The organism is Novosphingobium sp. BL-52-GroH, assembly GCF_044813085.1.
Lineage (GTDB): Bacteria > Pseudomonadota > Alphaproteobacteria > Sphingomonadales > Sphingomonadaceae > Novosphingobium.
The window spans coordinates 504,550-615,674 of record NZ_CP171152.1 but is presented as its reverse complement, the minus strand read 5'-3'; the positions used below and the strand labels follow the sequence as shown (position 1 = coordinate 615,674).

Here is a 111,125-nt window from a genome sequence, read left to right as displayed (position 1 = left end):
TCAGTCCGCTGGAGATATTCGCGATCTTCTACCGACGACGCTGGTGGATCGTTCTCCCGGCACTGGTCGGCACCGCGCTCGCAGTGGCGGCCGCCCTGCTGATGACGCCGGCCTATCGTTCGCAGGCGACGCTGCTGATCGACGCACCCCAGATACCGACCACGTTCGCGCCGGCGCAGACCGCCAACTACGCCAACGAGAGCGTGGGCAAGATCCGCCAGCAGATCATGAGTTGCGCCAGCCTCACCAAGCTCATCCACGAGGCCGGCATCTATGCGCGCGAGCAGGACGAGATGTCCTTCGACGACCTGCTGGCGATGATGCGCAAGTCGATTACCGTCGACCTCGTCAGCGCCACCGGGCGCCAGGGGCCCGGCGCCGCCAACGACACGATCGCGTTCGACCTCTCGTTCACCTATTCCGACCGGACCGCGGCCCACGCCGTGGCCGACCGGCTGGTCACGATGTTCCTCGCCGAGGACAAGCGGCTACGCACCGAGAAGGCGGCAAGCACGGCTGCGTTTCTGACGCGCCGCGTCGACGAACTGCGGGGGCAGATGGTCGAGCTGGAGGGCAAGCGCCGCGAGGTCGAGAGCCGCTACGCCGGGGCCTTGCCGGATCAGGTGGCGCTGAGCGCCCAGTCGGGATCGGCACTGCGCGCGGAAGTGTCGCGGATGGATGCCGAGACCCAGGGCCTGCTGCAGCAGAACAGCCTGCTGGCGACGCGGAGCGAGGAGATCGCCGCCGCCCCCAAGCCGGAATTCGAAGCGCTCAACCGCGCTGAGGAGCGTCTCGCGCAGCTCAGCGCGATCTATTCCGACAGCTATCCTGACGTCGTTGCCGCGCGCGCGGCGGTCAGCCGGCAGCGCCAGAATGTGTTGCGGGCGACCGCACCGCCGCCCGGCAGCGGTGCCGTGGCCTCGGCGATGGAGGCGGCGCAGTCGCGGATCGCGTCGCTGGCGGCGCGACGCGGGGAACTGGTCGGCTCGATCTCGCACATGGAGCGGATGACGGCGATGGCGCCCCAGGCGACCTACGAGCTGAACAACCTCGAGCGCGACTACGACAATCTCAAGCGCCAGTACCAGGACGTGCGCGACAAGCAGATGGAAGCGCAAGTCACCGCCAACCTCCAGGCCGAGGACAAGGGCGAGCGTTTCTCGGTGGTCAACGCTGCGAGCATGCCGAGCGATCCGATCCGTCCCAAGCGCATGCAACTGGTGGCGGCCGGCCTGTTCGGTGGGCTCGCGCTGGGCTTCGTGATGGTAGTGGTTTGGGAAGTCCTCGCAGGCCCGATCCACGGTGTCGGCGCGGTCACCCGCCTGATGAATGCGACGCCGCTGGCGGTCGTGCCGGTGCTCACGCCCGGGCTGACCGCACCGCTGTTCGAGCGCTTCCGGCGCTACATGCAGAAAGGGCGCCGCCGGTCCTATCCGCGCCGCGCAGGAGCACGATGATGATTACGGTCGGCAAGGAAGTCCCCCTGGAAGATATCGAGCCGCGCACCGGCGGCGGCTGCACCGTCGTCGACCTCGATCGGCGCCGGGTCAGACTGGACCGCGCGCATCTGCTCGAAAACAGTATCGTCGGGCTGGAACACATGGACCAGCGCGCACGGACCTTCATTCTGCTGCGCTCGCAGATCATGAACGGGTTCTACGCCTCTGGCGGACGCATCCTCGTGGTCACCTCGACCCAGGCGGGCAACGGCAAGACCTTCGTCACCGCCAACCTCGCCTGCGCCCTCAGCCTGATCCAGCCGACGATGCTGGTCGACCTGGATCTGCGGCGACCGACGATGGCGGATCGCTTCGGCCTGACGGTCCACGCCGGAATAGACGACTACCTGCTGGGGGACTGCGAGTGGGACGACGTCGGCCAGAAAGTGGCCGGCTACGACCTCACCCTCTACCCGGTGCGCGAGGCGCGCAAGGATTCCTCGACGCTGCTGTCGCTGGACCGGCTTCCGGCGGCCATGCGCGCCGTGCAATCCGCGCCGTTCCAGCCGATCTGCATCGTCGACACGCCCCCGGCGCTGGTGCTGGACGACGTCATGCTGATCTCGCGCAATGCCGACGGCGTGCTGATGGTGGTGGAGGAGGGACGCACGACGTCCCGGGATCTCAAGGAGGCGATGCGCCTGATCGGACCCGTGCCGGTCGTCGGCACGGTGCTCAACAAGTCGATCACCAGCGGGCGCTTCCGCTACGGCTACGACTACTATGACCCCGCGTGAATGCAGGCGCTGGTCGGCGATGGGGGTCTGCGAATGCCCCACGGGTTTCGCTGTCTGCGCGCGCCCGCGCCACTCGATTATGCTGCAAAGCACATCGCCGCAGCCGCGTTCCGGACGTCGGCGCCCCCTTCCAGCAGAGGTGAAGACGGACGCATGAAACTCACCGAAACCACTCCCGCCATGCCCGCCCTGGCCCGCCTTCCGCAGGTCGCCCCGGTCGAGCGGCCGACGCCGGTCACGCAGCCTTTCATGCCCCCCCTGGGCGAATACCTGCCCTACCTCGAGACGATCTGGTCCAACCGCTGGTTGACCAACTCGGGCCCCTACCATCAGGAGCTTGAGCGGGCGCTCGAGCAGCACCTGGGCGTGGAGCACATATCGCTCATGTCGAATGGCACCGTCGCCCTCTGGACCGCGCTGCAGGCGCTGAAGGTGAGCGGGGAGGTCATCACCACGCCCTTCACTTTCGTCGCCACCGCCCACGCGCTGCGCCTCGCCGGAGCCACGCCGGTGTTCGTCGACATCGACGAGCAGGACTGCAACATCGCGCCGGCCGGAATCGAGGCCGCCATCACCGAGCGCACCAGCGCGATCCTGCCGGTCCACTGCTTCGGGCACCCTTGCGAGGTGGACGCGATAACCCGCATCGCCGAGATCAACGACCTCAGGGTCGTCTACGACGCGGCCCATGCCTTCGGCGTGCAGGTCGACGGGCAGAGCATCCTGCGCCACGGAGACCTTTCGGTCCTGAGCTTCCACGCGACCAAGGTGTTCAACACGTTCGAGGGCGGCGCCATCGTCTCTCCCGACGGGCGCACCAAGGCCCGGATCGACCGCTTGCGCAATTTCGGTTTCCACGGGGATACGATCATGGCCACCGCCTCGATCAACGGCAAGCTGAACGAACTGCAGTCGGCGTTCGGGCTGCTCCAGTTGCGCTACATCGACGGGCTCATCGCGCGGCGGGCGCAGATCAGCAGGCGATACCACGCCGCTCTCGCCGACATCCAGGGAATCGCGCCGTTCCGGGTCGAGGGCGTGACTCTCAACCATTCCTATTTCCCGATCCTCGTCACCGACGAATATCCCGTGCCCGCGGATGCCTTGTGTGCCCGCCTGACCTCTGCCGGAATCCTCGCACGGCGCTATTTTCACCCGCTGATCTGCGACATGCCCGGCTATCGCGACCTGCCTTCCGCGCAGCAGCCCCTGCCGGTCGCGCGCCGGATCGCCAGGCAGATCCTGTGCCTGCCGATCCACCCCAATCTCAGCGACACGCTCGTCGAGCGCACGATCGACATTCTCGCCAATGGCTGAATCGCGTCTGAGTTCGACAGCCAGATGGATGCGCGACCTGCCGGCGCGCACGGCACTGCGCTGTGCCAATTCGGAGATCGTCAACCGCCACCTGATGCAGCGGCACGAATCTGCGCTGGCGCTCCATCGCGACCATGTGCCCCGTCTGTCCGGGCTGGACCTGCAGATCGTGGAAGGCCTGCGCCGTGATGGCATCTACGTCACCAGCCTTGCCGAACTGGGCCTGCCCGGATCGAACGAAATGCTCTCCGCAGGGCAAGAGCTTGCCGCGGGATTTGCGGCCGAGGCGCGCCGCCGGGCCGCACAGGGGCAGGAGTTCGTCATCGTCTCGCCCGATGCGATCGCCTCGCGGCCCGAGATATTCGCCTGGGGCCTGAACGAAAGGCTGCTCGACATCGTCGAGGCCTATCTCGGCCTGCCGGTCGCCTACGACGGGGTGAACCTGATCTACACGGTCGCTGACGGCCGCGAGGCCGGGCCGCGCTGCTGGCACCGGGACTGGGAGGACCGCCGGACGATCAAGGTCGGCATTTATTGCAACGACGTCGCTGCCGGCGGCGGTCCGTTCCAGATGATCCGCCGGCGAGAGCCGGGGCACGGCGGCGCGAACGGCTATCGCTACATGCTGGCGGACGACGCGGCGCTAGCGCAAAGGCTGGGTGCAGACTACGCGCGGGACCTGGTCAGTTGCGAGGGGGCGGCCGGCACCGTGTTCTTCTGCGAGACGGCTGAGCACTTCCATCGTGGCCAGCCCGCCCACTACGCCGATCGCGGCGCACTGTTCCACAGCTACTTCGCCCGGTCGCCGCGACACCCGTTCTTCTGCGAGCGCTCGGGGTTGAGCCGGAGCCAGGTCGCCCGGCTGGCCGGACCACTGAATCCGCGCCAACGTGCCTGCGCGCTCTGGCGGCGCGAGTTGTCCCTGCCGGCGAAACTGGTGCCTCCGGCCGGGTTGTGAATCGAGCCAGGCAGGGGCGTTGCCCTTGCCCTCGGTGTCAGGCTGTCGTGGATGGATGCCGGCGCGAATGGCGCGTCGAAAGACGGGCAGGGATGCCGCGTGCGCCGGACATCCTTATTTCGGCGATTTCCTGGAAGATGTTGGCTCCCCGAGTAGGATTCGAACCTACGGCCATTCGATTAACAGTCGAATGCTCTACCGCTGAGCTATCGGGGAGCAGCCTGTCGATGTTACCACCGCCGGGCAGGGGTGCGCCTATAACAGCGCCAGAAAGATTGGCAACCCCGTATGCCAGAAATTTGGATCAAATTTTCGCAACCTGCGTACACCTGCGGATCAGACCTGGAACTGCTCGGCGAAGATGCGCTCCTCCAGCGTGAAGCCGGGATCGAACAGCAGGGTCAGTTCCTTCTCGGCCGAAGCGACGATGCGGACCATCGCGACGTCGCGCACTTCCTTCTGGTCGGCGACGGCGGCGACGGGGCGCTTGCCGGGCTCGCGGATGCAGAATTCCACTTCCGCGCTCTCGGGAAGGATCGCGCCCTTCCAGCGGCGGGGGCGGAAGGGGCTCAGCGGGGTGAGGGCCAGCATGCGGCAGCCCAGCGGCAGGATCGGACCGCTGGCAGACAGGTTGTAGGCGGTGGAGCCGACCGGTGTCGCCACCAGGATGCCATCGCCCGCCAGTTCGTCCATCCGCACGCGCCCGTTGATGCGGATTTCGACCTTGGCGGTCTGGCGCGTCTCGCGCAGCAGCGAGACTTCGTTGATCGCGTAGTAGCTGTATTCCCGCCCGTCGCGGCCGGTGGCGTGCATGACCAGCGGGCGGACCGGGACGCGGTGTGCATCGGCCACGCGCTGGGCGATCGGGACGTGGTCGTGCGGACCGTTCATCAGGAAGCCCACGGTGCCCAGGTTCATGCCGTAGACCGGCTTGATCGGATGGCCGTCCAGCATCTCGTGCAGGACGTGCAGGAGGAACCCGTCGCCGCCCAGCACGACCAGCACATCTGCCTGCTGCGGCGTGACCCAGGGGTGCGATTCGCGCAGGGCGACGGCACCGGCCTGCGCCTTGGCGCTGTCCGACACGATCAGCGCCAGTTTCGCATCCATGCTCATCACGTCTCCGCAGCGTCCTGTTCCGGGACCAATACCGCTTCGGGGCTGTAGAATTTTGAAGGGATTTGCAAGGGCTTTGGGGTATGGCGACGCGATGGGCGTAAAACCACATGACAAGGTCCACAGCCATCCCAAGGGGATAGCAGATCGGCTGACCGGCATTCCCGGGCTGGAGGCGGTGTACGACCGCATCGCCGCCTGGCGCGAGGACCCGGTGCTCATGCCGCACATGGCGCATGTCCACGCCATGCTGCTCAGCCTGCGCCGGCTCGATGCGATCAACATGGCCTATGGCGCCGCCGCCGGCGACGGCGCGCTGGAGGAAGTCGCCGCCCGGATCAGCCACTTTGCAGAAGAGGAACTCGACGGTCCCTGGCTCCTGGCCCGCGCCGGCGGTGGAAGTTTCGTGCTGGTCGCCAACGAAGCCTGTAGCCGCGAGCGCTGGCAGCTCGTCGCCGACCAGCTTGCCGACATGATCGCGCGGCCAATCCCGGTCTCCTCGGGCATCCTGCGCCTTAGCCCACGCATCGCCCTTATACGCGCACTGACTGGCGAGAGCGTGGAATCAATGCTCGACCGCCTCGGTCACGCGCTGGGCGACGCGCACGAGCAGCACGGCGCCCGCCTCGCCTGGGCCGACGGCGAGGTGACGCCGCCCGGCCGCTCTGCCCAGCAACTGGAGGCAGACCTCCTCGTCGCCATCGACCGCGACGAGATCGAGGTTCTGTTCCAGCCCCAGTTCGACCTCGGTGACGACAGCCTGACCGGTGCAGAGGCGCTGGCGCGCTGGAACCACCCGGAGCTTGGTCGCATCGGCGCCGGGGCGTTGTTCGCCATCGCCGAGCGTGCGGACCACGTCGGCCCGCTTTCACGCCACATCGCCCGCAAGGCGATGTGGGCGGCGAAGGGATGGCCGGGGTCCTTGCGGCTCTCGATCAACGTCACGGCGGCCGATCTCGCCTTCGGCAGCTACACTCGCCAGATGCTCGACCTCGTGCGCGAAAGCGGTTTTCCACCGCGCCGGCTGACGCTGGAAGTGACCGAGCAGACGCTGATTGGCGACATCACCCTTGCTGCGCAGACAATGGCGGAGTTCTCCGCGCAAGGCATCCGCATCGCACTGGACGACTTCGGGGCGGGGTTCTGCAACTTCCGCTACCTCAAGGTCCTGCCGATCCACTACCTCAAGCTCGACCGCTCGATGATCGACGGCATCACCACCGATCGCCGCGACGTCGCCGTGTTGCGCGCGATCGTGGCGATGGCGCGCGCACTGGACCTCCAGGTGATCGCCGAAGGCATCGAGGACGAAGGCCAGCGCGAAGTCGCGGCGCGCGAGGGTTGCGCCTACTTCCAGGGCTTCCTGAGAGCGCAGCCGATGAGCGCGGCTATGTTTGCCAAGCTGGCGCGGGTTGAGGAGGATGTAGAAGTGGACGCAGGCCGGGGAGCATAACTCCGGATCGCGTCCGGTACGAGCAAGGACGGTCTTTATCCCTTGCGCGCCACTGCGCTCAAGCCCTTGGTCAGTTGCAGCAACCCGTTGAGCCGGCTCTTGGGATCGCCCCAGGCCCTTTGCAGCACCATCTTGTTGTCCGGGCGTAGCTTGATCGCGCCTTGCAGTCTGTCCGCATAGGCGATGAGGCCGGCCGGGTTGGGGAAGCTGTCGTTGTGGAAGCTGACCAGGGTCCCGCGCGGGCCGACGTCGATCTTGGCGATATGCGCCTCGATCGCCTGGCGTTTGATCTGGATGAGCTGGATGAGGTTGGCGGTAGGCTGCGGCAGTTCGCCGAAGCGGTCGATCATCTCGGCGGAGAGGGACTCGATCTCGGCGCGCGAATCCGCATCGTTGAGGCGGCGGTAGAGAGCCATGCGGACCGCCAGATCGGGCACGTAGTCCTCGGGGATCATGATCGGCGCTTCGACGGTGATCTGCGGGGACAGGCCCGAGGTGTCCTTTTCGAGGCCGACGCCGCCCGCGCGTGCAGCGAGGATCGCGTCTTCCAGCATCGACTGGTAGAGTTCGAAGCCCACTTCGCGGATGTGGCCCGATTGCTCGTCGCCCAGCAGGTTGCCGGCGCCGCGGATGTCGAGATCGTGGCTGGCGAGCTGGAAGCCGGCGCCCAGCGAATCGAGGTCGCCGAGCACCTTGAGGCGTTTTTCGGAAATTTCGCTCAGCGCCTGGTTCGGCGGCGTCGTCAGGTAGGCGTAGGCGCGCAGCTTCGAGCGTCCGACGCGGCCGCGCAGCTGGTAGAGCTGGGCGAGGCCGAAGCGGTCGGCGCGGTGGATGATGATCGTGTTGGCGCGCGGGATGTCGAGGCCCGATTCGACGATCGTGGTCGAGAGCAGGACCTCGTACTTGCCCTCGTAGAAGGCGCCCATGCGTTCTTCCACTTCGCTCGGGCTCATCTGGCCGTGGGCGGCGATGCTCTTGACTTCGGGGACGTGCTTGCGCAGCCAGTCCTCGACCTCGGGCATGTCCGAGATGCGCGGCACGACGATGAAGCTCTGGCCGCCGCGATGGTGTTCGCGCAAAAGGGCCTCGCGCATCACCATGTCGTCCCATTCCATCACGTAAGTGCGCACCGCCAGGCGGTCGACCGGCGGGGTCTGGATGGTGGACAGTTCGCGCAGGCCCGACATCGCCATCTGCAAGGTGCGCGGGATCGGCGTGGCGGTGAGCGTCAGCACGTGCACGTCGGCGCGCAACTGCTTGAGCTTTTCCTTGTGATTGACCCCGAAGCGCTGTTCCTCGTCGACGATGACGAGGCCGAGGCGCTTGAAGCTGACCGACTTGGATAGGATCGCGTGCGTGCCGCACACCACGTCCATGGTGCCTTCGGCAAGGCCGTCGCGCGTGGCCTTGGCCTCCTTTTCGGGGACGAGGCGCGAGAGACGGCCGACGTTGAGCGGGAAGCCGGCGAACCGCTCGGCGAACCCGGAATAGTGCTGGCGCGCGAGCAGGGTGGTGGGCGCGACGACGGCGACCTGCTGGCCGGCCATGGCAGCGACGAAAGCGGCGCGCAGCGCCACCTCGGTCTTGCCGAAGCCGACGTCGCCGCACACGAGCCGGTCCATCGGGCGGCCCGAGGCGAGGTCTTCCAGCGTGTCGCCGATGGCGGCTTCCTGGTCCTCGGTCTCCTGCCACGGGAAACGGTCGATGAACTGGTTGAAACTGGATTCGTCCGCCGCCAGCACCGGAGCCTCGCGCAGCGCGCGTTCGGCGGCGGTGCGCATGAGTTCTCCGGCGATCTCGCGGATGCGGTCTTTCAGCTTGGCGCGGCGCTTTTGCCATGCCTCGCCGCCCAGCTTGTCGAGCGTGGCCCCTTCGCTCTCGCTGCCGTAGCGCGAGAGGACGTCGAGGTTCTCGACCGGGATGTAGAGCTTGTCGCCGCCGGCATAGGTCAGCATCACGCAGTCGTGAGGGGACTTGCCTACCGGGATCGACTGCAGGCCCTCGTAGCGGCCGATGCCGTGGTCCATGTGGACGATCAGGTCGCCCGGCGTCAGCGCCGCCAGTTCGGCGAGGAAGGCGTCGGAGTCCTTCTTGCGCTTCTTGCGGCGCACGAGGCGGTCGCCGAGGATGTCCTGCTCGGTGATGACCTCGACGGAATCGTTGGAAAAGCCGGTTTCCAGCGGTAGCACCAGCGCGGCGGAACGGCCCTGCACGGCAAGGCCGAGCGCTTCCTGCCAGGTATCGGCAAGCCGCGGCTCAGGGCTTTCCACTTCGCCCAGGATCGAAGCGAGGCGGGCGCGGCTGCCGGTGGAATAGGCAGCGAGGATCGCCTTGCGGCCGGACTTGGCGATGGCCTTGAGGTGCTTGGCGGCGGCCTCGTAGGCATTGTCGCCGCGGGCACGCTCGGCAGCGAAATCGCGCGCATTGCCGAAGCCGAAGTCGATCACCCTGGCCGATTCGGGCTGGGCGAAGGGATCGGCACGGTGGACCGGGAGCGCGGTGACGGCGAAGTCGAACTCTTCGCGGGTGAGGTAGAGCGAATCGATCGCCAGCGGGCGGTAGGACCCGGCCTTCTGGCCCGAGGTGTCGAGGCGCGCCTTGTGGTAGTCGGCGATGTCGGTGAAGCGCTCGTCGACGGCGCCCAGGGCAGGGCTGTCGATGACGATCAGGTCGTCGTCGCCGAAGTGGTCGAACAGCGTGACCAGCCGGTCTTCGAAAAGCGGTAGCCAGTGCTCCATGCCCGCAAGCCTGCGCCCGTCGCTGACCGCCTGGTAGAGCGGGTCGGCGGTGGCGTGCGCGCCGAACATCTCGCGGTAGCGGGTGCGGAAGCGCTTGACGGTGTCCTCGTCCATCAGCGCTTCGCTGGCGGGCAGCAGCAGATGGTCGGGCACGGTGCCGCTGGAGCGCTGGGTGCCGGTGTCGAACAGGCGCAGCGTTTCCAGCTCGTCGCCGAAGAAGTCGAGGCGCAGGCCGCCCGGGCCGTCCTCGCTGCCCAGGCCCGAGGGCACGATGTCGAAGATCGAGCCGCGCACCGCGAACTCGCCCGCGTCGATCGCGGTGTCGCTGCGGTGGTAGCCCTGCCGGCGCAGCAGCGCGATCAGGCTTTCGTGGCCGATCTCCATGCCAGGCTTGAGCAGCCGCACCGATTCGCGGATGCGGAACGGCGTGAGCACGCGCTGGAGCAGGGCGTTCGTGGTGGTGACGAGAAGCTGCGGGCCCTGCCGTTTGAGCTGGAGGCGGTGCAGCGCGGCGAGGCGCCGGGCGCTGACAGAAAGGGCCGGGCTGGCGCGGTCGTAGGGGAGGCAGTCCCAGGCGGGAAACTCGATGACGTCGAGCTCGGGCGCGAAGAACTGCGCCGCTTCGGCGACCGAGCGCATCGCAGCTTCGTTGTCGGCGACGAAGACCACGCGCCCCTTTGCGGCGACGGCCCTCGCGAGGTCGGCCATGACCAGCGGCTGGCTGCCACGAGTCACCGAAGCCAGCGTCAGTGGCGTCGTTGCGGAAAGGATGCGGGAAAAATCAGGCATGAATATGCCGGGCGAGATATGCGGTAGTTGCCGTAAATTCAATCGCCGTGTGCATCCTCGCCGATACGGGGAGGGGGATCGCCGCGCTGCGGGGGTGAGAGGCACAGGCAGTATAAACAGAGGTCGGCCGGTTCGGCCGCATCAACGAGAAGTCATGCCATCCGGCGCGTGGACCTTCGCCGTCCTGCGGATGGCCCCCGCAGGACAAGCGCATACGAAGTTCCATTCCAGGCCCGTCATCCTGAACTCGTTTCAGGATCCATCGGGCAGATGCAACCGGACGGTCGTGTCACCATCGGTGCCGTCGGTTTACGGCGCGGCAGACCCTAGCTGGGGCACGATGGACCCTGAAACAAGTTGAGGGTGAGGTGGAAAACAATGCACGGATCAGGTCGATCCGTAGTCGATTGACTTACCCCGCGGTGGGAGGATTCAGCGCGGGATCACCACGTAGTCCAGCTGCATCATCCGCTTGACCAGCGGTCCCCGGTATTCCTCGGGAATGCTCAGGGTGCCCAGCGCCCAGCCCATGATGTCGACGTCTTCCTCGTCGATCATCCGCTCGAACAGCGCGATATCGTCTTCGGACCATTCGGCGTGGAAGCGATCGAAGTAGCAGCCGATCATGTAGTCGGCCTCGCGCGTGCCGCGATGCCAGGCGCGGAACTTCAGGCGGGCGAGGCGGGGGGACAGTTCGCTCATCCCCGCGCCGTTACTATGCGGCGCGGGTCTGGGCAAGGCGTGGCCTCAGCCGTGCAGCACGCGCACGATCTCGGCACTGGAACGACCTGTCAGGGTCTTTGGCACTTCGCCGACCAATACGTCCTTGAGCTGCTTGTGATAATGCCGGCGCATCTCTCCCAGCGAGCGGGGGTCGGCGACGACGACCAACTGGTCGATCTCCTTCGCCAGCACCTGCTGGTTCAGCCAGCCGGTGACCGCCGCTACGTGTGCCGCTTCGTCGAGCGCATCGCGGCTGCCGTCTCCGGTGCGCGCCTGATGACGGGTCTGGCCGTCCTGGCGGCGGAAGCCGGCACTGAAGTTGGTGGCTTCAAGATCGGGCGCATCCATCGAGGTGAGCCGCGGTTCGGCCTCGGGCCCGGAGTTGCGATAGAGCTCGAAGTTCTCTCCGTCGACGATCGCGAATACGGTTCCGTGCGGCAAAAGCATGGACTTCTCCTTGGGGTTGGGGATCTGCTAGGACTTCGGCAACGGTGCATGTGGAAGGCAGTTCCGCCGCGTCTGGCGAAACGGGGCACACTCGCGCTAAGAGGCGCGCATGCGGCCTGAAGCGCTCAATTCCCTGTTCGTCGAAACCGATGCCCTCGAAGGGGTTGGGCCTAAGCTCAGGCGCCCGCTCGAGAAACTCGGGCTTACCCGTATTCGCGACCTCGCCTATCACCTGCCCGACCGCTTCGTCGAACGCCGGGCGATCGCCAATCTCGACGAGGCGAGCGTGGGCGAGAACGTCATCGTCGCGCTCACGCCGCGCGAACATCGCTCACCCAGCGGCCGGGGGCCGTTCCGGGTGCTGGCGGAGGATGCGATCGGCAACATTTGCACGATCACCTACTTCGGCCGCGCGTCGTACACCGCCAAGAAGCAGCTTCCGGTGGGCGAGTTGCGCTGGGTGGCGGGTCGGATCGACCAGTACGGGCAGATGCTCCAGATGGTGCATCCCGAGCATATTTCCGAGGATTCGGCCGCGCCGATCGGCAAGCTGTGCGAACCGATTTACCCGCTTTCGGAAGGTCTGACGCAGGGGCGCATCGGATCGCTGGTGGCCCAGGCGCTCAAAGGCCTGCCCGAGTTGCCCGAGTGGATCGAGCCGGGTCTCAAGGCCAGGACCGACTGGCCCGCCTGGCGCGAGGCGCTGGGCGAGGCGCATCGCGGCGTCAACGCCCTGGCGCGCGATCGGCTGGCTTACGACGAATTGCTGGCGAACGCGCTGGCGCTGATGCTGGTGCGCGAGAGCAACCGGTCGCAGCGCGGGACGCCGCTGGCCGGCGACGGCAGCTTGCGTGCCAAGCTGCGCCTGCCGTTCGCCCTGACCGGCGCGCAAGTCCGCTCGATCGGCGAGATCGAGGGCGACCTTGCGCAGCCCTCGCCGATGCTGCGGCTGCTGCAGGGCGACGTGGGGTCGGGCAAGACCGTGGTGGCACTGTCCTCGATGCTGATCGCGGTGGAAGCGGGCGCGCAGGCGGCGCTGTTGGCGCCGACCGAAATCCTCGCCCGCCAGCATTATGAAACGCTCTCGCGGATGCTCCAGGGCACCGGGGTCGAGATCGCGCTGCTGACGGGTCGCGACAAGGGCAGGGCGCGCGAGGCGATACTGATGGGACTGCTGGGCGGTTCGATCCAGATCGTCGTCGGCACCCACGCCATTTTCCAGGACAGCGTGTCGTACCGCAATCTCGCGCTTGTGGTGATCGACGAGCAGCACCGCTTCGGCGTCGGCCAGCGGCTGATGCTGGCGCGCAAGGGCCGTCGGGTGCCGCACACCCTGGCGATGACCGCGACGCCGATCCCGCGCACGCTGACCTTGGCGCAGTACGGCGAGATGGAAGTCTCCAAGCTCGACGAACTGCCGCCGGGGCGACAGGCTATCGACACCCGCGTGGTCGCGGTCGAGCGGATGGGCGACGTGGTCGGAGCGCTTGCCCGGCACATCGAGACCGGGCAGCAGGCCTATTGGGTCTGCCCCATGGTCAACGAGAACGAGAACGAGGACCTCGCCGCTGCCGAGGCGCGCTACGGTGCCCTCAAGGAACGCTTCGGGGATACCGTGGCGCTGGTCCACGGCCAGCTTCGTCCCGAGGCCAAGGACGCGGCGATGGAGCGCTTCGCGCGCGGCGAGGCCAGCCTGCTGGTCGCCACGACGGTGATCGAAGTTGGCGTCGACGTGCCCAACGCCACGCTCATGGTGATCGAGCAGGCCGAGCGCTTCGGCCTCGCCCAGTTGCACCAGTTGCGCGGGCGTGTCGGGCGCGGTTCGGGCAAGTCGACCTGCCTGCTGCTGCGTGGCGACAAGCTTTCCGAGACCGCCCGCCAGCGCCTGGCCCTCATGCGCGAGACGCAGGACGGCTTCCGCCTCGCCGAGGAGGACCTGCAACTGCGCGGCGGCGGCGAACTGCTGGGCACGCGCCAGTCGGGCGACACTCCGTTCCGCATCGCCAGCCTGGAGCAGATCACCAAGCTTCTGCCCCTCGCCCACGACGACGCGCGCCTGCTGATCGAGCGCGACGGCGGCCTCAATGGTCCGCGCGGCGAGGCGGCGCGGCTGCTTCTGTACTTGTTCGAGCGTGACTGGGGCGTGCAACTCCTGCGTTCGGGGTGACGAGGCCCCGGCGGCAATGGTGCTTGACTGATCGGCAGGGCGGCTTGCCGGCCACGGCGCGCGACTGGTAATATCTCCTCTCGGAAAAACGACAAATCGGTCGGATCGCAGGGAGAGTGGCCGTTGATCCGGGAGCAGGGGAAGGCCGACGGGGCCGGGCCGGACGAACCGCAGGCCCCGCGCCTCTATCGCAAGGTGGCCGCGCGGCTGACGGATGCGGTGCGGGCCGGCCTATATCCCGTCGGCGCGCGCATGCCGGCCGAACGCGAACTGGCCTTGCAGATGGGTGTCAGTCGCCCGATCGTGCGCGAGGCCCTGCTGGCGCTCGAAGTCATGGGCATCGTCGAGGTGAAGGTCGGCTCGGGGGCCTATGTGCTGCGCCTGCCCGACGATGGGCCGCCTGCCGGCGAAGCATCCGAGGTCACGCCGATCGAACTTGCGCAGGCTCGCCTCATTTTCGAGGGCGAGGCGGCAGCGCTGGCGGCGGTCAACATCACCGAGGAGGAACTGGCGCTGGTGGAGCGGGCGGTTGCCGAAATGCGCCGCGAGGACGGCACCTTCGAGGACTGGCAGGCCGCGCTCACGCTGTTCCACCTGACGATGGCCAGGGCCACTCGCAATACCGCAGTGGAACGCAGCGTGCGCAGCCTGTGGGAGATGCGCGAACGCTCGGGCGAGTGCCGCCGGATGCTGGAGGAGGCGCGCAACCAAAACTATCGCTACAGTCTGGAGCAGCATGTCGAGATATTGGCAGCGTTGAAGGCGCGCGATGCCGCAAGGGCGCGCGCTGCCGTGCGGATGCACCTGGAGGGCTCGATCAATCATGTGCTGATGGCGTTGGAAGAACGCGCCGTGGCCGATGCGCGCGCACGCATGGCTGAGATTCGCGCGCGCTATTTCACCTGAGGCTGATGGCACGGAACGACAAAGGGCGCGTCCGTGAAGACGCGCCCTTTGCGAATAAATGGTCGGGGAAAGAGGATTCGAACCTCCGGCCCCTGCCTCCCGAAGACAGTGCTCTACCAGGCTGAGCTATTCCCCGACCGGAGGGCGATCCGAAGACCGCCCGGGGCAGGAGCGCGCCTATATAGGGCGACTCCGGGGGTGGCAAGGGGCTTTGCGGAAAATGTTCGAGCAGTCGTGCGATAGGTCGAAATGCCGCGATACTGCGCAGATGCATGGCGTCCCCGCCGAGCCGGGGAAGACGCGGCGCGGCGGCTTTCCATGGATCGCTCGCGCAGGTAGGCTTGGCGCATGACCACCACGACGCTCCGCCCCGAAGCCGCCACTGCCACTGCAAGGTCGCACTGGGAGCATCAGTATCTCGACCTCATGCGGAGAATCTGGACGCAGGGCGACGAGCGCAGCGATCGCACCGGCATCGGCACACGCTCGCTTTTCGGGGAGACGATCCGGTTCGACCTGTCGGGTGGGGCGATGCCGCTGCTCACGACCAAGCGCGTCTACTGGAAGACCGCCACGCGCGAGATGCTGTGGTTCCTCACCGGCGACACCAATATCCGCAAGCTCTGCGCGCAAGGCGTGGAGATTTGGACCGACTGGCCGCTCGACCGCTACCGGCGCGAGACGGGCGAGGCGATCGAGCGCAAGGCGTTCTCCGCGCGAATCGTCGCCGACGAAGCCTTCGCGGCCCGGTGGGGAGACCTCGGCCCCGTATACGGCAAGCAGTGGGTCGACTGGCCGACCTACGAGCCGGCAGGCGAAGGCCTGTTCCGTAGCGGGCCCGGCATCAATCAGGTCGCTCAGGTGGTGGAGAGCATCAAGGCCAATCCCGGCAGCCGCCGCCACATCATCGAGGGATGGAACGTCGCCGAACTCGATTCGATGGCCCTGCCTCCGTGCCACAAGACCTACCAGTTCCACGTTTCGGGCAACCGGCTCTCGTGCCTGCTCTACCAGCGCAGCTGCGACCTGGGACTGGGCTTCGCCTTCAACATGTGGTCGCTGGCCTTGCTCACGCGCATGATCGCGCAGCAATGCAACCTCGAGCCCGGTGAAGCCGTTTGGACGGGTGGTGATGTCCACTTGTACCTCAATCACGCGAGCCTCGTCGAGGAGCAGCTTTCGCGCGCACCCGAAGGCGAGGCCCGGCTGGCGATCGTGCGGCGTCCGGAGACGATCTTCGACTATCGAATCGAGGACTTCGAAGTGACCGGATATACCCCCCAGGCGCACATCGCGGCGCCCGTTGCGGTGTGATTGACATTACCAAGGTTTGAAATATTATGACCTAACCGTGGAATTTTGATACTCAAGGTTCTTGCGGCCCGACCTTGGCGGGAGAGCAATGAAAATGGCCGAAGGCCCCGTTAGACCTGGAACGCCGCGCGGCAATCTGCCGCCCTTGGAACTGTACGTACCCGAGCCGAAATACCGGCCCGGCGACGTGGTCGACTATTCGCATCTGCCAGTACCGCCCGCCGGCCTGCTGGCGCGGCCCGACGAAGCCTGCGCGGCCAGCGAGACCTGGCCCCTGACTCTCGACATGATCCGCGTGCTGGATGACAACGACCGTGCCATCGGCCCGTGGAACCCCGGGCTCGATGCGGAAACGCTGCGCCGGATGCTGCGCACGATGGCGCTGACCCGCGCTTTCGACGATCGCATGTATCGCGGCCAGCGGCAGGGCAAGACCAGCTTCTATATGAAGTCCATCGGCGAGGAGGCGATCTCGGTCGCGTGCGCGCTTGCCCTTGCGCACGACGACATGGTGTTCCCCACTTATCGCCAGCAGGGCATCCTGATCGCGCGCGGCTATCCGCTGGTCGACATGGTCAACCAGATCTACTCGAACCGTGCCGACCCGCTGAAGGGCCGCCAGCTCCCTGTGATGTACTCGGCCAAGGACTACGGGTTCTTTTCCATCTCGGGCAACCTCGCCACGCAGTTGCCACAGGCGGTGGGTTGGTCGATGGCGAGCGCGATCAAGGGCGACACCCGCATCGCCACCGCCTTCGTGGGCGAGGGATCGAGCGCGGAAGGCGACTTCCATGCGGCGATGACGTTCGCGGCGGTCTACAACGCGCCGGTGGTGCTCAACCTGGTCAACAACCAGTGGGCGATCTCCAGCTTCTCCGGCTTCGCGGGCGGCGAGCGCACGACGTTCGCGGCACGCGCGACCGGCTACGGCATCGCGGGCTTGCGGGTGGACGGCAACGACGCGCTGGCGGTCTACGCAGCCATGGAGTGGGCTGCCAACCGCGCCCGCGCGGGGCAGGGCCCGACGCTGATCGAACACTTCACCTATCGTGCCGAGGGTCATTCCACCTCCGACGACCCATCCGCCTACCGCTCGGCGCAGGAGCGCGAGGAATGGCCGCTGGGCGATCCGATCATGCGGCTCAAGAAGCACCTGATCGGCATCGGCGAATGGTCCGAGGAGCAGCAGGAGGCGATGGATCGCGAACTGGTCGAACAGGTGAAGGTCGCCACCAAGGAGGCCGAGAAGAACGGTGTGCTGGGCCACGGCCTGCACCATCCGTTCCACACCATGTTCGAGGACGTCTTCGAGGAGCTGCCCTGGCACCTGGAGGAGCAGGCGGCACAAGCCATCCGCGAGCGCGAGATCAAATGGCCGGAATGGAAGGAGCAGGGCTGATGCTCGAAGAACAACCCGTCAGCCTGTCCGAGGCTCCGACCCGGTCGATGAACATGATCGAGGCGATCAACGATGCGCTCGACATCATGATGGCGCGCGATCCGGACATCGTCATTCTGGGCGAAGACGTGGGCTACTTCGGCGGCGTGTTCCGCGCCACCGCCGGCCTGCAGAAGAAGTACGGCAGCAACCGCGTGTTCGATTCGCCGATCAACGAATGCGGCATCGTCGGCGCGGCGGTCGGCATGGCCGCCTATGGGCTGCGCCCGGTGCCGGAGATCCAGTTCGCCGACTACATCTATCCCGGCCTCGATCAGCTCGTCTCCGAGGCGGCTCGGATGCGCTATCGCTCGGCAGGCGAGTTCACCGCGCCTTTGACGATTCGCTCGCCCTTCGGTGGCGGCATCTTCGGCGGACAGACCCACAGCCAGAGCCCCGAGGCGATGTTCACCCACGTCGCCGGCCTCAAGACCGTGATCCCCGCGACCCCGCACGACGCCAAGGGCCTCCTGATCGCCGCGATCGAGGACAACGACCCGGTCATCTTCTTCGAGCCCAAGCGCATCTACAACGGACCTTTCGACGGCTACTACGACAAGCCCTCGCGCACCTGGAAGGGCCATCCGGGCGCGGACGTGCCGGAAGGGTACTTCAGGATCCCGCTCGGCAAGGCGCGGATCGTGCGCGAGGGGGCGGCGCTTACGGTGCTGTCCTACGGCACGATGATCCACGTCGCCGAGGCGGTGCTGGCCGAAAAGGGCATCGATGCCGAGATCATCGACTTGCGCACGCTCGTCCCGCTCGACATCGAGGCTGTGGAAAAGTCTGTGCAGAAGACCGGGAAATGCCTGGTGATACATGAGGCCACCCGCACGTCCGGATTCGGCGCCGAATTGTCCGCGCTCGTGCAGGAGCGCTGTTTCTACCACCTCGAAGCGCCGGTGGAGCGCGTGACCGGGTTCGACACGCCTTATCCGCACAGCCTCGAGTGGGCCTATTTTCCCGGTCCCGTCCGCATCGGCGAAGCGGTTGACCGCCTGATGAAGGACTGACCAGATGGGACGCTACATTTTCACGCTTCCCGACATCGGGGAAGGCATCGCCGAGGCCGAGATCGTCGCCTGGCACGTCAAGGTCGGCGATACCGTCGAGGAAGACGGCCGCCTGGCCGACATGATGACCGACAAGGCCACCGTCGAGATGGAGAGCCCGGTCTCGGGCACCGTCGTCGAAGTGGCGGGAGCGGAGGGCGACGTCGTCGCGATCGGCGCGCCGCTGGTGGTGATCGAGGTCGACGGCCTGGACGATGGGGCCGCCCACGACGCACCGGCGCCCAAGGCAGCCGTTGTCGAGGAGCGGATCGCGGTCGAGACGCCCGATGCGGGTGATGTCGACCGGGCGGTGGCCGTTGCCGGGCCTGAGCCGGAATCCCCGCCCGAGCCCAAACCCGCTCGGGCCGAACCTGTCGAAGCCCGGGCGGTCGCCCCATCGGCAAAGGTCCTTGCCAGCCCTGCGGTGCGGAAACGTGCGAAAGACCTCGGAATCGACCTCTCCGAAGTCCGCCCGGCCGAAGACGGGCGCCTGCGCCATGCCGATCTCGACGCCTTCCTCGCCTACAACGCCTCGGGCGGCTTCCAGCCCGCCGGCGGCAAGGGCAGGGACGAGCAGGTTCGCGTCATCGGCCTGCGCCGTCGCATCGCCGAAAACATGGCCGCATCGAAGCGCAACATCCCGCACTTCGCCTACGTCGAGGAGTTCGACGTCACCGCGCTGGAGGAAACCCGAGCACAGCTCAATGCAGGCCGCGGGCCCCATGCTGACGGGCGGCCAAAACTGACGATGCTGCCCTTGCTCATCACCGCGATCTGCAAGCTGATCCCCAAGTATCCGATGCTCAACGCGCATTACGACGACGAGGCGGGCGTGGTGACGCGCTACGGTTCGGTGCACCTGGGCATCGCGGCGCAGACACCGGGAGGCCTCATGGTCCCGGTGATCCGCGACGCGCAGGAGCGCAACCTGTGGCAGCTCGCAGCCGAGATCACGCGTCTTGCCCAAGCCGCGCGCGACGGGTCGGCCAAGTCGTCCGAGCTTTCGGGTTCGACGATCACCGTCACCTCGCTCGGGCCGATGGGCGGCGTTGCGACCACGCCGGTCATCAACCGCCCCGAAGTCGCCATCATCGGCCCCAACCGCATCGTCGAGCGGCCGATGTTCGTGAAGGACGCCAGCGGCGCCGAGCGCATCGAGAAGCGCAAGATCATGAACATTTCGATGAGCTGCGATCATCGCGTGGTCGACGGCTGGGACGCGGCGAGCTTCGCGCAGGATCTCAAGAAACTGATCGAGGCTCCGGCGCTCATTCTGGCGGGGTAAGGAGATGCCATGAGCCGGGACGCGCGTGTCGACGCCTACATCGCGGGGGCAGCGGCGTTTGCGCGCCCGGTTCTCGAACATCTGCGCGATCTCGCACACCGGGCTCTCCCCGATGCCGAGGAGGCGATCAAGTGGGGGATGCCGCACTTCCTGGTGAACGGCAGGAACGTGGCGGGCATGGCCGCCTTCAAAGCGCACTGCACGTTGGTGATCCACGGCGACGGCCGGCAGGGCGATGCCATGGGCCAGTTCGGCCGGATCACTGCGATCACGGACCTTCCCATAGAGTTGGTGCTTACGGCCAGACTCCAGGTCGCGCGTGACAGGATCGCGGCGAGGGGCACGGCGCAAAGAGGCGACGGCGTAAGGCGGCCGAAGCCCGAAATCCCCATGCCGGACGATTTCGCGGCCGCGCTGGATGCGATGCCGGCAGCGCGCCGGACCTTCGATGGCCTGGCGCCCGGACAACGCCGCGACTATCTCGAGTGGGTCACCGAGGCGAAGACCCTGGCCACGCGTGAAAAGCGCATGGCACAGTCGGTGGAATGGTTAGCCGAGGGCAAGAAACGCTACTGGAAGTACGAGAAGTGCTGACGTGAACGTTGCCGGACACCTGGTCTATGTAAGGCCATGAACCGGAAGCATCTGGGCCGCATGCGCAAGCGAAGAACAGCGCTTAAACGGCACCAGAATTTGCCCGGGCCGTCCGGGCACAATACGCCTCGATCAGATCGTCCCGCAGCCCTTCCACAGGCCGGTCGCAAAAAATCTGCGAGGCCCCGGCAAGGCGGTTGACAGCCCCGAGTGCCTGGCCTAGTGGCGGCGCTCCCAAGCGGACGCAACCGCAAGAACGCGGGTGTAGCTCAGTTGGTTAGAGTGCCGGCCTGTCACGCCGGAGGTCGCGGGTTCGAGCCCCGTCACTCGCGCCACTTGGGAATTTCCTTCTGCCACGGCAGCGGGAAGCATTCCATGCCCCTGACAAGGCAAGGAATTCCGGGTAACCGGAGACAATTCGAGGTCGGGCTTGTCTCGGCCTTTTTTCATCGCTGCGCGGGTGTAGCTCAGTTGGTTAGAGTGCCGGCCTGTCACGCCGGAGGTCGCGGGTTCGAGCCCCGTCACTCGCGCCACTTCCTTTAGGGGAAGTGGCAAATCGCCCAGCATGAAAACAGGTATGCCTTGTCGTCCCGGACTTGACCCGGGATCGCGGGCCTTCCCGGAGCTTAGCCTCTCCGATACATGCCCATCCAGATCGACTACGTGGCTTCCATCGCAGGCGCCGTCACTCTGAAATCGTGTCAGGGTTCCATGAAGAGGCAGGCGTAACTTTGCGCGACCCTCTGCATCTATAGCGGAAGGATTTGCGCAAGCTCGTCATTGGGACCGTGCGTAAACGCAAAGTGATCCCGCTCTACGGCGATTCGGTCGCCTCTGCAGGCACGCTCCAACGGCCGGTTTCCATCCACATCAGGTAGCGCTTGAGCGGAAAGATCCACACGATCCCCAGGACGACGTAGACCGGCGTCTGCGCCAGCGCGTTCCAAGTCCCGATCAGCGGTGGCACGAGGCTGGCGACGGCGATGCCGTAGACCCCCAGCGCGACGACGAGGGCAAGGACGCCGACCGGGATTCGCCAGGTCGGGGTTGCGCGCGGATCCGTCATGTCTCCTCCGCGGGTTGCATCTGGTATATCCGCGTCGGCGTCACCACGGCCGCGAGGGGGCGATCGTGGCTCTCGACAGGCAGGTCCTCGGCGATCTGGCAATCCCAGGCGAGGCCGATGGCGGGAACCTGGGGATGTGCCTCGAGCCAGCGGTCGTAATGCCCGCCGCCCTGGCCGAGCCGGTGGCCGGAAGTCGTAAAGGCCAGCAAGGGCACCACCACGAGGTCGGGGATCACCGCTTCGGCGTCCTTGCGCAACTGTTGCGCGCGCCACGGACCTGGGGACAGGGCGGTTTCGTCCCAAGGATTGTCCCAAATGCGGAATTCCATCGCGGCGGTGCGCGAGGCGAACCAGGGTAGGGCGACGCGGCGGCCGGTCTCGGCGAGCCATCGCGCCCAGCCGAGCGTCGGCGCCTCCGAGCCGGCGGGATGATAGACGCCGACGGTGGCGTTGACGGGAATCATCTCGACGAGCGGTGCAGGCGGCCGATTGAGCATCAGCGCGCGCAGTCCGGTGGGCAGGCCATCGACGTGCTCGGCCCTTGCCTGGCGGTAGGACCGCCTGAGTGCTGCTTTCGCATCGGCAAAGGGAATGGCGCCGGGAGAACCGGTCCCAGCGGAAGTGGCCTCGGGAGAAATGGGGGGTGACGGGTCCACCATGGGTCGTTTCCTAGAAATCCTCTGACGCCTCGACGTCAGGTGGGGACCATGTGCTTCGGACCAGGGTCCGGGCAGGGACAGCCCCCTTTGGATTGCTTATAGCCTCAGGGATGTTCGAACGGCACGTGCCGGGCAGATCCCGTCACGTCCCTATCTAGGCGCTTGCGGCCTCGCTCTCAAGGAGGGATGCGAGATTTTCGACATGCGATGCGATCCTGCCCAGCCTTTCGGCCAGTTCCGCGGGAATTTCAGGTGTCGACGGGCGGTTGCGCAGCTCGTGCAGCTCGTCGGCGAGCATCAGCGAGGCGAACAGCAGCATCCGCGTCTCGGTCTGCCCGGCGGCGCCGGATGCGGCGGCCTTCTCGTCGATCAGGCGGCCGAGGCGGGCGACGTGCGCTTCCTCGCCGTCCGCGCTGGCGAGAGTGAAGCTGCGACCGCCGATCGAGAGAGTGACGTTGCCCATCGTCAGGACTGTTCCCGTTCCGCCAGCAGCTGGTCGAGCCCGGCGAGCGATTGCGCCACGCAGGCCTTGAGGTCCTCGTGGCGGCGGCGCAGGTCCGCGTCCGGGCGGGTCTTGAAGCGGCGGGCAGCGGTTTCGATCCGCGCCAGCGCTTCCTCGATCCGGTCGAGGGCGAGCAGGGCAGGGGCCTCGTTCATGGTTTATCCGCTGGTCGCATAAGGGGCTCGTGGCAACCACTTGGCCACTTTTGTTCACAATCTTGTCACGCGTCTGCGATCGATTGATGGCCGGGGTGCGATGGACTGCACCTGCATCGCAATTACTACAGGCTGGTGGCGTGAAAACCGGCGCTGAACTTGACGGGACGCCGGCTCTCCCTAAAGGGGGTCGCAAGTTACGAATCGTCCCGCAATTCCCGTCTACCCGGAGCATCCCATGACCCTTTCCCCCGACCGCCTCGCGCCGATGGCCAATGCCATCCGGGCGCTGTCGATGGATGCGGTCCAGGCAGCCAACAGCGGCCATCCCGGCATGCCGATGGGCATGGCCGACGTTGCCACCGTGCTGTTCGCCAAGTTCCTCAAGTTCGACCCCGCCGCGCCCAAGTGGGCGGACCGCGACCGCTTCGTGCTGTCGGCTGGCCATGGCTCCATGCTGATCTACTCGCTGCTGCACCTGACGGGCTATGCCAGCCCGACGCTGGACGACATCCGCAACTTCCGTCAGATGGGCTCGGTCTGCGCCGGACACCCCGAGAACTTCCTGATCGAAGGCGTCGAGTGCACTACCGGACCGCTGGGCCAGGGCCTGGCGATGGCGGTCGGCATGGCGATGGCCGAGCGTCACCTCAACGCGACGTTCGGCGACGAGCTGGTCGACCACAACACCTGGGTCATCGCCGGAGACGGCTGCCTGATGGAAGGCATCAACCACGAGGCGATCGGCCTGGCCGGCACGCTCAAGCTGGGCCGCCTCAAGGTGCTGTGGGATAACAACAAGATCACCATCGACGGCGACACCTCGCTGTCGACCACCGAGGACATCGCGGCGCGCTACCGCGCTTCGGGCTGGGACGTGTTCGACTGCGACGGTCATGACTTCGCCGACATCGAGCGCGCGCTGGCGCAAGCCGCCGCTTCGGACAAGCCCTCGCTTGTGTCGTGCCGCACGCTGATCGGCAAGGGCGCGCCCAACAAGCAGGGCGGTCACGACGTCCACGGCTCGCCGCTGGGCGCCGCCGAGATCGAGGCCGCGCGCGAATACCTCGGCTGGACGTCGGCTCCCTTCGACATTCCGGCCGAGATCGGCGCGGACTGGCACCTGGTCGGCAAGCGCGGTACGGCCACGCACGACGAGTGGAACGCGCGTCTCGCCGCGAACCCCAAGGCCGCCGAGTTCAACCGCCGCATGGCCGGCGACCTTCCCGAGACCGACGGCATCCGCACGGCGCTGGCCGAGTGGCTTGCGGGCGATTCGACCGTCGCCACCCGCAAGGCTTCGGAGAACTGGCTCAATGTGCTGGCCCCCGCGATCCCGGAAATGATCGGCGGCTCGGCGGACCTCACCGGCTCGAACAATACCAAGGCCAAGTGCCAGACCCCGTTCACGCCTACCGACTACGCGGGCCGTTACGTCTATTACGGCATCCGCGAGTTCGGCATGGCCGCCGCGATGAACGGCATGGCGCTGCATGGCGGAGTGATCCCTTATGGCGGCACGTTCCTGATCTTCTCCGACTACTGCCGCAATGCGATCCGCCTGTCGGCGCTGCAGCAGACCCGCGCGATCTACGTGCTGACGCATGATTCGATCGGCCTTGGCGAAGACGGCCCGACCCACCAGCCGGTCGAGCACGTCATGTCGATGCGCCTGATCCCCAACCTCTACGTGTTCCGCCCGGCCGACGCGATCGAGACGGCGGAATGCTGGAACCTTGCGCTCGAAGCCAGGGAAACGCCTTCGGTGCTGGCGCTCACCCGCCAGAACCTGCCGCAATTGCGCACTTCGGGCGACATGCTCTCGGCCCGCGGCGCCTATACGCTGCGTAGCGCCGAAGGAGATCGCAAGGTCATCCTGATCGCCACCGGCTCGGAAGTCGAACTGGCCGTCAAGGTTCGCGACGCGCTTCAGGCCCAGGGCATCGGCACCGACGTCGTCTCGATGCCGTGCATGGAACTGTTCGCCGCCCAGGACGAGGCGTACCAGCGCGAAGTCCTGCCGCACGATCCCTCGATCCTGCGCGTGTCCATCGAAGCCGGCATCACGCAGGGCTGGGAACGCTACACCGCATTCAGCCGCAACGGCGGCCTGAACATCGGCCTGGACCGCTTCGGCGCGTCGGCCCCGGCCAAGGTCCTGTTCGAACGCTTCGGCTTTACCCCCGAAGCGATCGTGCCCAAGATTCTGGACAAGCTCAGCGTCTAACTAGGAGGAGAATTACATGGCGACCAAGGTTGCGATCAACGGTTTCGGACGTATCGGGCGCAATGTCGCCCGCGCCATTCTCGAGCGTACCGACCATGACCTCGAGCTGGTGTCGATCAACGACCTCGCGAGCGCCAAGGCCAATGCTCTCCTCTTCCAGCGCGACAGCGTCCACGGTCCGTTTGCGGGCACCGTGGAAGTCGACGGCGACGACCTGGTCATCAACGGCAAGCGCATCAAGGTGACCGCCGAGCGTGACCCGGCGAACCTGCCGCATGCCGCCAACGGCATCGACATCGCGCTGGAATGCACCGGCTTCTTCACCGACAAGGCTTCGGCCTCGAAGCACATCGAAGCCGGCGCCAAGCGCGTGCTGATTTCGGCCCCTGCCAAGGGCGTCGATCTCACCGTCGTCTACGGCGTGAACCACGACAAGCTGACCGCCGACCATCTGGTCGTCTCGAACGCCTCGTGCACCACCAACTGCCTGGCGCCGTTCGCCAAGGTCCTGCACGAAGCCATCGGCATCGAGCGCGGCCTGATGACGACGATCCACTCGTACACCAACGACCAGAAGATCCTCGACCAGATCCACTCCGACCCGCGCCGTGCGCGCGCGGCCGCGATGAACATGATCCCGACCAGCACCGGCGCCGCCGTTGCCGTCGGCCTCGTGCTCCCGGACCTGGCCGGCAAGCTCGACGGTTCGTCGATCCGCGTTCCGACCCCGAACGTCTCGGTCGTCGACCTGACGTTCGTGCCGAGCCGCGACACCACGCTCGAGGAAGTGAACTCGCTGCTCAAGGCCGCTGCAGAAGGCGAGCTGAAGGGCGTGCTGGGCTACACCGACGAGCCGCTGGTCTCGATCGACTTCAACCACGACGCCCACTCGTCGACCATCGACAGCCTCGAGACCTCGGTCCTCGAAGGCAAGCTGGTGCGCGTGCTGTCGTGGTACGACAACGAGTGGGGCTTCTCCAACCGTATGGTCGACACGGCCGGCGTGATCGGCGGCCTGCTCTAAGACCCGAATGGGGACGGGCCACCTTATCGGCATCGCGCGGAGGGCCAGGCCCCGAGCGCCGATGGAGGAATTGCGGTCCGTCGCCGTTACTGCCGCCGCGGGAGTCCAGGGGGACTTTCGCGGCGCGGTGCGTCAGGGGAAGAAGCCGCGCCGCCAGGTCTCCCTGATGGAGATCGAAAGCTGGCGCGCGGCGCTGGACGAATTGACTATCTGCGGGGGCCTGTTCGGTTTCGACGTGCCGCCATGGCATGCGCGCCGGGCGAACCTGCTGGTCGAGGGACTGCGTGTCCCCCGGGAAACCGGCTATGTCCTGGCGATCGGCAAGACCCTGCGCATCGAAGTCACGATGGAATGCGATCCGTGCAGCCGCATGGAGGAAGTGGCACAGGGCCTCAAGGGGGCGCTCCTGCCGGATTGGCGGGGCGGCGTCCTGGGTACGGTGCTGGACGACGGCGAGATCGCCCTGGGCGACGAGATAAGGATCGAAAGATGAGCGCTTTCAAGACTCTGGACGACCTTGGTGACGTGAATGGCAAAGTCGCGCTGGTGCGCGTCGACCTCAACCTGCCGATGCAGGACGGCGCCATCACCGACGACACCCGTATTCGCGCGGCACTGCCGACGATCCTCGAACTGTCGGGCAAGGGCGCCAAAGTGCTGCTGCTGGCCCACTTCGGACGCCCCAAGGGTGAGCGATCGTCGACCCTGTCGCTCTCGATGGTGGTCGGAGCGGTCGAGAAGGCGCTCGGCAAGGAAGTGATGTTCGTCCCCGAGGTCGCCGGTCCGGTAGTCGCGCAGTCGGTCGGCATCCTGCGGGCCGGCGACATCGCGATCCTGGAGAACACGCGCTTCTGGAAGGGTGAGGAAAAGAACGACCCCGAACTCGTCGCCGCGATCGCCGCCAATGCGGACTTCTACGTCAACGACGCCTTCTCCGCCGCGCACCGCGCCCACGCCACCACCGAAGGCCTTGCCCGCGTGCTTCCCGCCTATGCCGGCCGCTCGATGCAGGCTGAACTCGAAGCGCTCGAAAAGGCGCTCGGCAACCCGGTGAAGCCGGTCGCTGCGGTCGTCGGCGGCGCCAAGGTGTCCTCCAAGCTCGACGTGCTCAAGCACCTCGTCACGCTGGTCGACCACCTCATCATCGGCGGCGGCATGGCCAACACCTTCCTCGCCGCCAAGGGCGTGGACGTGGGCAAGTCGCTTTGCGAGCACGACCTGACCGACACCGCCAACGAGATCCTCGCCAACGCCGAGGCTTCGGGCTGCACCGTGCACCTTCCCTACGACGTCGTCGTCTCGAAGGAATTCGCGGCCAACCCGCCGTCCTTGCGTACCTGCAACGTCCACGAGGTCGAAGCCGACGAGATGATCCTCGACGCCGGCCCGGCGGCTGCCGAAACCCTGGGCGACGTGCTCAAGACCTGCCGCACGCTGGTGTGGAACGGCCCGCTCGGCGCCTTCGAGATGGCACCCTTCGATGCCGCCACCGTGGCGCTGGCCAGGACCGCGGCGGCGCTGACCGTCGAGGGTTCGCTGGTCTCGGTCGCGGGTGGCGGGGATACCGTCGCGGCGCTCAACCATGCTGGCGTGGCGCAGGACTTCACCTATATCTCGACGGCCGGCGGCGCTTTCCTCGAATGGATGGAAGGCAAGGAACTGCCGGGCGTGGCGGTGCTTTCGGCTTGAGTTCATCGTCGTCCCGGATCTGATCCGGGACCGTGGCGGTCTTCGGGCGTTTCCTTGCGCCGAGTGCCTGGCCGATGGCTATTGCTTCAAGGACTGCCCACGATCCCGGACCAGATCCGGGACGACAAGAGAAAAATGCGCCGCGCATGACCCAACGTGATTCATCCACCCCGCCCTGGCACGGGCGCCACGTCACCCTCGACGGAATGCGCGGTATCGCCGCGCTGGCGGTGGCGTTGTTCCACTACAACATCTCGCAGGCGCCTCACGGCTACGTTGCGGTCGATTTCTTCTTCGCGCTGTCCGGGTTCGTGCTGTGCAAGACCTACCTGCCGCGCTGGCAGGCGGGACTGACGACCTGGGCATTCATGAAGCAGCGGGTGATCCGGCTCTATCCATTGTTCCTGGTGGGCATCGTCGTAACCACGCTCTCGGCGATCTCGAACCACTTCACCGGGCAGGGCGACGTCTACAGCTACGGGATGATGGCGCGTGCGCTGCCGTTCAACCTGTTGATGCTGCCCTCGCCGGTGACCAACACGCTGTTCCCGCTCAACGTGCCGGCGTGGTCGCTGTTCTTCGAGCTGGTGGCCAACCTGGGGCTGCTGCTGGTGCTGTTCCGGCTGCCCCGGATCGCCCTGTTGGCGCTGACCATGGCGGCGGCGTGGTGGTTCTCGCTTGCGGTACTGGCGAACGATGGCGGCAATCTCGGTGCGGTGTGGCACCAGGTCGGCATCTCGATGGTCCGCACGACCATGTCGTTCACCGCCGGCGTGCTGCTGGCGCGCCTGCCGCTGCCGACCGTGCGCCGCGCCGGGTGGCTGGGTATCGCATGTCTTCTGGCCATCGCCGCGATGTTGATGGCGAACCTGGCCTCGGTGCCCGACGCTTACTACGATCTCGTTTGCAGCATCGTCGTTTCGCCTCTGCTGGTGTGGCTTGGTGCCCGCTGCGAGCCGTCGCGCGTGCTGGCACCGGCCGCCTGGTTCCTGGGTGAGATTTCCTACGCAGTCTATGCCGTGCACTGGGCCCTGATGGAGCCCCTACGCTACTTCAAGGACGACCTCGGCTACGATCCCGTACTGATGGGAATAGTCTACCTCGCGTGTTGCGTCGCGCTGGGGTGGGCTGCCGTGCGCTGGGTCGACGTCCCGATGCGGGCGAAGATCGGTGCCATGTTGCGCGAAAGGGCCTTGCGCGCCCTGCCGCTGAAGGAGAGCGCCGCGACGAACTAAGCCATGCCGCAGTTGCGAAATAAGGGGTCGCAGCGTAGGTTCCAATTCAAGTGCTGAACAACTCAGGAGGAGAAACCATGCAGTATTCAGACATGACCGCCAAGGTGGCCGAAGGTGACGGATTTATCGCCGCGCTCGACCAGAGTGGCGGTTCCACCCCCAAGGCCCTCGCGGGTTACGGGATCGAGGATGGCGCATGGTCGAGCGAGGAGGAGATGTTCGGCCTGATCCACGAAATGCGCGCGCGGATCATTTCGTCACCTGTATTCACGGGTGAAAAGGTCCTGGGGGCCATCCTGTTCGAGCGCACCATGGACGGCCTCGTCAATGGCGTGCCGACCCCCCAGGCGCTGCTCGCCAAGGGCGTGGTGCCCTTCATCAAGATCGACAAGGGTCTTGAGGACGAGGCCGACGGCGTCCAGCTCATGAAACCGAACCCGACGCTCGACACGCTGCTGGCGCGGTCCAAGGCGCTCGGCGTGTTCGGCACCAAGGAGCGCTCGGTCATCAACTCGGCCAATCAGGCCGGCATCGCCGCCGTGGTCAAGCAGCAGTTCGAGATCGGCCTGCAGGTTCTCTCGCACGAGATGATGCCGATCATCGAGCCCGAGGTGAACATCAAGAGCGCGACCCGCGCCGAGTGCGACACGATCCTGCTCGCCGAGATCCTCAAGAATCTCGACGAGCTGCCCGAGGGCAAGCAGGTCATGCTCAAGCTCTCGCTGCCGGTGGTGCCGGGCACGTTCGACGCGCTGGTCGATCATCCCAAGGTCCTGCGCGTCGTCGCGCTGTCGGGCGGCTACGCACGTCCCGAGGCTTGCGTCGAGCTGTCGAAGAACAAGGGCATCATCGCCAGCTTCAGCCGCGCGCTGCTCTCGGACCTGCGCTCGCAGATGAGCGACGAGGAGTTCGACGCGTCGCTGGGCGAGGCGATCGACGCGATCTATCTGGGTTCGACCCAGAAGGTGGAAGCGACGGCCGCGGCCTGATCTTCCTGCTGATTTGCAATGCGAAGGCGGTGCCCCTGCGGGCGCCGCCTTTTTCCTGTCGGTGGTGGAGGGCGCGATCCGTCACTTGGCCATGCCGTCGTCCCGGCCTGCCTTGACGAAAAGGCCGGGAACGACGGGGCTTCAATACCCGCCCATGAACCGGAAGCCGAAACGGTAGTCCGCCGCCTTCACCGAGCCGTGATTGTTTCCGCCGGCGACCTTGTCGGGCCGGACTTCGACCAGTTCCAGCGTGCCGTCCGCAACGGTGATCGGCTTGCCCGACGTGAGTTCGACTGTCCCGCCGGTGCCGCTCTCGATCCGAACCCGCAGGCGCAACTGGCCGGCCCAGACGCAGCGGGCGTTCATCGGGCAGCGGCTGTCCTCGAGCACTTCGAGCGGGGTCAGGCGCGGGCCGTCAACCGTCACGGTCTGGCCAAGCGCGGCATAGGTGAGCGAGGCAGCCGGCTCGGGTCGGCTGCGCGGTGGAGGCATCTGCGGCGGCGGCGTGTACGGCGCCGCGGGCGCGTAGACAGGCGCCGGGGCGGGGCCAGGCGCAGGTTCGGCTGGGGGCGCATATTGCGGGGAATAGGCCGGCTGGGTCCGCGCGGCGTCTGCAGCCGGGATGATGGTGCAGCCGGTCAGCGCGAAAGCCGCCGTTACGGCAAGTGCGATTGGGGTCCTCATGGCGCACGAAGCAACACGTTCGCGCCTGAATGGTTCCGGAACGCTAGGGGCCAGAATGCTTGGCGCCAGAATGCTTGGCGGACGCGCCCTGCGCGGCTACAGCGCGCAGCATGACTGATGAAATCCCCCGCGAACCCACGCAGCTCTACCTGATCTCGCCACTCGACGTCGGCGGGGCCTTTCCCGACCGGCTCGCCCGTGCGCTCGATGCCGGGCCGATCGCCGCGTTCCAGTTCCGCGTCAAGGACATCGACCAGCACGAGGCCGCACGCCTGGCCGAGCCGCTGCTGCGCGTCTGTTCGGATCGCGAAGTCGCCTTCATCGTCAATGATTCGATCGGTCTCGCCAAGCGCCTCGGCGCCGACGGGGTCCATCTCGGGCAGGACGACGGCTCGATCGAGGAAGCGCGCGATGCACTGGGCCGCGACGCGCAGATCGGTGTGACCTGCCACGACAGCCGCCACTTCGCCATGGAAGCCGGCGAAGCGGGTGCGGACTACGTCGCTTTCGGGGCGTTCTTCCCGACGACCACCAAGGAAACCAAGCATGTCGCCGGGCTCGACCTGCTCGAATGGTGGCAGGGGATCTTCGAGATTCCCTGCGTCGCCATCGGTGGCATCACGCCGGACAACTGCGCGCCGCTGGTGCGCGCCGGGGCGGACTTCCTCGCGGTGTCGGGCGCAGTATGGAACGGTGACGAGGAAGCGGCCGTGCGCGCCTTCAACGCGGCGATCAAAGCGGAGTTCTGAGCGACCGTCGATCGCCTTGGCGGCAATTCAGGCGGCCTCGTCCAGCAGAGCGCGGGTAGCCGCGATGATCGGTGACAGGCGCTGGACAGGACCGATGCCGGCGGCGGCCTTGCCCGCTTGCGGCACTTCGATACCGATGGTGCAGCCGGGCGGGGTTGCCGCGAGCAACCTGGCCAGAGGCAGGTCGCCTTCGCCCGGGCCGAGCCGATCCTCCCGCGCTTCCTGCCCGTAATCAGGCGTTCGCGCAGGCATCGGCACGTCGCAGACCTGGACGTAGCCGATGCGGTATGGATCGGCGGCGGCCAGTTCGTCGACCGTGCTGCCGCCGCGAAAGAAATGCATCGCATCGACGAGCACGCGCGCCGCATCCGATCCGCAGGCGTCCACGAAATCTAGGGCCTGTGCGAACGAGGCCGGCGGCATCAGCGGCAGGAACTCGACCGTCGCCAGCATCCCGCATTCGCGCGCCATCTCGGCGAAGCGGCCGAAGGGTTCGGGCGAACTCGCCATGTTCACCGCATTGACGACCGGGGCGCCCAGTTGCGCGAACAGGTCGAGCAAGGGCGCCAACGTTCCGGTATCCAGCCCGTCGCGAAGGAGGAAGCCTTCGCCAAGCGAGACCTGCACCCCGGTATCGGCCATGGCCGCCAGCGTCTCGCGCCGCAGGGCCGGATCGGCCAGCAGGTCCCAGTCGGGATAGGCGTGCGGGTTGGCAGTGATCGGTCGGGGCGAAAGGCCGATGCGCCCGATGCCCAGCTCCTGCGCAAGGCGCACGAACTCGACCGGCGGCAGGCCGAGCACGCTGATGAACTCGATCGCGAGGCGGTCGGCGCTTGCCGGCATCAGAAGTCGATTCTGGCGATCACGTCCTCGCCGAACTTCTGCGCCTGCTCGAGGTATTCGGCGCGGGTCTGCGTGTAGATCGTCGCCCCCGAGCCGTCGACGCCGAGCGACTTGAGGTTGGCGAAGTGGTCCAGCGCCTCCTGTGCGTTCCAGCCCGCCTTCACCGAGTAGGTGGATGAGGCGATGACCTTGGGCGGAACCTCGCGGCCCACCTTGACGCAATGCTCGGCCATGTAGGCGATGGCGGCGAGGATGTCGTCGTCGCCCTCGAGGTTGGCGGTGCGGGCCGTGTCGGTGATCGCCTTGGGGACGAAGAAGGGGTGCCAGGCGTCGCCCAGTTCTACTGCCCGGCGCAAGGCGCGCTTGGAGTTGCCGCCCACCAGCAGCGGCGGGTGCGGGGTCTGCAGGGGGGTAGGCAGCACGCGGTTGCCGAGTGCGGTGTAGCCATTGCCCTCGAACGCGAAGTCCTCGCCCGTCCAGGCCAGCTTCATGGCCTTCATGTATTCGTCCATGATGTCGTTGCGACTGTCGAAATCGACGCCGAGCGCCTTGTATTCCGCCTTCATGTAGCCCGCGCCCAGGCCCAGGATCACGCGCCCGCCGGTGAAGTGGTCGAGGCTGGAGACGGCGCGCGCGGTGATGAACGGGTTGCGATAGGGCAGGACGAGGATGTTGGTCTGAAGCCGCAGGGTGGTCGTCGCCGCACCCAGCATCGAGAGCATCACGAACGGGTCCTGCGCATAGTGCCCGCCATTGTCGAGCCAGCGCGAGGAGGGCACCGGATGGTCGGTGACGGTGCCGGCATGGAACCCTGCCGCCTCGACCGCCTTGGCGACCTGATGCAGCGCCTCCATGGTGCCCCACTCCTGCGGCTTGTCGATGTGGTCGAAAGGCAGGCTGGTGCTGAGGGTGAAGGTCATCGCGTGTCCGTTCGGTTGTCGTGGTCTATCGGTCGGGGGCGTGCAGGGCTCGGTATCGCTTCCCCGTCACGCTGAACTTGGTTCAGGGTCCATCGTTCTGCGAGCGCCCCGGGCTGCGGCCGTAGGAAGCCCGCGCGGTGCCGTGGCACCAGCCGTCGGCTCGCGCTGGGGAGTGGGTCCTGAAACACGTTCAGGATGACGAGTTTTGTGGGGATGGGTCGTGGTCGGAAGGACAAGCGCGCCATGCCCTATTCCGAGACTTCCGGCGGCAGCACCCACCGGTCATCGCGATCGCGCACCCAGCCGCCCGAAGCCCACGAGCCGCCGTCGACGGGGATGATCGTGCCCGTCACGTAGCTGGCCATCGGCGAGGCGAGGAACACCGCGACGCGTCCGCATTCCTCGTCGATCCCGGCCCGGCCGGCGGGGATGCGCTTGCGGATGCCTTCGACTTGCGCGGCGCTGGGTCGATGCCAGACGCTTTCGTCGACCGGGCCGGTGAACTGGCCTCGCGTACCGGGGGTCACCGTATAGTCGGGTGCGATCGTGTTGACGCGGATGCCGTGCTCGGCGAATTCGAGGGCAAGGGTGCGCGTCAGGTTGTTTATGCCCGCCTTGCATGCGGCATAAACGGCATAGCCGGGGGCCGCGCGGCTCGCCTCGATGCTGGTGACGTTGACGATCGCGCCGCCACGCTTGCCGGCGATCATCACCGGGACCACGGCCTGCGTGGCGGCGAGGTTGCTGACGAGATTGAGGTCGATGTGCCGCCGCCAGTTCTTCTCGGCAAGGTCGAGGAAACCGCGCCGGGTTACGCCGCCTGCATTGTTCACCAGCACGTCGAGCCTGCCGAAGGTGTCGGCGGCCTTCGCCACGGCATCCTGCAGTACCGCCACGTCCATGACGTTGCCGGGGATGCACAGGGGCCGGCGGCCGCGTTCCTCGACCATCCGCGCGACTTGCTCGCAGCGCTCGGGCACCGCCTCGATGATGGCGACGTCGGCGCCCATGTCGGCCATGCCCAGCGCGATGGCGCGGCCTATGCCGCCGCCGCCGCCGGTCACGAAGGCCACCTGTCCGGTCAGGTCGATGTCGCTAGCCTGCACTGTCCCTCTCCGCCGTGTGGTGCCGTGCTCGGCATCCGTCCGCCTCAGGTCGTGAGGCTGAACATGTGTGCAGCATCAGCGAGATCGCCGGGCTCGTCTATGTCTTTCTCCAGCCCCGGCGCGGTGATCGTCACCGCGTTCAAGCCGAGGATCGCCACCTCGTCGGAGTGCCTCGCGGCGCTGTCGAGGCCGAAGCGGAAGCGGAAGCCCGCGGCTTCGGGCAAGGGCAGCGACAGGGCATTGGTGCCGCACCCGTGCCGGTCGGGCGCGATGCCGATGCAGCCGGGCGGGACGTGCGCCAGCCGCACCACGTCGGCTGCGGCGAGGCAGGGAAGGTCGGCGGGGATGACGATCAGGCGGGCAGGGGCATCCTTCCGTCCAGCCACTTCGGCAAGCGCATGGGCCAGCGCGGCGTTGAGCCCGCCGCCGGCATCCTCGATCCGTTCGAGGTTCGCGACGACGCCCGCGCGCGCGGGCCCCACGGCGAGCGTGCGGGCGACCGTCCTCTCCATTTCCGCGACGACATGGGCCAGCATCGCCTCGACCAGCCAGTCGCGCTCGCCTGCGGACAGCACGCCGGCGAGGCGGGTCTTGCCCGCCCCCCGCCCCTTGATCGGGATGAGGGCCCAGGTGGCCGGAGCTGGCGTCACGGGATCGCCGGAGCCTCCGCCAGGTTGGTGAAGCGGATACCGGCGCCGTCGCCCTTGTAGGTCTTGTTCATGTAGATGAGGATCGAGGTCAGCGCCTCGGCCGCCGCCGAATTGGCGAGCGCGCCCCCCGACAGCCCGCGAATCCCCATGCCCGGGCACAAGTCGACCACGACCTTGCGGGCCTCGATATCGTCCGAGAACACCAGCACGTCGCAGTCGATCGCATGATCGGAATCGAGGTGGTGTGCCGACACGTTGTGGAACGCCGTCACCAGCCGCACGTCGGGGCCGAGGTGCTCGCGCGCCTGCAGCGCGGCGCTGCCCTCGGCAGGAAGCTGGACGCGCATCACCTTGGGAGGAACCAGCGGCACGGTGGTGTCGACCACCACCGCCTCGCCGACGCGTCCCCTGATCTCCCCGAGCGTGTCGCCCTGCGAGGCATGGGGCACGGCGACGATCACCACGTCCTTGCCCTCGGCCGCATCGGCATTGGCGGCGTAACCGGCGGCGCCCAGTTCCTGCGCCGTCGTCTGTGCCTTTTCGGCCGAGCGCGAACCGATCGTGACCTGATGCCCGGCCGCCACGAGCCTGCGGGCGATCCCCTTGCCCAGCGCTCCCGTACCGCCGATGACTGCGATGTTGGCCATGATGCTTAGTCTCTCCCATGAATTTTTGGCGCTTGCGATTGTCGGCGACGGCGGTGGACGTATGGTGCGGGCCGGGAGGATCGATGACCACAATTCCAGAACTTACCGTGCGCCCGCTGCCCGGATTGCCCATGTTCGCGCCGGGCATGTCGATTGCGCAAGCGATTTGCACCGCGCTTGCCGCCGCCGGGGACGCCTTACGCGACGGCGATATCTGCGTGATCGCGCAGAAGATCGTCTCCAAGAGCGAGGGGCGCACCGTGGACCTGGGCCAGATCGAGCCCGGGGCGGCGGCCGCGGATCTCGCCGCGTGCACCGGCCGGGACCCGGCGATGGCGCAGGCTATCCTCGACGAAAGCGCGGAGATCATGCGCCCGCACCCCGCCGCGATCATCGCCCGGCACAGGACGGGGCACGTCCTTGCCAATGCCGGGATCGACGCCAGCAACGTCGAGGGGGCGAATGCCGGCATCGTGCTGCTCTGGCCGGTCGATCCCGACGCTTCGGCGCGTGCGATCCGTGCCGCGCTGAAGGAGGAGAGCGGCGCGCGTGTCGCCGTCGTCATCGCCGATTCCATGGGCCGTGCCTGGCGCATCGGCACCGTCGGCACGGCGATCGGCTGCGCGGGGCTGACCGTGCTGGAGGATCGGCGCGGCCGGGCGGTCGACCTTTACGGGCGTACCTTGCAGGCGACCGTGATCGCGATAGCGGACTCGGTCGCGGCGATGGCGGCACTGGCGATGGGCGAGGGCGACGAGGGCACCCCCGTCGCCCTGGTGCGCGGCGGCGCGCGCTGGACCGGTGACGCAGACGGACCCGGCGCGGCCAGCGGGTTGCGGCCGATAGAACAGGACATGTTCCGATGACGAAGAAGCACGTTCTGGCGCTGTCCGGCGGGGTTGGCGGGGCCAAGCTGGCGGCGGGGCTGGCGGCGGTGCTCGCGCCGGAAGACCTGACGATCGTCGTCAACACCGGCGACGATTTCGAGCATCTCGGCCTGACGATCTGCCCGGACATCGATTCCGTCACTTACGCGCTCGCCGGCCTCAACGATACCGTGCGCGGCTGGGGTGTGAAGGACGAGACCTGGCAGGCCATGGCGATGTTGCGCGGCCTCGGCGAGGCGGACTGGTTCAACCTCGGCGACCGCGACATGGGGATGCACATCGCCCGCTCGTGGCGGCTGCGGAAGGGTGAGACGCTGTCGCAGGTGACTGCCCGGCTGACGCGCAATCTCGGTATCGCGCACGCGATAGTTCCCATGAGCGACGCTCCCTTGCGCACCCAGGTCGGCACGGCGGAGGGGTGGCTGGACTTCCAGCGCTACTTTGTCGCCGAGCAGTGCCGCCCGGTCGCCACGGGGGTGCGTTTCGAGGGTGCGCCTGGCGCCGCGCCGTCGCCCGCCTTCGCCGCTGCACTGGCGCGCGAGGACCTCGGTGCGATCGTCGTATGTCCCTCGAATCCGTACCTCAGCGTCGATCCGATCCTCAGCGTGGACGGAGTGCGCGCGGCGATAATGGCACGGCGGGTGCCGCTCGTCGCGGTGTCGCCGCTGGTGGGGGGAACCTCGCTCAAGGGGCCACTCGCCAAGCTGCTAGGGGAACTGGGCAAGCCGGTAAGCAATGCCTCGATCGCCGATCACTACGGCGATCTTCTCGATCACCTGGTGATCGACGCGGGCGATGCGGATGATGGGGGGGACTTGCGAGGCCGCGGGCTTTGCGTCACCGTTACGCCAACAGTCATGTGCGACGCCGAGGATCGGGAGCGGCTTGCGCGCGTAGCACTGACCGCAGCCCGTATCGAAACAGGATGAACATGGCTCGCGACGACGAAGCACTGATAACCCGACTCCTGACCACGCCGCTCGACGATCTCATGGCCGAGGCGCGCGCCTGCCGCGATACCCGCCACGGGCCGCTGACACCGGCGCGGATGACCTATTCGCCCAAGGTCTTCATCCCGCTGACGCGCCTGTGCGCGGACGTGTGCCACTACTGCACCTTCGCCACCACGCCCTCCCGGCTGGAATCGCCCTATCTCTCCGAGGATGAAGTGCTGGCAATCGCCCGCGCCGGAGCGGCGGCGGGGTGCAAGGAAGCGCTGTTCACGCTCGGCGATGCGCCCGAGCGGCGTTACGCGGCGGCGCGAGAATGGCTGGCCGAGCGCGGCTTTGCGCGCACCATCGACTATGTACGCCACTGCGCCGGACGTGTGCTGGAGGAAACCGGCCTGCTGCCGCACGTCAACGCGGGCGTGCTGGACGAGGAGGACTGGCGCATGCTGCGCCCGGTCGCGGCCTCCGTGGGGCTGATGCTGGAGAGCACGTCCGACGGGTTGATGGACAAGGGCATGTGCCACCATGGCTCGCCCGACAAGGTGCCGGCGGTGCGCCTGGCCTCGCTGGCAGCGGCGGGGCGCGCCAAGGTCGCGACCACCAGCGGTGTGCTGATCGGCATCGGCGAAACGGCGCGCGAGCGCATCGAGGCGCTCGTCGCCCTGCGCGACCTGCACGGGGGCCATGGCCACCTGCAGGAAATCATCGTCCAGAACTTCTGCCCCAAGCCGGGTACGAAAATGTCAGGCGCCATCGAGGCGAGCGGGGCGGATTTCCTGCGCACCATCGCAGCCGCGCGGATCGTGCTGCCGCCCGAAGTCTCGGTGCAGGCCCCGCCCAACCTCAACGACGAGCGCCTGGCCGAACTGATCGAGGCGGGGATCGACGACTGGGGCGGCATTTCCCCGGTGACGCAGGACCACGTCAATCCCGAGGCCGCCTGGCCCGAGATCGCCCGCCTCGAAGCGATCTGTGCGAAGGCCGGGATGCCGCTGGTCGAGCGACTGACCGTCTATTCGCGCTTCGTCGAGGAGAGCGGCTGGCTCGACCCGGCGATCCGACCGGCGGTGCTGCGCCTTGCCGATTCGGAGGGACTCGGCCGGGACAGCTCGTGGAGCCCCGGCATGGCGCAGGCGACGCCCGGCAGCGTCCACGCACCGCTGGGCCGCCGGTACCAAGGGCCCGTGGCCAGCCGCATCCACCGCATCCTCGATCGTGCCGCAGGCGGTGGGGGGCTGGGCGAGGACGAGATCGCCGCGCTGTTCGCGACGCGAGGGGCAGCGGCGCAGGCGGTCGTGGAAGCCGCCGACGCGCTGCGCGCGCAAGTCAGCGGCAACGACGTGACTTACGTCGTCAACCGCAACATCAACTACACGAACATCTGCACCCACGCCTGCTCGTTCTGCGCCTTCAGCAAGACCAGCAGCAAGGCAGGCCTGCGCGACAAACCCTACAACCTCGACCTTGCCGAGATCTCCGGGCGTGCGCGCGAGGCGGTCGAGCGCGGCGCTACCGAGGTGTGCCTGCAAGGCGGCATCCATCCCAGCTATACCGGCGACACCTACCTCGCGATCCTGCGCGCGGTGAAGGATGCGTGCCCTTCGTTGCACGTCCATGCCTTCTCGCCGCTCGAAGTCAGCCAAGGCGCGCGGACGATGGGGATGCCGGTGTCGGATTACCTTGCGATGCTGCGCGATGCCGGACTGGGCTCACTGCCCGGTACGGCCGCGGAAATACTATGCGACGACATCCGCGCGCAGATATGCCCGGACAAGCTGACCACCGGCGAGTGGCTCGACGTCGTCGGTACGGCGCACCGGGTTGGCCTGCCGACCACTTCGACCATCATGTTCGGCCACCTGGAAAGCCCGCAGCACTGGGCGCGGCATCTGCTGGAACTGCGCCGCCTGCAACTCGACACCGGCGGGATCACGGAGTTCGTACCGCTGCCGCTGGTCCATATGGAAGCGCCGTTCTACCGCAAGGGCCTCAGCCGCAGGGGCCCGACATGGCGCGAGGCGGTGATGATGCATGCCGTGGCGCGACTGGCGCTGCACGGGGCGATCGGCTCGATCCAGGTATCCTGGTGCAAGCTGGGCATGGACGGCGCGGCAGCGGTCCTCGCGGCTGGCGCCAACGACCTCGGCGGCGTGCTGATGGACGAAAGCATCAGCCGCGCGGCAGGGGCCTCCCACGGGCAGTTGGCCGACGTGGCCGACATGCGCGCGGCGGCCCAGGGCGTCGGACGGCGGCTGCGGCAGCGCACGACGCTCTACAAGGACGTGGTGGCTGACGTGATGGCGTGAAGCGCTTTTTCGCTTCGCCGCAGGTGCTACATGTTTGCGCCTTCGGCTTCGCGCGCGAGACGATCTTTTGCCTCTTCTTTTGGCCGTGAAATCACATCGCCCGGATGTGCTGCCACACCGGCTCGGGCATCCAGGTGTACTCGATGTAATGCCCGAATACCTTGCGGGCATCGAGGTACAGGAACTTCAGCCCGTCCTCAGGCTCGCCCGCAAGATCGCGCTCCATGGCGACCGGGAACTCCTGCGCATCGACGCGGGCGCGGAAGTCCGTCCAGTCCGGCACGCGGAAGCAGACGTGGTGGAAGCGCAAGGGGCCGCCGTTCGACAGGCAGTTGGCATAGATGCCGACTTCGTCGATCTCGTTCTCGATCAGCTCGTACTGCAACGCGCCGATCCAGATGAAGCAGATGCGACCTTTCTGGCGCCTGGGGCCATCGGGCGTCAGCACCGTCTGGTCGACCGGGATGATGACCGGCTCCCGTTCGAGGCCGCGCCCCCGGAACAGGTCGATGCCGGCCTCGATATCGTCGCACATGTAGGCGTTCTGGTAGTGGATGCCCTCGAGCATGTTTATCTCCCGTTCGTCGTCCCGGACCTGATCCGGGATGACGATGATCGCCTTTACCCCTCCCGCGCGACGTCGTAGCGCGACAGGTAGCGTTCGAAGAGCGGCTCCAGTTCCGCCTTGCTCAGCCCGTACTGGGCCAGCTTGTACTCGTGGCGGCCGAACTTGTCCTGAGGGTTGTCGTCGACCCACTTCTGGACGCCGGCCTCGGCCTCGGCGGTCCATTCGTCGCCGAGCTGGGCGTAGACTTTCTTCGTTGCGCCCACCGGGTCCGCGACGATGTCGGCGTAGTGGACGTCGATGATCTTGTCTTCGCCGAACCGGTCGCGGAAGTCCATGATCCGGTTGGCGTGCTCGGCCGCCTGCCAGGGATAGTCCTCCTTGAGCCATTCGGCGTCGATCCGGCCCATGTGCGCCATGTGGCTGAGCGAGATCACCGAGCACAGCGACCCGGTGGCGGTGAACGGATCGCGGTGGGTCCAGATCACGCGGGCATCGGGATAGACCTTGAAGATCGTCTCCAGCCACAGCGAGTGGCTAGGCTTCTTGACGTTCCATACGCCGGTCGTGTGCTGCTGAAGAATCTGCAGGAACTTCTTGTGATACTCGTAGGCGCTGGTCATGTCGCACGAGAAGATGAAGTCCTTGTAGGCCGGCACCTTGCCCTTGGACTCGATCATCAGCGTCTTGAAATCGTGCGCCATGAAGAACACGCATTCGTTGGGATAGACTGCGGAACCGCGGTAGTACTTGCCCATGCCGGGGTTGGCTTCGAGCGCGGCCTTCTCCTGGGCCAGACGGGTCACTGCGCGCGGGTCGGTCGTGAGCAGCGCGTTCGAGGCGACCGGGGGCACGGGATCGTCGATCTCCCAGGTCAGCGGCGAGCGGCGGGCCGGGTCGGCGGCGAGGAGGTTCGACATCAGCGTGGTGCCGGTCCGCGGCACACCCATCACGAACACGGGGCGCGTCACCGGGCGGTCCAGCACTTGCGGGTTGTCGCGCAAGTACTGCGACACCTTGAGGCGACCGCGCAGGTAGTGGAGCGTGTCGCTGCGGGCGCGGGCGATGCCGCCTTCGCTCATCCAGCCCCGGGCAATGCCGTCGTTGAACGAGGCGGTGAAGACGTCGAGGCCTTCGCGGTAGGTGTCGCTGTCGAAGGTGTCGATGCCGGTTTCCCTGATCGCCTGTTCGATGAGGGCGTCGGCGACGAGCCGGTCGGTGCCAGTGGTGGTGGCGGAGCTGGCCATTATAGTGATCCTCTTCCCATCGGGCCGCTCGGCGACCGTTCATGGGCCGCAATAATCCGCGCGGGGCAGGGGTTGGCAATGCGCGTGGGCCGTCACATCGGGCCGTTATGTCGACTTCGGGTCAAGACCGGCCGAGCCCACACCCTCGCCATGCCGGACTCGATCGGGGATGACGGGGTCATGCCAGCACTCGGCCCTGTCGCTGGCGGAACGTGCTGGGGCTGGCCCCTACCGCCCGCCGGAACGCGAACGTGAAGCTGGAGGGCGAGGCGAAGCCCATCGAGAAGGCGATCGTCTTCACGCTCTCGCCCTCCATCAACAGGCGCTTGGCCGCTTCCATGCGGCGCTGTTCGACGTAGTCGCCGATCGAACAGGCCCGGCTCACCCTGAAGCCCCGCGTCAACTGGCGCACCGACAGCGCACACAGCGCCGCCAGCTCTTCCAGCGAAGGCGCGGCGAGATCGTCGGCTAGGCGCTCGTCGATCAGCCGCAGGCGCCATCCGGCGAGCCCCCCGGTGATGGGCCTTTCGGCGACTTCGAGGCAGTGGCGGCCCAGCTCGATCGCCAGCTCGCCGCCGAGAAATCCAAGCATCCGCTGGGCGGCGAGGCCGGGATGGCGCACTTCGGCCGTGATGCGGAACAGAAGCGCGCGCATCTGCGCGGAGCCGATGTCGAGCGCGGCGGCGAGGTGCGAGTTGTCCCAGGTCAGTTCGCGGCCGACGAGGTCGTGGACCATGCGCGCATCGATGGTGCAGATTAGCGAGGCCTGCCGTCCGCTGCCGCCCTTGACGAACAGCTCCTCGCCCGGCGGCAGCACGAAGATGTCGCCCAGCCGTTCCAGCCGATGCGGCCCCCAGCGGCGCCGATAGCCTCCGCGCGATTGCAGGGGGCGCGGGGTGAGGCACATGTTGACGTGGTAGCCTTCGCCCACCGAATGGCGGCCATCGGTCGGCTCGGGAATGTCGTAGCGCACGATCTGGGCGAGGACGCCGCTTGTGGCGAGCTGGGCGTCGAGGCTTGCCGTCGGGCGTGGGGCCGCGCTTGAGGCCATTTGCGTCTCTCCCGTGGCGGGCGGCTGCAATATGTCCCGGACGCCATCTTAGGTCCTGAATTCTACGGCCCGCACGCTTGCCCGGCAAGCCCGTGGCGAGGAACATCGCGCCCACGAAAGCGCCGCTAAGGCGTATGGATCGGGATCGAGGGAAGACACATGGCTAAGGGCCTTTTCGACTGCACGGGCAAAGTGACGGTGGTCACCGGCGGCAACGGGGGCATCGGCTTCGGCTTCGCGATGGGGGTAGCCAAGATGGGCGGCGACGTCGCCATCTGGGCTCGCAATGCCGAGAAGAGTGCGAAGGCCAAGGCCGAACTCGAAGCGGCCGGCGCCGGCAAGGTGATCGCCTATCAGGTCGACGTCTCCGAGGAGGCGAACATCGTCGAGGGCTACGAACAGGTCATGGCCGACTTCGGCCGGCTCGACTGCGTCTTCGCGAACTCGGGAGCTTCACCGCGCTACAATTCGGTTTTCGACATGCCGACCGAGCACTGGCACGAATTCCAGAAGACCGCGCTCCACGGCGCTTTCTTCACCTTGCGCGAAGGAGCGCGGTTGATGAAGGCCCGGGTCGAGGCTGGTGACGAAAGTGGCGGCAGTCTCGTCGCCTGCGGCTCGCTCTCGCTGTTCCAGGGCATTCCCGGCAAGATGGAATACGCCGCGTCCAAGGCGGGCATCGCCGCTGCCGTGCGGTGCCTGGCCATCGAGCTGGCGCCGTTGGGCATTCGAGCCAACGTGGTCGCGCCCGGCCTCATCATGACGCCGATGATGGGCGAGGGCGCGCGGGCCGACGCCGTCGCACAGCACTTCGCACCGACCATCCCGATGCAGCGCACCGGCTTCCCGGCCGACTTCGAGGGTATCGGCGCGTACCTGTGCTCCGACGCCAGCAGCTTCATGACCGGCGAGACGATCACCATCGACGGCGGATACATGGTGCGCCCGTAGGCGCCCTTCCTTCGTCATCCCCGCGTAGGCGGGAACCTATCTGATGGTGGCTGGAAAAGAAGCCTCGGACGATGGGCCCCTGCTTTCGCGGGGATGACGAGAGAATAAAGCATCAGGAGAGAAGCGATGAAGCGGTTGAACATCCACGGTGTCGGCGACGTCCGCCTCGATGCATACGAACGCCCCGAGGCCGGCCCGAAGGACGTGGTCGTGCGGATGAAGTCGGTCGGCATCTGCGGCAGCGACCTGAGCTACATCAAGGTCGGCGGCATGCCGGCCGAGCCCGGCGGACAGACGGCCCTGGGCCACGAAGGCGCCGGCGAAGTGCTCCAGGTGGGCGCCGAGGTCAGCGGCATCGCCGTGGGCGACGCAGTGATCGTGAATCCGATGATGACCCCCAGCAACATCGGCTCCGGCGGCCCCGAGGGTGCCTTCACCGAGGAACTGCTGGTCCGTGAGGCGCAGCTCGGCACGTCGATCCTGCCGATCCCCGAAGGCGTCGACTACGACGTCGCCGCCATGTGCGAGCCGCTGGCGGTCGCCATGCACGGCGTCAACCGGGCCGAGGTGAAGCCGGGCGACAAGGTCGTGGTGTTCGGTTGCGGCCCGATCGGCCTTGGCATGCTCTTGTGGCTCAATGACCGGGGCATCACCGAGGTGGTGGCGTTGGACCTGTCGGAGGAGCGGCTGGAACGCGCCCGCGCCATCGGCGTCCAGGCCGCGTTCGATCCCAGCAAGGTGGACTTGCGCGCGGAACTCGCCCGCCTCCACGGGGAAGTGCCCAGCTATGGCCGCGTAGGCGTCGGCACCGATGCCTACATCGACGCGGCGGGCGCGCCGCACATCCTCAGCCAGGTCATCATGATGGCCAAGTTCCACGCGCGGCTGGTGATTACGGCCGCCTACATGAAGCCTCTGGAGTTTCCCGCCGGCCGCATGCTCACCAGCGAGATGACGATCACCACGGCGGTCGGCTATCCCACCGAGATGCCCGAGGTGATCGCCGCGATGCCGCGCCTCAAGGACAGGATCGCTGCGATGATAAGCCATACGCTGCCTTTCGACGACGTCCTCCACGGCTTGGAGATCGCAGCGACCCCGCAGTCGGCCAAGGTCATGATAAAGTTCGAGGACGCGTGACCATGAGCGACGTGAAAGACGCGCCCGCCGGGGCCGGCCCCAAGCTCGCCGGCCTGGTTCGCTCGGGCGACGAGCAGGCCGAGGCCATTGCCGTCACCGACTTCATCTTCCAGGCGAACGACATCTCCAACGCCTATCTCGTCACCACGTCGCAGGGCGACGTGATGGTCAACACCGGCTTCATGGACAATGCGGAGCGCACCAGGCGACTGCTGGCGCCGCACCGCACCGGCCCGCTGGCCTTCGTGATCCTGACCCAGAGCCATGCCGATCACTACGGCGGGTTGCCAGAGTTCCTGGAGGAGGGCACCCAGGTCGTCGGCGGTCCCGGCTTCAACGAGGCGCTGGCCGACATGACCCGCCTGCAGCCGTTCTTCGGGCCGCGGAGCGGCAAGCTCTGGGGCTCGACGCTCAAGCGTGGCTCGGCGCCCAAGGCGGCGCCGCACGTCGAACTCGATATCCTCGTCGACCGTCGCCTGACGATCGAGCTTGGCGGCCGGACTTTCGAGCTGATCTCCACTCCCGAAGGTGAGACGGTGGACGCGCTGACGGTTTGGATGCCGCAGGAGAAGATCGCTTTCACCGGAAACGTCTTCGGGCCGGTGTGGCTGTCGATGCCTTTCCTCAACACCTTGCGCGGCGACAAGCCGCGGCTGGTGCGCAACTATCTCAAGTCGCTGGAGGCCATCCGCAACCTCGGCGCCGAGATCGTCGTCACCGGGCATGGCGAGGCGATTCGCGGCGCTGCGCGGATCCGCGCCGACCTCGACAAGCTCCACGCCGCCGTCAGCCATGTCCGCGACTATACGCTCGATGGCATGAATGCAGGGCGCGATGTCCATACCTTGATGCGCGAATTCGCCTGGCCGGAAGGGCTGGAGATCGGCGAATTCCACGGCAAGGGAAGCTGGGCGGTCAAGTCGATCTGGCGCGAGTATTCGGGATGGCTGCATTACGAGGACGGTACGAGTGCGCTCTACGGCGTGCCGCGTTCTAGCGTCGATGCCGACCTCGTCGAACTGGCCGGCGGCGCGGCGAAGTTGGCACAGCGGGCGCAGGCGAAACTGGACGGCGGCGCGTTGCTGGAGGCCGTGCACCTGACGGACATCGCCCTCAATGCCGACGCCGCCAACGTGGACGTGCTGAAAGTCCGCAAGGCCGCGCACGAGGCGCTGCTGGCGGCCAGCGGCGGCCGCAATCTGTCCGAGACGATGTGGCTGCGCTCCGAGATCGCGGCGATGGAGGCGAAGCTGGGGTGATCTTCGCGCCTCCAGCGAACGGCAGGCGCGTTCAATCCGTGTCGATCAAGCCTTTTTGTCCCGTCCCGCCGTTCACCGCCAGGGTCTCCCCGGTGATGTAGCTCGCGGCGTCGCTGGCGAGGAAGACGACGGCCTGCGCGATCTCCTCGGGTCTGCCGGCACGGCGCAGGGCGAAGGCGGTGGTCGCGGCCCGGGCCGCATCGAAGCCGGTCTTCGCCCAGCCCTTCTGCGCCAGTTCGGTAGCCACCATGCCTGGCGCGACGCAGTTGACGCGCACGCCCGCGCTGCCCCATTCGGTCGCCGTCACCCGGGTGAACATCTGTAGCCCTGCCTTGGCCGCCGAATAGGCACCGCAGCCCGGTGTCCCGGTGAGGCCGGCCTGCGACGAGATGTTCACCACCGCCCCGTTCCCGCTCGCCTCGAGATACGGGAACGCCGCAAGGGAGCAATAGAAGGCCGCGTTGAGGTTCAGGCGGATGTCCTTGTCCCAAGTCTCGGGCGCCATCTTCGAGATGGCGGAAAAGCTCGACTTGCCGGCATTGTTGACCAGGATGTCGATGCGCCCCAACCGTTCGACCGCGCCTTGGATCAAGGCTTGCGCGGCTTGCGCGTCGGTAACGTCGGTGGGCAGGCATTCAACCTGGCGGCCGGTCTCGCCACGGATTTGCACGGCGGTCTCCTCGAGTCCCTCGATCCGCCGCGCGGCGATGACGAGATCAGCCCCGCGCCGCGCCAGCAGCGAGGCGATCGCCCGGCCGATTCCGGTGCCGCCCCCGGTCACCACGGCAACCCGTCCGGCAAGGTCGAATCCGTCGAGCATCGTTCTCTCCTCTCGTGGCCGCCTCCCCAGCGTCGGCGCGATATCGGCCGGCGGGGGATGGATCGGGACCCGGCAATTCGTAGGGTCGCAGCTTCGGTGCCCTGCGGCGCCGGTGGACGGGCAGGGGATGCGGCCTCCGTGAAACTCGACACCACATAGATAGTATATGCTATCTATGTGGTGTGCAACGACAATGGGAGCGGATGAAATGGGTACACACGATCTTCTCGACCTTGCCGGCCAGGTCGCCGTCGTCACCGGCGCGGGGCAGAACGCCGGCCGAGGCATCGCGCTTGAACTGGCGCGGCACAATGCGGGCGGCATCGCCGTCAACGATTTCGTGCCCGAGCGGGCCGAAGCGGTGGCGGCGGAAATCCGCGCCATGGGGGTGCCAGCGCTCGCGGTGCCGTTCGACGTGGGCGACCTCGATGCGATCCGCGCCGCCAACGCCGCGATCACCGAAAAGCTCGGCGCGGCGACGATCCTGGTCAACAATGCCGGCATGGCGGGGCCGGGCGGCTCGCTGCGACCCACGCTCAACTTCTGGGAGGAGGACCCCTCGGCCTGGGACCGCTACCTGCGCACCAATCTCTACGGTGTCTACAACGCCTGCTTCGCCTTCATTCCCAACATGGTGGCGGCGGAGCAGGGGCGGATTGTGACCATCGTCTCGGATTCAGGCCGGGTCGGAGAGCCCAAGCTGGCGGTCTACGCCTCGGCCAAGGCGGGCGCCCAGGGGTTCGTGCGGTCGCTCGCCAAGGAACTGGGGCGCTACAACGTCACCAGCAACGCGGTGTCGCTGTCCTCGCTGATGCCCGACATGCCCGAGGAGAAGCTCGCCGAGGTCATGGCGAGCGATCACGCCAAGGCGCAACTGGCGCGCTATACGATCCGCCGCTACGGCAAGTCTGCCGACGTCGCCGGGCTGGTGACCTTCCTGTGCTCCGGCGCGGCGGAGTGGATCACCGGGCAGACCTATCCGCTCAATGGCGGGTACGCGCCCTCGATGTAGGGCGGACGGCGGGTGCGGTGGTCATGCGACTTCCCGCGTCTCGCCGTCCAGCCACTGGCGCACGACGAGATAGCGGCCGTGCAAGGCGCCGCGATCGTGGATGCCGAAGCCGAGTAGGGTTCCTTCGTGGCCCTCGGCGGCGGCGAGCCACTTCACCTGCTCCAGTCCGATGCGCAGGCCTTCGCGCGACAGGTCGGTGGCCCGGGCCAGGCCCTCGGCGACGAGGCGGCCGATGTCGTGGCCCCGGGCGACGGCGAGCGCCCGCTGGCGCGGCGCTTCGAGCAGTGCCATCTGCGCTTGCAGGGTGGCATTGGTGTCCGAGTGCATGTCGATATAGAACCAGCCGTCGCAGGTGCGCGCGAAATCGCCGCGATAGCCCCGCTGGCCGGCGCTGTTCATGATGTTGGGGCCGTCCCATCGGGTCTGCGACAATCCCCGCGCGAGGGCAGGGGCGGAAACGCCGAGGCCGAGGTAGACGATCCCGTCGGGCGCCTCCTCCACAAGCGCGTCGACCGCTTCGCCGGCTTCCTCGGCCATCGGCGAGAGGCCATGCCTGGCGACGATCCCGACGCCTAGCCGCTGGGCCTCGTCCTCCAGGTATTTGAGGTGGCGGGTGCCGATCGGCGAGATGTCGTAGGCGACCGCGAGGCGACGGCAGCCCAAGCCCGCCATGTGTCGCGCCATGACGAGCGATTCGTCCTCGTGGCTGCCGACTTGGTGGTGGAACATGTAGCGGCCACGGGCGCGCTCGGCGCCGGCCAGGTTGATGGTGGGAATGCGCAACTGTTCGGCGAGCGGGGTCGCCACCAGCGCATTGTCGCCGATGCCCGGCCCCACGATCAGCATGGCCCCGGCATCGGCCAACTGGCGATAGGCCTGTTCGACCGCCTCCGCCGTGCCGGAGGGCAGGCCCAGGCCATAGGCATGGACGAACTCGACCGGGGCGGTCAGGCGACCGGCCTCGCGCAGGACGCCGATCTCGCGTTCGATCCAGCCGGTGACGTCGCTATCCTCGTCGAGGTCCGAAAAGTCGGCCATGTCGTTGAGAATGCCGACCCTGACTGTCCTGGCCCCGCTTGCTGGCACGCATTTCCTCCCGGCGGAAGCAGGCGCGCACGATTGCGTCCGCCTGGTCCGTCGCGGCTAGCAATGAACCAGCAGGGAAAAGGCTGCTTGGTGCTCGCGGGAAAGACCTGGGCTGGGAGTCATGTCCGGGCGCCGCGGGCGAAAAGCCGGTCCGTGCAGACCGCATAGCTGGGGTCGCGTTCGCCAAGGCCACGCAGCCCGCCGCCGTCGAAGGGGCGGCGCAGCCTGAAGTCGTAGGTCACCACGCGTTTGGCAAAGCGCCAGCGGCCGTCGGCGCAGCGGCGGTAGTTGTCGATGTAGCGCACGGCCATGAAGTCCTCCTCGCGGCCGCCGTCCCGCGTGGGGATGAGGTGGAACGCAAGCGCGTAGACTTCGCCGCTCGCGTCGTCGCCGTCGACCGCGACCAGGTGGTTGCAGACGTGGTGCCCGGAGTAAGGCATGTGGGGGAATGCGCTCTCGATGAAGGCGCAGTAGGCGTCGGCCGGGCCGTCGAAGCTGTCGCCGTGGGTGTCGGTGGCATCGGGCGTGTACAGATCGCGCAGCAGGGCGGTGTCCTGGCGGTCGATGGCGCGCGAATAGAGCAGCACGAGTTCGCGGATCGCGTCCTTGTCGACCAGGGCCTGGAATGCGGCTTCGTCGATGGCCATTCGTCTCTCTCCCCTTTTTCCTCGGTTTTTCGCCGAATCAGAGCAGCGCGCCGCCATCCACCGGATAGACTTGGCCGGTGATGAAGCTGGCGCGGCCCGAAGCGAGGAAGGCGACCATCGCCGCCATTTCCTCGGGCGCGGCGAAGGGTCTGCCCACGAAGGTGCGACGCTGGCGCAAGGCGCGGTCCTCCTCGCTGACGCTGGCCGCCCCCTTGGAGAACAGCCCGGTCTCGGGATTGAAGCGGCTGCCGGCGCTCAGGCTCGCCGGATCGGTGGGGATCGTCGCGTAAGGGGCGATGGCGTTGACGCGGATACCGTGCCGGCCGACTTCCTTGGCGAGCACCACGGTGAAGCTGTGCACCGCGCCCTTGGCGGCGGAATAGACCGGCAGCATGTAGTCGCCCACGATCGCCGCAGTCGAGCCGACGTTGACGATGGCGCCGGCCTTGCGCTCGATCATACCGGGCAGGACCGCATGGGTCATGCGCAGCACGGTGCCGAAGTTGAGGTCGATATCGGCCATCCATCTGGCGGGGTCGGAATCGACGAACAGCCCCTGGTCGACGTTGCCGCCCACGTTGTTGACCAGCACCTCCACCGGGCCCAGCGCTTCGGCCCCCTCCAGCACCCTGGCGGGCGAGGCGGGATCGAGCAGGTCCGCCGCGACAAACACGGCCGCCGGCGCGCCGCGCGCCTTGCAGTCCGCCACCAGCCGCGCGCCGGCCTGGGCATCGCGGCCGACGAGGACGAGGATCGCGCGCTCCGCCGCCAGGTCCAGCGCGACGGCGCGCCCGATGTTGGCGGTAGCGCCGGTGACGACGGCGACTTTGCCGTCAAGCTGGAAATCCATGGCCTGCTCCCGGTCTTCGTTTACCGCCGAGCTATGTCAGGCCCGGCTCGCAGGGCAAACCGCGGGAGCGATCAAGGGAGAGCGCCTTCGAGATGGCGCAGTCGCGCTAACGGGAGGGGCTTTGGCAAAGCGGCGGCCAGGCCCCGCGAGGGCCGGTCACCGCCCGCACCGGGCTCAACGGTGCGAAGTGAGCACGCAGCGCATTTCGCCGTCGCTGCCGTCTTCCTTCACCTGGCGCAGGAACGTGCTGGAGATGCGGTGGAGCTTGAGGCCCTTGAGCGTGCCGCCGGTCATCGTCACCCGGTCGCCCACGAACAGGTAGCTGCCGCGCACCGCGCCGACCTTGTAGCTGGAAGAATTGACGATGCGGAATTCGTGGTCGGCCACCGGCTTGCCAGGCGCGCCGCCGGCGTCACCCGGCATTTCGCAGGTGTAGGTGCCCAGCGGCAGAGTCGTGATCGGCCCTCCCGACACGGGTGGCGGCGGGGGCGCGTCGGCGGCGCAGCCGGTGCCGACGAAGGCGAGGGTTGCGGCGAGGAGGGCGAGGGGAGGTCTGCTGGGAGCGCGCGTCATGGCGATTGGCTAGCATCGGCGCGAAGCAATTGCCATGCTTCGCTGCCTCGTCTAAGGGCGCAGGCTTTCCAAGGGTTGCCACAGGGTCGCGTTGCGGCTCGATCGGCGTTCGCCCCACCCTCTAGCTCTTTCGCATTGAAGGCAAAGCACCATGAAGATCAGCGGCGTCGACATCCGTCCCGGCAATATCCTTGAGTACGAAAAGGGCATCTGGAAGGTTGCGAAGACGCAGCACACCCAGCCCGGCAAGGGCGGTGCCTTCATGCAGGTCGAGATGAAGAACCTGATCGATGGGCGCAAGACCAACGTGCGTTTCCGCAGCGCCGACACCGTCGAGCGCGTGCGCCTCGACACCAAGGACTTCCAGTTCCTCTACGCCGAGGGCGAAGACCTGGTGTTCATGGACATCGAGACCTACGAGCAGATCAACCTGCCCGCCGACCTCCTGGGCGACGCTGCCGCGTTCCTTCAGGACGGTATGCAGGTCCTCCTCGAAATGTGGGAAGAACGCCCGATCTCGGTGCAACTGCCCGAGCAGGTCGAGGCCACCATCGTCGAGGCCGACGCCGTGGTGAAGGGCCAGACCGCCTCGTCCAGCTTCAAGCCCGCCATGCTCGACAACGGCGTGCGCGTGATGGTGCCGCCGCACATCGCCAGCGGCACCCGAATCATCGTCGACGTCTACGAGAAGTCCTACGTGAAGAAGGCCGACTGATGCGCAGGCTGGCTCTCACCCTCGCCGCCGCCGGTCTCGTTCTGGGCGGCACCCCCGCGCTCGCCGCGCCCGCCAAGAAGGCGGCGGCCAAGGCACCTGCGGCCGCTCCGGCGAAGGCCCAGGCGGCGCAGTCCGAGCATGCGGTGCTCTACCTCAAGGTGCTCATCAGCGCGCTGCAGTCCGACGAAGTCAAGGAAGAGGCCAAGTCCACCCTGGTGGGCTGCCTCTACGAAAATCCGCTCGGAAAGATCAGTGAAGGCATGGACAAGGTCTTCGCCGAGAACGCCGACAAGGTGCATCGCGACAAGCCCGCCGAGGTCTTCGCCGTGCTCGCCGCCGTCTGCGGCTACAAGGGTGATCCCACCCAGCCGGCGAAGAGCCCCACCGGCGGCCGATAATCAAAGGCCGGCGCCACACGGCGCCGGACACAGGAGCAAAGTACAGTCATGGCCGCCATTTCCGGTCTCATCCGCGTCATCGAGAAGGCCGCCCGCAAGGCCGGCAGCCGCCTGCGTCGCGACTTCGGCGAAATCGAGCACTTGCAGGTCAGCCGCAAGGGCCCGTCGGACTTCGTCTCGAAGGCCGACCAGGCTTCCGAGCGCACGATCTGGGACGAGCTGCGCGCCGCGCGGCCGGAATGGGGCTACCTGTTCGAGGAAGCCGGCGAGATCGAGGGCGACCCGACCAAGCCGCGCTTCATCGTCGACCCGCTCGACGGCACCACCAACTTCCTCCACGGCATCCCGCATTTCGCGATCTCGATCGCGGTGCAGGAACCGCGCCTCGACGGCAAAGGCTGGGGCGAAGTGACCGCGGGCCTCATCTACAATCCCGTCACCGACGAGAGCTACTGGGCCGAGAAGGCTCGCGGCGCCTGGCTGCAGGACCGCCGCCTGCGCGTTTCCTCGCGCCGCCACCTCGACGAGAGCGTGATCGCCACGGGCATTCCCTTCGCCGGCCACGGCGACGCGGGCCAGTGGACCAAGATCTACCATGCACTCGCCCCGCAGGTCGCCGGTATCCGCCGTTTCGGCGCGGCGTCGCTCGACCTCGCCTGGGTCGCCTCGGGCCGCTACGAGGGCTTCTGGGAAGCCGATCTCAAGCCCTGGGACACGGCGGCGGGCTGCCTTCTGGTGCGCGAGGCCGGCGGCTTCGTCTCGGATTGGAAGGGCCGCTCGCAGGCGATCTGCGACACCGAAGTGCTGGCCGGCAACGACGCATTGCACTCGCGCCTGCACAAGCTGGTGACAACTGCCCTCAAGGCCTGAGAATTAGACTTGAGAGCCGGCGGCGGCGCGGCTAAGCGTGCCGCCTGACCGGCTCAGTGCCCCTGTGGCGGAATGGTAGACGCGAACGACTCAAAATCGTTTGTCGAAAGGCGTGCCCGTTCGAGTCGGGCCAGGGGCACCATTCAGGCAGCAATGCCTTTTCCTGCGGAAGTCGCGGAAATCCGCGACCGCAGACCGAACCTTCGGTATTATCCCGTAGCTTGGTGCGGATTGCTTAACCATCTGGCGTTAATCGGTTGCCGGCGAGGCGGGGGACCGAATGGCAGTCTACAACAAGCTGTGGCTTATTTCACTTTCGGTCATCGGAACAAGCTGCCTCATGCTGGTGTGGCAGGGCATCGGCGCCACGTCCGCCCCGCGTTTCCTGATGGTGATCGCCTCCGCCATCCTGAGTTGGTACGCCTGTTCCCGGCGTGACCACTTCGAGACCTCGTTGGGGCGCACTGCCGTCACGATCGTGCACGGCGTCAGCCTGTTCGCCGCGATCAGCTTCGCAGGCGCCATCGCGACATACGCCCTGGCAGCACGCAGCACGGGTTGGGTCGATGCCCCGCTGCGGGACCTCGATCTGGCCATCGGCTTCGACTGGTTGGCGCTATACCGGGTCTGGACGAGCCATCCGTTGCTGATGGCGCTTGGCCGTACCGCCTATACGACCATCTCGCTCACGCCTTTGCTGCTCGTCGCAGGGCTGGTGCTCTACCGTCGCGAAGACGTGCTGCAGCGCTTCATGGTAACCTTTGCCGTTGCACTGGCGATCACGGTTGCGATCTTCGCCGTGGCCCCGGCGAAGGATGCATTCGCGCATCTTCTTGGCGACCGGGCCGGCTACCTGCCGATCACGCGCGACCTGCACGTTCATGTGATCGAGGCCCTGCGTTCGCGCACATTCGGCGCCGTCGACATCGCGGCGGTGATCGGCCTTATCGGCTTTCCCAGTTTCCACACCACCGCAGGCGTCCTGTTCGCCTGGGCCGCCTGGAGCATTCCCGTCTACCGGGTGCCGCTCCTGGCCCTGAACGCCGCCCTGATCGCCGCGACTCCGATCGAGGGCGCGCATTATCTCGTGGAGGTCATCGCCGGCGGCGCGGTTGCGGCCATCTCCATCGCGCTTTGCACATACCGCGTTCCGCAAGACTGGCGGGTGCATGTCCAGCTGTGGTGGGCGCCGTCCCGGGCCAGGCCCGGGACCGTGGGCGGCCTTTAGGCCCGACCCGGCGACGTTCAGTTCAGGTCCGTCAACCAGTCCGCGATCGCCGCGCGGCCTGCGGCCACGGCACCGGGGCCCAGTTCGTCATGGGCACGGCGCAGGGCCCTGGGGCAACCGCCGGCCTCGATGACGGCTTCGGGCCACTGCTCCATCCAGGCGTCGAATCGGGGATCTTCGCCCATCTCGGCGTGGAACTGGAGCGCCAGCAGGTTGCGGCCTCGGCGGAACGCCTGGTGCTCGTAGAGCCGGCTCGATGCCAGGATTTCCACGCCTGCGGGGCGCGTGAAAGTGTCGCCGTGCCAGTGCAGCACCGGCACTTCGTGCAAGTGGCGCAACGGGCTGCAAGCAGCGTGCTCGTGGATCTGGACGGGGTGGAAGCCGACTTCCTTGGCGGGGCCGGGATGGACCCTGGCGCCGAGCGCGCTTGCCATCATCTGCGCGCCGAAGCACACGCCCAGCGTCGGGCGGTCAGCCTCGAGGCGCTGCGCGAGGCGGCGTAACTGGCAGCTTATCCAGGGATGGCGGTCCTGTTCGTAGACGCCCATGGGGCCCCCCATCATGATGAGCAGGTCCGGCTCGCGCAAGTCGAGCGTCGAGAATTCCGGGTCGGTCACGTCGATGCGCGACACGTCGTAGCCCGCGTCTTCGATGGGCTGGCGGTAGCCGGCGACCCCTTCGTGGGGAACGTGACGGATGATGAGTGCGGTCTTCACTGGGCTTTTCTGGCACAACTCAGGTTAACGGGCGACATCGAAGGAGAACCTGGAGAGCACAACCTTCGATGCCGCCCGATTTCGTCATCGGCGGGTCACAGACCGAGCCGCGACCAGAAGTCGCCGGCACTGCGTATCGCGGCGTCGCCGTCGCTGGGTCTCGGCTCGAAGCTTGCGCGCCACGAAGGATGCGTGAAGCGAGGGCTCGCCGCGGGTCTGGCACGCAGGACCGTGGACTTGGTGCGGGAAATCGTATCGAGCATTTCGTATCTCCTTACGGGAGGCACGAAGCCGGCGTTGTCGCCTTTGGTTTCGTGCGCTTTAGCGGTTGGTTACGCGGAGCAAGCTGACAGCCATCAAATGCCGCGGAGCGAGAGGCTAACCCTTCGTTCGAGGTTCAATCTATGCATTCGGTAGAGAATGTCGATTGGGGGATTCTATCGGGTCTGCGAGAAAAACTTCATCACCCGCCCGGGAACCGTGATTGCCGTTCATCGGCGATTGCCGCGCCGGAATCGGTGACGTAGCTTGCGCGCATGCGCATTCCCCTTCTCGCCCTCGCCGGCCTTCCCTTCGCCAGTCTTGCCTCTGCGGCTTTCTCGCTCCCGGCCCACGCCGAGGCGGTGCAGGAGGCGGTGTCGCGCGACATGCCGGGGCTGATGGCGATCTATCGCGACCTGCACGCCAACCCGGAATTGAGCTTCCAGGAACTGCGCAGCCCCAAAATCATGGCCGACGCTGCGCGCAAGGCGGGCTTCACGGTTACCGAGAAGGTCGGCAAGACCGGCATCGTTGCGGTGCTGCGCAACGGGGAGGGGCCCACCGTCCTGATCCGCGCCGACATGGACGGCCTGCCGGTGACCGAGCAGACCGGGCTGCCTTTCGCCTCGACCAAGCGCGGCATCTCGCTCGCCGGGGTGGAGAGCGGGATCATGCACGCCTGCGGCCACGACACCCACATGACGGCCTGGATCGAGACGGCGCGGCTTCTGGCGGCGCGCAAGGGCGAATGGTCGGGCACGCTGGTGATGATCGGCCAGCCCGCCGAAGAATCCGGGGCCGGTGCGTTGGCGATGCTGGAGGACGGCCTCTATACGCGCTTCCCCAAGCCCGACTACACGCTGGCCTTCCACGACACGCCGGAACTTCCTGCGGGCACGGTCGGTGCGGCGAAGGGCTGGGCGCTGGCCAATGTCGACAGCGTCGACATCCTGGTCAAGGGCGTGGGCGGCCACGGCGCCTATCCCCACACCACCCGCGATCCCGTGGTGCTGGGCAGCGCCATCGTCATGAAGCTGCAAACCCTCGTCAGCCGGGACACCAACCCGGTCGATCCCGTGGTGGTGACGGTGGGGTCTTTTCATTCCGGCACGCGGCACAACATCATCCCTGACGAGGCGCGGCTGCAGCTCACCGTGCGCAGCTATTCGGACGAGACCCGCGATCGGCTGATCGCCGGCATCCGCCGCGTCGCGCAGGGCGAGGCGATCGCCTCGGGTCTCACCGAAGCGCAGATGCCCCAAGTCACCGTCAAGGAACCGCACACTCGCGCTACCTGGAACACGCCCGAGTTTACCGAGGAGGCAGTAGCCGACCTCAAGGGCAAGCTCGGCGCCGACAGGGTGCTGTTCACGCCCTCGGTCATGGGCGGCGAGGATTTCGGCGAATTCCGCCGCGCCGACGAGTCCCACATCAAGTCGCTGATCCTGTGGGTGGGCGGCGCCGACCCGGCGAAGCTGGCGGCGGCCAAGGCCGGCGGCACGCCGATGCCCTCACTGCACAGCCCGTTCTGGGCGCCCGTCGCGGACCAGGTGATCGGGGCGGCGGCGCAGGCACTGACGTTCACGGCACTGCGGCTCATGCCGAAATCCTGAGGGCGGAAAATCGGCTCCATCGACGGTTGTAAGATGTGCCGACAGCGCATGCCGTTACGCAAGCGCGCCCTTCGCGGTTTGCGCTGTCAAGGTAACCGACAGTTCACGCTTTTGCTCTAGGCCTCCTCGCAGAGCCGTAATCCGGCAGCGAAGGATGGCGTAAGCGACGATGATTCGTCTGTTCAAACACTACATTCCGCACGCGGTGGTCCTGCTCTGGCTGGTCGACGTGGCTCTGCTGGCGATTGCCAACGAGACGTCCTGGCGCCTGCGCTCCGAACAGATCGGCATCGATCCCGGCATGCTGGTCGAGAGGCTGGGCGCCCATGCTGCCTTCGCGGCGGTGATCTCGCTCTCGATGATCTCGGTCGGCGTCTACGGCGGCGAGGCGCTGCGGTCCAAGCGCTTTGCCGCGGCCCGGCTGCTGGTCGCCATCTCGCTGGGCGTGATCGCGCTGTCGTTCGCCGATTTCCTCGTCGGCGGGCAGAACTTCTGGCGCTCGACGCTGGCCTATTCGATGGCCTTCGCGATCGTCCTGCTGATTTTCAACCGCCTGTTGCTGGGAGCGTTCCTCGGTACCAGTTCCTTCCGCCGCCGTGTCCTCGTGCTCGGTGCCGGAGAACGCGCGCAGCGATTGCGGCTGCTGGGCGACCGGCCCGAGGCGGGCTTCGCGATCGTCGGCTACATCATGATGAGCGATGGCCAGCCAGTCATCGAGGAAGCGATCTCGCGCTCGGCCATCCACAATCTGACGCGCTACGTCGAGAACCTGGGTGTCAGCGAAGTGGTCCTGGCACTGGAGGAGCGCCGCAATGCGCTGCCGCTCAAGGACCTGTTGCGGATCAAGACGGCCGGCGTCCACGTCAACGAGTTCTCCAGTTTCCTCGAACGCGAGACCGGCCGCGTCGACCTCGACACCGTCAACCCGAGCTGGTTGATCTTTTCCGACGGCTTTTCGTCCGGCCGCGCGATTTCCAGCGCCGCCAAACGCGTGTTCGACATCGGTGCGAGCGCGCTGGTCCTGGTCGCCACGGCACCGGTCATCGCCTTGTTCGCGGCCCTGGTGAAGATCGACAGCCGGGGCCCGGCCTTCTACCGCCAGCCCCGCGTGGGCCTGTTCGGCGAATGCTTCGACGTCATCAAGCTGCGCTCGATGCGCACCGACGCCGAGATCGCCGGCGCCCAGTGGGCTTCCAAGGACGACCCGCGCGTCACCCGCATCGGCCGCTTCATCCGCAAGGTGCGCATCGACGAACTGCCCCAGGCCTGGACCGTGCTCAAGGGCGAGATGAGCTTCGTCGGCCCACGTCCCGAGCGCCCGGAGTTCGTCGCCGATCTCGAGGAACAGCTACGCTACTACGCCGAACGGCACATGGTGAAGCCGGGCATCACCGGCTGGGCGCAGATCAACTACCCTTACGGCGCCTCGATCGAGGATTCGCGGCACAAGCTCGAATACGACCTCTACTACGCCAAGAACTACACTCCGTTCCTCGACTTCCTCATCATCCTGCAGACGTTGCGCGTCGTGCTGTGGAGCGAGGGCGCGCGCTGATGGCAGCGCTTCATCCAGCGGTCTGGACGACGATCGGCGTCGCGCTCGACCTTTCCGGCGCGATCGCGCTGGCGAGCGTGGGCCTGTGGCTCGCCACGCGGCGCGACCGTTTCGGGCAGGCCGGCACCGCGGTCGTCTTCGCGCTGTTCCTGACCGCCTTGTGGAGCCTTGCCTGCGCGGCGGCTACCGCCTCGCCGGCGGCGGTGTTCGCGCCCTCGCTGGCCGAAAGCGCGCGCAATCTCGGGTGGCTGGTCGTGATCTATCGCCTTTTCGCCAGCGACGGGCGGCACGCCAGTCTCGCGCCGATCCGGCCGGTGATCCTCTCGCTCGGCTTCGTCGAACTGCTCCACCTGGGCGTCGACTATGGCCTGTCGCGCCTGGCCATCGACCGTGACGTGCTGCAGGTCGCGTTCGAGTTCAACGTGATGTTCCGCCTGCTGGTGACGGTGGGCGGGCTGGTGCTGGTGCACAACCTCTACGCCGGGTCCCCACGCGAATCGCGCGCCGCCCTGCGCTGGCCTGCCGTCGGGCTGGCCGCGCTCTGGGCCTTCGACCTCAACCTTTACACGATCGCCTACCTCGCAGGCACTTGGCCCTACGAGATCGCCGCCCTGCGCGGGATCGCCACGGCGGCGCTGGCGGCCTGCATCGCCATCGCGGCGGCGGGCAACCGCGACGACCTGCGCCTGCGCCCCTCGCGCGCGGTAACGTTCCAGACCTTCTCGCTGCTGGTGATCGGCGTCTATCTCGTCGCCATGGTCGCGGTGGCGCAGTGGTTGTCCTATGCGGGCGGCAACTTCGCCCGGCTGATCGAGCTGGCCTTCCTGACGCTGGCGAGCGCGCTGGCGCTGGTGGTGTTGCCTTCGCGCCGCGTCCGCGCCTGGCTCAAGGTGACGCTTGCCAAGCACTTCTTCCAGCACCGCTACGACTATCGCGAGGAATGGCTGCGCTTCACCCGCACCATAGGCAGCGGCGGCGACCAGTCGGCGCCGCTGGGCGAGCGCGTCGTCCAGTCCATAGCCGATGTCTTCGAGAGCCCGGCCGGCCTCCTGCTGACCCCGGGCGACCAAGGCGAGCTGACCCTCGCCGCGCGCTGGAACTGGCCCGAGATCGAAGTCCCCGCGATCGCCGTCCCGGTCACCAGCATCGGTCATTTCGAGCGCACCGGCTACATCGCCGACCTCGACGACGTGCGCGCGGGCCTCAAGTCGGGTGCCGCGGACGGCGAGGGCGAGGTGCCGCGTTGGCTGCTCGATCATCCGCGCGGCTGGGCCCTGATCCCGCTGGTCCATTACGAACGCCTCGTCGGCATGGTCGTACTCGCCCGCCCGCAACTGGCCCGCAAGTTCGACTGGGAGGATTTCGACCTCCTGCGCGTCATCGGCCAGCAGGTCGCCAGCTATCTTGCGGAGAATTCCAGCCAGCTGGCTCTTGCCGAATCCGCCCGGTTCGAGGACTTCCACCGCCGCATCGCCTTCGTGATGCACGACATCAAGAACCTCGCCAGCCAGTTCAGCCTGCTTGCCCGCAATGCCGAACTCCATGCCGAGAAGCCCGCCTTCCGCGCCGACATGCTGGTGACGCTGCGCAATTCATCGGACAAGCTCAACGCGCTGCTGGCCCGTCTTTCACGCTATGGCACCGGCGCGGTCGAGAAGCTGGAGCAGGTGCCGGCGGCCGAAGTGCTCTCGGTGGTGATGGACCGCTTCCGCGCCAATGCGCAGGTCGTGCTGGCCGAGACCCGCGACGTCGCCATCACCGCCAACCGCCATTCGCTCGAGCAAGTGCTCATGCATCTCGTCCAGAACGCGATCGATGCCAGCCGTCCGGAAAGCCCGGTCTTCGTCTCGCTCACGCTCGACGGGCTCAACGCCCGCTTCGAAGTGCTCGATTCGGGCTGCGGCATGAGCGCCGACTTCGTGCGCAACCGCCTGTTCAAGCCGTTCGTGTCGACCAAGACCGGGGGCTTCGGCATCGGTGCCTTCGAGGCACGCGAACTCGTACGGGCGATGCGGGGGCGGCTCGACGTCGAATCGCGCGAAGGGCTGGGCTCGCGCTTCGTGGTGCGCCTGCCGCTCGCGGCTGCCGGCGACCTCTACCAGATCCTCGCAAACCCCGACCAGAAGGTAGCTTGATGACCGATACCGCCGCCAAGCTGCCCAAACTGCTCATCGTCGAGGACGACGCGGGGCTGCAGGCGCAGCTCAAGTGGGCCTACGAGGACTTCGAGGTCATCGTCGCCAGCGACCGGCCCACCGCGATCGCCCTTCTGCGCTCGGAAATGCCCGACGTCGTGACGCTCGACCTCGGCCTGCCACCGGACCCCGACGGCACCACCGAAGGTTTCGCCGTGCTCGACGAGATCATGGCGCTCAAGCCCGACACCAAGGTCGTCGTCGCCTCGGGGCACAACGCCCGCGAATCCGCGCTCCAGGCGATCGCGCGCGGTGCTTACGATTTCTATCAGAAGCCGGTCGACATCGACGCGCTCGGCCTCATCGTGCGGCGCGCACTGCAACTCCACCAGCTGGAAGAGGAGAACCGCCGTCTCGCCGGCAGGGTGGAGAAGGACGAGAAGGTCCTGGGCCGCATGATTACCGCTGCGCCCGAAATGGTCCGCGTCGCGCGCACGATCGAGCGGGTGGCCAACACCAACGTCTCGGTCATGCTGCTGGGAGCCAGCGGCACCGGCAAGGAACTGCTTGCGCGCGGCCTCCACGATGCGAGCGGCCGGGCCAAGCGCGAGTTCGTCGCCATCAACTGTGCGGCGATCCCCGAAAACCTGCTGGAAAGCGAGCTGTTCGGACACGAGAAGGGGGCCTTCACCGGCGCCGTCAAGACGACCCCGGGCAAGATCGAGCAGGCCGCCGGCGGCACCCTGTTCCTCGACGAGGTGGGCGACATTCCGCTCCAGCTCCAGGTCAAGCTGCTGCGCTTCCTGCAGGAGCGCGTGATCGAGCGAGTCGGCAGCCGCGAATCGATCCCGGTCGACACCCGTATCGTGTGCGCCACGCACCAGGACCTGGAGGCGATGATCGCCGAAGGGCGCTTCCGTGAGGACCTTTATTACCGCCTGGCCGAAATCGTCGTGCGCATTCCCAGCCTGGCCGAGCGACCGGGCGATCCCACGCTGTTGGCGAAGGCCTTCCTCAACCGCTACGCCAAGGAAATGAACCCGCGCGTGCGTGGTTTCGCCGCCGACGCGCTGGCCGCCATCGATGCCTGGGCTTGGCCCGGCAACGTGCGCGAGCTGGAGAACCGGGTGAAGCGCGCGGTCATAATGGCCGACGAGAAGCTGGTCAGCGCCGCCGACCTCGACCTCGCCGAACCCGACGAGGACGTCGTCAACGCGCTCAACCTCAAGACGGCGCGCGAACAGTCGGACCGCAAGGTCATCCGCCACGCGCTCGCCCGCAGCGAGGGCAATATCTCCAGCACCGCCAAGATGCTCGGGATCAGCCGACCCACTCTCTATGACCTGCTCAAGCAGTACGATCTCCAGTCCTGAACCGGCCGGGCGCGGGGGGCGTCGGGCGCGGAAGGGCGGCGGCAAGGCACGGTGGCTCGCACTGGCGCTGCCGCCGATGCTGTGCATCGCCAGCGTCGTCCTTTTCCTGTCGCTGGGGGCGGTGCCGGCGCATGGCGAGCGCGCGCAGCGCAGCGTGCTCCTGGACGAGGCCCGCCGGGCCATCGGGCGCGGCGACGGCATCGATGCCGAGATGAAGCTGCGCGCGGCGCTCGAACGCGGGGCTCCCGCCATCGAGGTCAATGCCCTGATGGGACAGGCGCTGATGATGCAGGACCGGCGCGACCGCGCGCGGCCCTGGCTGGCGGCCGGTCGCTTCTCGCCCTCGACCGCCGCCGCAGGCTGGCGCTCGCTAGGGCTGCTCGAACGGCTCGACGGCCACTTACCGGCATCGGGCCGTGCTTACGACAAGGCGCTTGCGATCATTCCCGGGGACGCCTCGCTGTGGGTCGAGATCGGGCATTTGCGCTACGCGGGCGGCGAGCATCGCCTCGCGATCGAGGCGGCCGACCACGCCCTTGCGCTCGACCCCGCGAGCGTGCGGGCGCTTGAGTTTCGCGGCCGGCTGGTGCGCGACCGCTACGGCCTGCTGGCCGCGATCCCGTGGTTCGAGCGGGCTGTCGTCAACGACCCGAAGGACGTTGCCGTCCTGCTCGAATATGCCGCGACGCTGGGCGAACTGGGCCGCGCCAGCGAGTGCCTGACGGTGACGCGCCGGGTCCTCCAGCTCAGCCCGAAGAATCCGCGTGCCTATTACCTGCAGGCGGCGTTGGCGGCACGGGCTGACAACTACGCGCTCGCCCGTGGTCTGCTACAGCGCACGAAAGGCAAACTCGACGGCCAGCCCGGAGTGCAACTGCTGCGCGGCGTCGTCGAGATCGCGGCCGGCAATCCCGGCGCCGCGTCCGAGGCGCTGGAAGCCGTCCTGCGTGCCCGGCCCGACAACCTGCGCGCACGCGAACTGCTGGCCCGGGCCATCGCCATGGGGGGGCAGTACCGCTACGCGACCTTGCGCTTCGCGGCGGACATCGCCGACGGCGAGGCGTCGCCCTACGTGCTGACGAGCGTCGCGCGCGCCTTCGAGGCGCTGGGCGATCGCCAGCGCGCCGGCGAACTGCTCGACCGGGCCGCCCGCCCTCTGGTAGCCGCGCTGCGGGTACTGGGCGATGCGGGGCGCATCGGGGCGCTGCTCGCCCTCGGGCAAACCGGCTCGGCCCAGGCGGCGGCGGAGGCAACGCGCAAGTCCGATCCGGGCTTCTACGATGCCCAGGCACTGGCCGGAGACGTGCAACTGGCGATGGGTCACGCGCGCGAAGCGCAGGCGCGCTATGCGCTGGCGGCGGAGATCCGGATGCCCGAGACCCTCTTCCTGCGGCGCTTCGCGGCCTATGCCATGGCGCGGGACCTGAAGGGCGGGCAGGAACTGGTCGAAGGCTACTTGCGCCAGAACCCGACCAGCCGGCCGGCCCTGCGCGCGGCGGCGCAGATCGCCACCGGCACCGGCGACCCTGGCCGCGCCCGCGCCATCCTGGCGTGGCTGCGCGACAACGGAGGGGAGGGCGACGTCCAGTTGTTGTCCGACCTGGCATTGGCGGAAGCCGGCACGGGCGATTTCGAAGCGGCGCGCGACAATGCGTTGGCGGCCTACCGCCTGCAACGGGCCAGCCCGATGGCTACGCAGGCCCTGGCCTACAGTTACGCAGCGCTCGGCGACCGTCCGGTGGAGGCGCGGGCGCTGCTAGACAAGGCGCAGGCGATCGTGGGCGACACCCCGCTGATCGCCGATTCACGCGCGAGGTTGCGCGCTCCCGGATAATCGCCGGTTCCGGCCTGACCGCGCTACTTCGGCTGGTAGGTCTGCTCCACGCCCGGGAAGCTGCGCTCGCGCACTTCCGCCGCGTACCGTGCCGCGGCGTCCGACACCAGGCCGGCCATGTCGGCATAGCGCTTCACGAACCGCGGGACGCGCTCGAACATGCCCAGCATGTCCTCGGTCACCAGCACTTGCCCGTCGCACTGGGCCGAGCCGCCGATGCCGATGGTGGGGCAGCCGATCGCCCGGGTCGCCTCGATCGCGATCGGCTCGACCACGCCTTCGACAACGATCGAGAACGCGCCCGCATCGTCCAGCGCCCGGGCGTCGGACACGATCTTCTGCGCCTCGGCATCGCTGCGGCCGCGTGCATTGTAGCCGCCCAGCACGTTCACCGCCTGCGGGGTCAGGCCGATATGGCCCATCACCGGGATGCCGCGTTCGTTCAGGAACCGAACGGTTGCGGCCATCGCCGCGCCTCCTTCGAGCTTCACGCCGGCGCACCCGGTCTCCTTGAGCAGCCTTGCGGCGTTCTCGAACGCCTGCTGCGGCGACTGCTCGTACGTGCCGAACGGCATGTCGACGATGACGACGGCATGATAGCTGCCGCGCACCACGGCGGCGCCGTGGGCAATCATCATCTCCAGCGTCACCGGCACGCTGGACGGCAGACCGTAGATCACCTGGCCAAGGCTGTCTCCCACCAGCAGCAGGTCGCAGTGCGCGTCGAGAAGCTGGGCCTGGCGCGCAGTGTAGGCCGTGAGCATGACGATCGGCTCGGCGGTCGCGCCGTCCTTCTTGCGGCGGCGGATCGCCGGCACGGTCAGGCGCTTCATCGGCGCGGGCGTGGGATTGGCACGGCTGGTCGCGGTGTCGAGTTGGAAGGTCGTGGACATGGGACGGGCTTCTAGCGCGCCGTGCTCTCGTTGCAAAGGCACGGGCGATTTCGCTAAGTTGGGTAATCGCGCGCGTTCCCGCTTGCCAAGCGGCTGCTTGTCGTTAGCCTCCGCCCATTAAAAAAATGGGGGTCCATTGATGTTCGGACGCGTAAAGCCGCTCGACGCCATTTTGGCAACGGCGGAAAAGAAATCACTTCACCGATCCTTGGGCGCATTCCAGTTGACCATGCTGGGCATCGGCGCGGTCATCGGCACGGGTATCTTCGTCCTGACCGCCGAGGCCGCGCAGAAGGCGGGTCCCGGCATGATGCTCTCGTTCGTCATCGCCGGCTTCGTCTGCGCCGTGGCAGCTTTGTGTTACGCCGAAATGGCGGCGATGGTGCCGGTCTCGGGTTCCGCCTACACCTACAGCTACGCGGTGATGGGCGAAGTCGTCGCCTGGATGGTCGGCTGGGCGCTGATCCTGGAATACGCGATCGCGGCGGGCGCCGTTTCGGTCGGGTGGTCAGGATACTTCATCGGCTGGCTCAATTCGAGCTTCCACATCGACATCCCGCTGGCGCTGGTGCGGGGACCGTTCGACGGTGGCATCATCAACCTGCCGGCCATGCTGATCGCGGCTCTGGTCACCGCACTGCTCATCAAGGGCACCAAGGAAAGCGCCACCGTCAACGCGGTGCTCGTGGGCATCAAGATCCTCGCGCTCGCGTTCTTCGTCGTGCTGACCATCCCGGTCATCAAGTCCGGCCAGTTCACCCCCTTCGCGCCGCTCGGCTTCGCAGGCATTTCGGGGGCGGCGGCGTCGATCTTCTTCGCCTACGTCGGCTTCGACGCGGTCTCGACCGCCGCGGAAGAAACCAAGAACCCCCAGCGCAACATGCCCATCGGCCTCATCGGCAGCCTCGGGATCTGCACCATCTTCTACATGCTCGTGGCTGCCGGCGTGATCGGCACGGTCGGGGCGCAGCCGGTCTTCGGGCCGGGCGGTGAAGTGCTGTCGCCGGGAACGCCGTCGCTGGCTCAGGCCTGCTCCTCGATCCAGGACGCGGCGGTCGTGTGCTCGAAGGAAGCGCTGGCCTGGACCCTGCGTCAGGTCGGCTACCCGTTCGTGGGCTGGCTCGTGGGCGCCGCCGCGATCATCGCGCTGCCGTCCGTCATCCTGATGATGATGTTCGGCCAGACCCGCATCTTCTTCGTGATGAGCCGCGACGGTTTGCTGCCGGAATTCTTCTCGAAGGTTCACCCGCGCTTCCACACCCCGCACGTCATCACCCTGCTGACCGGCATCTTCGTCGCGATCTTCGCGGCGTTCTTCCCGGTGGGCCTGCTGGCCGACGTGTCCAACTCGGGCACGTTGTTCGCCTTCGCGGCCGTCTCGATCGCGGTGATGGTGCTGCGCCGCACCGATCCCGATCGCAAGCGCCCGTTCCGCACGCCGGCGGTGATGGTGACCGCCCCCGTCGCGATCCTGGGATGCATCTACCTCTTCTTCAGCCTCTCGTTCCACACGATCGCGCTGTTCGTGGGCTGGGCGGTGATCGGGCTCATAGTCTACTACGCCTATAGCCGCAGCCGCAGCCATGTCGGTCGCGGCCATGTGGAAGTGCACGAAGGAGACCCCGACGTGCCGCCGCAGCCGGTTCCGCCGGTGGTCTGAACGCCGCCGTCATCGCGTAAACGAAAGGGGAGCGCCGCAGCGCTCCCCTTTTTTTGTCCCTAGGATCTGCCCGGCTTGTCCCAGGCTTATCCACAAGCTTGTCGACATCGCCTCAGAGCGTGCCCATGGCCAGGGTATCAGCGGTGAGCGCATCGATCATGCCTTGGCGCGCCTCGATTTTGCCGCCGCTCAGGAATGTGATGAGATCTTCCGAGAGGCGCTGCGTCTGCGTGGCGAAGACGCCGTGCGGTTCGCCCTCGTATTCGACCAGATCGGCCGAGGGGACTTGCGCCGCCACCACCCGCCCGGTTGCCTCGATCGGCACAGTAGCATCGGCGGTGCCATGGATGACCAGTGTCGGCACCCGGAAGTGCGGCAGGTCAGGGCGGAAGTCGGTATAGGCGAAGGCGGCAGCCGCCTGCAGCGTGGCGTATTGCCCGGCCTGCATCGTCGTCTGCCAGGCCCAGCGCAGCTCCTCGTCGCTGACCGGGTGGCTGAGCAGGCCGACGCCGTAGAACTCCTTGAAGAATCCGGTGAAGAACTTCCGGAAATCGTTCTTCATGCCCTCGGTCATCTCCTGAAAGACGCGGTCGGGTACGCCCTTGGGATTGTCGTCGGTCTGGAGCATGTAGGGTACGACCGAGGAGATCAGCACAGCTTGGCTGACCCCGCGCCCGCCATGGCGGGACATGTAGCGCGCGACTTCACCGCCACCCATCGAGAAGCCGACAAGGGCGACGTCGTCCGTGGCGCCGGTTGCCTCCATCACGTCGGCGAGGTCGTCGGTGAAGGTATCGTATTCGTAGCCCCTGGGCGGCTGGTCCGAGCGCCCGAAGCCGCGGCGGTCGTAGGCGATGGCGCGATAGCCGTTCTCGGCAAGGGCGATCATCACAGGATCCCAGGAATTGGCCGAGAGCGGCCAGCCGTGGATCATCACGACGGGGCGACCTTCGCCGAGCGTCTTGACGCGCAGATGGGTGCCGTCGCGGGTCTGGATCATGGTCATGGGGCAGTCCTCCTTCGACGATGAAAGCGCGGGGAAAATCTTGGCGTTCCGAAAGGCGCGCGTGGCATCGGACGCAGCGTGGCGCACATACGCCCAGGCGAGCGACGGCGGAGGCGCTAACGACGGCTTAACCAGCGCATGCTAGGACTACCGACAAGTGCGAGATCGTTAGAGGTGGAATGCCATGGCTTTCTTCAAGGCCCTGATCCCGGGAGCGCTGCTGACCTGGATCGTTTCAGGCGTAATCGGATCGAACGGGTCGCGCGGGGGCATGCTGGCGATCGAGCATGTCATGGTGCAGGGCCACGGCTTCTACTGGTCCTGGGCGCTGTTCATCGCCGCCACCTGCCTCGCCTGGGCGATCTTCGCGATGATGGACTAAGGCGGGCGGCGCGGGCCGACCGGTTGAAACGAACGGGACCGCGACGACTTGTCACCGCATGGCCTTTGCTCCGCTCGATCGCATCGTCCTGACCCTGCTGCTCGGCGGTTGCCTGCTGGTGGCGGGCAGGGCCTGGCTGCGCGACCATCCGGAGCACGACCCGTGGACACCGCTCGCTCTCGACGACCCGGCGGGCTGGGCGACCTCGCGCAAGATCGCCGCGCTGCGCACCGAACGGGCGGTTTGCCGCGCATTTCTCGGGCGGAGCGGCATCGATGCGACTGCGCTGGCGCCGGCCGGCGAAGGCTCTTGCCGCAGGGATGATCGCAAGGCGCTGGCGGCCCCGGCGTGGCTCGACATCGCGTTGCGGCCTGGCGGCGCGCAGGCGACGTGCGCAATCGACGCCGGCCTCGCCTGGTGGCTGCACAATGGCGTGCAACCCGCCGCCGTGGCCACGCTGGGCACGCGGGTCGTGCGCGTCGAGCACCTGGGCACTGCCAACTGTCGCCGGATCGGTGGGGGTGACGAGGGCACCTGGAGCGAGCACGCGACCGGAAACGCGATCGACATCGCCGCCTTCGTCCTCGCCGATGGGCGCCGCATCAGCGTTCGCCGCGACTGGCGCGCGCGGGGCACGTCGGGCGTGGAAGCCTCGGCGTTCCTCCACATGGTGCGGGACAGCGCCTGCGCCGGCTTCGCCACTGTCCTGTCGCCCGATTACAACGCCGCCCATGCCGACCACTTGCACCTCGATCAGGCTCGCCGCGCCGGCGGCTGGAGCGCCTGTCGCTGACGAGGCGCTATGCGCGCGGCAGGCGCATCAGCCATTGTTCCACCAGCGCCATGTGCCCGGCCCAGTCCGGGGGCGTGTACTGCGCCAAGGCGCGGAGCTGGCGTTCACGATCCGGGCCATCGCCAAGGTATTCGCGGACCGCGTCGCACCAGCCCGCCACGTCGTCGGGATCGAGCAACAGCGGGATGCCGGCGGCGATCTCGCGGTAGACCTCGAGATGGCTCGCGATCACCGGCGTCCCGCGCGAAAGGGCCTCCAGCACCGGCAGTCCGTAGCCTTCGACGCGGCTGGGCATGAGCATGGCGCGGGCATGGTCGATCCAGCCGGCGAGGTCCCGATCGCTGCAATGGCCCAGCTCGATCACGATGCCGTGCCGGGCGGGTGGAGCGTCGAGCAGCGCGAAGGTTTCCCGCGCTTTCCATCCGCGCTGCCCGATCAGCACGAGGTCGGGAGTGGCGGCGCCCAGATCCTGGCGCAGGCGGTCCCATGCCCGCAGCAGGAGCATGTGGTTCTTGCGGCCTTCGATCGTGCCGAGACTCAGGAAGTAGGGCCTCGGGTGTGGACTGCGCCCGGTCGCGGGGAAGAGCCGCTCGATGCCCAGAGGCGCGACCAGCAGTGGCGGCATGGCCAGCCCCTGGTCGGCGGCAAAGCGGTCCAGGTGGGTTCCGGTGTCTGCCGAGTTGACCACGATCCCGCTTGCGCCGCGCAGGGCATTGCGCATGCGCTGCGTGTGTTTCGCTGCCTCGCCGGCGCGGCAGAATTCGGGGTGGGTGATCGGGATCAGGTCATGCACCAGATGGACCGGGCGCAGTCCGGCGCGCCGTAGCCAGCCGGGCAGGGTATCGTCGTGGAGCCCGGTATGGCCGACGTTGAGGTACACCCGCCCGCCGAGACTCGGCCGCTGCGCGAGTGCCGCGGGAATCGCGCGGGCGAGCAGCACGACCAGCCGCTTGCGGGAAAGGCCGCTGGCGCCGCTTCGGGCAAGCAGGGCGAACAGCGCGTCGCTGTCCCGCTCGCCCAGCACCGCCCGGTAGCCGCGCCATTGCAGCAGCGCCAGCGAGCGGCTTGCGAATGCCTCGAGATAGGCAAGGCAGACGCGGTCGATCCCGGTCGGCAGGCGCCGTCGCCAGAGCCGCCATACGAGCCGGCTCACGTCGAGCACGACGGGCCGCTCGGAACCTTCGGGCGAGGGGGCAGACACAGGGTGGGGCAGAGGCAAGGTGCGCGCTTTCCGTGATCGTCCCGGGCGTGCGGGCATGGCTTTGCGCCTAGCAAGCCACTGTCGCGATTGGCAAGCGGGCGGCAGCGGTGTAACCCGGACGGATTATGGCGTTGCAAAAGCTCCTGTTGGCGACCTTCCTCGCGTCTTTGGGCCTTAACCTCGCTTTCGCTCTGGCCGATCCGCACTGGCTGGCGATCCCGGCGATGCTGGCGGCGTGGTACGCGGCGGACCTGCTCTCCGGCCTGATCCACATGTACATGGACTATCGGGCCTGCCGGCCCGGCATGGGGTTGGACGCGGTGTTCTTCTACCCCGGATCGCGAGAGTCCGAGGAGTACCAGCGCCTGTTCCGGGAACGGATGGCACGGCTCAATCCCTTCGAGCGCATCTCCTACGACTTCAAGAACCATCACCCGCGGCCCGATGCGCTGGGCCGCCGGCAGTTGTGGCGCCTGATCGGCTCCACGGTGGTCGCCGGCGCCCTTCCGCTTTCGGTCCTGCTGAACGTGGCGGCGCTGGCCTGGCCGGTGCCGGGATGGGTGACGGCGGGCTGCTTCGCGTTCCTCGTCGGCGGAGGCTTTGCGCAATACTTCCACGGAACCCTGCATCGGCGGGACAACCCCTGGTTCATCTTGACGCTGCGTAAGCTCGGCCTGTTGATGAGCCCGGAGGCGCACCAGATCCACCACGACACCCTCCAGCGCGACTTCGCCACCAATTCCGGCTGGTCGAACCCGCTGGTGAACCGCTTGTTCAATGTCCTGCGCGCCCGCGGCCGCCTGCCCGATGCGAACCTGGAGCCGTCGTCCTAGAATCTCATCCGCGCGGACGGATGACGCTCATGGCGATCAATTGAACAGCGCGCGGATGCGGCGGCGGATCGCGGGGCCGTCGGGCGCTTCGACCGGCACGAGCAGGCGCTCGACGCTGTTGTCCACCAAGGTCTGCGTCGCGGACTCGCTGGCAAGGCCGCCGCGCACAAGGCACTGGGCATGCAACACCTTGCGGAAGGCCTCGTATAGCGCCGCATCGGGAAGTTCCGGCTTCGTCCAGAACCGATCGAGCGAGGCCTGGTGGGTGATGCCGGGGACGTCGTATACCGCGTCGCCCAGCACGATCACAGGCATTCCCGCCGAAAGCGCCAGTGTGCCGGAAGTGCTGTTGACGCAGACGACACCTTGCGAATGCTCGCAGAGGGCCTGGAGGTCTCCCCCGTCGATGTGCATCACGCGCCCCGCGAGGCCATGATGCGCGCTACGGCGGCGGATCGTGCGGCGCCAGTTACGGTAGCCGACGTCGAGGGGATGCTCCTTGACCACCAGCAATGCGCTCTTCGGCGCGTGGCGCGCGAAACTGTCTAGCACGTAGTCCAGCGCCATCGCCATCGACAGGAACGGCGAATGCGCGCGAATCTGGTAGTCGCCCGAAAGCTGGAGCGGGAAGAGGAAATACGGCCGGCCCTCGATCGTCTCGAGCGTTTCGCGCGCCTGTCGCGCTCGCCTGTCGCGTAGCTGGAACCGACGAATCCAGCCGATGCCCTCGGCGATGATCGAGCCTGGCCGGTGCGTGCGATAGAACGGGAAGCGCAACAGCAGACGACCCGTCACCACGTTGTGGTAGTGCCAGTAGCTGTCCCGCGCGCGACGGTTGAACGAAGCCGTTATCGGCGGCAGCGAGGGAATCTCGGGAAGCAGGGCGGCAGCGGCAAGCAGCGCCTGCGGATCGCGCTCGAAGGTGGAATGGCCGTTCACGCCATCGCGCTCGAGCGTCATCCAGTCGGGCCGGATATAGCCTTCCTCGAATACGTGGATATGGATGCCCCGCAGTTGCGCCAGGCGTGTGGCCCGCATGTGGACGGGGCGGCAGTCGCCATAGAGGACGACGTCGGTGATGCCGTTCTCCTGCACGAAGCGGTCGAAGAACAGCGGCCAGTCGTGCATGAGGCCGCGATAGCTTTTTGCCCCGTCGGGCCAGTCGCGCGCATCGCCACCGGACAGGTTGATGCGGTGGACCACGGCGCCGCGTTCCGTCAGGGCGCCGCCGAGCCGTCGGAAGAACGGGCCGGGCGGGCCTTGCAGGAACAGGAAACGCCGGGCACCGGGGGCGAGCATCATCGGCTTCATGCCTGGAACGTCCTGCCCATGAGGCGCTTCATCCGGCCCTGCATCTCGCGCAGGCGGATCAGCGGCGAACGCACGACCGCCTGGCCCGCGGCGATGCGCTCCACCAGCAGTTCCGCCTCGCACGGCAGGCGCGTGACCGGGTCGAGGTAGCGGGGGTAGAGGATCAGGGTCGCGGCCACCAGTTCATCCAGACTCCTGCGGCGCGAGCGTCGGTCCGGCACCGGCCCCATGTCGCGCGTCAGCCCCCAGCCCGCATAAAAGGGAACGCCGTGGGTGACAACCTCGCAGCCGCGCATGAGCGCCTCGAACCCCGCGAGCGAGGTGAGGACGTGGATCGCGTCGATCCGGTCGAGCAGGGCTGCGATCGACGACGAGCGGTCGATCTCGTCGGCCAGCCCAAGCGCCTGTGCATCGGGGACGCGGCCCTTGCGATGGCCGGCCTCGACGTCGGGATGCGGTTTGAAGACGATGTGCGCGTCCGGTTCCAGCGCGCGCGCGCGGCGCAGCAGTTCGAGGTTGTCGAGCCCGCACCCTCCGCTCAGGACCGAGCGGTCGTCCTCGACCTGCCCTGTGACGAGGACCCGGCGACGACCGTCGGCGCGCCCGGGGGCGACCGCATGGGCCTGATCCTGCCCGTACTTGCTGATCCCGGCGCGGACCAGCGTTTCGCGCAGCGCCGCGGCGCGGGCGAGCAGGGTTTCGTCGATGTCCACAGTTTGCAGGATGGTTTCGAGTTCGCTCGCCTGCGCGGGATCGAAATGCGGCCCGGCGGCATCGACCACGATCGACAGCGGCGGCACGCAGTTGGCGCCCAGCCCGGTTGAGCGGATCATGCCGTCCTCGATTTCGCCTATGCGCACGCCGTGCGCGGCCATTGCAGCCAGCGAATCGGCATCGCTGCGTGCAACCCACGCGGCCACGCAGGCGCCCGTAGCGGGCAGGGGTGCCCGGCCGCCGGCGTGGCGGACGGGCCCGGCGCCGTCCCATAGCAGCGCGTCGGCGGTGACCTGCTTCCACCGCGCGACGCCGTGCACCTGCACGAAGCGCCGGTTGGCCTCTATCATGGTCCGCCACCGCCCGAGCATCGCAATCGCCTCGACTGCGGAGAGGGCAGTGCCATGGAAGGGGTCGCGATATCGCCAGCCTGCACCGACCTCGCGCTCCAGCACCTCGTCGAGTGAGGCCGGGTTCGCCAGCGCGGCGAACCGACCTTCGCCCTCGATGCGAAGCGGGGTCCCCACCAGCGCGGCGACCAGTGCGATCTCGCTATCGGCATCGACGAGCACCAGCGATGCGCCCTCGCAGGCGGCCCAGGGATCGCTTTCGTTGGCGAGGCCGGGCATGCTTTCGAAGCCTCGAAGGGGGCCCAGGGTGACCGCGCGATCGGACAGCCCTTCCGCTGCCACGAAGGCCATGAGCGCGGCTGCCCGCCGGGCCGAGGAAGCATGGACCAGAACATCCCGTCCCGTTGGCAGCGTCGGCGCAGGACCCCAGAAAGTTCCGCCCACCCGCGCCCGGCGCAAGGCGGCGGCGACGTTTCCGCCGGCTTCCCCCGGTCCAGGATTGCCCAGCGCAGGCGCGCGATGGCGAGGGAAGGGGGGGATGCGGAGGAAGGCCGCCGTCACCTGGATGGCCGTCACGCGGATGGCGGCCGGCCGGCCGCGCGATGCGAAGGCAGCGCTGGATTGGCGGCTCGACGCGGTTCCCGCGCTGCCGTCCACCGTAGTTGGATATCGACAATCATCACGCGTCCAGTAGACTCAATTGCCCAGGCGGCCCGTCGTGTCGTAGCGCAGCGATGTGTATGGCACCTGAAAATAGTCGAGGAACGAATAGGCCGCCTTGCCGACCCTGGAGGTCGACTTGCCGAACAGCAACTCGCCCAGGTTGAGGCCGACGCCGACGAAAAGGTGGCGCTTGGGCTCGATGCCCGCCGCGCGGTCCGACAGCAGGAAGTCGGAGGCATAGTACCCGAGTTGCAGGTCGAGGTAGCGAAGCGGCGAATTGTCGAGCTCCCTGAAGCCCGATCCCTTCAGCGAGAACATGAACCGTTGCTGCGCATAGTGCTTCTTGCCGACGTGGCTGTAGATCTGGTCGTTGGGAATGACTTCGATCTTGAACGAGACCTTCTCCTTGAGGCCGGGAACCGTGTTGCGCAGGACCGAGAATCCCGCTCCGCCCAGGTTCATCAGCACGTCCTGGACCGACCAGCCGGAATCGACCTCGATGCCGTCCGAGAACTCGTTGAAGATCATGAGGCTCGAGGCGATGATCGCAGCGGTCACGGCGTCGCCGTCCGAGGCGCCGGTGCGCCTATGGATGCGGTTGTGCAGGAATTCGGCCAGGAGGTAGGTGTTGAAGGCATGGGTCAGCTTGTCGACCCCTATGTTGTCAGTGTCCTTGCCGAACCAGCCTTCGTTCTTGAAATGGAAGGGCTTGGTGTCCTTGAACAGCTTGTTGCCGCTCATCACGCCGAAATAGCCCAGGAAAACAAGCGATTCGGTCTTCACGGAGCCGACCTGCTTCCAGAAGCCGTAATCGGATTCGACATGGTCCGCCCAGTTCGGGTCGGTTCCCGCGCCGACGGGCCGGCAAGCTAGTCCGCAACCTTCGTCAGTGAGGCGATAGCGATTTTCGTCGGACGCCGGCCCGACTGGCTCGAGGGCGGGATAGGCCCGCGGTGCCTGGGTCAGGACCTGATCGGAGCGGGCCGTGGCGAGGCTCCAGTGCGCCATCTCCGCCGCGTCATCCGCGAGGGGGGCGGCAGGGGCCGTTCCCGCAACACGGCAAGAACCGTCTGCGGCGAGCACGCAAGGGTCCTGCGGGGCGGCCGGAGCAACGAATCCATGCGACGCGAGACGGCCGAAGGGTGCGGCGACGACGATGGGGTCCGACGGGGCCAGCTTCGGGTCCACGAGCCCGCCGGGCGCCGGCAAGTCGACGGACTGGGCCAGCGCCGGAGCCGATCCGAGCGCCGCGACCAGGGCCAGAAGCGGCCCGCAAATAACCTTCATCGTTGCTCCCTGACGGCATTTGTGCCCGCTTGTTGACGGCGCCGTGTAATCGTGTGCAGCATTGTAGAGGCAAACCGAAAGCGGTTGCAACATCGAGCCGTATGGCCGATCTGAAACTGTCCCGGCATCTGGTAGCCTTTATTCATGAATGTTCTCAAGCCGATACGGATCATCTTCGCATTGCCGATGTGGATCGTGCAACTGGGAACCTCGGCCAAGAGCTTCCTCGACAACCCGCTGCTCGGATCGCGCCGGCTCAACCGCTGGGGACTGCACCGCGCCCGGGTGAGGCTGGCGGCGGCGATGTGCGGATGGCGGCGGAGGCGCCTCGCCGGCGCGGTCCGTCCTGACTGGCGCGAGGCATTCGACCGGGACGGCTTCGTCGCGATTCCCGAGATTGTGGCGGCGGAGGAATTTGCGCGACTGCGGCAGGCGATCCTCGATTATGAAGGTCCCGCCCGCGAAATGCGGCAGGGTGACGCGATCACGCGGCGCCTGGCTGTCGGCCCGGACATGCTAGCGGCCATCCCGCAACTGCGCGTGCTTCTCGCTCGCGAGGATATCCGCGCGCTGTTCCATTACGTCGCCGGCTTTCGCATCGAGCCGCTGCACTACATCCAGACCATCGTTACGCACGATGGCGCCAACGATGCCGATCCGCAGGAATCGCTTCACGCGGACGCCTTCCACTCGTCGCTCAAGGCCTGGCTGTTCCTCAATCCGGTGGAGGCGGACGAGGCGCCTTTCCGTTTCGTGCCGGGCTCGCACCGCATGGAAGGGGGCCGCCTCGCGTGGGAATATCGCCGGAGCTTGGCCGATCCACGCGCCATCGACCGGCTCTCGGCTCGTGGATCGCCGCGTGTGGGCCCTTCCGATCTCGCGGAGATGGGCCTCCCCGGCGCCACTGCCCTGGCCGTGCCTGCCAATACGCTGGTGGTCGCCGATACCGTGGGTTTCCATGCGCGCGGGGCCTCGGTGCGTCCCGTGGAGCGCGTCGAGATCTGGTCGTACAGCCGGCGCAACCCATTCCTTCCGTGGCTGGGTGCGGACGTGCTCAGCCTGCCGGGCGTCGCGGAGCGCCGGGTCGGATGGTTGTGGTCTGCGCGCGACCGCTTCGAGCGGTGGGTGGGCCAGCCCTGGAGCCTGGTCGGCATGCGCAGGCCGGTCGACGGGAAGCGGCGCTAGCCCCCGGTTCGCGGGCTGATCGCATCCGTTTCGAACCTATTACCAAGGCGCGCGCTGGTCGTCTCCGTCTAAGCTTCGAAAGGCGCATGAGGGAAAGTCGGCCGGCTGGCCCTCCATGCCCGTGGCGACGGGGCCTGGAGATGTTCGGGGGCGTTAAAAGATGTTCACGCGCAATCCTCGTCTGGAGGACGGTGAGGATGGGTGGCAAAGCCCGATGCGGCCGCACTTTATGGAGTTTTGCGGCGGAAGGACATGTAAAATGGCCGAACTCGACTTCTCCCGGACTATCGCCCGGGGTCTCGTTCGTTTACCGAATTACCGGGGGTGTGCGCCTGGATGGTTGACTAGGGGCTTTGCCGAAGTATTTGATCTTCCCAAGGAATACTGTACCCCCGCTTCTCCGGTCTCCGCTCGTGGCGGCTTACGGCTGAAGCTTAAAGTTGGAAAATCACGTTTGTCTTCGCCAGTAATACTCAAGACTCGCGGGTCGTCCGAAACCATTCTCCTTCGCGCGCGCGAAGTCATCGATGTCGAGGCACGCACCCTGGATTTGCTGGCGGCGTCGCTGGGAGATGCCTTCGTCAGGGCCTGCAAGCTGCTCTATTCCGCGCCGGGGCGCATCGTCGTGGCGGGGGTCGGCAAGTCGGGTCACATCGGCCGCAAGATCGCCGCGACCCTGTCCGCGACGGGATCGCCCGCGATCTACGTCCATCCCGGAGAGGCGGCGCACGGCGATCTCGGCATGGTGATCCCCGGCGACATCGTCCTGGCCCTGTCGAATTCGGGCAACACGCCGGAACTGCGCGCGATCTTCGATCACGCCCGGGTGCTCGACATTCCGATCGTCGGCATGACCTCGGCCGCCGGTTCGCTGGTGGACCGGCGGGCCGACATCTGCCTGCTGTTGCCTGAGGCGCAGGAGGCCTGCCCGGTCAACATCGCGCCGACCGCGTCCACCGCGCAGCAGCTCGCTCTCGGCGATGCCATCGCCATGGTGCTGATGGACATGCGCGGTTTCGGGCGCGAGGAGATCAAGTCGCTCCATCCCGGCGGTGCGATCGGCCTGCGGCTGGCATCGGTCAGCGAACTGATGCACGGCAAGGACAAGCTGCCGCTCGTGCGCCCCGACCTCAGGATGGACTCGGTGATTTCAACGATGACGGGGATGGGCTTCGGCATTGCCGGGGTCGTCGACCGTGCGGGACGGCTGCTGGGGATCATCACCGATGGCGACCTTCGCCGTCATTTCAGCGTGCTGGGCGAAGTGACCGCGCAGCAGGTGATGACGCAGAACCCCAGAGTCCTGCGGGCGGGCATGGCGGCGCAAGATGCCTTGCGCATGCTTAACGACGCCCAAGTGACCTGCGCCTTCGTGATCGCCGACGACGAGCCCAGCTGCGCCGTCGTCGGAAGCGAATACAGGCTGCACCCGCCGGTGGGGATAGTCCACGTCCACGACTTCCTGCGCCTCGGCTTGTCCTGAATACAGGTCCGGTCATGACTGCCGCCAGTTTCGCGATCATCATTCCCGCGCGCCATGCGTCGACGCGCTATCCCGGCAAGCCCCTGGTCCCGCTCGTCGGCGCGACGGGCGAGGCGCGCACCTTGATCCGCCGCAGCTGGGACTGCGCAATGCGCGTCGAAGGTGCCGTCGGGGTATGGGTCGCCACCGATGACGAGCGGATCGCGCGCGAGGTCGAAGGTTTCGGTGGCCAGGTAGTGATGACATCGGCGTCCTGTGCCAACGGCACGGAACGATGCGCTCAGGCCATTGCCACGCTGGGTCCGGTGGCGGACGTCGTCGTCAATCTTCAGGGCGATGCGCCCCTGTCCCCGCCCGAAGTGGTGGGGCGGCTGGTGGCGCGGCTCGACGAGGACCGCGAGGCTTTGGTGGCGACGCCGGGCGTGCGAGCCTCGCGCGGGGTCTACATCCATCTCGTCGAGGACCAGGCCCAGGGCCGGGTCGGCGGCACGACCGTCGTGATCGACCGACACGGGCGGGCCCTGTATTTCTCGAAGCGAGTCATTCCCCATCTCGATGCCGCGGCATCGGCTACGGCCTTCCCGCCGGTTCATCTTCACCTCGGCCTTTATGCGTATCGGCGAAGCGCCCTGGAGGCGTACTGTGCGGCCGGACCATGCGAGTTGGAAGCCCTTGAAGGGCTGGAGCAGTTGCGCTTCCTCTACACGGGTCTTCCGGTTTCGGTGGTCACCTCGGAGCCGCTGGAATGGGATGCGATAGAATTAAACAATCCCGGCGACGTGCCCGTGATCGAACGCATCCTGCGCGAGCGCGGCATCGTGTGACCAGCGGGCATTTTTTCGCCGGCTCGGGAAAATCCCGCTAATAATCGCGCGTTCCCGCAAGATCACGTTCACGACCTGGCTTGCGCAAACCGCTTGACCCGGCTGTCCGCGGGCGTGATCGGACCTGTTTCGACAAACTGTTCACGAGCCATCCCATGCAGCATTCCGTTTCGCTATCCAACGGCATCACGTTCGCCAACGATGCGCCGTTCGTGCTCATCGGGGGCATGAACGTCATCGAGAGCCGGGACACGGTGATGGAGGTGGCTGCGGGCTTTGCGCAGGTCACGGCAGAGCTGGGCATCCCCTACGTCTTCAAGGCCAGCTTCGACAAGGCCAACCGTTCGTCGACCGGGTCGTTCCGCGGGCCGGGGCTGGATAAGGGCCTGCAGATCCTGGCGGACGTAAAGGAGCGGTACGGCGTGCCGATCCTGACTGACGTGCACGAGGCCTTCCAGGCCGATTCCGTAGCGCAAGTCGCCGATATCCTGCAGATACCCGCCTTCCTGGCACGCCAGACGGATCTCGTGGTCGCCGTCGCGCGCGCGGGCAAAGTCATCAACGTCAAGAAACCGCAGTTTCTCGCTCCGCACGAGATGCGCCACATCATGCGCAAGTGCGAGGATGCCGGGAACGACCGGATACTCCTGTGCGAACGCGGGACGGCGTTCGGCTACAACAATCTCGTCGTGGACATGCTGGGGATGGACGAAATGAAAGCTCTGGCACCAGTGGTGTTCGACGCGACCCACGCGCTCCAGCGCCCCGGAGGGCGGGCCGACAGTGCCGATGGCCGTCGCGCCCAGGTGACCGCGCTTTCCCGCGCAGGGATGGCCATCGGTATCGCCGGTCTCTTCGTCGAAGCACATCCCGACCCGGACAGCGCACTTTGCGATGGCCCTTGCGCACTGCCCCTGGAGCGGCTGCGCGCGTATCTCGAGCAGATTCAGGCTATCGACCGCCTCGTTAAGCAGTTCCCGCAAATCGAGACGGGTTGAGGCCCGATCGATCCTCGGGCCTGCAGGCGGGTCGCGCTCCGATCAGGTCAAGTCGCCGCATCGATCGGCGATGCGCTTCAGCCGGAGCGGCAAGCGAAATTTTCCGGATCATGGGGAGCATCGCCAAAGGCATGAACGCTGTGCGCGTGGCGAAAATGGTGACCCCTACGAGAATCGAACTCGTGTTTCAGCCGTGAGAGGGCCGCGTCCTAACCGCTAGACGAAGGGGCCGTTAAGCCATTTTCGGTTTGCCTCACCATCCAAGGAATGGTGACCCCTACGGGAATCGAACCCGTGTTTCAGCCGTGAAAGGGCCGCGTCCTAACCGCTAGACGAAGGGGCCGTACCGGGTTGCGCCGGAGGCAGGACCGGCCCTCTAGCGGGGGTCCGCGGGGTGGTCAACCCCTTGCTCGCGAGAAAATTCACATTGTCTTTTCAGTCGCAGAAAGCGGCGTCGTCGAGGTGCAGTTCGGCCTGGGGGCGACTGCCCCAGTCGTCGATCCTGGCGCGCCCTGCGAGCCACAGGCGACGCCCCTGTGCAGCATGGAGGAGGGCCTGGCCCATCTCTGTCTCGGCCGAGCGGAATGCCATCGCCTTGAAGCGGCCGCCGTCGGGACCGCTGACGATCAGGCGCAGGTGATCGGCCCCGACGACGTCGGCCTTGACGATGCGCACGGGGCCTACCGCGACGCGCGGGCCGGGCCAGCCCATGCCGAAGGGGCCGGCGCTCTCCAGCGTCTCCACCAGCGCGGGGGTCAGCCCGCCGGGCGACAGCGCGAGGTCGAGAAGCATCGCCTGGCCGGCGCTGGCGCGCGAAACGTCGGCGGCAAGTCGCTCGTCGAGCCAGTCGGACAGGGCTTCCAGCTTGTCCGGAGCGATCGTTAGGCCTGCCGCCATCGCGTGGCCGCCACCCGCCATGAGCAGGCCGGCTTCGCGCGCGGCGATGATCGCAGCGCCCAGGTCTACTCCCGGGATCGAGCGGCCCGAACCCTTGCCGTTGCCAGCCTCGTCGGCGCCCAGGGCGATGACGAGGGTGGGCTTGCCGGTCTTTTCCTTGAGCCGTCCGGCGACGATGCCGATGACGCCGGGATGCCAGCCATCGCCCGCGACCACGATCACCGCGCGGTTGTGCTGGCGACCGAGCTGCAGGTCGGCCATTTCCTGCACCGCCTGTTCGATCGAGCGGCGCTCGTCGTTGAGGCGCGAGAGCTGTGCAGCGATCTGCTGCGCCTCGTCGGCGTCGGTGGTGGTCAGCAGGCGCACCCCGAGCGTCGATTCGCCGACGCGCCCGCCGGCATTGATGCGCGGGCCGAGCGCGAAGCCGAGGTCCGAACAGGTGGGCGCGCGGCTGAGGCGGCTGGCGTCGATCAGGGCCGCCATGCCGACGTTGTCGCGCTTGGCCATGACCCTGAGACCTTGTGCCACGAAGGCGCGGTTGAGCCCGTGCAGAGCGGCGACGTCGGCGACGGTGCCGAGCGCGACGAGGTCGAGCAGGGCGAACAGGTCGGGCTCGCGCCGGCTCTCGAAATAGCCTCGCCGGCGCAGGGTGCGTACTGTCGCCACCGCCAGCAGGAAGGCGACGCCGACGGCGGCGAGATGGCCGTGGCCAGCGGCGAGGTCGCTCTCGTCGAGGCGGTTGGGATTGACCAAGGCCGCGGCGCGGGGAAGCTGCGGCGAGCACTTGTGATGGTCGACGACGATGACGTCGACGCCGGCCTCGTGGGCCATCTCCAACGCCTCGTAGGCCATGGCCCCGCAGTCGACGGTGACGATCAGGCTCGATCCCTCGCCGGCGATGCGCACGAGCGCCTCTCCGGACGGGCCGTAGCCTTCGAGCAGCCGGTCGGGGATGTAGTAGCGTGCGTCGTGCCCCAAGTCCCGCAGGAGCAGGATGAGGAGTGCCGCGCTGGTGGCGCCGTCGACGTCGTAGTCGCCGTAGACGGTGACGGTCTCGCCGGTCATGACGGCCTGGGCAACGCGCTCGGCCGCCGCGTCCATGTCGCGGAAGGCGGACGGGTCGGGCAGGAAGGCGCGCAGCGAGGGATTGCGGTGACGCTCCAGGTCTTCGCGCGGGACGCCGCGGGACAGCAGGAGCTGGGTGACGATGTCGTCCTCGAGACCGGCCGGACCATCGCTGAGGTCCATGTTGCCACCGCGCCAGCGCCAGGCCTTGCCTGTCAGCGAGCGGTCGATCCCGAAAACACTTGCGGATCGTGATTCCATGAGAACCGCGTTACTCCATGCGCTTTGCGGCGGGAAGGGCCGGGCTCGGTCGGTCCCCGCCTTTCAGGACCGATTCCGCGGTGATTTCTCGATTGCCTCGGTGGCATGCGGGGCGGAGTCGGGGATATGATGGGGTGAGGCAACAAGGACTGCTGATTCTTTGCTCGCGATTCTCTGGCACAGCCGTACCGGCGCCGCTCGCGCCATGGCCGAGGCGATCCACGCCGGCGCGGAAGGCCATGCGCGGCTGATCGCGGCAGCCGATGCCACGAGCGACGATCTGCTGGCGGCCCCGGGCTACCTTTTCGTCTGCCCCGAGAACCTGGGCACGATGACCGGCATGATGAAGGAAATGTTCGACCGCTGTTATTATCCGCTGCTCGGCCAGGTCGAGGGGCGACCTTATGCTACGGCGATCGCGGCAGGTTCGGACGGGCGGGGCGCGCAGGCGCAGATCGATCGCATCGTGACCGGCTGGCGACTGCGCCGGGTGGCCGAACCGTTGATCGTCAATCTCGGTGCACAGGAGCCCGAGGCGATCCTGGCCGAAAAGCAGGTGCCGCAAGCGCAGTTGCAGGCATGTCGGGACCTGGGTGCGGCCTTCGCCGAGGGCCTTGCCATCGGCATATTCTGAACGGGGGAGGAGCATGGTGAACGGACTCGACGCCGCACTAGAATTCGGGCCTATTCGGTCGCACCGCCAAACGGACGTGGAGCACGAAGCGCTGCCGCATTCCTCGCAGTATGAAGTTTCCGGCTCGGGACTGTCGCTGTTGTTCAGGGCAGGCGAACGCCCCGAAGCTGACGACATCGCGCGGCTCGTCGCATCCGCTCGGGAATCGGGACTGCCTGCAATGGTCAGCCATCGCCCCGCATCGGATGCCGGCTGGCTCGAGATCCTCGCCAGCGGCCTGACTTTCGACATCCGCGGCCTGGCGCCGGCCGAACCGACCGGGGCGGTCGCGGTCGAGCACCGTTTCGGTTTCGAGGAGGAAGGAGATGGCGGCGCCTACGAGCCTGTCGAACTGGTCCCCTCCGGCCACATTGCGGCGGGCGCGGGCCTGCAGCCCGCATTGCGCACGATGATGGGGCTGGCGGCCAATCTCGCGTTCGAACTGCCGGTTACCGGCCTATACTGGCAGCCGGCGCGCACGCTCATGGCACCGGACTACTTCTCGCGCATGGTGCTCAACTGGCTGGGCGGCGGCGCGTTTCCCGCGCTGGGGCTGACGGCGCTGCTGCGTGCCGGGGACGGCAGCGTGGCCAGCCGGGGACTGGCGCACTTCACGGGCCAGGAAATGCAGATTGAGGGCAGGGCGGGCGAACCTCCGGCCGAGACCATGAAGCTGGCGATCCGGGTGATCGACCACCTCGTCCGGCAGGGGCTCATCTCCGAGGCGCAGGGAATCGGCACGGGTGCGGACGCCTTGCTGTTCGAGCCGTCGCAGGTGGGCAAGCTGGTGCTCGTCTGGCGAGGGGAGTAGCGTTTCCGCAGGAGCGCCGGCTGAGGGCCCACCTTTCCTTTCGCGCCGTCAACCGCAACGACCGGCCCGGCTACGATCCGGGACTGCAGCGCCATCACCTGCTGCCCCGCCAACTGCTCGGCCATGGCGCGTTCGCTCGCATGTTCGAGAGCATCGGCGGCGAGCGCTATCGCTTCGAGGATTTCCGCGAGAACGGCCTGCTGCTGCCTTGTGACGAGCCTGCCGCGCTGCGCATGGGCCTGCCGCTCCACCGGGGGCCGCACCGGCTCTACAGCCAGCTGGTGATCGAGCGGGTGGGGCAGATCGAGGCGGCCTGGGCGGCCGGCCGCGGCACCGATCCGCTGGGCGCGGCGATGCAGGCGCACATGCGGCTGGACCTGCTGCAGCGCGCCCTGCGGCGCTACTTGCTGGACGGGCAGCGTCGACGCCTGCGGCTCAACCGCCACGATCCCCTGGGCGTAGGGGTGGACTTCACCGAACTGGACGCGATGGTCGATGCGCTGTGGGGTTCGACCCGCGAGGTCGCCGCCTCGTCCTCTGCGTCGGTTCAGCCGATGCCGATTCGTCCGCGCAGTTCGTCCTTCGCCGACTGATACTGCGCCGCCAGCGCCGCGACGCGGTCCGCGACCGGCTCGACCGTACCGATCGCGCCGATGCCCTGGCCTGCGCCCCAGATGTCCTTCCAGGCCTTGGCGTCCATGTTGCCGCCCGAGCCGAAGTTCATCTGGCTCTTGTCGCCTGCGGGAAGGTTGTCCGGGTCCATGCCGGCCGCGACGATCGAGGGGCGCAGGTAATTGCCGTGAACGCCGGTGAAGAGGTTGGAATAGACGATGTCCGCCGCGCGCCCGGCGACGATGGCCTGCTTGTAGTCCTCGGCAGCATTGGCTTCGGTCGTGGCGATCCAGGGCGTGCCGATGTAGCCGAAGTCCGCGCCCATGGCTTGCGCGCCGAGGATCGAGCGGCCGCAGGCGATCGCGCCGGAAAGCGCCACCGGGCCGTCGAACCACGACCGGATCTCCTGCATCAGCGCGAAAGGCGACTGCTGCCCGGCATGGCCGCCGGCACCGGCCGCGACCGCGATCAGGCCGTCCGCGCCCTTGTCGATCGCCTTGCGCGCGAAGGTGTCGTCGATGACGTCGTGGAGCACCAGGCCGCCCCAGCCGTGTATGGCGGCGTTCACTTCGGCCTTGGCGCCCAGCGAGGTGATGGCGAGAGGAACCTTCCACTTTTCCAGCACCGCAAGATCCTCGTCCAGCCGCGGATTGGTGCGGTGGACGATGAGGTTCACCCCGAAGGGGGCGGCGCAGCCGCGCGTCTCCTCGGTGATGCGGTGGAGCCATTCGTCCAGCTGGCTCGTCGTGCGGGCGTTGAGGGCGGGAAAGCTGCCGACGATGCCCGCGCGCACCTGGGCCACGACCAGTTCCGGGTTCGAGGCGATAAACATCGGTGCGGCGATCACCGGGAGGCGCAAGGACTGGAACAGCGCGGGAAGTGGCATCGAGGCATCCGTTTAATCGTTCGGTTAAAACGGGCATAATGGCGCCGGCCCGACCTGTCGAGGGTGGATCGCCATACCGCCCGTGCGTTGACGTGGCGTCCGTCCGCAAATGGGCGTGACGTTGTACTCGCTCTGAAATAGACACCATTGTCGATTAGTTGTGGCCCGTACAAGCGGGCCGAAAAAGAGAGGATCAGCCCCGATGGCAAACCCCGTGTCAGACCTGGCGGAACAGGCGTTCGATTGCTCCGATATCGATCAGTACCTCGGCAAGGTGATCGACAGTTCTCCGATCCGAGAGCCTCTGGGTAACAACGATATCCGTCGGTGGGTCCAGGCGATGCACTACCCCAATCTCGCGCATTTCGACCCTGCCTATGCCGCGCAGAGCCGCTGGGGGAAGCTAGTGGCGCCACAAAGCTTCCCGATCGTCATGGACGACAGCCACGGCACTTCGGCCTCGTGCATGGGTCGCATCGCCGAATCGCACCTGCTCTTCGGTGGCGACGAATTCTGGCACTACGGCCCGCGCGTGTTCGGTGGGGACGTCATCGTCAACGAGCGCATTCCCTACGACTACACCGTCAAGCAGACCGGCTTCGGCCCGACCTGTTTCCAGCGCGGAGACAACTACTATCGCAACCAGAATGGCGAACTGATCGCCAAACAGCGCTCCACGGCGATCCGCTATCGTGCGGCGGCCGGCGGCGACACCGTCAACAAGGACGAGTTCGAGGAGCCGGAATGGACCGACGCTGAACTCGCCGCCCTGGAGGAGCGCAAGTTCGCCTGGGTCCAGATGCTGCACGATCTCGGCCATGGCGAACGCTGGTGGGACGACGTCACGGTCGGCGACCAGTTGCCCGAGCGCGTGTTCGGGCCGCATACCGTCGCCAGCTTCACCACCGAATGGCGTTCCTACCTGTTCACGGTCTGGGGCACGCTGGACCGTCGCCAGATCGACCTCGAGGCGCTGGGCTTCACCAAGGAGATGGCCGGGCATGAAAACGACCCGGTGATGGAGCGCATCAACCCCGCGATCACCGACGGCGCCTACTATGGCCCGTCGCGCGGGCACCTGTTCCCCAAGTACGCGCGCAAGATCGGCATGCCGCGCGCCTACGGCTACGGCGCGTCGATGGGCGCCTGGGTAACCGACTATCTCGCCGGCTGGGCGGGCGAGTGGGGCATGGTCGTGCACTCGACCGCCAACTATCGCGGCCCGGCGCTCGCCGGCGACGTGACGATCCAGACCGCCGAGGTCGTGGACAAGATGGTCGACGAGGAAGGGCGTCACCTGGTCCAGGTCAAGCACCTCATGCAGAACCAGAAGGGCGTGAAGATGTGCCTCGGCATTGCCGAGATCGAGTTGCCGAAGAAGCCGGGGTAATCCGCGCCGGGTGCTCCAACGGCAAGCGCAGCGGACACGGATGTCCGCTGCGCCGGTCAGGCCATCCGGGTTGCACGGTGGCCTGGTCCCCTCCCGCGTTCAGGGGAGCACGAAAAGCCAGCCGCCGGTAAAGACGCTCTGCGCGCCCGAGGCACCGGTTGCGCCCGCAGCGTTGGCGTTGTGCGAACCGGCGAAGCCGAGCGAGGCCGTGGAGCCCTGCTGGGAGGTCCACGACGAGTGGGTCGACGAGCTGTTGGTGTTGTTGCCGTTCGTCAAAACGGTGCCCGAACCGTTAGAGTTCGAATTCGCGCTGGATTGCTGGACGGTCGTGCCGAAGATCGCGGAGCCGCTGCTGCCGACGCTGCCCGCGCTGGCGTTGCTGCTGGACGCGGTCGCGCCCTGGCCCAGGACGAGGCCGAACTGCGCGGCCATCGCCGGGGAGGCCAGTGCCATGCTGGCAGCGATGCAAACGAGAGCCTTCTTCATCATGATCCTTCTCCGTTTCGAGGGGGCCTGTTCTCCTGTCGCATCACGATCCCGGCCCCTTTCCTGGGATCGCGAAACCAAACGGTTCGGTTACTTGGTTACCAGCATCTCGGGCCGGGGCGCCGCCGCGACCATGGGAGGCTGGCGGGTGACCGCCTCGGGCGTGGGATAGTCCGCCGAGGTGCGCACGGCCGGTTCGGGCGCGGGGGCGGGCTCGGGCTGAGCCTGTGCGGGTTGGGTCGTCGCGGTGCTGCCCAGCAATCCCGCCACACCGCAGGCCTGCGCAGTGGACTTGTCGGACTTGGGGCCGCTGCTGTCCGACGTGCAGATCGACCAGATCATCATAGACATCAGCCGGCCTGCCAGTTCGGGCTGGCCCAGGTTGGCAGCATTGGCCGCGGCCATGCCGAACTTCTCCGCTCGTCGCAGCGACTGGCAGGACTTGTCGAAGACCGGACCGGCTCCGCCGATGCTGATCCCCAGCGGGGCCGCGCTGGCGCCGCCGCTGGCGGTGCCGCCGCAGTAGTCGCTGCTGAAGCTGCTCGACGCGGCCAGCGGCACGGCATTGTTGGTGTAGAACTTCTGGGTCCTGGGAGTGGTGGAATTGAAGGTCAGGCTGACCCCCTGCTGGTTGGTCGCCATCTGGCCCTGGGTCTGGTTCTGCGCGTTGTTCGCCTCCTGTCCCTGGGTCTGGCCCTGTCCCTGCGTCTGGTTGGAATCCGAGTTCGATCCCGAGTTCGATCCCGAGACGGCATTGGAATTCGACTGGCTGGTGGAGGTGAGATTGCCCTGCTGGTTCACCGGGGCGTTTACGTTGGTGGGATTGCTCTGCGAGGCGGCCTGGGACGCTGATCCCGAATTGGCCGTCGAGTTACTTCCGCTTTCCAGACTCGTCTGCGCCTGGGACGGTAACGCTACAGACAGGGATAGTATAAATGGAAGAGTATGAAGATACGAGCGTGTGCTTCCTTTCATCGTCGTCACCCCTGTTCGTACCCTTGCGGGCGTTTGGACGAGCATCGGCGCCATGCACCCGGCCCGGATGACCGAAGCGCACGATGGCCGTTCCCGGAATAAATCCGGGATATGCAGTGGCTGAGGCACGGGTGTCTGAGGCGCGCAGTGCCAGAGCACGGAACAGTGCGAGACGCATGGCGTCGGGCGCACGGCGTGTCTTGCGCACGGGTGTCGGAGGCACGGAGTGTCCAGGGTACAAGTCAAAACCAACCAGAATACTGGTTGAAAAAGTAAAGTCTATTTCCCGAAAATTGGTAATTATTATGTTGTTGCCAATTTGTAAGGATGGACTGCGCCGATTTGGGGGCGGTGTCAAATTGGTCAATTTAGGGAATATATAAGTACCACCACTTAGGCGAGCGGCGCGGAAAATCGGCCTTCCTGCCATTGTTCCGCATCGCCCTGTCCCGCTTCTGGACGATACCGCGATAGACCGCCGAATTGCGAATTGCTGCTTATCCAAGTCAGCTAATAGGCTTAGAAAGTCACGATAACATAAGACGAAGAGTGAGTCGGGGCAGGGGCGAAAGGGGTCCAAACATGGACGGCTTTTTGGGTGAGTACGAACATCTCACATCACGAGAGGTGGAGGTGTTGGAATTGGTGGCGATGGGCCTGTCGGCAAAGGAAATAGCGATCCGCCTCGACATCGCGGCCTGTACGGTCGCCCGCCACGTCGAGAACGTCCGCCTCAAGACACGGACGCGAAACCGCACGCACATGATCGCGCACGTTCTCAGCAGGGGCCTGATCCATCTGCAGGTCGAAGCGCCGGCCGACGACGAGGCGGGGGGGATCTAGGGCAGGTGACTTCGACGGTGACCTGCGCTCGCAATGACGAAGTACGGGAAGCTCAGGTCATTCCAGATTGATCTCCATCATCACGACCGCTCTCGGAGCGTGCGATGTCGGGAGCGTCGGACACGAAAAGGGCCCGACCATGACGGCCGGGCCCTTTTCGTATTCCCGCCGAGAGAAGTCTCAGGCGGCGTTGGCGGCGCTCAGCACGGCGCGAACGCTGGCGGTGGCGACGTCCTCGTCGATGCCCACGCCCCAGACGGTGCGACCGTCCGGCAGCACGCATTCGACGTAGGCGGCGGCGCGTGCGTCAGTGCTCTTGCCCATCGAGTGTTCGGCATAGTCGCGCACGTCGAGGCTGACACCGAAGCTCTCCGCGATCGTCGCCGTCACCGACGAGATCAGGCCGTTGCCCTTGCCGGAGACCGACCGTTCCTGACCGTCGACGCCGATCTTGCCGGCGAAGACGCGGGCACCGTCGGCACCCTTGGCCTCGTCCCAATCGATCAGTTGGAAGCGCTGGCCGTCCTCGAGGCGATAGGCCTTGCGGAACACGCTCCAGATGTCGGCGGCCTGCAGTTCGCGGCCCAGATCGTCGGCCAGTTCCTGGACGTGCTTGGAAAAGTGCGCCTGCATCCGCTTGGGCAGCTTGAGGCCCTGGTCCTGCTCGATCACCCAGGCGAAACCGCCCTTGCCCGACTGCGAGTTGACGCGGATCACCGCCTCGTAGTCGCGGCCCAGGTCCGCCGGGTCGATCGGCAGGTAAGGTACGGCCCAGATTTCGTCGTTGCGCTTTTCCTGCGCCGCGAAACCCTTCTTGATTGCGTCCTGATGCGAGCCCGAGAACGCGGTGAAGACCAGTTCGCCGCCATAGGGATGGCGCTCGGCCACCTTGAGCTGGTTGCAGTACTCGACCGTCTGGATGACTTCGTCGATGTTCGAGAAGTCCAGTTCGGGATCGACACCTTGCGTGTACATGTTCAGCGCGACGGTGACGAGGCAGCAGTTGCCGGTGCGCTCGCCATTGCCGAACAGGCAGCCCTCGACGCGGTCGGCGCCGGCCATCAGGCCCAGCTCCGCCGCCGCGACGCCGGTGCCGCGATCGTTGTGGGTGTGCAGCGAGATCACCGCGCTCTCGCGGTTGGGCAAGTTGCGGCAGAAGTATTCGATCTGGTCGGCGTAGATGTTGGGCGTCGCCGCCTCGACCGTTGCCGGCAGGTTGAGGATGATCGGGTGCTCGGGCGTCGGCTGGAGAATGTTCATCACCGCCTCGCAGCACTCGATCGAGAAATCGAGTTCGGCAGTGGAGAAGGTCTCGGGGCTGTATTCGAAGTGCCACTTGGTCTGCGGGTACTTCGCCGCCTGATCGCGCAGGACCTTGGCGCCGTTCTCGGCGATGCCGCGAATCTCGTGCTGTTCCATGCCGAACACGACCGTGCGCCACAGCGGCGACACGGCGTTGTACAGGTGGACGATCGCGGCGTGGACGCCGGCCAGGCTCTCGAACGACCGCTCGATCAGGTCCGCGCGCGATTGGGTCAGCACCTGGACCAGCACATCCTCGGGGATGCGGTCATTGTCGACCAGCCCACGGATGAAGTCGAACTCGGTGGCGCCAGCGCTGGGGAAACCGACTTCGATTTCCTTGAGGCCGACATTCACCAGCAGGTCGAAGAAGCGCGTCTTCTTTTCCGCGCCCATCGGGTCGATCAGCGCCTGGTTGCCGTCGCGCAAGTCGGTGGAGAGCCAGCGGGGGGCCTTGGTGATGACCTGCGAGGGCCACTGCCGGTTTTCCAGCTTGATCTGCGGGAAGGGGCGATACTTGACCGAAGGGTCTTTCAGCATGGTCATGGGGTATTCTCGCTCGGTAATTCGTCTGCAGTTCGGGTGATGTAGTAGGTCCCCTTGAGCGCCGAGCGCGCCGCAGGACGACGCGTCACCTCACGCCCAAGGGCGGATAAGTCGCAGGGTAAGGCCGAGACGAAAGGTCATGCGCCAGCCTATGGGCATGACGAGCCGCGATGTAAAGAGGCAATCCGGCCGGGCTGGAGCAATTTGCCCCGCCTTGCGAGCGGGGCCGGTCGCCGCGTCAGGTGCAGCGGAAGGCCTTGATGACGCCGTTGGCATCGACGTCGACATTGAGCCGGTCGGGGCGGTAGTCCATCGTCACGGCCGTGTCGGGCTTGATGACCCGGACCGATTTCGCGCCGCTCGCCCGCCCGATCGCGGTGACCACGTCGTCCGTGGCGTTGTGCCCGACATAGCTCACCAGCTTGTCCGCGCCGCAGCTCGGTTCGAGGTCTGCCGCAGGCGGCGCGGCGGGTTCCGGCGGCGGGGTCTGTGCGCTGCAAGCGGCAAGCGCGGCTGCCAGCATGGCGGGCAGGGCGAAAGGGACGGTTCGTGACATGGCTCTCTCCTTGCCGGTCCGCCTAGGTTAGCGAAGCTGAACGCCGGCGCAACCGGGCTGGGGTTTGTCCGTTCGCAGCCGAGTCGGTGTCGCCAAGTAAACAAACGTCACCTCGCGCAGCCGCTGAACACCGTTTGGACCTGTGCGCCGTTGTGGTCGTAGACGGTGAAACGGCGGGCCTGACGGCACTGGCGGACATAAGCATCGACTAGGCGCACCGTCGCTTCGTTGAGCGGCGAGGACGGCAACGGCGTTTGCGCGACCACCGTTTCGGGGCGGGCGGCGAGGATGTGGCGAACTTCGCGCGCTTCGTCGAGGCCGGTCCACTCGCGCCCTTCGTAGAGATGCGGCGAGAACGCGAGGGCGCTCACCGGGTCGGCATCGACCAGCGAGTAGAGATAGTTGGGGGCACCCCAGACCAGCAGCCGCTTGTGCGGCGTGACCAGGCGGACGCAGTCGACCAGAGCCTGCGCCGCGGGGCGGGCACGCCAGCGATCGGCGACGTGGAAGGTTCCGGCCAGCGCGAGGCTCAGCCCCAGGATCGCGACGAGGCCCGGCCAGACCGGGCGGCGGTGGGCGAAATAGCCCGTGCACAGGATCGCCAAGGGCGCCAGCGCGGACTGGGCATAGTGCACGTAGATGTTGGGGAAGGAGAAGATCAGCGCCAGCGCAACCAGTGCCCAGAGCGTGACCAGTCGCACCACCGCCTTCTGCTCGGGCGCCGCGCTGCGCAGGGCGTGCAGGCCGATGCCGGCAAAGACCAGCGGTATGCCGAGCATCCCGGCCATCGTGAATATCCGCTTCACGCGGATCGCGGGATCGGCATATCCGCGCGCGAAGTTGGAGGTGACCATCGCGTTCCACAAGTCGGGGAAGTGACCGTCGGCCCAATAGAACAGGGCCGTCGCCAGCATCGGCAGCGCGCCGGCGAGCGCGAGCAGTCCGGCCTTCCATGCGATCTGGACCGGCGGGCGACCCGCGCGCCACAGCATCGCGAGCGCGGTCAGTCCGAACAGGGCGCCTTCGAATGCGACGGTCTGCTTGATCGCGATGGCGAGGCCGGCGCAAAGGAACCCGAGCACCAGCGCCGCGTCAATCCGGCCGGCGCGCAGCAGGGCGAAGCGCGAGACCAGCAGCCAGGCGGCGGCGATCATCAGCGTATTGAAGAACACCCCGGCCTCGAGGTTGTCGCCTTCAAACCGGCTGAGCAGCGCGAGGTAGGCGAGGCCTGCCAGGAGGGCGCTTGCCGGCGTCGCGATGAGCCGGGCGATGCGATTGACTCCATAGGCACCCAGCGCCGCGGAGAAGGTTGCGACAAGCTGGTAGGCGAGCATGGTCGGCGACAGCAGCCCGATGCCGGCGAAGATCAGGTAGAGCAGCGGGCCCTTGCGATCCCAGACGTCGACGTAGAGCAGGTCTCCATGGCGCAGGCGATCGCCGACGAGTGCGTAGAACTGGTCGTCGATCCCGAAGTTCCACTCGCCATAGGCGGGGCAGCGGATCAACAGCGCGAAGGCCAGGAGGCAGGCGATCTGGGTCAGGCGGCTGTGGGCGAGGGTCTGGGCGAGAGTCTGGGCGAGGGTTTGGGCGCGGTCGCCCAACCTCCCGCTTGCCTGTGCCGCGCCCGTCATTCGCAAAATTCCCCGCAAGATCACGGGGCTTCATAGTCAAGAATGTCTTACGATTCGACAAACCCGCATTGTGTCCCTCGTCCCGGATCAGGTCAGCATGACGACATGCGCCTATAAGCAAAGGGCGCCGCCGGTTTCCCGGCGACGCCCTTCCGAAACGCATGGAGCGAAAAGGCTCAGCCTTCGACGTGCTCGGCCAGCACGGTCAGGCCGGCATCGCCGACTTCGGCGAAACCGCCGGTGATGCGGATTTCCTCAGGCGCGCCGTTCTCGGTTTTGTAGACCTTGAGCGCGCCGTCGGCGATCGTCGACATGAAGGGCGCATGGCCCGCGAGCACGCCGAATTCGCCTTCCGTGCCGGGGACGACCACCATGTGGACTTCCTCGGAGCGGACGAGCTTGGCCGGCGTGACGAGTTCGAAGTGCAGGGGCATCGGTCAAAACTCCCCCTCCGCTTGCCGGAGGGCCTCATGTCTCCCCTCCCGCGTGCGGGAGGGGCTGGGGGAGGGCCTGTTCTGCTTTCCCAGGGGTGGGTGGCCCTACAAGCCCTCCCCCGGCCCCTCCCGCACGCGGGAGGGGGGATTGATGTGCGCCGACGCTTTCGCGTGGCGCGCCTCGTCAGGCGTCCGCAGCCAGCTTCTTGGCCTTCTCGACGGCTTCGTCGATGCCGCCGACCATGTAGAAGGCGGCTTCCGGAAGGTGGTCGTACTCACCGTCGACGACGGCCTTGAACGACTTCACGGTGTCTTCCAGCTGCACGAACTTGCCCGAGATGCCGGTGAAGACTTCTGCGACGTGGAACGGCTGCGAGAGGAACTTCTGGATCTTGCGGGCGCGGGCGACGGTGAGCTTATCTTCTTCCGAAAGCTCGTCCATGCCCAGGATCGCGATGATGTCCTGCAGCGACTTGTACTTCTGCAGGGTCTCCTGGACGCGGCGGGCGGTCTGGTAGTGCACGTCGCCGACGACGCGCGGTTCCAGAACGCGCGAGGTGGAGTCGAGCGGATCGACCGCCGGGTAGATGCCCAGCTCCGAAATCGCGCGGTTCAGCGTCGTCGTCGCGTCCAAGTGGGCGAACGATGCGGCCGGTGCGGGGTCGGTGAGGTCGTCCGCGGGGACGTAGATCGCCTGGACCGAGGTGATCGAACCCTTGGTGGTCGAGGTGATGCGCTCCTGCAGTGCGCCCATGTCGGTCGACAGGGTCGGCTGGTAGCCCACCGCCGAAGGAATACGGCCCAGCAGAGCCGACACTTCGGCGCCGGCCTGGGTGAAGCGGAAGATGTTGTCCACGAAGAACAGCACGTCCTGGCCTTCCTGGTCGCGGAAGTATTCGGCCATGGTCAGGCCCGAGAGCGCGACGCGGGCGCGGGCGCCCGGGGGCTCGTTCATCTGGCCGAACACGAGCGCGACCTTGGAGCCTTCCGAGGTCGCATTGCCGTCGGCGTCCTTGGCGATGACGCCGGCGTCGAGGAACTCGTGATAGAGGTCGTTGCCCTCGCGGGTACGCTCACCCACGCCGGCGAAGACCGACACGCCGCCGTGGCCCTTGGCGATGTTGTTGATGAGTTCCTGGATGAGAACCGTCTTGCCGACGCCGGCGCCGCCGAACAGGCCGATCTTGCCGCCCTTGGCGTAAGGGGCGAGAAGGTCGATGACCTTGATGCCGGTGACGAGGATCGCAGCTTCCGTCGACTGTTCGATGAACGGAGGTGCTTCGGCGTGGATCGGCGCGAACATGTCCGAACCGACCGGGCCTCGCTCGTCGATGGGATCGCCCACGACGTTCATGATGCGGCCGAGCGTCTTGGGGCCGACCGGCACCGAGATCTGCTTGCCGGTGCTGCGCACGGACTGGCCGCGCGTCAGGCCGTCGGTGCCGTCCATGGCGATCGTGCGGACGGTGTTCTCGCCCAGGTGCTGGGCGACTTCGAGGACCAGCTTCTGGCCGTTGTTCTCGGTCTCGAGAGCGGAGAGGATGGCCGGCAGTTCGCCTTCGAAGGTCACGTCGACGACTGCGCCGATGACCTGGCTGATCTTGCCGTTGGTAGTAAGGTTGAGCACGGGTGCGGTGGCCATTTTGATGTCCTTGCCTGCGGTTTCTTAGAGCGCTTCCGCGCCCGCGGATTGGGTTGTTGCTACAGCGCTTCCGCGCCAGCAATAATTTCGACGAGTTCGGTGGTGATCGCAGCCTGGCGGGTGCGGTTGTAGACGATGGTCAGCTTCTTGATCAGGTCACCGGCATTGCGGGTGGCGTTGTCCATCGCGGTCATCGACGCGCCCTGTTCCGACGCCGCGTTTTCGAGCAGAGCGCCGAAAAGCTGGGTCTTGAGGTAACGCGGGAGCAGCGCGGCGAGGATTTCCTCCTCGTCGGGCTCGTATTCGGTGACGGCGTCGGTCGTCGCGGCTACGGCCTTGGGAGCCGGGACCGGGATGATCTGCTGGTCGGTCGGTTCCTGAACGAGCGCGGAGCGGAACTTCGCGTAGAACAGGTGGGCCACGTCGAACTTGCCGGCCTCGTACATCGCCACCAGTTCGTCGGCGACGCGCTCGGCTTCGTTGAAGCCGGGATAGCGCACGTCCGTCGTGTCGAACATGTGGGCGATCTGCGAGGGGTATTCACGGCGGATCACCGGGCGACCCTTGCGGCCCACCAAGTAGAAAAGCACGGTCTTGCCCTGCGCTTCGAGCGCCTGCGCCTTGACGCGGGCGGCCTTGACGATGTTCGAGTTGAACGCGCCGCACAGCCCTTTGTCCGAGTTCATCACCACGAGGAGGTGAACCTTGTCGCTGCCCGTCCCTGCGAGGAGCTTGGGGCTGTTCTCGGAGACCGTGATCTTCGAGGCGAGCGAGCCCATCACTTCCGCCAGACGCGCAGCGTAGGGACGCGCGGCCTCGGCAGCGGCCTGCGCCTTGCGCAGCTTGGCCGCCGAGACCATCTGCTTGGCCTTGGTGATCTTCTGGGTCGACTTGACCGAGTTGATGCGGCCCTTGAGTTCCTTGAGCGAAGCCACTCGTTGTTCCCCATTTACTGCCCCGGCGGCCCGTTCGGACCGGCCGGGTCAGTGGTCATCTACTTAAGCGAACTGCTTGGCGAAGGCGTCGAGCGCGGCCTTGGCCTTGCTCTTGGCTTCGTCGCCGAAGTCCTTGGTGGTGCGGATCAGCGCCAGGACGTCGGCATGTTCGGTGTGCATGTAGGTGAGCATTTCGGCTTCGTAGGTCGTGACCTTTTCCACCGGCAGCGCATCGAGGTAGCCGTTGGTGCCGGCGAAGATCGACAGGGTCTGTTCTTCGAAGGCGAGCGGCGAGAACTGCTTCTGCTTGAGCAACTCGGTCAGGCGCGCACCGCGGTTGAGCAGCTTCTGGGTCGAGGCGTCGAGGTCCGAACCGAACTGCGCGAAGGCCGCCATTTCGCGGTACTGCGCCAGCTCCAGCTTGATCGAGCCGGCAACCTTCTTCATCGCCTTGGTCTGGGCCGCACCGCCGACGCGCGACACCGACAGACCCACGTTGATGGCCGGACGGATGCCCTGGTAGAACAGGCCGGTCTCGAGGAAGATCTGGCCGTCGGTGATCGAGATCACGTTGGTCGGGATGTAGGCCGAAACGTCGCCCGCCTGGGTTTCGATGATCGGCAGGGCGGTAAGCGAACCGGCGCCCTGTTCGTCGTTCATCTTCGCGGCGCGCTCGAGCAGGCGGCTGTGGAGATAGAACACGTCGCCGGGGTATGCTTCGCGGCCCGGAGGACGACGCAGCAGCAGCGACATCTGGCGATAGGCGACGGCCTGCTTGGAAAGGTCGTCGTACACGATGACGGCGTGCATCGCGTTGTCGCGGAAGAACTCGCCCATCGCGGCGCCGGTGTAGGGCGCGAGGTACTGCAGCGGCGCGGGCTCGGAAGCGGTCGCGGCGATGACGATGGAGTATTCCATCGCGCCGTTCTCTTCGAGCTGGCGGACGATCTGCGCGACGGTCGAGCGCTTCTGGCCGACGGCGACGTAGATGCAGTAGAGCTTCTTGCTCTCGTCCGTGCCCTGGTTCGCTTCCTTCTGGTTGATGAAGGTGTCGATAGCCACGGCGGTCTTGCCGGTCTGGCGGTCGCCGATGATCAGCTCGCGCTGGCCACGGCCGACTGGGACGAGGGCGTCGATCGCCTTGAGGCCGGTCTGCACCGGCTCGTGCACCGACTTGCGCGGGATGATGCCCGGAGCCTTGGCTTCGACGCGGGCGCGCTTTTCGGCGACGATCGGGCCCTTGCCGTCGATCGGGTTGCCGAGCGCGTCGACGACGCGGCCGAGCAGGCCCTTGCCCACGGGAACGTCGACGATGGTGCCGGTGCGCTTGACGACGTCACCTTCCTTGATCTCGGCGTCCGAGCCGAAGATCACGACGCCGACGTTGTCGGCCTCGAGGTTGAGGGCCATGCCCTGAACGCCGTTCGAGAATTCGACCATTTCGCCGGCCTGGACGTTGTCGAGGCCATGAATGCGGGCGATGCCGTCGCCGACCGACAGAACCGAACCGACTTCGGAAACCTGTGCCTCGGTGCCGAAGCTGGCGATCTGGTCCTTGATGACCTTCGAGATTTCTGCTGCGCGGATATCCATTGTTCTGCCTTTCTTAGCCCTTCATGGCCTGGGCGAGCGAATTGAGACGGGTGCGGATCGAGCTGTCGATGCGCTTGGAACCGATGGTGACGACGAGGCCACCGAGCAGTTCCGGGTCGACGCTGGTCCTGATCTTGACGGAGCGGCCCTCGCGCGCTTCCAGCTTCTGCCGCAACTGCTCGACCTGTTCGTCGGACAGCGCGTGGGCGGAAGTGACCTGCGCGGTCGCTTCGCCGCGCTGGGCGGCGGCGATCGCGGCGAAGGCGCTGATGATCTGGGGCAGCGCGGAAAGGCGACGATTGCCCGCCAGCACGCCCAGGAAGTTCTTCGTGAGCGGCGAGAGGCCCAGCACGCCGGCCACGCCGTCGACCGCAGCAGCGGCTGCTTCGCGGCTGACCTGCGGGTTGCGAATCAGGCTGGCGAACTCAGGGCTCTCCTTGATGGCCTGGCCGATCGCCTCGAGATCGTTCTCGACCGTCGAGATGGTGCCGTTTTCGCTGGCGAGATCGAACAGCGCCGAAGCGTAGCGACCTTGCAAGCTGGCTTTGATGCCCCCGGAATTCTCCACGCGCGTCCTATCCTTACATCGAGTGGGCGGGCCACTTGGGGCGCATTGCAACAGCGTGCTCCCCCGGCCCGCAGACGGGGCGCGCATAGCGACGATACTGTCATGATGCAAGGTGCCCCTTGGTCCCCGGCGACATTGCTCAGGTCTTGGGTTTAAAAGCAACAGGCGGGAAGCCTTTGAAATCGCGGTGGTGCAATGCATCCGACGAATTCGCAAAGGAGATTTTCCAATGGCCTATCGAATCGCCGGCATGCCGCGCACGGCCTTCGCGAAGTATTTCGGCAGGACCGCAGAACAACTGGCCGCAATGGATGGGAAACGGGTCGTCGCGGACGACGATCGCACCGTTCGCCGGTCCGCCGGTCGGGGATATCTCCGCAAGAATGAGGGAGTGATTCTGTCCGGCCGTTCGAGCGGCGAGATCGCCAATCCCCATCGCAGCGCCTATGCGATATATCCTTTAGAACACAGCGGGCCGCCTCGGGGCGATGGAGAAGGAGCGTGAGCGTGGCGGCGATGGAGGTCAGCGAGGATCGCGCCTGGCAGGCCGTGCTCGCCCGCGACCGGGCTTTCGATGGCCGCTTCGTCACCGGGGTGCTCTCGACCGGGATCTACTGCCGTCCTTCGTGTTCGGCGCGTCATCCCCGGCGTGAGAACGTGCGCTTTTTCGATCGGCCGGAGGCCGCCGAGGCGGCGGGCCTGCGGGCGTGCCTGCGCTGTCGGCCGGGCGATCTCGCCCGTGACGAGCAGGCCGTGGCGCGGGCGCTGGCGGCACTGGCCGATGTTGAGGCATCGCCGTCGCTGGCGGGGCTGGCGGACGAGGTCGGTTACAGTCCGACGCATTTCCAGCGTGTGTTCAAGCGCGCGGTCGGCCTCTCGCCGGCGGAATATGTCCGTGCCCGTCGTATCGACCGTGCCGGCGAGGCGCTCAGCCAGGGCGTCAGCGTGACCGGGGCGATCTACGAAGCGGGCTACGGCGCCGCCTCGCGCTTCTACGAGGCCAGCCGGGAGCGCATGGGCATGGCTCCTTCCGCCTGGCGCGAGGGCGGGCGCGGCGTGACGATCCGCTGGGCCGTGGTGGCGACGACGCTGGGCGCCATGCTCGTCGCCGCGACCGACAGGGGCATATGCCGCCTGTCCTTCGCCGAGGGACGCAAGGACCTCGAAGCGCGATTCCCGAATGCGGAGCTGGTCGAGGGCGGGGTGGAATTCGCAGCCTTGCTGGCCGAGGTGGTGGGTGCGGTCGAGCGGCCCGGGCAGTCGCGCGTCATCCCGCTCGACGTCCAGGGAACTGCCTTCCAGGAAGCCGTCTGGCGCGAGTTGCAGCGCATTCCCGCCGGCGAGACGCGCACTTATGCCCAGATCGCCGCCGCCGTCGGCAAGCCCGGCGCGGTGCGGGCGACAGGTTCGGCGAACGGGGCCAACAACGTGGCGGTGTTGATCCCGTGCCATCGCGTGGTTCGCTCGGACGGCACGCTCGGGGGCTATGCCTATGGGGAGGCGATCAAGCAGGAACTGCTGCGGCGCGAGCGGGCAGGGGACTAGCACAAGTCCCGCCCGGCTCTCGCGTGGCCGGCCTCGACAACCGGGGAAACTTGGGCTTCACTTCGCGAGTAGGGAGAGGGCGACATTCCATGGCGACGGTGATCGAGGATGCGGGCGAGCCGCCGGAACCCGCGGCTCCTTCGCGCATGCGGTGCTTCTTCGCGCATCCGCTGGTCCTGCTGCCGATCGGCGTGGCCATGGTAATGCTTGGCGCCGTCCTGCCCGGCATGGCGCTGCACTTCGCGCCCGTGCCCCGCACTTCGATTCTCCAGGCGACCAGTGGTTTGCTGTACGGGCTGTGCGGGCTGCTCGCCTACTTCGCGTTTCGCCGGTGGGTGGAGCGCGCGCCGCGCGCTGCCATCCAGCCGCGACGGGCCTTGCGCGAACTGGCCGGCGGCGTGCTGGCGGGTTTCGCGCTGTTCAGCCTTGCCACCGGCGTGGTCGCGCTGCTTGGTGGCTTTGCGGTCGTAGGCCTGCGCGGCGAGGGCGACTTGTGGTACTGGCTGGGCGTCGCGTTCTACAGCGGCATGGTAGAGGAGGCGCTGTTCCGCGGCGTCATCCAGCGCCAGCTCGAAGCGATGTTCGGAACCTGGGCGTCGCTGGCGACGACCTCCGCATTCTTCGGCCTGGCGCATCTGATGAACCCCGGTGCCACCTACTTCGCCGCTTTCGCCATCGCCTGCGAGGCGGGCGTCCTGCTCGGCGCGGCCTATCTGGTCACGCGGCGCCTGTGGGTACCGATCGGGCTGCACATGGCCTGGAACTTCACGCAAGGATGGGTCTATTCTATCCCTGTGTCGGGCAGCAGGCCGCCGATCGGCCTGCTGGAAACGCGCCTTTCCGGCCCGGAATGGCTGACCGGCGGCGCCTTCGGGCTAGAGGCTTCGGCCGTGGCGCTGGTGGTGGCGAGCGTGGCCGGCGTGGCGTTGCTGGCCGTCGCGCATCGCCAGGGTGGATTCCTGCCGCCGCGCTGGAAGCGAGGCCAGGGCGTGAGCTTGCCTGGTTGAAACCCCCCGTGGTTGATCGAAACGCACGGGGGAGGAGGTTCTCGGACCTTTTTACACGAAGCTGTAGGGATCGATGTCGATGTTCACCCGCACCCCGCGTGGGAACTCCAGCGGGTCGAGCCATTCGCGCAACGTCTTCTGCAGTTCCGCCGAGCGCCGGGCGTTGATGAGCAGGCGGAACCGATGCCGCCCGCGCAGCAGGGAGAGTGGCGCGGCGGCCGGGCCCAGCACCAGCATGTCGGGAAGGTTCGGCGCCGTGCCGCCGATCGCGCGGGCGGCGGAAAGCGCTTCGGCCTGGTCCTCGGAGCTGACGATGATCGCCGCCCAGCGCCCGAACGGCGGCGCTCCGGCGTCGCGGCGGGCCTCGGTCTCGGCGGCGTAGAAGGCGTCGCGGTCGCCGTTGGCGAGGGCCTGGATCACCGAGGCTTCCGGGTGGCGGGTCTGGATCAGCACTTCGCCCGGCTTTTCGCCGCGCCCGGCGCGCCCGGCGACCTGGGCGACCTGCTGGTAGGTTCGCTCCGCCGCCCGCAAGTCCCCGCCTTCGAGGCCGAGGTCCGCGTCGACCACGCCCACCAGAGTCAGTTCCGGGAAGTGATAACCCTTGGTGACGAGCTGGGTGCCGATGATGATGTCGACCGCGCGCCCTTCCGCCATGGCGACGAATTCGCCGATCGCCTGGGGCGTGTTCATGGTGTCCGACGTGACCAGCGCGGTACGGGCCTCGGGCAGGATTTCCGCCACTTCGTCGGCAATCCGCTCCACCCCCGGACCGCAGGCGACGAGGCAGTCGCCGGTGCCGCATTCGGGGCAGGCGTCGGGTACCGCGACTTCGTGACCGCAGTGGTGGCAGGCCAGCCGCTTGGAAAAGCGGTGTTCCACGAGCCAGGCGGTGCAATTGGGGCACTGGAAACGGAAGCCGCAGTGGCGGCACAGCGTCAGCGGCGCATAGCCACGCCGGTTGAGGAACAGCAGCGACTGTTCGCCCTTGGCCAGCCGGTCCTTCATCGCCTCCACCAGCCGGGGTGCCAGCCAGCGGCCACGCTCGGGCACTTCGCTGCGCAAGTCGAGGATCTGGATGTCGGGCAGGGTGGCGCCGCCGAAACGGCTCGGCAGCTCGATCTTGCGGTAGACCCCGGCGTCGGCGAGCTGCATCGATTCGAGCGCCGGCGTCGCGCTGGCGAGCACCACCGGGATGGCCTCGAACTTGGCGCGCATCACAGCCACGTCGCGGGCGTTGTAGCGCACCCCGTCGTCCTGCTTGAACGAGATCTCGTGCGCCTCGTCGACGACGACGAGCCCGAGGTTCGCATAAGGCAGGAACAGCGCCGAGCGCGCGCCGACGACGACTTGCGCGGACCCCTGCACGATGGCGCGCCAGGCCCGCCGCCGCTCGCTCGACTTGAGCGAGGAGTGCCACAGGATCGGCGGCACCCCGAAGCGATGCTCGAAGCGGCGCAGGAAGTTTTCGGTCAGCGCGATCTCGGGGAGGAGGACCAGCACCTGCCGTTCCCGGGCCAGGGCCTCGGCCACGGCCTCGAAGTAGCATTCGGTCTTGCCCGATCCGGTGACGCCGTCGAGCAGGAAGGGGGCGAATTTCCCGTCGCGCACGGCGCCTACGATTATGTCCGCCGCCGCTTGCTGGTCCTCGCTGAGGTCCGGCGCTGCGTGGTCCGGGCGTGCCGGGGGGTAGGGCCGGTCGAGGTCGACCGTCACCGCCTCCAGCAGTCCGGCGCCGACCATCCCGCGCAGCACCCCTTCGGAGACACTGGCCAGTTCCGCCAGTTCGCGGATCGAGGCCTGCTCGCCCTGCAGCGCGTCGAGCGCAGCGGCGCGCTGGGGCGTCAGGCGCGCGGGCTCCTGTCCCGTCAGGCGATATTCGGTTGTGCTCCCGCCGCCGCGCAGTGCCGCCATGCTGCCCAGTGCCATACGCGCGACGGACGATAGCGGGGCGCAGTAGTAGTCGGCGGTCCACTCGATCAGGCGGCGCAGGCGCTCCGGCAGCGGCGGCGCGGGCATCACGTCGAGCAGAGGTCGTAGTTTCGATTCAGGCACTTCAGCGCCACCCAGGCGTTCAGGCTCCCAGACGATGCCGAGCACCTGGCGTGGACCGAGGGGGGCGACGACGATCGATCCGAATTCGATCGCCATCCCCTCCGGCACGCGATAGTCGAGGACGCCGAGCGCGGCGTTGAAGACGAGGAGTCGGACACGTTTCATCTGGTGCCCATATAGGCACTGGCGGATTGGCTCGTGAAGGAGTTGAAGATGGGCAATTGGGGATCGGGCGTGGATGGAATGAGCCGACGGACGGTTCTGGCCGGGATTCTGGCGACTGGCGTACTGATCTCGCTGCCTGGCTGCACGACGATGGGCGGGGTGATGGGCCGGCCGACCCAGACCGAACTGGTCGAGCGCCTGCTGATGATCTCCACCCAGCGCGCCTTCGCCCGGCTGACCCAGCCTGACGGTTTCTGGGACAGCACCGTCGCGCGCATCGACCTGCCGGTCCTGTTCGGCAGGCCCGGCTCCACCGCCGAGAAGATCCTGCGCTCCCCGCTGTTCCGCGAGAAGCTGCAGCACCAGCTCAACGTCATCGCAGAGGACGGCGCCCGCGCCGCGGCGCCGCTGGTCTACGATGCCGCGCGGAGCCTCACCGTCACCGACGCACTGGCGCTGCTGCGCGGCGGCAACACGGCGGCGACCACGTACTTGCGGCAGTCGATGGGGGCCTCGCTCGTCAACGTGATGATCCCCGAGCTTGGCCGAGTGATGCAGGCGACCCATGACCCGATCTTGAACCAGGCGATTTCTGCGCTCACCGGCGTCAACGTGAACGACGCTGCGCACGCCCTCGCGCTCCAGGCCGACAACGCCATCTGGTACGAGATCGGTGCCCAGGAAGGCGAGATCCGCGCCAATCCCGAGACGACCAACGACCCTGCGCTGATCGCCGCGCTCAAGCTGCTGAGGTGATTTGGCCGAACGGGTGCTGGTCCCGCCGCCGGGCATTCCCTATAGGGGCGGCCAGAATCGCTGCCCCATAGGACAACGCACCATGAAGTTCTTCGTCGACACTGCCGAAATCGCCGACATCAAGGAGCTGGCCGACACCGGCCTGCTCGACGGCGTGACCACCAACCCCACGCTGATCGCCAAGTCCGGCCGTGACTTCCGCGAAGTCACGGCCGAGATCTGCGGCATTGTCGATGGTCCGGTCAGCGCCGAAGTCGTCGCGCTCGACCATGCCGGCATGATGCGCGAGGCCGAAATCCTGCGCAAGATCGCCGACAACGTGTGCATCAAGGTGCCGCTGACCATCGACGGTCTCAAGACCTGCAAGAAGCTCACCAGCGACGGCACCATGGTCAACGTGACGTTGTGCTTCTCGGCCAACCAGGCGCTGCTCGCCGCCAAGGCCGGCGCCACCTTCATCTCGCCCTTCATCGGCCGCCACGACGACAACGGCTTCGACGGCATGGACCTGATCGCCGACATCCGCCTGATCTACGACAACTACGCCTACGAGACGCAGATCCTGGCCGCCTCGATCCGCCACGGCGTCCACGTCCTGCAGGCCGCCAAGATCGGCGCCGACGTGATGACCGCTCCGCCCGCCGTCATCAAGGGCCTGTTCAAGCACGTCCTGACCGACAAGGGCATCGAAGGCTTCATGGCCGACTGGGCCAAGACCGGCCAGACGCTCTGAGGCAAACGCCCGGCCTCACATTGACAAACTGCCCGTCATCCTGGCCTGTGCCGGGATGACGGGAGGGCGTGCAACGCACGATTGCCGCTCTCCTATCGCATAGCGCATTTGAGCCCCGGGCCGTCATGCGCTAGCTGGACGTCATGTCCGACGAATCCCCCGCAGACCGTTTCAAGTCCGTCCTCGCCGGCGCCTCGCGCGCCATTGCGCAGGAACAGGAGATCGAGGTCAACTGGACCTCCGACGCGCCCAGTTCCACCGGCACCACGTTCCGCGTGCCCATGCCGGGCCGCAGTCTGCCGCGCGCCGCTGCGATGCAGGCCCGCGGCTATGCCGACAGCTTTGCGCTCAAGTTGCGCCACCACGACGACAAGCTGCACATGCGCAAGGCCCCGTCCGAGCCTTCGGCGCGGGCGGCCTACGACGCGGTGGAAGCCGTGCGCTACGAGGCGCTGGGCGCCAATGCCTATGCCGGCATGGCCGAAAACCTCGATGCCGCGCTGATGGCGCGCATCGCCTCGGACCCGATCTCCCGCGCCGACACGCCCGACGCGGTGCCGGTCCCCGCCGCGCTGGCGCTGTTGCTGCGCGAGAAGCTGACCGGCCAGCCGATCCCCGACATCGCCGTGCCCGGCGTCGACCTCGTGCGCAAATGGATCGAGCAGAAGGCCGGCAAGGACTTCGAAGCTCTCGCCAATTCGCTCGACGACCAGCAGGCGTTCCAGAAGCTGTCGCTCGACATGCTCCAGCATCTCGAGCTGACCCGCGCCGAGGAAATGCCTCCTGAACCCAACGAAGCCGACGACATGGACGGCGACGAGGAGACGGAAGAGCAGGAAGACGGCGGCGAGCAGGGGCAGGACCAGAACCCCGCCGAAATGGCCGCCGAGCCCTCCCAGGGCGAGGACGAGGGCGACAGCGAATCCGAAGGCGAGACCTCCGACGACATGGAGGAGGGCGACGAAGGCCAGGAAGGCGACGAGGGAATGCTCCCCGTGCGCCCCAACCGCCCCTGGACCGACATCCCGGACAGCTTCGACTACAAGGTCTTCACCGAGGCGTTCGACGAAGTCGTCGGCGCCTCGGACTTGTGCGACGAGGAGGAACTGACCCGCCTTCGCGCCTATCTCGACGCGCAACTGAAGGGCCTGCAGGGCGTCGTCACCCGCCTTGCCAACCGCTTGCAACGCCGGTTGATGGCGCAGCAGAACCGTTCCTGGGACTTCGACCAGGAGGAAGGTTTGCTCGATGCCGCGCGCCTGGCACGCGTTGTCGTCTCGCCCGGGCAGTCGCTGTCCTACAAGATCGAACGCGACGTCGAGTTCAAGGACACGATCGTCACGCTGCTGCTCGACAATTCCGGTTCGATGCGTGGACGGCCGATCTCGATCGCCGCGATCAGCGCCGATGTGCTCGCCCGCACGCTGGAGCGCTGCGGCGTCAAGGTCGAGATCCTGGGCTTCACCACCCGCGCCTGGAAGGGCGGCCAGAGCCGCGAGGCCTGGCTGGCGAACGGCAAGCCGGCACACCCGGGCCGCCTGAACGATCTGCGGCACATCGTCTACAAGAAGGCCGACGAGCCCTGGCGCCGTGCCAAGAAGAACCTCGGGCTGATGATGCGCGAGGGCCTGCTCAAGGAGAACATCGACGGCGAGGCGCTGCTCTGGGCGCATAGCCGCATGCTCGCACGACAGGAGGACCGGCGCATTCTGATGGTCATCTCCGACGGTGCCCCGGTGGACGATTCGACCCTCTCGGTGAACTCCGCCGGCTACCTGGAAGCGCATTTGCGCCGGGTGATCGAATGGATCGAGGCCAAGTCGCCCGTGCAACTCGTGGCGATCGGCATCGGCCACGACGTGACGCGCTACTACCGCCGCGCCGTGACGATCATGGACGCTGAACAACTCGGGGGCACGATGATCGAGCAGTTGGCGGGACTGTTCGAGGAAGAGTAGGCTGAACAGGCTGTCGTCCCGGATCGCTGGCATAGCTTGAGGCAATAGTTGTCAGGTGCACAGGCCAAGGTGGTTGTTGACCGCCAGCGGCCCCGGATCAAGTCCGGGACGACGAGGATTGACCTCGCCTTGACGGGCCGCTTATGCGCGAACGCATGACCGACGCATCCAACCTCACGCTGTTCAACAGCCTGACCCGCCAGCTCGAACCGTTCGAGCCCGTCCATCCCGGCGAGGCGCGCGTCTATACCTGCGGGCCGACGGTCTACAACTACCCCCACATCGGCAACATGCGCGCCTACGTTTTCGCCGACGTGCTGGGGCGCACGCTGACTTACAAGGGCTACACGCTTACCCACGTCATCAACATCACCGACGTCGGCCACCTCACCGACGACGCGGATGCCGGCGAAGACAAGATGGAGAAGATGGCGAAGGCGCAGGCCCAGTCGATCTGGGACATCGCCGCGCATTACACTAAGGCCTACTGGGCCGACATCGCCGCGCTCAACATTCGCGCGCCGGCAAAGTGGTCGATCGCCACCGACTACGTGCCGCAGATGATAGAATTTGCCGAGAAGATCGCGCCAACTCATTGCTACGAATTGGAAAGTGGGCTTTATTTCGACGTCTCCACGGTTTCCGATTACGGTCGCCTCGCCCGCGCGGTGACGGACGAGGGGGAGGGGCGCATCGACGCGGTCGAAGGCAAGCGCAATGCTGCCGACTTCGCGATCTGGCGCAAGACGCCGCCGGGCGAGAAACGGCAGATGGAGTGGGATTCGCCTTGGGGCCCGGGCGCCCCAGGCTGGCACCTAGAATGCTCGGTGATGAGCGGCGACCTGCTCGGCTTTCCGTTCGACATCCACACCGGCGGCATTGACCACCGCGAGATCCACCATCCCAACGAGATCGCCCAGAACCAAGCATTCTGCTGCAAAGCGGGAGATTCCTGCAGTCTCGACGTGCCCGCAAATTCGGGCGCTAAAGTATGGATGCACAACAATTTCCTGGTCGAGCGCTCGGGAAAGATGAGCAAGTCCTCGGGCGAGTTCCTGCGACTGCAACTGCTCGTCGACAAGGGTTACCACCCGCTCGGCTACCGCATGATGTGCCTCCAGGCGCACTACCGCAGCGAGCTGGAGTTCAGCTGGGAGGGCCTGGCCGCAGCGCTGGTGCGCCTCAAGCGGATGATTATCGTGGCGGAACGGCTTGCCGACGTGGAAGCGGGCGATGCGGCTCATACCAAGCTCGCGCCGATGCTCGAAACGTTCGAGAAGGCGATCGGCGAGGATCTCAACACCGCCATCGCGCTTACCGCGCTGGAGGACGTTCTGGCTGCCAAGAAGGTCGAGCCGTCGGCCAAGCGCGCCGCGGTCGAAGCGATGGACGCGGTGCTGGGCCTCGACTTGTTCGGCACCTCGCGTGCCGACTTGCGCTTGGCTCCGAAGGCTGCGGCGATCACCGAGGCGGAGATCGAGGACGTCCTCGCCCGCCGCAAGCAGGCCCGCGCCGAGAAGGACTTCGCGACTTCCGACGCCCTGCGCGACGAGCTTGTCGCCAAGGGTGTCGAGGTGATGGACGGTGATCCGCTCGGTTGGGAATGGAAGCTGGGATGAGCGCGCGGTGGTCGGCGCCTATCGCCGGGGCACGACCAACAGCCTGTAGGGCATGTAGAGCAGCACTTCGGACAATCCGGCGCGCGCCCATTCCACCGGGCGGTTGAGCCCTTCGATCTCAACGCCGTAGTCGGGGCCGAGGCGCGCCGCCATGGCCTTGCCATCGGCGGCGATGGCATCGGCGATGGCGCCGCGATACTGGTCGGGCGCGACGACGGACAAGGTAAGGTCGTCGGATTCGGCCATCTGCGCGCGGCCCACCGGCTTCACGGCCTTGACGAACGCGGTGATAGCCCCTTGCGCGCCCTGGGCATCCATCGTGCCGGTCAGCGGCACCTTGACGAGGAACCGGGCCCGTTGGCTGTCCGGTCGCCCATCGCCGCTCAGCGTCAGTTCGCGATAGTTGGCGAGGCTTAGCGGCTGGAGGGTGCGTTCGCCATAGGCGAGCTGCACCCCGGCGCGCGGCGCGGCGGCTATCGCGGCCCGGATCATATCGTAGATTTCGCCCTCGCGCTGGGCCTTGTCGCGACTGTCGCCCATGACGGAGACTTGCGCGACGGCGAAGTCGGCCTTGCGACGCAAGCCCACCGCCGGCATGTCGGCGGTATAATCGTCGGCCTCGCGGCGCATGGCGGTGACGACCACTTCGCCGACGCCTTCATCCTGGGCAAAGGCTGCGGGTATGCCTGCGAACATGCCCAAAACGGCAATAGCCGATGCGAATCGCGCTCTTGTCACCCCATTCTCCCTGCCCGACGTTCCGGTCTTGCAGTTCTTGCCCATTCTCGGAGCCAGTCAATGACCCTCGCCCTTCTCAACGCCGATCTGCGCCCGTGGCTGGAAGGCAAGCTTCCCGACGGCGTCGAGGCGCTCTGGTTCGCGGGCACCGACGAACTTCTGGCGCTGGCGCCTCGCGCGCAGATCGCCTGGCTCGACATGATCGCGCCGGCTGTCGCGCGCGAAGCGATCGGTCTCATGACGGAGCTGCGGTGGTACACCGCGATGTCCTCGGGCGTCGACTGGCTGCCGCTCGACGCGTTGCGCGAACGCGGCGTCCAGCTCACCAACGGCGCTGGCATCCACGCGCAGTCGGTCGCCGAGTTCGCGGTCATGGGCATGCTGACGATGGCCAAGGGGTGGCGCGAGGTCGTGCGGGCGCAGGATCGGCACGAGTGGCTGGCGCAGCCTCCCGGCAAGCGCGAGCTGCTCGATGCGCAAGTTCTGGTGATAGGCGCGGGCGAGATCGGTTCGCGCATCGCCGAGATGCTGCGCGTGTTCGGCGCGAAAGTGACAAGCGCGCGCCGCCGGCCGGGGCCGGGCGACCTCGGCCAGGACGAATGGCAGGGCGCGCTCGGCCGGTTCGACTGGGTGATCCTGATCGTACCGTCGACGCCGCAGACCACCGGCATGTTCGGCCCTGCGCAGTTCGCCGCGATGAAGCCGGGGGCAACGCTGCTCAATTTCGCGCGCGGAACGGTGGTCGACCAGGACGCGCTGCTCTCGGCGATCGATACCGGGCATCTGGGCGGCGCTTTCCTCGACGTCACGACACCCGAGCCGCTGCCGGCCGACCATCCGCTGTGGTCGCGCGAGAACGTGCATATCTCCATGCATTTGTCGGGCCGGGCGCAGGATGCGCTGTTCGCGCGGGGGGCGGCGCGGTTCCTCGACAATCTGGCGCGCTTTTGCCGCGGCGAGGCGCTGGAACACCGGGTGGATTTGGCCGCCGGCTATTGATCCACCCGTCCCGTGCCAGTGGCGCGACGACGGTTTCCTTGCGCCCGCCTATTAGTTTTGTCAGGAGGCTATTGAATTCATCAGGGCAGGGCCTGTGGCAAATCGCGTATCAGGCGCGGGCACGACCGGATGTCGAACAGGCTCCGGCACCGAAATGTGGGGAAAGCGGATCATGGCTGAAGGCGACAAGCGCAAGGCGTCGGACTTGTTCATCGAGTGTCTCGAACAGGAAGGCGTCGAGTACATTTTCGGCGTACCAGGCGAGGAGAACCTCGACTTCCTCGAATTCGCTCTCGCGCTCGACACAGATCAGGCTGATCCTCACCAGGCACGAGCAGGGCGCGGGCTTCATGGCAGCCACTTACGGTCGCCATACCGGCAAGGCCGGCGTGTGCCTTTCGACGCTGGGCCCGGGCGCGACCAACTTCGTGACGGCCGCGGCCTATGCGACGCTGGGCGGCATGCCGATGCTGATGATTACCGGCCAGAAGCCGATCAAGAAATCCAAGCAGGGCCGCTTCCAGATCCTCGACGTGGTCTCGATGATGCAGCCGATCACCAAGTACGCGCACCAGATGGCGTCCTCGGACAACATTCCCAGCCGCGTTCGCGAGGCGTTCCGTATCGCGGAGGAGGAAAAGCCCGGCGCCACCCATATCGAACTGCCCGAGGACATCGCCGACGAGCACACCGACTCGCGCCCCGTCCCGCGCTCCATCGTGCGGCGGCCGACGGCGGACGTGAAGTCGATCGTCCAAGCGGTCGACGCGCTGCAGAAGGCGAAGAAGCCGGTGCTGGTGATCGGCGCCGGTGCCAACCGCAAGATGACCAGCAAGATGCTCGGCGAGTTCGTCGAGAAGACCGGCATTCCGTTTCTCACCACGCAGTTGGGCAAGGGCGTGATCGACGAGCGCCACCCCGGCTTCCTGGGCTGCGCGGCGCTTTCGGCCGGGGATTTCGTCCACCGCGCGATCGAGGATGCGGACTGCATCGTCAACATCGGTCACGACGTCATCGAGAAGCCGCCGTTCTTCATGCACAACGACGGCACCAACGACGACCGCGTGGTGATCCATATCTCGACCAAGACCGCCGAGGTGGACCCGGTCTACTTCCCGCATATCGAGGTGATCGGCGACATCGCCAACGCCATGTGGCAGCTCAAGGAAGCGATCACGCCCTCGGAGAAGTGGAACTTCGAATCGATGCTGCGCTATCGCCGCGCCGAAGTGGAGCATACCTCGAAGCTGGCCGCCGACGAGCGCTTCCCGATCTTCCCGCCTCACGCCGTCCACCAGGTGCGCGAGGCGCTGCCCGACGATGCGATCATCTGCCTCGACAATGGCATCTACAAGCTATGGTTCGCGCGCGGCTATTCGGCGCGCGGGCGCAATACGGTGCTGCTCGACAATGCGCTGGCGACCATGGGGGCCGGGCTGCCTTCCGCCATGGCCAGCGCGATGGTCTATCCCGACCGCAAGGTCTTCGCGGTCTGTGGCGATGGCGGCTTCATGATGAACAGCCAGGAACTGGAGACCGCGGTGCGCCTCGGCCTCGACCTGACGGTGCTGATCCTGAACGACAACGCCTACGGCATGATTCGCTGGAAGCAGGCGAACATGGGCTTTGCGGACTTCGGGCTTTCGTATGGCAATCCCGACTTCGTGAAGTACGCCGAGGCTTACGGCGCCAACGGCCACCGGGTGGAAAGCGCGGCGCACCTCAAGGAATTGCTCGTCCATTGCCGCGATACGCCGGGCGTTCACATCATCGACTGCCCGGTGGACTATTCTGAGAACGACCGCATCCTCAATATCGAGATAAAGGAGCTGTCGCGGGCGCTCTGAGCGCCGGCGGAGCATTCTGATCCAAGCAGCAAACGGCGTTCTCGCGCAGGCGGGGGCGCCGTTTGCTTATTATCGGAGCAGGGTACAAGGAGCGGGGCCCGGGCGGGGCGACGGAGCGAGGCCGGGTTCCATGGAGCAGGTCCGCCCGGCCCTTCCGCCGGCCCTTAGTATTCCTCCAGCAGCAACAACTCGGCCTCCACGGTCATGCGGGGGGCGGGCAAGAGCTGGTGCTCGACTGCCACCACCATAGCGTCGGCTACCAGTTGGCCGACGATGGTGAACTCGTGTTCAGGCAGG

At 67.0% G+C, this 111,125-nt stretch carries 101 protein-coding genes, 7 tRNA genes and 1 pseudogene (2 of these 109 only partly in view); 60 read left to right on the top strand and 49 right to left on the bottom strand.

The annotated features are described in order from the left end of the window. From ACFFDA_RS15570 to ACFFDA_RS15555, 4 genes are all read left to right on the top strand, one after another. Positions 1-1,457: the 3' portion of a GumC family protein gene (locus tag ACFFDA_RS15570; protein ID WP_404481540.1), read on the top strand. 34 nt of this gene lie to the left of the window's left edge; only the last 1,457 of its 1,491 coding nucleotides appear in the window; its start codon lies beyond the left edge, outside the window; the stop codon is at positions 1,455-1,457. Beyond that, a complete protein-coding gene (locus ACFFDA_RS15565) occupies positions 1,454-2,236 on the top strand; it encodes a CpsD/CapB family tyrosine-protein kinase (protein WP_404481539.1) in 783 nt (260 codons plus the stop codon). The genes ACFFDA_RS15570 and ACFFDA_RS15565 overlap by 4 nt, the downstream gene beginning before the upstream one ends. A 153-nt stretch (positions 2,237-2,389) precedes the next feature. Next, the gene (locus ACFFDA_RS15560) at positions 2,390-3,553 is read left to right on the top strand and encodes a DegT/DnrJ/EryC1/StrS family aminotransferase (RefSeq protein ID WP_404481537.1); all 1,164 of its coding nucleotides are present in this window, start codon (positions 2,390-2,392) and stop codon (positions 3,551-3,553) included. A gap of 28 nt (positions 3,554-3,581) precedes the next feature. Continuing rightward, positions 3,582-4,511 carry a hypothetical protein gene (locus ACFFDA_RS15555; protein ID WP_404481535.1) on the top strand — a complete coding sequence of 310 codons (930 nt, stop codon included), beginning with the start codon at positions 3,582-3,584 and terminating at the stop codon, positions 4,509-4,511. A gap of 141 nt (positions 4,512-4,652) precedes the next feature. Here ACFFDA_RS15555 and ACFFDA_RS15550 read toward each other — a convergent pair. Both ACFFDA_RS15550 and ACFFDA_RS15545 read right to left on the bottom strand, forming a co-directional pair. Beyond that, positions 4,653-4,727 (bottom strand) — tRNA-Asn (locus ACFFDA_RS15550). Between the two features lie 120 nt (positions 4,728-4,847). Next, entirely contained in the window at positions 4,848-5,621 is a 774-nt protein-coding gene (locus tag ACFFDA_RS15545) for an NAD kinase (protein ID WP_404482767.1), read from the bottom strand. Between the two features lie 100 nt (positions 5,622-5,721). Between ACFFDA_RS15545 and ACFFDA_RS15540 the strand changes: the two genes are divergently transcribed. Beyond that, positions 5,722-7,080 (top strand): EAL domain-containing protein, encoded by a 1,359-nt coding sequence (locus ACFFDA_RS15540; RefSeq protein WP_404481533.1) that lies wholly within the window; start codon positions 5,722-5,724, stop codon positions 7,078-7,080. Positions 7,081-7,115: 35 nt separating this feature from the next. Here the strand turns inward: ACFFDA_RS15540 and mfd are convergent, their stop codons facing one another. From mfd to ACFFDA_RS15525, 3 genes are all read right to left on the bottom strand, one after another. Further along, positions 7,116-10,607 carry a transcription-repair coupling factor gene (gene mfd / locus ACFFDA_RS15535; RefSeq protein ID WP_404481531.1) on the bottom strand — a complete coding sequence of 1,164 codons (3,492 nt, stop codon included), beginning with the start codon at positions 10,605-10,607 and terminating at the stop codon, positions 7,116-7,118. A 432-nt stretch (positions 10,608-11,039) separates the two neighbouring features. Then, on the bottom strand, positions 11,040-11,309 hold the full coding sequence (locus ACFFDA_RS15530; RefSeq protein ID WP_404481529.1) for a succinate dehydrogenase assembly factor 2: 270 nt from the start codon (positions 11,307-11,309) through the stop codon (positions 11,040-11,042). A gap of 45 nt (positions 11,310-11,354) precedes the next feature. Continuing rightward, positions 11,355-11,777, bottom strand: coding sequence for a host attachment protein (locus ACFFDA_RS15525; protein WP_404481527.1), 423 nt, complete (start codon positions 11,775-11,777; stop codon positions 11,355-11,357). 109 nt (positions 11,778-11,886) lie between these two features. Between ACFFDA_RS15525 and recG the strand changes: the two genes are divergently transcribed. Further along, a complete protein-coding gene (gene recG / locus ACFFDA_RS15520) occupies positions 11,887-13,944 on the top strand; it encodes an ATP-dependent DNA helicase RecG (protein ID WP_404481525.1) in 2,058 nt (685 codons plus the stop codon). A gap of 123 nt (positions 13,945-14,067) precedes the next feature. Beyond that, on the top strand, positions 14,068-14,850 hold the full coding sequence (locus ACFFDA_RS15515; RefSeq protein WP_404481523.1) for a FadR/GntR family transcriptional regulator: 783 nt from the start codon (positions 14,068-14,070) through the stop codon (positions 14,848-14,850). Positions 14,851-14,909: 59 nt separating this feature from the next. On the opposite strand, the gene ACFFDA_RS15510 is transcribed toward ACFFDA_RS15515, so the two are convergent. Further along, a tRNA-Pro gene (locus tag ACFFDA_RS15510) sits at positions 14,910-14,986 on the bottom strand. A 212-nt stretch (positions 14,987-15,198) separates the two neighbouring features. On the opposite strand from ACFFDA_RS15510, the gene thyA reads away from it, so the two are divergent. The 7 genes from thyA to ACFFDA_RS15475 all read left to right on the top strand — a co-directional run bounded on the left by thyA (position 15,199) and on the right by ACFFDA_RS15475 (position 21,066). Then, the gene (gene thyA, locus ACFFDA_RS15505) at positions 15,199-16,164 is read left to right on the top strand and encodes a thymidylate synthase (RefSeq protein ID WP_404481521.1); all 966 of its coding nucleotides are present in this window, start codon (positions 15,199-15,201) and stop codon (positions 16,162-16,164) included. Positions 16,165-16,258: 94 nt separating this feature from the next. Beyond that, positions 16,259-17,563, top strand: coding sequence for a 3-methyl-2-oxobutanoate dehydrogenase (2-methylpropanoyl-transferring) subunit alpha (locus ACFFDA_RS15500; protein WP_404481519.1), 1,305 nt, complete (start codon positions 16,259-16,261; stop codon positions 17,561-17,563). After that, the gene (locus ACFFDA_RS15495; RefSeq protein ID WP_404481517.1) at positions 17,563-18,615 is read left to right on the top strand and encodes an alpha-ketoacid dehydrogenase subunit beta; all 1,053 of its coding nucleotides are present in this window, start codon (positions 17,563-17,565) and stop codon (positions 18,613-18,615) included. The genes ACFFDA_RS15500 and ACFFDA_RS15495 overlap by 1 nt, the downstream gene beginning before the upstream one ends. A 4-nt stretch (positions 18,616-18,619) precedes the next feature. Then, positions 18,620-19,939: a dihydrolipoamide acetyltransferase family protein gene (locus ACFFDA_RS15490; RefSeq protein ID WP_404481515.1), complete on the top strand. Its 1,320-nt coding sequence runs from the start codon at positions 18,620-18,622 to the stop codon at positions 19,937-19,939. Positions 19,940-19,948: 9 nt separating this feature from the next. Continuing rightward, positions 19,949-20,533, top strand: coding sequence for a YdeI/OmpD-associated family protein (locus ACFFDA_RS15485; protein ID WP_404481513.1), 585 nt, complete (start codon positions 19,949-19,951; stop codon positions 20,531-20,533). Between the two features lie 258 nt (positions 20,534-20,791). After that, positions 20,792-20,868: transfer RNA gene (locus ACFFDA_RS15480), tRNA-Asp, on the top strand. A 121-nt stretch (positions 20,869-20,989) separates the two neighbouring features. Beyond that, positions 20,990-21,066, top strand: a tRNA-Asp gene (locus ACFFDA_RS15475). Between the two features lie 281 nt (positions 21,067-21,347). Here the strand turns inward: ACFFDA_RS15475 and ACFFDA_RS15470 are convergent. From ACFFDA_RS15470 to ACFFDA_RS15455, 4 genes are all read right to left on the bottom strand, one after another. Further along, positions 21,348-21,599, bottom strand: a complete 252-nt coding sequence (locus ACFFDA_RS15470) for a DUF2842 domain-containing protein (RefSeq protein WP_404481511.1) — start codon at positions 21,597-21,599, stop codon at positions 21,348-21,350. Beyond that, positions 21,596-22,258: a 5-formyltetrahydrofolate cyclo-ligase gene (locus ACFFDA_RS15465; RefSeq protein ID WP_404481509.1), complete on the bottom strand. Its 663-nt coding sequence runs from the start codon at positions 22,256-22,258 to the stop codon at positions 21,596-21,598. The genes ACFFDA_RS15470 and ACFFDA_RS15465 overlap by 4 nt, the downstream gene beginning before the upstream one ends. A gap of 154 nt (positions 22,259-22,412) precedes the next feature. Next, positions 22,413-22,721: a cell division protein ZapA gene (locus ACFFDA_RS15460; RefSeq protein WP_404481508.1), complete on the bottom strand. Its 309-nt coding sequence runs from the start codon at positions 22,719-22,721 to the stop codon at positions 22,413-22,415. Between the two features lie 2 nt (positions 22,722-22,723). Continuing rightward, a complete protein-coding gene (locus ACFFDA_RS15455) occupies positions 22,724-22,915 on the bottom strand; it encodes a hypothetical protein (protein ID WP_404481506.1) in 192 nt (63 codons plus the stop codon). 238 nt (positions 22,916-23,153) lie between these two features. Here ACFFDA_RS15455 and tkt point away from each other — a divergent pair, with 238 nt between their 5' ends. The 6 genes from tkt (at position 23,154) to ACFFDA_RS15425 (ending at position 30,079) form a co-directional block, all read left to right on the top strand. Then, complete coding sequence (gene tkt, locus ACFFDA_RS15450) at positions 23,154-25,142, top strand: transketolase (RefSeq protein ID WP_404481504.1); 1,989 nt, start codon at positions 23,154-23,156, stop codon at positions 25,140-25,142. A 16-nt stretch (positions 25,143-25,158) separates the two neighbouring features. Then, on the top strand, positions 25,159-26,166 hold the full coding sequence (gene gap / locus ACFFDA_RS15445; protein ID WP_404481502.1) for a type I glyceraldehyde-3-phosphate dehydrogenase: 1,008 nt from the start codon (positions 25,159-25,161) through the stop codon (positions 26,164-26,166). A gap of 61 nt (positions 26,167-26,227) precedes the next feature. After that, positions 26,228-26,659, top strand: coding sequence for an MOSC domain-containing protein (locus ACFFDA_RS15440; protein WP_404481500.1), 432 nt, complete (start codon positions 26,228-26,230; stop codon positions 26,657-26,659). Continuing rightward, positions 26,656-27,855, top strand: a complete 1,200-nt coding sequence (locus tag ACFFDA_RS15435) for a phosphoglycerate kinase (protein WP_404481498.1) — start codon at positions 26,656-26,658, stop codon at positions 27,853-27,855. Before ACFFDA_RS15440 ends, ACFFDA_RS15435 begins: the two co-directional genes overlap by 4 nt. Before the next feature lie 146 nt (positions 27,856-28,001). Then, positions 28,002-29,090 carry an acyltransferase family protein gene (locus ACFFDA_RS15430; protein ID WP_404481496.1) on the top strand — a complete coding sequence of 363 codons (1,089 nt, stop codon included), beginning with the start codon at positions 28,002-28,004 and terminating at the stop codon, positions 29,088-29,090. 77 nt (positions 29,091-29,167) lie between these two features. Further along, the gene (locus ACFFDA_RS15425) at positions 29,168-30,079 is read left to right on the top strand and encodes a fructose bisphosphate aldolase (protein ID WP_404481494.1); all 912 of its coding nucleotides are present in this window, start codon (positions 29,168-29,170) and stop codon (positions 30,077-30,079) included. 141 nt (positions 30,080-30,220) lie between these two features. Here ACFFDA_RS15425 and ACFFDA_RS15420 read toward each other — a convergent pair whose 3' ends face one another. Next, positions 30,221-30,763 carry a hypothetical protein gene (locus ACFFDA_RS15420; RefSeq protein ID WP_404481492.1) on the bottom strand — a complete coding sequence of 181 codons (543 nt, stop codon included), beginning with the start codon at positions 30,761-30,763 and terminating at the stop codon, positions 30,221-30,223. 110 nt (positions 30,764-30,873) lie between these two features. Here ACFFDA_RS15420 and thiE point away from each other — a divergent pair, with 110 nt between their 5' ends. Further along, positions 30,874-31,512 (top strand): thiamine phosphate synthase, encoded by a 639-nt coding sequence (thiE, locus tag ACFFDA_RS15415; protein ID WP_404481490.1) that lies wholly within the window; start codon positions 30,874-30,876, stop codon positions 31,510-31,512. Positions 31,513-31,539: 27 nt separating this feature from the next. Here the strand turns inward: thiE and ACFFDA_RS15410 are convergent, their stop codons facing one another. The 5 genes from ACFFDA_RS15410 to npdG form a co-directional block, all read right to left on the bottom strand. Then, the gene (locus ACFFDA_RS15410) at positions 31,540-32,355 is read right to left on the bottom strand and encodes a sugar phosphate isomerase/epimerase family protein (RefSeq protein WP_404481489.1); all 816 of its coding nucleotides are present in this window, start codon (positions 32,353-32,355) and stop codon (positions 31,540-31,542) included. Then, positions 32,355-33,275 carry a TIGR03619 family F420-dependent LLM class oxidoreductase gene (locus ACFFDA_RS15405; RefSeq protein WP_404481487.1) on the bottom strand — a complete coding sequence of 307 codons (921 nt, stop codon included), beginning with the start codon at positions 33,273-33,275 and terminating at the stop codon, positions 32,355-32,357. The genes ACFFDA_RS15410 and ACFFDA_RS15405 overlap by 1 nt, the downstream gene beginning before the upstream one ends. A gap of 248 nt (positions 33,276-33,523) precedes the next feature. Continuing rightward, complete coding sequence (locus tag ACFFDA_RS15400; RefSeq protein WP_404481485.1) at positions 33,524-34,381, bottom strand: SDR family NAD(P)-dependent oxidoreductase; 858 nt, start codon at positions 34,379-34,381, stop codon at positions 33,524-33,526. A gap of 44 nt (positions 34,382-34,425) precedes the next feature. Further along, positions 34,426-35,031 (bottom strand): 2-phospho-L-lactate guanylyltransferase, encoded by a 606-nt coding sequence (gene cofC / locus ACFFDA_RS15395; RefSeq protein WP_404481483.1) that lies wholly within the window; start codon positions 35,029-35,031, stop codon positions 34,426-34,428. Beyond that, complete coding sequence (gene npdG, locus ACFFDA_RS15390) at positions 35,028-35,678, bottom strand: NADPH-dependent F420 reductase (RefSeq protein ID WP_404481481.1); 651 nt, start codon at positions 35,676-35,678, stop codon at positions 35,028-35,030. Before npdG ends, cofC begins: the two co-directional genes overlap by 4 nt. Before the next feature lie 83 nt (positions 35,679-35,761). Here npdG and cofE point away from each other — a divergent pair, with 83 nt between their 5' ends. Genes cofE through cofH form a run of 3 tightly spaced genes read left to right on the top strand, consistent with a single transcriptional unit; the run spans position 35,762 to position 39,821 of the window. Then, complete coding sequence (cofE, locus tag ACFFDA_RS15385; protein WP_404481479.1) at positions 35,762-36,544, top strand: coenzyme F420-0:L-glutamate ligase; 783 nt, start codon at positions 35,762-35,764, stop codon at positions 36,542-36,544. After that, positions 36,541-37,494, top strand: a complete 954-nt coding sequence (gene cofD / locus ACFFDA_RS15380) for a 2-phospho-L-lactate transferase (protein WP_404481477.1) — start codon at positions 36,541-36,543, stop codon at positions 37,492-37,494. Before cofE ends, cofD begins: the two co-directional genes overlap by 4 nt. A gap of 2 nt (positions 37,495-37,496) precedes the next feature. Continuing rightward, positions 37,497-39,821 carry a 5-amino-6-(D-ribitylamino)uracil--L-tyrosine 4-hydroxyphenyl transferase CofH gene (gene cofH / locus ACFFDA_RS15375; RefSeq protein ID WP_404481475.1) on the top strand — a complete coding sequence of 775 codons (2,325 nt, stop codon included), beginning with the start codon at positions 37,497-37,499 and terminating at the stop codon, positions 39,819-39,821. A gap of 91 nt (positions 39,822-39,912) precedes the next feature. Here cofH and ACFFDA_RS15370 read toward each other — a convergent pair whose 3' ends face one another. From ACFFDA_RS15370 to ACFFDA_RS15360, 3 genes are all read right to left on the bottom strand, one after another. Continuing rightward, complete coding sequence (locus tag ACFFDA_RS15370) at positions 39,913-40,389, bottom strand: hypothetical protein (RefSeq protein WP_404481474.1); 477 nt, start codon at positions 40,387-40,389, stop codon at positions 39,913-39,915. A 53-nt stretch (positions 40,390-40,442) separates the two neighbouring features. Continuing rightward, the gene (locus tag ACFFDA_RS15365) at positions 40,443-41,633 is read right to left on the bottom strand and encodes a sulfotransferase family protein (protein ID WP_404481473.1); all 1,191 of its coding nucleotides are present in this window, start codon (positions 41,631-41,633) and stop codon (positions 40,443-40,445) included. A gap of 178 nt (positions 41,634-41,811) precedes the next feature. After that, positions 41,812-42,684, bottom strand: coding sequence for a helix-turn-helix transcriptional regulator (locus tag ACFFDA_RS15360; protein ID WP_404481472.1), 873 nt, complete (start codon positions 42,682-42,684; stop codon positions 41,812-41,814). A gap of 159 nt (positions 42,685-42,843) precedes the next feature. Here ACFFDA_RS15360 and ACFFDA_RS15355 point away from each other — a divergent pair, with 159 nt between their 5' ends. The 3 genes from ACFFDA_RS15355 to ACFFDA_RS15345 all read left to right on the top strand — a co-directional run bounded on the left by ACFFDA_RS15355 (position 42,844) and on the right by ACFFDA_RS15345 (position 46,034). After that, positions 42,844-43,635, top strand: coding sequence for an SDR family NAD(P)-dependent oxidoreductase (locus ACFFDA_RS15355; protein WP_404481470.1), 792 nt, complete (start codon positions 42,844-42,846; stop codon positions 43,633-43,635). A gap of 126 nt (positions 43,636-43,761) precedes the next feature. After that, a complete protein-coding gene (locus ACFFDA_RS15350) occupies positions 43,762-44,775 on the top strand; it encodes a zinc-binding dehydrogenase (RefSeq protein WP_404481469.1) in 1,014 nt (337 codons plus the stop codon). A 2-nt stretch (positions 44,776-44,777) separates the two neighbouring features. Further along, positions 44,778-46,034, top strand: a complete 1,257-nt coding sequence (locus ACFFDA_RS15345; RefSeq protein ID WP_404481468.1) for an MBL fold metallo-hydrolase — start codon at positions 44,778-44,780, stop codon at positions 46,032-46,034. Between the two features lie 31 nt (positions 46,035-46,065). Here the strand turns inward: ACFFDA_RS15345 and ACFFDA_RS15340 are convergent, their stop codons facing one another. Beyond that, positions 46,066-46,854 (bottom strand): SDR family NAD(P)-dependent oxidoreductase, encoded by a 789-nt coding sequence (locus ACFFDA_RS15340; RefSeq protein WP_404481466.1) that lies wholly within the window; start codon positions 46,852-46,854, stop codon positions 46,066-46,068. A gap of 208 nt (positions 46,855-47,062) precedes the next feature. Between ACFFDA_RS15340 and ACFFDA_RS15335 the strand changes: the two genes are divergently transcribed. Then, on the top strand, positions 47,063-47,866 hold the full coding sequence (locus tag ACFFDA_RS15335; RefSeq protein ID WP_404481465.1) for an SDR family NAD(P)-dependent oxidoreductase: 804 nt from the start codon (positions 47,063-47,065) through the stop codon (positions 47,864-47,866). A 21-nt stretch (positions 47,867-47,887) separates the two neighbouring features. Here ACFFDA_RS15335 and ACFFDA_RS15330 read toward each other — a convergent pair whose 3' ends face one another. The 4 genes from ACFFDA_RS15330 to ACFFDA_RS15315 form a co-directional block, all read right to left on the bottom strand. Further along, positions 47,888-48,952 carry an ABC transporter substrate-binding protein gene (locus ACFFDA_RS15330; protein ID WP_404481464.1) on the bottom strand — a complete coding sequence of 355 codons (1,065 nt, stop codon included), beginning with the start codon at positions 48,950-48,952 and terminating at the stop codon, positions 47,888-47,890. Positions 48,953-49,071: 119 nt separating this feature from the next. Further along, a complete protein-coding gene (locus tag ACFFDA_RS15325; RefSeq protein ID WP_404481463.1) occupies positions 49,072-49,599 on the bottom strand; it encodes a nuclear transport factor 2 family protein in 528 nt (175 codons plus the stop codon). A 37-nt stretch (positions 49,600-49,636) separates the two neighbouring features. Continuing rightward, positions 49,637-50,449 (bottom strand): SDR family NAD(P)-dependent oxidoreductase, encoded by an 813-nt coding sequence (locus tag ACFFDA_RS15320; protein ID WP_404481461.1) that lies wholly within the window; start codon positions 50,447-50,449, stop codon positions 49,637-49,639. A gap of 174 nt (positions 50,450-50,623) precedes the next feature. Then, positions 50,624-51,022 carry a hypothetical protein gene (locus ACFFDA_RS15315; protein ID WP_404481460.1) on the bottom strand — a complete coding sequence of 133 codons (399 nt, stop codon included), beginning with the start codon at positions 51,020-51,022 and terminating at the stop codon, positions 50,624-50,626. A gap of 151 nt (positions 51,023-51,173) precedes the next feature. Between ACFFDA_RS15315 and efp the strand changes: the two genes are divergently transcribed. From efp to ACFFDA_RS15290, 5 genes are all read left to right on the top strand, one after another. Continuing rightward, complete coding sequence (gene efp / locus ACFFDA_RS15310; protein ID WP_404481459.1) at positions 51,174-51,737, top strand: elongation factor P; 564 nt, start codon at positions 51,174-51,176, stop codon at positions 51,735-51,737. Then, positions 51,737-52,135 carry a hypothetical protein gene (locus ACFFDA_RS15305; protein WP_404481458.1) on the top strand — a complete coding sequence of 133 codons (399 nt, stop codon included), beginning with the start codon at positions 51,737-51,739 and terminating at the stop codon, positions 52,133-52,135. The genes efp and ACFFDA_RS15305 overlap by 1 nt, the downstream gene beginning before the upstream one ends. Positions 52,136-52,183: 48 nt before the next feature. Beyond that, on the top strand, positions 52,184-53,005 hold the full coding sequence (locus ACFFDA_RS15300) for an inositol monophosphatase family protein (RefSeq protein WP_404481457.1): 822 nt from the start codon (positions 52,184-52,186) through the stop codon (positions 53,003-53,005). 58 nt (positions 53,006-53,063) lie between these two features. Next, positions 53,064-53,147: transfer RNA gene (locus ACFFDA_RS15295), tRNA-Leu, on the top strand. A gap of 138 nt (positions 53,148-53,285) precedes the next feature. Then, entirely contained in the window at positions 53,286-54,233 is a 948-nt protein-coding gene (locus ACFFDA_RS15290) for a phosphatase PAP2 family protein (protein WP_404481454.1), read from the top strand. A gap of 17 nt (positions 54,234-54,250) precedes the next feature. On the opposite strand, the gene ACFFDA_RS15285 is transcribed toward ACFFDA_RS15290, so the two are convergent. Together ACFFDA_RS15285 and ACFFDA_RS15280 are read right to left on the bottom strand one after the other, a co-directional pair. Beyond that, positions 54,251-54,949 (bottom strand): glutamine amidotransferase, encoded by a 699-nt coding sequence (locus ACFFDA_RS15285; RefSeq protein WP_404481452.1) that lies wholly within the window; start codon positions 54,947-54,949, stop codon positions 54,251-54,253. A 95-nt stretch (positions 54,950-55,044) separates the two neighbouring features. Continuing rightward, positions 55,045-55,212 carry a hypothetical protein gene (locus ACFFDA_RS15280; RefSeq protein ID WP_404481451.1) on the bottom strand — a complete coding sequence of 56 codons (168 nt, stop codon included), beginning with the start codon at positions 55,210-55,212 and terminating at the stop codon, positions 55,045-55,047. 273 nt (positions 55,213-55,485) lie between these two features. On the opposite strand from ACFFDA_RS15280, the gene ACFFDA_RS15275 reads away from it, so the two are divergent. The 5 genes from ACFFDA_RS15275 to ACFFDA_RS15255 all read left to right on the top strand — a co-directional run bounded on the left by ACFFDA_RS15275 (position 55,486) and on the right by ACFFDA_RS15255 (position 63,720). After that, positions 55,486-56,823 (top strand): amidohydrolase, encoded by a 1,338-nt coding sequence (locus tag ACFFDA_RS15275; protein WP_404481449.1) that lies wholly within the window; start codon positions 55,486-55,488, stop codon positions 56,821-56,823. Between the two features lie 169 nt (positions 56,824-56,992). Continuing rightward, positions 56,993-58,378 (top strand): TIGR03013 family XrtA/PEP-CTERM system glycosyltransferase, encoded by a 1,386-nt coding sequence (locus tag ACFFDA_RS15270; RefSeq protein WP_404481447.1) that lies wholly within the window; start codon positions 56,993-56,995, stop codon positions 58,376-58,378. Next, positions 58,378-60,513: an XrtA/PEP-CTERM system histidine kinase PrsK gene (gene prsK / locus ACFFDA_RS15265; protein WP_404481445.1), complete on the top strand. Its 2,136-nt coding sequence runs from the start codon at positions 58,378-58,380 to the stop codon at positions 60,511-60,513. Before ACFFDA_RS15270 ends, prsK begins: the two co-directional genes overlap by 1 nt. Next, the gene (gene prsR / locus ACFFDA_RS15260) at positions 60,513-61,886 is read left to right on the top strand and encodes a PEP-CTERM-box response regulator transcription factor (RefSeq protein WP_404481443.1); all 1,374 of its coding nucleotides are present in this window, start codon (positions 60,513-60,515) and stop codon (positions 61,884-61,886) included. Before prsK ends, prsR begins: the two co-directional genes overlap by 1 nt. Further along, a complete protein-coding gene (locus tag ACFFDA_RS15255; protein WP_404481441.1) occupies positions 61,852-63,720 on the top strand; it encodes a tetratricopeptide repeat protein in 1,869 nt (622 codons plus the stop codon). Before prsR ends, ACFFDA_RS15255 begins: the two co-directional genes overlap by 35 nt. A 23-nt stretch (positions 63,721-63,743) precedes the next feature. On the opposite strand, the gene panB is transcribed toward ACFFDA_RS15255, so the two are convergent. Beyond that, on the bottom strand, positions 63,744-64,613 hold the full coding sequence (gene panB, locus ACFFDA_RS15250) for a 3-methyl-2-oxobutanoate hydroxymethyltransferase (protein ID WP_404481440.1): 870 nt from the start codon (positions 64,611-64,613) through the stop codon (positions 63,744-63,746). Positions 64,614-64,749: 136 nt separating this feature from the next. On the opposite strand from panB, the gene ACFFDA_RS15245 reads away from it, so the two are divergent. Continuing rightward, complete coding sequence (locus tag ACFFDA_RS15245; protein ID WP_404481438.1) at positions 64,750-66,273, top strand: amino acid permease; 1,524 nt, start codon at positions 64,750-64,752, stop codon at positions 66,271-66,273. Positions 66,274-66,385: 112 nt separating this feature from the next. Here the strand turns inward: ACFFDA_RS15245 and ACFFDA_RS15240 are convergent, their stop codons facing one another. After that, positions 66,386-67,279, bottom strand: a complete 894-nt coding sequence (locus tag ACFFDA_RS15240; protein WP_404481436.1) for an alpha/beta fold hydrolase — start codon at positions 67,277-67,279, stop codon at positions 66,386-66,388. A 184-nt stretch (positions 67,280-67,463) separates the two neighbouring features. Between ACFFDA_RS15240 and ACFFDA_RS15235 the strand changes: the two genes are divergently transcribed. Both ACFFDA_RS15235 and ACFFDA_RS15230 read left to right on the top strand, forming a co-directional pair. After that, positions 67,464-67,661, top strand: a complete 198-nt coding sequence (locus ACFFDA_RS15235) for a hypothetical protein (RefSeq protein WP_404481434.1) — start codon at positions 67,464-67,466, stop codon at positions 67,659-67,661. Positions 67,662-67,719: 58 nt separating this feature from the next. After that, positions 67,720-68,454, top strand: a complete 735-nt coding sequence (locus tag ACFFDA_RS15230) for an extensin family protein (protein ID WP_404481432.1) — start codon at positions 67,720-67,722, stop codon at positions 68,452-68,454. Positions 68,455-68,461: 7 nt separating this feature from the next. Here ACFFDA_RS15230 and ACFFDA_RS15225 read toward each other — a convergent pair whose 3' ends face one another. Further along, positions 68,462-69,673, bottom strand: coding sequence for a glycosyltransferase family 4 protein (locus tag ACFFDA_RS15225; RefSeq protein WP_404481429.1), 1,212 nt, complete (start codon positions 69,671-69,673; stop codon positions 68,462-68,464). Positions 69,674-69,801: 128 nt separating this feature from the next. Here ACFFDA_RS15225 and ACFFDA_RS15220 point away from each other — a divergent pair, with 128 nt between their 5' ends. Continuing rightward, the gene (locus ACFFDA_RS15220; protein WP_404481427.1) at positions 69,802-70,488 is read left to right on the top strand and encodes a fatty acid desaturase CarF family protein; all 687 of its coding nucleotides are present in this window, start codon (positions 69,802-69,804) and stop codon (positions 70,486-70,488) included. A 36-nt stretch (positions 70,489-70,524) separates the two neighbouring features. Here the strand turns inward: ACFFDA_RS15220 and ACFFDA_RS15215 are convergent, their stop codons facing one another. From ACFFDA_RS15215 to ACFFDA_RS15205, 3 genes are read right to left on the bottom strand one after another with little or no spacing between them, the layout of a single operon-like run. Beyond that, on the bottom strand, positions 70,525-71,799 hold the full coding sequence (locus ACFFDA_RS15215) for a capsule biosynthesis protein (RefSeq protein WP_404481426.1): 1,275 nt from the start codon (positions 71,797-71,799) through the stop codon (positions 70,525-70,527). Further along, positions 71,796-73,520: a beta-3-deoxy-D-manno-oct-2-ulosonic acid transferase gene (locus ACFFDA_RS15210; protein WP_404481424.1), complete on the bottom strand. Its 1,725-nt coding sequence runs from the start codon at positions 73,518-73,520 to the stop codon at positions 71,796-71,798. Before ACFFDA_RS15210 ends, ACFFDA_RS15215 begins: the two co-directional genes overlap by 4 nt. Before the next feature lie 39 nt (positions 73,521-73,559). Beyond that, the gene (locus tag ACFFDA_RS15205) at positions 73,560-74,813 is read right to left on the bottom strand and encodes a DUF2279 domain-containing protein (RefSeq protein ID WP_404481423.1); all 1,254 of its coding nucleotides are present in this window, start codon (positions 74,811-74,813) and stop codon (positions 73,560-73,562) included. A 144-nt stretch (positions 74,814-74,957) separates the two neighbouring features. Between ACFFDA_RS15205 and ACFFDA_RS15200 the strand changes: the two genes are divergently transcribed. From ACFFDA_RS15200 to kdsA, 4 genes are all read left to right on the top strand, one after another. Beyond that, positions 74,958-75,998: a phytanoyl-CoA dioxygenase family protein gene (locus ACFFDA_RS15200; RefSeq protein WP_404481421.1), complete on the top strand. Its 1,041-nt coding sequence runs from the start codon at positions 74,958-74,960 to the stop codon at positions 75,996-75,998. Between the two features lie 454 nt (positions 75,999-76,452). Continuing rightward, the gene (locus ACFFDA_RS15195; protein WP_404481419.1) at positions 76,453-77,481 is read left to right on the top strand and encodes an SIS domain-containing protein; all 1,029 of its coding nucleotides are present in this window, start codon (positions 76,453-76,455) and stop codon (positions 77,479-77,481) included. Positions 77,482-77,495: 14 nt separating this feature from the next. Continuing rightward, positions 77,496-78,305: a manno-octulosonate cytidylyltransferase gene (locus tag ACFFDA_RS15190; protein ID WP_404481417.1), complete on the top strand. Its 810-nt coding sequence runs from the start codon at positions 77,496-77,498 to the stop codon at positions 78,303-78,305. Between the two features lie 155 nt (positions 78,306-78,460). After that, positions 78,461-79,303 carry a 3-deoxy-8-phosphooctulonate synthase gene (gene kdsA / locus ACFFDA_RS15185; protein ID WP_404481415.1) on the top strand — a complete coding sequence of 281 codons (843 nt, stop codon included), beginning with the start codon at positions 78,461-78,463 and terminating at the stop codon, positions 79,301-79,303. Positions 79,304-79,459: 156 nt separating this feature from the next. On the opposite strand, the gene ACFFDA_RS15180 is transcribed toward kdsA, so the two are convergent. From ACFFDA_RS15180 to recJ, 3 genes are all read right to left on the bottom strand, one after another. After that, positions 79,460-79,534: transfer RNA gene (locus ACFFDA_RS15180), tRNA-Glu, on the bottom strand. Positions 79,535-79,571: 37 nt separating this feature from the next. Continuing rightward, positions 79,572-79,646 (bottom strand) — tRNA-Glu (locus ACFFDA_RS15175). Positions 79,647-79,738: 92 nt separating this feature from the next. Continuing rightward, entirely contained in the window at positions 79,739-81,526 is a 1,788-nt protein-coding gene (recJ, locus tag ACFFDA_RS15170) for a single-stranded-DNA-specific exonuclease RecJ (protein WP_404481413.1), read from the bottom strand. Between the two features lie 205 nt (positions 81,527-81,731). On the opposite strand from recJ, the gene ACFFDA_RS15165 reads away from it, so the two are divergent. Genes ACFFDA_RS15165 through ACFFDA_RS15155 form a run of 3 tightly spaced genes read left to right on the top strand, consistent with a single transcriptional unit; the run spans position 81,732 to position 83,603 of the window. Then, entirely contained in the window at positions 81,732-82,160 is a 429-nt protein-coding gene (locus ACFFDA_RS15165) for a flavodoxin family protein (RefSeq protein ID WP_404482766.1), read from the top strand. 13 nt (positions 82,161-82,173) lie between these two features. Continuing rightward, a complete protein-coding gene (locus ACFFDA_RS15160) occupies positions 82,174-83,010 on the top strand; it encodes a hypothetical protein (RefSeq protein ID WP_404481411.1) in 837 nt (278 codons plus the stop codon). Then, entirely contained in the window at positions 82,995-83,603 is a 609-nt protein-coding gene (locus tag ACFFDA_RS15155) for an AHH domain-containing protein (protein WP_404482765.1), read from the top strand. Before ACFFDA_RS15160 ends, ACFFDA_RS15155 begins: the two co-directional genes overlap by 16 nt. Here the strand turns inward: ACFFDA_RS15155 and ACFFDA_RS15150 are convergent. Continuing rightward, the gene (locus tag ACFFDA_RS15150; protein WP_404481409.1) at positions 83,558-84,508 is read right to left on the bottom strand and encodes an NAD(P)H-dependent flavin oxidoreductase; all 951 of its coding nucleotides are present in this window, start codon (positions 84,506-84,508) and stop codon (positions 83,558-83,560) included. The two genes, ACFFDA_RS15155 and ACFFDA_RS15150, sit on opposite strands and share 46 nt — an antisense overlap. Before the next feature lie 202 nt (positions 84,509-84,710). Here ACFFDA_RS15150 and ACFFDA_RS15145 point away from each other — a divergent pair, with 202 nt between their 5' ends. Beyond that, positions 84,711-85,898, top strand: coding sequence for a MaoC family dehydratase N-terminal domain-containing protein (locus tag ACFFDA_RS15145; RefSeq protein ID WP_404481407.1), 1,188 nt, complete (start codon positions 84,711-84,713; stop codon positions 85,896-85,898). A 99-nt stretch (positions 85,899-85,997) separates the two neighbouring features. Here the strand turns inward: ACFFDA_RS15145 and ACFFDA_RS15140 are convergent, their stop codons facing one another. After that, positions 85,998-86,387 (bottom strand): hypothetical protein, encoded by a 390-nt coding sequence (locus ACFFDA_RS15140; RefSeq protein WP_404481406.1) that lies wholly within the window; start codon positions 86,385-86,387, stop codon positions 85,998-86,000. A gap of 87 nt (positions 86,388-86,474) precedes the next feature. Then, positions 86,475-87,185 (bottom strand): hypothetical protein, encoded by a 711-nt coding sequence (locus tag ACFFDA_RS15135; protein WP_404481404.1) that lies wholly within the window; start codon positions 87,183-87,185, stop codon positions 86,475-86,477. Positions 87,186-87,941: 756 nt separating this feature from the next. Here ACFFDA_RS15135 and ACFFDA_RS15130 point away from each other — a divergent pair. Further along, positions 87,942-88,202: a response regulator transcription factor gene (locus ACFFDA_RS15130; RefSeq protein WP_404481402.1), complete on the top strand. Its 261-nt coding sequence runs from the start codon at positions 87,942-87,944 to the stop codon at positions 88,200-88,202. Between the two features lie 180 nt (positions 88,203-88,382). Here ACFFDA_RS15130 and leuA read toward each other — a convergent pair whose 3' ends face one another. The 8 genes from leuA to ACFFDA_RS15090 all read right to left on the bottom strand — a co-directional run bounded on the left by leuA (position 88,383) and on the right by ACFFDA_RS15090 (position 97,409). Next, positions 88,383-90,050: a 2-isopropylmalate synthase gene (gene leuA / locus ACFFDA_RS15125; protein WP_404481400.1), complete on the bottom strand. Its 1,668-nt coding sequence runs from the start codon at positions 90,048-90,050 to the stop codon at positions 88,383-88,385. 238 nt (positions 90,051-90,288) lie between these two features. Continuing rightward, positions 90,289-90,606: an I78 family peptidase inhibitor gene (locus ACFFDA_RS15120; protein ID WP_404481398.1), complete on the bottom strand. Its 318-nt coding sequence runs from the start codon at positions 90,604-90,606 to the stop codon at positions 90,289-90,291. A 107-nt stretch (positions 90,607-90,713) separates the two neighbouring features. Continuing rightward, the gene (locus ACFFDA_RS15115; protein WP_404481396.1) at positions 90,714-92,237 is read right to left on the bottom strand and encodes a hypothetical protein; all 1,524 of its coding nucleotides are present in this window, start codon (positions 92,235-92,237) and stop codon (positions 90,714-90,716) included. Positions 92,238-92,413: 176 nt separating this feature from the next. Continuing rightward, positions 92,414-92,671, bottom strand: coding sequence for an ATP synthase F1 subunit epsilon (locus tag ACFFDA_RS15110; RefSeq protein ID WP_059150004.1), 258 nt, complete (start codon positions 92,669-92,671; stop codon positions 92,414-92,416). Between the two features lie 184 nt (positions 92,672-92,855). Then, the gene (gene atpD, locus ACFFDA_RS15105) at positions 92,856-94,313 is read right to left on the bottom strand and encodes a F0F1 ATP synthase subunit beta (RefSeq protein ID WP_404481394.1); all 1,458 of its coding nucleotides are present in this window, start codon (positions 94,311-94,313) and stop codon (positions 92,856-92,858) included. A 59-nt stretch (positions 94,314-94,372) separates the two neighbouring features. Continuing rightward, positions 94,373-95,248 carry a F0F1 ATP synthase subunit gamma gene (locus ACFFDA_RS15100; RefSeq protein ID WP_404481393.1) on the bottom strand — a complete coding sequence of 292 codons (876 nt, stop codon included), beginning with the start codon at positions 95,246-95,248 and terminating at the stop codon, positions 94,373-94,375. Positions 95,249-95,311: 63 nt separating this feature from the next. Then, a complete protein-coding gene (atpA, locus tag ACFFDA_RS15095; protein WP_404481391.1) occupies positions 95,312-96,841 on the bottom strand; it encodes a F0F1 ATP synthase subunit alpha in 1,530 nt (509 codons plus the stop codon). Positions 96,842-96,854: 13 nt separating this feature from the next. Continuing rightward, positions 96,855-97,409, bottom strand: coding sequence for a F0F1 ATP synthase subunit delta (locus ACFFDA_RS15090; RefSeq protein ID WP_404481389.1), 555 nt, complete (start codon positions 97,407-97,409; stop codon positions 96,855-96,857). 229 nt (positions 97,410-97,638) lie between these two features. On the opposite strand from ACFFDA_RS15090, the gene ACFFDA_RS15085 reads away from it, so the two are divergent. The 3 genes from ACFFDA_RS15085 (at position 97,639) to ACFFDA_RS15075 (ending at position 99,961) form a co-directional block, all read left to right on the top strand. Further along, positions 97,639-97,914, top strand: coding sequence for a hypothetical protein (locus tag ACFFDA_RS15085; RefSeq protein ID WP_404481388.1), 276 nt, complete (start codon positions 97,639-97,641; stop codon positions 97,912-97,914). 11 nt (positions 97,915-97,925) lie between these two features. Next, on the top strand, positions 97,926-98,954 hold the full coding sequence (locus ACFFDA_RS15080) for a bifunctional transcriptional activator/DNA repair enzyme AdaA (RefSeq protein WP_404482764.1): 1,029 nt from the start codon (positions 97,926-97,928) through the stop codon (positions 98,952-98,954). An 89-nt stretch (positions 98,955-99,043) separates the two neighbouring features. After that, positions 99,044-99,961: a lysostaphin resistance A-like protein gene (locus ACFFDA_RS15075; RefSeq protein WP_404481387.1), complete on the top strand. Its 918-nt coding sequence runs from the start codon at positions 99,044-99,046 to the stop codon at positions 99,959-99,961. A 51-nt stretch (positions 99,962-100,012) separates the two neighbouring features. Here the strand turns inward: ACFFDA_RS15075 and ACFFDA_RS15070 are convergent, their stop codons facing one another. Further along, a complete protein-coding gene (locus tag ACFFDA_RS15070) occupies positions 100,013-102,178 on the bottom strand; it encodes a primosomal protein N' (protein ID WP_404481385.1) in 2,166 nt (721 codons plus the stop codon). Positions 102,179-102,226: 48 nt separating this feature from the next. On the opposite strand from ACFFDA_RS15070, the gene ACFFDA_RS15065 reads away from it, so the two are divergent. The 4 genes from ACFFDA_RS15065 to cysS all read left to right on the top strand — a co-directional run bounded on the left by ACFFDA_RS15065 (position 102,227) and on the right by cysS (position 107,244). Next, positions 102,227-102,934, top strand: coding sequence for a DUF4197 domain-containing protein (locus tag ACFFDA_RS15065; RefSeq protein WP_404481383.1), 708 nt, complete (start codon positions 102,227-102,229; stop codon positions 102,932-102,934). A gap of 82 nt (positions 102,935-103,016) precedes the next feature. Continuing rightward, complete coding sequence (gene fsa / locus ACFFDA_RS15060; RefSeq protein WP_404481381.1) at positions 103,017-103,667, top strand: fructose-6-phosphate aldolase; 651 nt, start codon at positions 103,017-103,019, stop codon at positions 103,665-103,667. Positions 103,668-103,810: 143 nt separating this feature from the next. Next, positions 103,811-105,625: a cobaltochelatase subunit CobT gene (cobT, locus tag ACFFDA_RS15055; RefSeq protein ID WP_404481380.1), complete on the top strand. Its 1,815-nt coding sequence runs from the start codon at positions 103,811-103,813 to the stop codon at positions 105,623-105,625. 155 nt (positions 105,626-105,780) lie between these two features. Further along, positions 105,781-107,244 (top strand): cysteine--tRNA ligase, encoded by a 1,464-nt coding sequence (cysS, locus tag ACFFDA_RS15050; RefSeq protein ID WP_404481378.1) that lies wholly within the window; start codon positions 105,781-105,783, stop codon positions 107,242-107,244. Positions 107,245-107,262: 18 nt separating this feature from the next. On the opposite strand, the gene ACFFDA_RS15045 is transcribed toward cysS, so the two are convergent. Beyond that, positions 107,263-107,940 (bottom strand): TonB-dependent receptor, encoded by a 678-nt coding sequence (locus ACFFDA_RS15045; protein ID WP_404481377.1) that lies wholly within the window; start codon positions 107,938-107,940, stop codon positions 107,263-107,265. A gap of 102 nt (positions 107,941-108,042) precedes the next feature. On the opposite strand from ACFFDA_RS15045, the gene ACFFDA_RS15040 reads away from it, so the two are divergent. Together ACFFDA_RS15040 and ACFFDA_RS15035 are read left to right on the top strand one after the other, a co-directional pair. Further along, positions 108,043-108,981 (top strand): D-2-hydroxyacid dehydrogenase, encoded by a 939-nt coding sequence (locus ACFFDA_RS15040; RefSeq protein WP_404481375.1) that lies wholly within the window; start codon positions 108,043-108,045, stop codon positions 108,979-108,981. 172 nt (positions 108,982-109,153) lie between these two features. Then, a pseudogene (locus tag ACFFDA_RS15035) lies at positions 109,154-110,828 on the top strand (acetolactate synthase large subunit). A 164-nt stretch (positions 110,829-110,992) separates the two neighbouring features. On the opposite strand, the gene ACFFDA_RS15030 reads toward ACFFDA_RS15035, so the two are convergent. Beyond that, positions 110,993-111,125, bottom strand: partial view of a hypothetical protein gene (locus tag ACFFDA_RS15030; protein ID WP_404481374.1) — the final stretch only. Its footprint extends 257 nt past the window's final position; the window shows 133 of its 390 coding nt (coding positions 258-390); its start codon lies off the right edge, out of view — the gene reads right to left on this strand; its stop codon occupies positions 110,993-110,995.

Excerpts from the sequence above, each read along its gene's own strand:
- ACFFDA_RS15565 (WP_404481539.1), top strand. The coding sequence starts at position 1,454 with ATGATGATTACGGTCGGCAAGGAAGTCCCCCTGGAAGATATCGAGCCG.
- ACFFDA_RS15560 (WP_404481537.1), top strand. The coding sequence starts at position 2,390 with ATGAAACTCACCGAAACCACTCCCGCCATGCCCGCCCTGGCCCGCCTT.
- ACFFDA_RS15555 (WP_404481535.1), top strand. The coding sequence starts at position 3,582 with ATGCGCGACCTGCCGGCGCGCACGGCACTGCGCTGTGCCAATTCGGAG.
- ACFFDA_RS15545 (WP_404482767.1), bottom strand. The coding sequence starts at position 5,621 with ATGGATGCGAAACTGGCGCTGATCGTGTCGGACAGCGCCAAGGCGCAG.
- ACFFDA_RS15540 (WP_404481533.1), top strand. The coding sequence starts at position 5,722 with ATGGGCGTAAAACCACATGACAAGGTCCACAGCCATCCCAAGGGGATA.
- mfd (WP_404481531.1), bottom strand. The coding sequence starts at position 10,607 with ATGCCTGATTTTTCCCGCATCCTTTCCGCAACGACGCCACTGACGCTG.
- ACFFDA_RS15530 (WP_404481529.1), bottom strand. The coding sequence starts at position 11,309 with ATGAGCGAACTGTCCCCCCGCCTCGCCCGCCTGAAGTTCCGCGCCTGG.
- ACFFDA_RS15525 (WP_404481527.1), bottom strand. The coding sequence starts at position 11,777 with ATGCTTTTGCCGCACGGAACCGTATTCGCGATCGTCGACGGAGAGAAC.
- recG (WP_404481525.1), top strand. The coding sequence starts at position 11,887 with ATGCGGCCTGAAGCGCTCAATTCCCTGTTCGTCGAAACCGATGCCCTC.
- thyA (WP_404481521.1), top strand. The coding sequence starts at position 15,199 with ATGACCACCACGACGCTCCGCCCCGAAGCCGCCACTGCCACTGCAAGG.
- ACFFDA_RS15500 (WP_404481519.1), top strand. The coding sequence starts at position 16,259 with ATGGCCGAAGGCCCCGTTAGACCTGGAACGCCGCGCGGCAATCTGCCG.
- ACFFDA_RS15495 (WP_404481517.1), top strand. The coding sequence starts at position 17,563 with ATGCTCGAAGAACAACCCGTCAGCCTGTCCGAGGCTCCGACCCGGTCG.
- ACFFDA_RS15490 (WP_404481515.1), top strand. The coding sequence starts at position 18,620 with ATGGGACGCTACATTTTCACGCTTCCCGACATCGGGGAAGGCATCGCC.
- ACFFDA_RS15485 (WP_404481513.1), top strand. The coding sequence starts at position 19,949 with ATGAGCCGGGACGCGCGTGTCGACGCCTACATCGCGGGGGCAGCGGCG.
- ACFFDA_RS15470 (WP_404481511.1), bottom strand. The coding sequence starts at position 21,599 with ATGACGGATCCGCGCGCAACCCCGACCTGGCGAATCCCGGTCGGCGTC.
- ACFFDA_RS15465 (WP_404481509.1), bottom strand. The coding sequence starts at position 22,258 with ATGGTGGACCCGTCACCCCCCATTTCTCCCGAGGCCACTTCCGCTGGG.
- ACFFDA_RS15460 (WP_404481508.1), bottom strand. The coding sequence starts at position 22,721 with ATGGGCAACGTCACTCTCTCGATCGGCGGTCGCAGCTTCACTCTCGCC.
- ACFFDA_RS15455 (WP_404481506.1), bottom strand. The coding sequence starts at position 22,915 with ATGAACGAGGCCCCTGCCCTGCTCGCCCTCGACCGGATCGAGGAAGCG.
- tkt (WP_404481504.1), top strand. The coding sequence starts at position 23,154 with ATGACCCTTTCCCCCGACCGCCTCGCGCCGATGGCCAATGCCATCCGG.
- gap (WP_404481502.1), top strand. The coding sequence starts at position 25,159 with ATGGCGACCAAGGTTGCGATCAACGGTTTCGGACGTATCGGGCGCAAT.
- ACFFDA_RS15440 (WP_404481500.1), top strand. The coding sequence starts at position 26,228 with ATGGAGGAATTGCGGTCCGTCGCCGTTACTGCCGCCGCGGGAGTCCAG.
- ACFFDA_RS15435 (WP_404481498.1), top strand. The coding sequence starts at position 26,656 with ATGAGCGCTTTCAAGACTCTGGACGACCTTGGTGACGTGAATGGCAAA.
- ACFFDA_RS15430 (WP_404481496.1), top strand. The coding sequence starts at position 28,002 with ATGACCCAACGTGATTCATCCACCCCGCCCTGGCACGGGCGCCACGTC.
- ACFFDA_RS15425 (WP_404481494.1), top strand. The coding sequence starts at position 29,168 with ATGCAGTATTCAGACATGACCGCCAAGGTGGCCGAAGGTGACGGATTT.
- ACFFDA_RS15420 (WP_404481492.1), bottom strand. The coding sequence starts at position 30,763 with ATGAGGACCCCAATCGCACTTGCCGTAACGGCGGCTTTCGCGCTGACC.
- thiE (WP_404481490.1), top strand. The coding sequence starts at position 30,874 with ATGACTGATGAAATCCCCCGCGAACCCACGCAGCTCTACCTGATCTCG.
- ACFFDA_RS15410 (WP_404481489.1), bottom strand. The coding sequence starts at position 32,355 with ATGCCGGCAAGCGCCGACCGCCTCGCGATCGAGTTCATCAGCGTGCTC.
- ACFFDA_RS15405 (WP_404481487.1), bottom strand. The coding sequence starts at position 33,275 with ATGACCTTCACCCTCAGCACCAGCCTGCCTTTCGACCACATCGACAAG.
- npdG (WP_404481481.1), bottom strand. The coding sequence starts at position 35,678 with ATGGCCAACATCGCAGTCATCGGCGGTACGGGAGCGCTGGGCAAGGGG.
- cofE (WP_404481479.1), top strand. The coding sequence starts at position 35,762 with ATGACCACAATTCCAGAACTTACCGTGCGCCCGCTGCCCGGATTGCCC.
- cofD (WP_404481477.1), top strand. The coding sequence starts at position 36,541 with ATGACGAAGAAGCACGTTCTGGCGCTGTCCGGCGGGGTTGGCGGGGCC.
- cofH (WP_404481475.1), top strand. The coding sequence starts at position 37,497 with ATGGCTCGCGACGACGAAGCACTGATAACCCGACTCCTGACCACGCCG.
- ACFFDA_RS15370 (WP_404481474.1), bottom strand. The coding sequence starts at position 40,389 with ATGCTCGAGGGCATCCACTACCAGAACGCCTACATGTGCGACGATATC.
- ACFFDA_RS15365 (WP_404481473.1), bottom strand. The coding sequence starts at position 41,633 with ATGGCCAGCTCCGCCACCACCACTGGCACCGACCGGCTCGTCGCCGAC.
- ACFFDA_RS15360 (WP_404481472.1), bottom strand. The coding sequence starts at position 42,684 with ATGGCCTCAAGCGCGGCCCCACGCCCGACGGCAAGCCTCGACGCCCAG.
- ACFFDA_RS15355 (WP_404481470.1), top strand. The coding sequence starts at position 42,844 with ATGGCTAAGGGCCTTTTCGACTGCACGGGCAAAGTGACGGTGGTCACC.
- ACFFDA_RS15350 (WP_404481469.1), top strand. The coding sequence starts at position 43,762 with ATGAAGCGGTTGAACATCCACGGTGTCGGCGACGTCCGCCTCGATGCA.
- ACFFDA_RS15345 (WP_404481468.1), top strand. The coding sequence starts at position 44,778 with ATGAGCGACGTGAAAGACGCGCCCGCCGGGGCCGGCCCCAAGCTCGCC.
- ACFFDA_RS15340 (WP_404481466.1), bottom strand. The coding sequence starts at position 46,854 with ATGCTCGACGGATTCGACCTTGCCGGACGGGTTGCCGTGGTGACCGGG.
- ACFFDA_RS15335 (WP_404481465.1), top strand. The coding sequence starts at position 47,063 with ATGGGTACACACGATCTTCTCGACCTTGCCGGCCAGGTCGCCGTCGTC.
- ACFFDA_RS15325 (WP_404481463.1), bottom strand. The coding sequence starts at position 49,599 with ATGGCCATCGACGAAGCCGCATTCCAGGCCCTGGTCGACAAGGACGCG.
- ACFFDA_RS15320 (WP_404481461.1), bottom strand. The coding sequence starts at position 50,449 with ATGGATTTCCAGCTTGACGGCAAAGTCGCCGTCGTCACCGGCGCTACC.
- ACFFDA_RS15315 (WP_404481460.1), bottom strand. The coding sequence starts at position 51,022 with ATGACGCGCGCTCCCAGCAGACCTCCCCTCGCCCTCCTCGCCGCAACC.
- efp (WP_404481459.1), top strand. The coding sequence starts at position 51,174 with ATGAAGATCAGCGGCGTCGACATCCGTCCCGGCAATATCCTTGAGTAC.
- ACFFDA_RS15305 (WP_404481458.1), top strand. The coding sequence starts at position 51,737 with ATGCGCAGGCTGGCTCTCACCCTCGCCGCCGCCGGTCTCGTTCTGGGC.
- ACFFDA_RS15300 (WP_404481457.1), top strand. The coding sequence starts at position 52,184 with ATGGCCGCCATTTCCGGTCTCATCCGCGTCATCGAGAAGGCCGCCCGC.
- ACFFDA_RS15290 (WP_404481454.1), top strand. The coding sequence starts at position 53,286 with ATGGCAGTCTACAACAAGCTGTGGCTTATTTCACTTTCGGTCATCGGA.
- ACFFDA_RS15280 (WP_404481451.1), bottom strand. The coding sequence starts at position 55,212 with ATGCTCGATACGATTTCCCGCACCAAGTCCACGGTCCTGCGTGCCAGA.
- ACFFDA_RS15275 (WP_404481449.1), top strand. The coding sequence starts at position 55,486 with ATGCGCATTCCCCTTCTCGCCCTCGCCGGCCTTCCCTTCGCCAGTCTT.
- ACFFDA_RS15270 (WP_404481447.1), top strand. The coding sequence starts at position 56,993 with ATGATTCGTCTGTTCAAACACTACATTCCGCACGCGGTGGTCCTGCTC.
- prsK (WP_404481445.1), top strand. The coding sequence starts at position 58,378 with ATGGCAGCGCTTCATCCAGCGGTCTGGACGACGATCGGCGTCGCGCTC.
- prsR (WP_404481443.1), top strand. The coding sequence starts at position 60,513 with ATGACCGATACCGCCGCCAAGCTGCCCAAACTGCTCATCGTCGAGGAC.
- ACFFDA_RS15255 (WP_404481441.1), top strand. The coding sequence starts at position 61,852 with ATGACCTGCTCAAGCAGTACGATCTCCAGTCCTGAACCGGCCGGGCGC.
- panB (WP_404481440.1), bottom strand. The coding sequence starts at position 64,613 with ATGTCCACGACCTTCCAACTCGACACCGCGACCAGCCGTGCCAATCCC.
- ACFFDA_RS15240 (WP_404481436.1), bottom strand. The coding sequence starts at position 67,279 with ATGACCATGATCCAGACCCGCGACGGCACCCATCTGCGCGTCAAGACG.
- ACFFDA_RS15235 (WP_404481434.1), top strand. The coding sequence starts at position 67,464 with ATGGCTTTCTTCAAGGCCCTGATCCCGGGAGCGCTGCTGACCTGGATC.
- ACFFDA_RS15230 (WP_404481432.1), top strand. The coding sequence starts at position 67,720 with ATGGCCTTTGCTCCGCTCGATCGCATCGTCCTGACCCTGCTGCTCGGC.
- ACFFDA_RS15215 (WP_404481426.1), bottom strand. The coding sequence starts at position 71,799 with ATGAAGCCGATGATGCTCGCCCCCGGTGCCCGGCGTTTCCTGTTCCTG.
- ACFFDA_RS15205 (WP_404481423.1), bottom strand. The coding sequence starts at position 74,813 with ATGAAGGTTATTTGCGGGCCGCTTCTGGCCCTGGTCGCGGCGCTCGGA.
- ACFFDA_RS15200 (WP_404481421.1), top strand. The coding sequence starts at position 74,958 with ATGAATGTTCTCAAGCCGATACGGATCATCTTCGCATTGCCGATGTGG.
- ACFFDA_RS15190 (WP_404481417.1), top strand. The coding sequence starts at position 77,496 with ATGACTGCCGCCAGTTTCGCGATCATCATTCCCGCGCGCCATGCGTCG.
- kdsA (WP_404481415.1), top strand. The coding sequence starts at position 78,461 with ATGCAGCATTCCGTTTCGCTATCCAACGGCATCACGTTCGCCAACGAT.
- recJ (WP_404481413.1), bottom strand. The coding sequence starts at position 81,526 with ATGGAATCACGATCCGCAAGTGTTTTCGGGATCGACCGCTCGCTGACA.
- ACFFDA_RS15165 (WP_404482766.1), top strand. The coding sequence starts at position 81,732 with ATGGCCGAGGCGATCCACGCCGGCGCGGAAGGCCATGCGCGGCTGATC.
- ACFFDA_RS15160 (WP_404481411.1), top strand. The coding sequence starts at position 82,174 with ATGGTGAACGGACTCGACGCCGCACTAGAATTCGGGCCTATTCGGTCG.
- ACFFDA_RS15150 (WP_404481409.1), bottom strand. The coding sequence starts at position 84,508 with ATGCCACTTCCCGCGCTGTTCCAGTCCTTGCGCCTCCCGGTGATCGCC.
- ACFFDA_RS15145 (WP_404481407.1), top strand. The coding sequence starts at position 84,711 with ATGGCAAACCCCGTGTCAGACCTGGCGGAACAGGCGTTCGATTGCTCC.
- ACFFDA_RS15140 (WP_404481406.1), bottom strand. The coding sequence starts at position 86,387 with ATGATGAAGAAGGCTCTCGTTTGCATCGCTGCCAGCATGGCACTGGCC.
- ACFFDA_RS15130 (WP_404481402.1), top strand. The coding sequence starts at position 87,942 with ATGGACGGCTTTTTGGGTGAGTACGAACATCTCACATCACGAGAGGTG.
- leuA (WP_404481400.1), bottom strand. The coding sequence starts at position 90,050 with ATGACCATGCTGAAAGACCCTTCGGTCAAGTATCGCCCCTTCCCGCAG.
- ACFFDA_RS15120 (WP_404481398.1), bottom strand. The coding sequence starts at position 90,606 with ATGTCACGAACCGTCCCTTTCGCCCTGCCCGCCATGCTGGCAGCCGCG.
- ACFFDA_RS15115 (WP_404481396.1), bottom strand. The coding sequence starts at position 92,237 with ATGACGGGCGCGGCACAGGCAAGCGGGAGGTTGGGCGACCGCGCCCAA.
- ACFFDA_RS15110 (WP_059150004.1), bottom strand. The coding sequence starts at position 92,671 with ATGCCCCTGCACTTCGAACTCGTCACGCCGGCCAAGCTCGTCCGCTCC.
- atpD (WP_404481394.1), bottom strand. The coding sequence starts at position 94,313 with ATGGCCACCGCACCCGTGCTCAACCTTACTACCAACGGCAAGATCAGC.
- atpA (WP_404481391.1), bottom strand. The coding sequence starts at position 96,841 with ATGGATATCCGCGCAGCAGAAATCTCGAAGGTCATCAAGGACCAGATC.
- ACFFDA_RS15085 (WP_404481388.1), top strand. The coding sequence starts at position 97,639 with ATGGCCTATCGAATCGCCGGCATGCCGCGCACGGCCTTCGCGAAGTAT.
- ACFFDA_RS15080 (WP_404482764.1), top strand. The coding sequence starts at position 97,926 with ATGGAGGTCAGCGAGGATCGCGCCTGGCAGGCCGTGCTCGCCCGCGAC.
- ACFFDA_RS15075 (WP_404481387.1), top strand. The coding sequence starts at position 99,044 with ATGGCGACGGTGATCGAGGATGCGGGCGAGCCGCCGGAACCCGCGGCT.
- ACFFDA_RS15070 (WP_404481385.1), bottom strand. The coding sequence starts at position 102,178 with ATGAAACGTGTCCGACTCCTCGTCTTCAACGCCGCGCTCGGCGTCCTC.
- ACFFDA_RS15065 (WP_404481383.1), top strand. The coding sequence starts at position 102,227 with ATGGGCAATTGGGGATCGGGCGTGGATGGAATGAGCCGACGGACGGTT.
- fsa (WP_404481381.1), top strand. The coding sequence starts at position 103,017 with ATGAAGTTCTTCGTCGACACTGCCGAAATCGCCGACATCAAGGAGCTG.
- cobT (WP_404481380.1), top strand. The coding sequence starts at position 103,811 with ATGTCCGACGAATCCCCCGCAGACCGTTTCAAGTCCGTCCTCGCCGGC.
- cysS (WP_404481378.1), top strand. The coding sequence starts at position 105,781 with ATGACCGACGCATCCAACCTCACGCTGTTCAACAGCCTGACCCGCCAG.
- ACFFDA_RS15045 (WP_404481377.1), bottom strand. The coding sequence starts at position 107,940 with ATGTTCGCAGGCATACCCGCAGCCTTTGCCCAGGATGAAGGCGTCGGC.
- ACFFDA_RS15040 (WP_404481375.1), top strand. The coding sequence starts at position 108,043 with ATGACCCTCGCCCTTCTCAACGCCGATCTGCGCCCGTGGCTGGAAGGC.